This is a genomic window from Aquirufa sp. Wall-65K1, from assembly GCF_054558475.1.
Genome location: NZ_JBPXKD010000001.1, coordinates 288,358 through 403,700, shown reverse-complemented (window position 1 = coordinate 403,700; position 115,343 = coordinate 288,358). Strand labels below are relative to the sequence as shown.

Here is a 115,343-nt window from a genome sequence, read left to right as displayed (position 1 = left end):
CGATTAATAATTTCATTTGAGTTTCCATTCTCATTTTTTAAATTATTGTAAAACAATCGATTGATCACCCCTGCCATATCCCTCGTCATTTCAATATGCTGTCTTTGATCTTTTCCAACCGGAATTAATTCTGCATCATACAACAAGATATCAGCTGCTTGTAAAACGGGATAGGTAAATAGTCCTGCATTGACATCGGCCAATTTATTGGATTTGTCTTTAAAACTATGGGCATTGGCTAACATCGGGAAAGGCGTCACGCAACTTAAATACCATAATAATTCGGTATGAAATGGCGCTAGTTTCGACTGGCGATAAAAATAGGTATGTTGGGTATCTAGACCACAAGCTAGCCAAGCGGCAGCAATGGATAAGGTATTGGCACGGATGGTAGCCCCGTCTTTTAAACTTGTTAATGTGTGTAAATCCGCTATAAAAAGAAATGATTCATTGCCAGATTTCTTAGAAAGTTCAACAGCTGGAAGAATGGCTCCTAGGATATTTCCTAAGTGTGGTCGACCAGAAGATTGAATGCCCGTCAGAATGCGCATGCTTTAAAATTTATTGTTTTACAAAAATCAAGAAAATAGCGCGAAACTCCCAAAGTTTAAGGGTAAGTATTGACTTATTTATTTAAATTCGTTTATAAATTTTGTTTCAAATGCCCATGTCCATTCCTTCCTCTCTATTAAGCTTTTTATCTGATTTAAAAAATAACAATACGAGAGAATGGTTTGCAGAAAATAAGGAAAGATTCCTGGAGCAGAAGTTGGCATTTGATCAATTTACCATTCAATTGATTTCCATGTTTGCTGAGTTTGAAAACATGGATGGTGTAGAATTAAAGCATTGCTCCTACCGTATTTATCGGGATGTTCGGTTTTCTAAAGATAAGGCTCCTTATAAAACCTGGTTTTCAGCCAGTTTCTCAGAAGGTGGTCGTAAGTCGGGTTTAATGGACTATTATGTCCACATTGAGCCAGGAGGAAAATCGTTTTTGGGTGGAGGAATGTATGATCCTACTCCGGAACAATTGGCTTTATTTCGACAAGAGATCGATTATAATGCTAAGCATTTAAAAGGAATCATTCAGTCACCTACTTTTTTACAGGTATTTGGTGAACCGGTTGGTGACTCCTTAAAAAAAATGCCTAAAGGTTATGAGGTAGATCATCCCGAAATTGAATTGTTAAAAAAGAAACAATTATTTTTTTGGCGAAAATACAGTGATTCAGAGCTCACAAATCCCCTATTTGCCGATATGCTTATCAAGGATGCACAGGTCCTAAAACCTTATTTAGATTTCTTGAATGCCATTTTTTTTGATAAAGAACCCTTTTCTATTAACTAATTTATGCAGTTTTCGCATTTGCACAATCACTCTCAGTTTTCTCTTTTGGATGGTGCGTCCAAGATATCTTCCATGTTTAAAAAAGCTAAGGCTGACAATATGCCAGCGGTGGCTATTACTGACCATGGTAATATGTTTGGGGTATTCCAATTTGTAGCTGAAGCAGGAAAGCACGGAGTGAAACCCATTGTAGGATGTGAGTTTTATTTAGTGACGGATCGGCATAAACAAAGTTTTACGAAGGAACAAAAAGATAAAAGGTACCATCAACTCTTTCTAGCCAAAAATCCAGAGGGATACCAAAATTTGGTTAAGTTATGTTCCTTGGGATTCATGGAAGGAATGTATTCCAAATACCCTAGGATAGACAAAGAGTTAGTGTTGAAATACCATAAAGGTTTGATTGCCACGACTTGTTGTCTAGGAGCTAGTGTTCCTCAGGCTATCTTACGCTCCGGTGAAGAAGAGGCTGAAAAGGAATTTAAATGGTGGTTGGATTTATTTGGAGAGGATTATTACATTGAGGTTCAGAACCATCATATTCCAGAACAGCAAACGGTAAATGAGGTATTATTACGTTTTGCCAAAAAATATAATGTTAAAGTTATAGCCTCGAATGATAGCCATTATTTGGATCAAAAGGATGCCAATGCCCACGATATTTTATTGTGCATTAATACAGGAGAAAAGCAGTCTACTCCTACTTACAAGGATATAGAAGGCGATTTTGACATGAAGGGAAAGCGTTTTGCTTTTTATAATGATCAATTTTATTTCAAGACTACGGAAGAAATGACCCAATTATGGTCGCATATTCCTGAGGCCATTGATAATACCAATGAGATTGTTGGTAAGGTGGAAACCTTGGAATTGAAAAAGGATGTATTATTACCCAACTTCCAAATTCCGAGCACTTTTTTAAGTCAGGATGATTTCTTGGAACATTTGACCATGGAAGGCGCTAAAAAGCGCTATGTGGACATCAATCAGGAAATTGAGGAAAGACTTCGTTTTGAATTGCATACCATCAGAACCATGGGTTTTGCTGGTTATTTCTTGATTGTAGCCGATTTCATCAATGCCGGGAAAGATTTAGGCGTTTATGTTGGTCCAGGTCGTGGCTCTGCTGCAGGTTCCGTAGTGGCCTATTGTTTGGGAATTACCAATATTGACCCCATAAAGTATAATCTGCTTTTTGAGCGTTTCTTGAATCCAGATCGTAAATCATTACCCGATATTGATACGGACTTTGATGATGAAGGTCGACAAAAGGTGATTGATTATGTGGTTGAAAAATATGGTCGTAATCAAGTAGCACATATAGCTACCTATGGAACCATGGCTGCCAAAATGTCCATCAAAGACGTGGCTCGGGTTCTGGATTTACCTTTATCAGAATCCAATGCCTTGGCCAAACTAGTACCGGATAAGCCTAAAATATCCCTTGAACGTGTCATCAATGCACCATTGACTGGAGATGGCAGTTTGGCCGACAAAGAAAATTTGTCGAGTGAGGAATTGGAACAGGTGAAGCAATTGAGGCAAATAAAGGCTGATGGAGGATTGGCCTCAAGAGTTATAGAAAATGCTTTGGTCTTGGAGGGGTCGGTTAGAGGTACAGGTATTCATGCTGCGGGTATCATCATTGCTCCCAATGATTTGACGGACATTCTTCCTGTTGCTACCTCCAAAGACGTGAGTTTATTGATTACTCAATTTGATGGATCGGTGATTGAGAACGCAGGTGTAATTAAAATGGATTTTTTGGGCTTAAAAACCTTGTCTATTTTAAAAGAAGCCATACGATTAATCAAGCAAAATCATGGCATTACGATTGATTTAGATTCACTTCCATTGGATGATATTAAGACCTTTGAATTATATCAAAGGGCCGAAACCAATGGAACCTTCCAGTTTGAATCTCCTGGGATGCAAAAGCACCTGAAAGATTTAAAGCCCGATCAGTTTTCAGATTTGATTGCTATGAATGCCTTGTTTAGACCTGGTCCCATGGTCTATATTCCTAATTACATTGCTAGAAAACACGGTAGAGAAAAAATTGAATACGATTTGCCAGAAATGGAGGAGTATTTAAGTGATACCTACGGAATTACCGTATATCAAGAGCAAGTAATGCTTCTATCTCAGAAACTAGCCAATTTTACCAAAGGAGATGCCGATGTATTGAGAAAGGCCATGGGTAAAAAAGATAAGGCTACCATCGACAAAATGAAAGGTAAATTCATGGAGGGTGGTCAAACGAATAGCCATCCAGCTGATCGATTGGAAAAAATTTGGACCGACTGGGAAGCATTTGCTCAATACGCCTTTAATAAATCGCACTCAACTTGCTATGGATTAGTGGCTTATCAAACGGGGTATTTGAAAGCCAACTACCCTTCTGAGTTCATGGCAGCGGTACTTTCTAACTCTTTGGGAAATATTGAGAAGATTACCTTCTTTATGGATGAATGTAAACGCATGGGTATTCCTTTATTGGTACCTGATGTAAATGAATCAGAGAGGGTATTTGCTGTCAACAAAAAAGGCCATATTCGTTTTGGATTAGGAGCGATCAAGGGTGTTGGTGAGGCAGCCGTAGATGCCATTGTGGAGGAAAGAGCCAAAAATGGAGAATACACGGATATTTTTGATTTTGTTTCGCGAATCAATGTTCGCCAAGTCAATAAAAAGAGTTTAGAATCTTTAGCTTTGGCTGGTGCCTTTGATTGTTTTACGGAAATTCCTCGTTCTCATTATTTCCACGTAGATCAGGAAAATACCACATTCATAGAAAAGATTGTTCGGTATGCATCTCGAATGGCTGAATTGAAAGCTAGTGCTACCCAGTCCCTATTTGGTGAATTGGGAGCAGGAACCGGAAATGATATCGCCAAACCTAGGCTTCCCACCGCTGAACCATGGTCGGTTATGGAGCAATTGAAAAATGAAAAGGAAGTTGTAGGCGTTTATATTTCTGGTCACCCGCTGGATGAATACCGCATAGAAATCAATAATTTTTGTAATTCAAGTGTATCGCAATTGGAACTTAAAGGAGGCAATGTTCAATCAATGGCTGGAATAGTTACCAAAATGAATGTGAGAACTTCAGGGAATGGAAATCAGTTTATGATTTTTAGCTTGGAGGATTTTTCGGGAACTACGGAGTTCGCATTATTTGCCAAGGATTATATTGAATTTGAACGCTTTATCGGCCTGGATCGATTGTTATTTATTCAAGGAGTTTATAAAAATAAAAACTCTTATTCGGATCAAAAAGCCTTTAAAATTCAATCCATTGAGCTATTGTCAGAAATTTTATCTTCGCGGACCAAGGAAATGAAACTTTCTTTGAACTTACATAGTTTAAACAAAACTTCATTGGAACAGTTATTGGAGACTTTGGAAAGACATAAAGGAAACAAAAAGTTAGTGATTGAGGTTTACGATGAAGAAGAACGATTGCAACTAGATTTTATGTCGAGAAAAATGCAATTAAATATTGAAAAGTCCTTAATGGATGAATTGGCAGAAATAGACAATATTACGGTGAAATTGATATCTTAATTAGCCTGTTTTTCCAATAAAAATAATAAAAATGTTAATTTTGAATCTTAATAAAAATAAATCATGGGAAAATACGTAGAGGCAACTGATGCCAATTTTCAAGAGTTAATAGGATCTGATACACCTGTATTAGTAGATTTTTGGGCTGAATGGTGTGGTCCATGTAAAATGATTGGACCCGTTGTAGAGGAATTGGCAGGTGAAGTAGAGGGTCAAGCGATTGTTGCGAAAATGAATGTCGATTTAAATTCAGCTGTACCAGCATCTTTAGGTATTCGTTCTATCCCTACTTTGATGGTTTTCAAAAATGGTGAAATGAAAGAGCGTTTAGTGGGCGGTAACTTACCAAAATCAGTTTTAGCTGAGGCTTTGTTGAAGCACGCTTAATTTATTGATTAACTTCTTGAATAGCCTGTAGCAAAATGTTGCAGGCTATTTTTATTTCCTCTTCTGTAATCACCAAAGGTGGTGCAATACGGATGGAATAATCACAAAATAAAAACCAATCGGTTATTAAACCTTGCTCAATACAAGCATCGATCACAGCCTTGACAGTTTTAAAAGAATCTAATTCAACGGCCAGCATGAGGCCTATTCCTCGCACTTCTTTGATGCTGGGATGAACCAAAAGGTCTTTAAATAATTGACTTTTCCTTTCTACCTTCTCTAATAATGCTTCCTCAAAGATAGTTTCTAAGGTAGCCAAAGATGAGGCACAGGAAACAGGATGTCCTCCAAAAGTAGTGATATGCCCCAGAACAGGTCTTTCTGTTAAAGTTTGCATGATTTCCTCTGGAGCAATAAATGCGCCTATAGGCATTCCCCCTCCCATTCCTTTGGCTGATAATAAAATATCAGGTTCTATTTCCATGGCTTGAAATGCCCAAAAGGTACCTGTTCTTCCAAAGCCTGTTTGTATTTCATCTACAATCAATAGGCAGCCGGTTTCCTGGCAACGCTGTTTTAATGCCCTAAAATAAGCTTTGGAAGCTAATCTTACACCTGATTCCCCTCCTACTATTTCTATGACAATAGCAGCTGTTTTATGAGTGATTTGTGTTAAATCTTCTACTGCTCCATGACGAATATGGCGAATATCAGGAAGCAAAGGACGAAAACTATTTTTGAAATTTTCATCACCCGCTAGGGATAAAGCCCCTTGCGTAGCTCCATGATAGGCTTGAAAACATGAAATAATTTCAGTTCTACCGGTATATCTTTTAGCCAATTTCATTGCGCCTTCTACTGCTTCAGTTCCAGAATTGGTAAAATAAACTTGATTCAATCGGGTTGAATGTGTTGATTTTACTAAAGCTTGGGCAAGTAGGACTTGAGGGCTTTGAATGTATTCCCCATACACCATTAAATGCATATACTGATCTAATTGCTTTTTAATGGCGGAGATCACCTTTGGATGACGGTGACCTACATTGGATACGGCAATACCCGAAATTAGATCCATATAGGATTTTCCTTGAACATCATATAAGTAAATATGCTCAGCTTTTTCAATTTCCAAGGCTAAGGGTGCATCAGAAGTTTTAGCAAGATGATCAAGAAAAAGTTGTCGATGAGTAATGGCCATAATCAAAAGAAAAACAAATTTATCTTCTTTACGTTAGGAATGGTAATTCTATTCACTACTTTATTTTACCCTTTGTCATAAATTCAGTTTACTTATCAATTCTGGAACTATTTTTGTTTCAAAATCCCTAAGATGAAATTTATACAACTACTTTTTAGCCTTTCTGTTATCATTCTTTTTGGTTCTACAATACGCGCGCAGCAAATTCACGGAACGATTCGAAATAAACAAGGTGAAGTGATGCCATTTGCTACGGTTTGGGTATCGAATTTGAATAAGGGTACCACTGCGAATGAAGAAGGTAATTATTCCATTAAAACAGGAATAGGAAAGCACACATTGGTGTTTCGGTATTTAGGGCATAGTCCAAAGACCTTCAGCATTGAATTAGAAACATCCAATTCAGATAAATTATTGGATGTGATACTAGAAGAACAAGCCGTGGCTTTGGCAGAGGTAAATGTGGGAGGTTTAAAGGAAGATCCAGCCATTGGCATTATGCGGAGGATGATTGCTATGGCGCCATTTCATTTAAAAGAATTAGATGCCTACGAAGCCAAAGCCTATGTTAAAGGCTCAGGGAAAGTAACTGAAGTAAGTTCCTTAGTGAAAATGTTAGGTGGGAAAAAAATTGAAAAAGAAATGGGTGTTAAAGTCGGTAGCACCTATGTTTTGGAAGGAATAAATCAAGTTAGTTATCAAAAGCCCAACCGATTGCAAGAAAAGGTAATTTCCAACCGGAATAACCTTCCTCCTGCTTTAAATCAAGGATTGAATTTACGCGTTACGCAAACGAACTTTTATCGACCTAAAGTTTGGGGAGGTTTATGGTCGCCCTTTGGTCCACAGGCATTTCAACTTTATCGGTTTGCCTATTTAGGTAGTTTTACACAAGACGGATTGACTATCAGCAAAATACAAGTGCAACCTAAGGCCAGTTATGATGATTTATTTGAGGGAACAGTTCAAGTAGTAGAAGATACTTGGAGCATTTATTCCTTCCAATTAAGATTTAAAGATTCCAATGGGTCTTATGGATTTACACAACAAAATGCCCAGTTTCAGGGAGTTTGGATGCCAATTCAATATGATTCTCAAGTCAATTTTGATGCATTCGGGATTAAGGCAAATTTTAGATACATCACTCAAATCAAACAATATCAAATAAAGGTTAACCCTGCTTTTTTAGTAAAACCTGCCATTATAGAAGAGAGATTAAATAAAGAACTAGCCAAAGAGATAAATCGAGAAAAGATTAAAGATCCCAAAAAGGCCTTGGGGAAAGAGCTGACTAGGAAAAAGTTAAAGGAGGTTTTAAAGAAAGTAGATAATGAAGAAAAGAAGGAAAATCTGGTCAAAATGGATGGTTTGACATCTGATTATACCTTTGAAGTGGATTCTACATCAAAAAATAAACCCGAGAGTTTTTGGGAAGAAGAACGACAAGTACCACTAACCGAGGCTGAGAAAGTGGGATATAAGGAAGCAGATAGTTTATGGATTGCTGGTGCAGATAAACGAAGGAAGGATTCTATCAATGCTTTACCCACGTTCAAATTTGGTCATTTGCTTTACGGTAAATTGTATAATTATGAAAAGAATTTCATCGGTAAAAGTTTGGATTTAAGTTCCATAGGTGGGGGATTTAATGCAGTAGATGGATTTTATCTGGATAGAAGCATTGTATATAGAAATCGATTTGGTAGAAATAATTACCTGACTTTAGGGGCAAATATGCGATATGCCATAGCTCGCCATCATTGGAATGGAGATGTGTTTATGGAGCGTAATTTTGATGAGAATAGGCAGTATATCAAAGCTGAACTTGGTAGTAATGTCTTCCAAATTAATCGAAGTAACCCTATTTCGCCATTTTTGAATATGTTTTACTCTGTCATTTTATCAGAAAACTATGTTCGATTATTTCAAAAGAACTATGTGAGTTTAAATTATCAATACCAATTTACACCTAGCTTACGTTTCCTTTCCTTGTTTGAATATAGAAATAGAGAAGTTTTAAGCAACTCAGTGGAACATGGATGGTTAAATCAAGATAAACATTTTGAACCCAATATGCCTGAAAATGTAGCTTGGGGAAATCAAATTCCTGCAAGAGCTAATCAGTGGGCTAGTTCTCTTGGATTTCGATGGCAACCTAAAGCCACTTGGAATCGATTCAACGGCGTTAGGAGAATAAATAATAATGAAGGCCCATCTTTTAATTTTATTTACGCATTTGGAACGGGTGATGATCAATTTCAACGTTTGAATTTTGATTATAGTCAATTCATCAATTTAGCGCGATTAGGTACTTTGAATCTTCAAATGTCCTATACGACTTATTTACAAAAAGCTACTAATTTTTTAGATTACAGCCATTTCAATGGTAATCAAACCAATTTTATAAGTGCAAATGAACAATCATTCCGGTCCTTGCCTTATTATGCTTTTAGTACTACAGACTCTCATATTAAACTGTACATGAAATGGGAACCTAGAAAATTACTATTGAGTCAGTGGAATATCTTAACCCAATATGGTATTAGAGAATATGCCGTGTACAATCGACTTCAAATTCTACAAGGAGTCAATCAAGGTGCTTATCAGGAGCTTGTTTATGGAATTTCGGGCATCGGTAAATTTTTGGGTTTAGAGCTTGCGTATCCTATGAGCAATTGGGTTCCAGAGCGCTTCAAGCTCTTGCTTAGATTTCCTTTTTAGTTGTTTTTTACGCCAAAATTCTTATTTTTGTGACAAATTTTTTTGGAATAATCTAACACACACTTTATGGATTCAATTGTTTACTTAGTTCCTGCTTTTGGTATAGTAGGATTGTTGTACACGGCTTGGAAATTTAGCTGGGTATCGAAGCAAGATGCTGGAAATGACACAATGAAAGAGCTTTCGGGATATATCGCAGATGGTGCGATTGCCTTTTTAAAAGCCGAATGGAAAATATTAGCCTATTTCGCAATTCCCACTGCGATATTATTGGCGTGGTTAGGAAATCAGGAAGGTCCTGGATTTCACTCTTCTCCCTTAATTGCCGTTGCCTTTTTAATCGGTGCCATATTTTCAGCAACTGCTGGTTATATCGGTATGATTGTAGCTACGAAAGCTAATGTTCGTACGGCAGAAGCTGCTAGAACTTCTTTGGCTAAAGCATTATCTGTTTCATTTACAGGAGGTTCTGTTATGGGAATGGGAGTTGCAGGTTTGGCTATTTTAGGCTTAGGTGGCTTGTTTATTACATTTTATCAAGTTTTTGCTCAAGGTCAAGCCTTGACTTCGAATGAGATGAAAACAGCGATTGAAGTATTAGCAGGTTTTTCATTAGGCGCTGAGTCAATCGCTTTATTTGCTCGTGTAGGTGGTGGTATTTACACCAAAGCTGCAGACGTTGGAGCAGACTTAGTAGGTAAAGTAGAGGCAGGTATTCCTGAGGATGATGTGCGTAATCCTGCAACTATTGCGGATAACGTGGGTGACAATGTGGGTGATGTGGCTGGTATGGGTGCCGATTTATTTGGTTCTTATGTGGCAACAATTTTAGCAACCATGGTATTAGGCCAGGAAATTGAAGTAATTGACAACTATGGTGGCTTCTCCCCTGTTTTATTACCTATGTTAATTGCTGGGGTTGGTTTATTAGCTTCTTTGGTTTCAACTTTCTTTGTACGAATTAAAAATGAAACTGATTCTGTGCAAAATGCCTTGAATACAGGAAACTACTTATCTATTGTCATCACTTTTGTAACCTCTTATTTCTTGGTGAAGAATATTTTGCCAGAAACATTGGTATTACGTGGATTCAGCTTTACTGCTATGGATGTGTTTTATTCCATCATTGTAGGCCTTATTGTAGGAACCTTGATGTCTATCATCACTGAGTATTATACGGCTATGGGAAAACGTCCTGTGGACTCCATCGTTCAAAAATCAGGTACTGGTCATGCGACTAACATCATTGGTGGTTTAGCTGTAGGTATGGAATCTACTGTTTTACCTATTTTAGTTTTAGCAGCAGGTATTTACTTCTCTTATTTCTTTGCTGGAATTTATGGTGTTTCCATTGCCGCAGCTGGTATGATGGCAACTACGGCTATGCAATTAGCGATTGATGCTTTTGGTCCGATTGCAGACAATGCAGGAGGTATTGCAGAAATGTCCCAATTGCCTGCTGAAGTTCGTGAGCGTACAGACAATTTGGATGCAGTGGGTAATACCACAGCTGCAACTGGTAAAGGATTTGCTATTGCTTCGGCGGCTTTGACTTCATTGGCCTTATTTGCTGCTTTCGTTGGTATTTCGGGTATTACGCAGATTGATATTTATAAAGCGGATGTATTAGCCGGTTTATTTGTTGGCGGAATGATTCCTTTCATTTTCTCTGCATTATGTATTTCTGCTGTAGGTAAAGCAGCTATGGAAATGGTGAACGAGGTTCGTCGTCAGTTCCGTGAGATTCCAGGTATCATGGAGTATAAAGCTAAACCAGAGTATGAAAAATGTGTGGCTATCTCGACAGAGGCTTCTATTCGCCAAATGATGTTACCAGGTGCAATTGCTTTATCAGTTCCAGTGATTGTTGGTTTTATCATGGGACCAGAAGTTTTAGGAGGTTTACTAGCGGGTGTAACTGTTTCAGGTGTTTTGATGGGTATTTTCCAGTCGAATGCTGGTGGTGCTTGGGATAATGCTAAGAAATCATTTGAAAAGGGTGTATTAATTGATGGAGTAACTTATAAGAAAGGATCTGAACCGCATAAAGCTGCGGTAACAGGTGATACGGTAGGTGATCCATTTAAAGATACTTCTGGACCATCAATGAATATTTTAATTAAGTTGATGTCCATCGTTTCTTTAGTTATTGCCCCTTACATTGCAAAAACTGACGGCAAGGTTTCCCACGTGGAGAAAGCTCCTGTCGTGATGAAAGTGATTGCCAAGAAATAGTTTTACATAAATTGTTTGAAAAAAGGGTCAATCCAATAGGGTTGGCCCTTTTTTATTGTTTAGTGATTAGTGTTTAGTGATTAGTGTTTAGGTTTTAGTGTTTAGGTTTTAGTGTTTAGGTTTTAAGGATTAGTGAATTTGGAATAAGTTCTTATGTATATGGTGAATGGAATTACAGGTTTTAAATTTCTTTCTCCATATTACTTCAATTAAGCTCCTCCCTTCTTTACCATTCGAATCAATAATCCCTAACCTCTAACCCCTATTCCCTAACAACTAATCCCTAAGCACTAAACACTAATCCCTAACCTCTAATCCCTAATAAAAAACGCCCTCCAATTGGAAGGCGTTTTTTATCTCTATCAGAAAGATAACCTAGAACTAAGCGGTTAATTTACCTCTTAATGCTCTTGGGATATCGATCGTTGCAACTGGGTTAGACATTGGATTCAATATCTCACATCCTTCCACAACTAATTTGTTAACTTTTACTGTTTGTCCTAGATCTAATCCAGAAATATCAGCAGTAACAAAATCAGGAATGTTTTCAGCTAATCCTTTCAAAGTAACTTTACGTAACTTTTGGATCATTTTACCTCCTTTGATAACGCCAGGAGAGTTACCAATAATTTTAATAGGTACATCGATCTTAATAGGCTTGTTATCAACAATTTCTAAAAAGTCAACGTGTAAAATCATTTCGTTTACTGGGTGAAACTGCGCATCTTGTAAAATAGCGCGGTATTGATCACCTTCGATGTTTAATGATACTTCATAAACATCTGATGAGTAAAGTAAATCACGGAAAAGAATCATCGGAACAGCAAAGTGAACTTGCTCTTTTCCACCATACAATACACAGGGAGCTAAAGCTTCAGTACGCAAATCTTTCGCGCCCTTACTTCCGAGATTCGCTCTTTTATACCCTACAATCTCTAATTTTTTCATGTTGTTTTTGTTAAGTTTCCAGTCTTTCGCATGTGGCTATCCCCTGAAAACGGTTGAAATTAATATTTAATAAATAATGAACTGATAGATTCGTGATCTCTAATTCTTCCGATTGCCTTTGCAAATAACTCAGAAACGGTAAGAACTTTAATTTTGGCACATTCTTCTTTTAATGGTATGGTATCCGTTACCACCAATTCGGTTAACACAGAATTGGAAATGTTTTCGTAAGCCTTACCAGATAAAACAGGGTGAGTAACAATTGCTCTCACCGACTTTGCACCTTTATCCATGATTAATTGAGCGGCTTTGCACATAGTTCCACCTGTATCAATCAAATCATCCACTAAAACAACATTGGCACCCTCTACATCACCAATTAATTGCATGGATGCAATTTCATTCGCGCGTTTTCTGTGCTTGTCGCAAATAACCATATTGGCATTAAAAAATTTTGCCATATTTCTTGTTCTCACTACACCACCTACATCTGGTGAGGCAAAAGTGAGGTTGTCAAGCTCTAAGGATTTCAAATAAGGGATAAAAATCGCTGTTCCTTCCAAGTGATCTACCGGAAAATCCATGAAACCTTGAATTTGTCCAGCATGTAAATCAATGGTCATAAGACGATCAGCACCAGCCGCTGTTAATAGATTCGCAATCAATTTGGCTCCAATTCCTACTCTAGGTCGATCTTTTCGATCTTGACGAGAATATCCAAAATAGGGAATAACGGCGGTAACATAGTGTGCGGAAGCTCTACGGGCTGCATCAATCATCAATAACAATTCCATCAGATTATCAGCCGTTGGAAAAGTGGATTGAATGATAAATACATCGCAACCGCGAACTGACTCATCAAAACTTGGAGACATTTCTCCGTCTGAAAAGCGTAATGTCGTAGCTGCCCCCAAATCTTTACCGTAGTATTTAGCAATTTCTTTGGCCAAATAATTGGACGCTGAACCTGAAAATATTTTTACTGCATTAATCGCTGCCATTTGGGAAAATTAAGGAACAATGGTGGTGTTTATCTGAAATAAGGCGCAAAACTAGTGAATTTTGCGCCCTTTTACAATTTTATACTTTATTTAATCGAAGCACGAATGATATTCAATGCTCCTCCCGCTTTAAACCATTCGATTTGTTGAGCATTGTACGTATGATTTACTGGGAAACTATCCTTGCTTCCATCAGCATGTACTAATTCAATCGTTAATGATTTTTCCGGAGCAAATTCATTCAAACCAATGATATTAATGCTATCATCTTCTTGAATTTTGTCGTAATCAGCTTCATTAGCGAAAGTTAAAGCCAACATACCTTGCTTCTTCAAATTGGTTTCGTGAATACGCGCAAAGGATTTTACCAATACAGCACGAACTCCCAAATGACGCGGTTCCATAGCTGCATGTTCACGAGAAGAACCTTCTCCATAATTGGTATCTCCTACTACGATAGTTCCAATTCCTGCCGCTTTATAAGCACGTTGAGTATCAGGTACAGCACCATAAGCTCCTGTTAAATGGTTTTTCACATTGTCTGTTTTTTCATTGAAGAAATTCACAGCACCGATCAACATGTTGTTAGAAATATTGTCTAAGTGTCCACGGTATTTCAACCAAGGTCCAGCCATAGAGATATGGTCAGTAGTACACTTTCCTTTAGCTTTAATCAATAATTTCAATCCTTTCAAATCCGTTCCTTCCCAAGCTGAGAATGGAGCCAATAATTGTAAACGGTCAGATGTAGGCGAAACTTTTACTTGAACACCTGAACCATCCGCTGCAGGAGCTTGATATCCTGCATCTTCCACAGCAAAACCTAATTTCGGTAACTCATCACCTGTCGGTGCCTCTAATTTCACCTGCTCTCCTTTTTCGTTAGTTAAGGTGTCAGTTAAAGGATTAAACGTTAAATCACCAGCAATGGCCAAAGCCGTTACAATTTCAGGTGATGCCACAAAAGCATAGGTATTCGGGTTTCCGTCAGCACGCTTGGCAAAGTTTCTGTTAAATGAGTGAACGATGGTGTTCTTCTCTCCTTTTTCAGCACCTGGGCGAGCCCATTGACCAATACAAGGTCCGCAAGCATTGGAGAATACAGTTGCTCCAATAGAATCAAAGGTTGAGATAAAACCATCTCTTTCAATGGTGTAACGTACTTGCTCAGAACCTGGGGTAATCGTGAATTGGGCTTTTGTTTTTAAACCTTTAGCTGCTACTTGTTTCGCTAGTGAGGCTGCACGGGCAATATCTTCATAAGAAGAGTTGGTACAAGAACCTATCAAACCAACTTCTACTTTTGTAGGCCAGTTATTTTTAATGGCTAATTCTTTTAATTTAGAAATAGGTGTAGCCAAATCTGGAGTAAATGGACCATTTACATGTGGCTCTAAAGTATCTAAATCAATTTCAATAACTTGATCAAAATAGGCTTCAGGATTTGCATATACTTCCGGGTCAGCTGTTAAGTGTTCACGAATACCATTGGCTAAGGCTGCAACATCCGCTCTTCCTGTTGACTCTAAATAACGAGCCATGGAGTCATCATAACCAAAAGTGGAAGTAGTAGCACCAATCTCCGCTCCCATGTTACAAATGGTTCCTTTTCCTGTGCAAGACATGGAAGTAGCACCTTCTCCAAAATATTCTACTACACAGCCTGTTCCACCTTTTACCGTTAGAATACCTGCTACTTTTAAGATAACATCTTTAGCGGATGTCCATCCATTTAATTTTCCTGTTAATTTAACTCCAATCAACTTAGGGAATTTTAACTCCCAAGCTAAACCTGCCATGACATCACATGCATCAGCACCACCAACACCAATGGCGATCATACCTAATCCACCAGCATTTACTGTGTGTGAGTCAGTACCAATCATCATTCCACCTGGGAAGGCATAGTTCTCTAAAACAACTTGGTGAATGATACCAGCTCCTGGTTTCCAGAATCCAATACCATATTTATCTGAAACAGATGATAAGAAATCATAAACTTCTTTATTCTTGTCAACTGCCACTTTTAAGTCGGTAGAAGAAGCTACTTTAGCTTCAATTAAGTGGTCACAATGTACGGTTGAAGGAACGGCAACTTGCGGACGTCCTGCTTGCATAAATTGCAAAAGGGCCATTTGAGCCGTTGCATCTTGCATTGCAACACGATCTGGAGCAAAGTCTACGTAAGAACCTCCTCGAGTAAATGTGCTAGAAGGTGTTCCTTCCCACAAGTGACTATAAAGTATTTTTTCCGTTAAAGTAAGCGGTTTTCCTGTCAATGCACGTGCTGCGGCAATTCTAGCCGGCATGCGATCATAGACAGCTTTAATCATTTCAATATCAAAGGCCATGAGTCAATGTTGGTTTTAATAAATTGTTCGTAAAATTAATAGATTACTGCCACCTTTTTGCCACTTTTTGTAAATATCATTTCCTTTAAAGCAGTTTTTTGTGAATTTTACATTTTAATTGACTTTTTACCGAGTAATTTTTTAACCTTGATTGGCCCGAATTGAGATTTAAACTGATTTCTTCTTTTTCTTTTTTCCTGTATTTTTCCGCCTGCTACCTCGCTTTCGGTCAAAAAAGCAGTTCGATGGATACCTTGATTAACAAGGCCATGGAATTAGCTCCTCAGCATAGTGCATTGATGGGTCAATTTTCAGCCGAGGTCATCACCAAAGAAAAAGGTCGCTTTAATCAGGTGATTGGTTTAGCTAAAAATCGACTTAAAAGAAATGAAGGTATACAAGAAGGTCAATGGTACGGAAATCAGACGCATGTTAAAGTATATGTCAAAAGCTTGAATCAAATGATTCATGAAATCATTGATGTCAAAGGTTTCCATAAAAAATATCCAAGGCCTACCCTATTTTTCTGGCCTGATTTCTACCAGGATTTTATTGGAACCAATTGTGTATCACCTTTAAATTACCAAGGACGAGATTATTATTCTTATGAATATTCGGGTGATACTTTAGTGGACGGACAAAAAGGTTATCAATTTCAAGTCAAACCTACCTCCACGGGAGATCGATTATTTAGTGGTAAATTAACTCTAAATCATTCAGGCTGGATCATTCGATGGGAAGCTCAAGTAGAATCTGATGCCATATTCTACTACATGGATTTGCAGCATCAATGGGTAAACCAGGCTTGGTTACCCAAGGCCGCATACTTTAAGCTATCGGGTGGGCTAATGGGTAATTACGGTGAGTTTATTCTACAAGAGGAAGTGCAGCAAGCTCCCCAAAGCTGGAAAGCTGATGCTAACTTTCAGGTTCCGAATCAGATAAATGAGCGATTAAATTTCGCAGAAATAGGTTTTGATGAAGTTTTTGCCACCCAATTATTAGGAAATTTTCATCAATCCCTATTGAGAAAATGGAAGTCGCGCCCTCAAAGTGGGCTCATTACCATGGATTCCGTTCGTTATGTGAAGCGTGAAGAAGTCCAACATAATACGCAGGATGACCAATTTTTTCAAGGATCTATGAGCTCCAATCTCCTGGAGGCCTCCATCGATACCCTACGAAGAAGTCCTTTTTCTTTAAATCAATTAATTTTTTCAAAGTCCTTTTATTTCGGATCTAGACAAAAAGATTTTTATCCTTTTGAAATCTATTATAAATCGCCTGTATTTGATTCAAATTTCAATACGGCAGAAGGTTTTGTGGCAAATGCTAGTCTTTTGTTTCGGAAAAGATGGGCCCGTTATCAATTTTTGGAAGCTGAATTTTTAGGAAGACGTTCCTTTGGTTTGAATCGAAATACAGGCTATGTGAAATTAAGGTACAAGACAGATTCTTTTGATATATCCATTTCTCAGGGGGATTTTGTCCAACAAATGAATCCGGATAATTCAATTTCTCCTGAAATGAATACGCTGTCAACGCTTTTGTTGAAAAACAATCAAATGAAAATCTACCGTAAGGAGTTTTGGAATTTAGCCTTGATAAAGCGTTTTTCCTCTAAATTCTTTTTTAAAGGAAGTGTTGAATGGGCACGTAGAAGCCAAATGGATAATACGACTGACTACTATTGGTTCAATTATTTGAATCGAAAATTCACAACGAATAATCCTCAAAATTCGGAATATCCACAAGAAGGTTTCTCAACTTATAAGGCATTTATAAGTCAAGTTACCTTGGGTTTTAGACCTTTTTTAACTCAATATTATCGAAATCATATTCGTGAAAGTGAATGGGGATCTTCACCTTTAATTCTATTTAAATACCGGGCAGGCTGGAAAGGAATAGCCGAATCATCAGCTCAATTTAATATGTTAGAAGTTTCCTACTTACAAAATTTAGCGCTCTCTCCTTGGATAAAATCTGGCTTTATTATCAATGCGGGTACATTTCTTGGACAAGCTCCAGAAAATTTTATTGATTTTAAGCATTATAATGGTACCATGAATTTAGTTCTGGCAGGAGAAATGTTGGCCTCCCATCGTTTAGTGGGTTATTATCAAAATTTTACTGCAGGAGCGAATCAGCGTTTGAACGTGAATCATTATGCCTACAGCACTGCGGGTTCATATGTGGAAGGATTATCCTTATTCCAATTTTCAAATCTTTGGTTAAAGCCCTTGTTGGGTATGAAAAAGTCCTATGTAAAAGAAGTTTTAATCGCCAATACCGTGTTTATCAATAATCAAAAACTTTTATATTCAGAAGTAGGTTACGGTTTAGATGGTCTAGTTAAAATTTTCCGATTGGAGGCGATTGCTAGTTTCATCAATGGGAAATTCAATTACGTAGGTTTACGATTAAATCTTAATTCAAGAATTCGGATTGGAAACATCCCAGATTGATTGAACTAATAGATTTTTTTTCATTGCTTCAAAATCATTCGCTAGAAATTCATTTTAAGCAAGTATATTTGAGGTCATTTTTTAGTATACATAATTCAATTTAATAGAATGGCAAAAAATTTGGTCATCGTGGAGTCGCCTGCAAAAGCTAAAACCATCGAAGGGTATTTGGGTAAAGATTTTGTGGTGAAATCTTCGTTTGGTCACGTGAGAGATCTCCCAATCAAGGGTGATAAGGCAATTGATATTGAGCATGATTTTACGCCAACCTATGTGATTTCACCCGATAAAACTAAGGTGATTTCGGAATTGAAGAGTTTAGCAAAATCATCTGAGGAAGTTTGGTTAGCGACTGACGACGACCGTGAGGGAGAATCCATTTCATGGCATTTAAAAGAGGCATTAGGTCTAAAAGACGACACCAAAAGAATTGTTTTTAGAGAGATAACGAAATCGGCTATCCAAAACGCCATTTTAGCTCCTCGTAAGATAGATATGGATTTGGTGAATGCCCAGCAGGCTCGCCGAATCATGGATCGATTAATTGGATTTGAGCTATCTCCTGTTCTTTGGTCTAAGGTTCAAAAAGGACTTTCTGCCGGACGTGTTCAGTCTGTGGCGGTTCGACTGATTGTAGAAAGAGAAAAAGAAATCGAGAAGCATGAAAGTGTAGGGACCTATAAGATTTCAGCCATTTTTAATTTGCCAGGTAAAAAAGTGTTAAAAGCTGAATTACCTAAGAATTTTAACACAGAAGAAGAGGCCGTGGCCTTTTTGAAGAAATGTGTGGGGGCTGATTTTAGCATCAAGAGTTTAGAAACTAAACCCGCTAAAAAATCACCAGCGCCGCCTTTTACGACATCAACCTTACAGCAAGAAGCATCTAGAAAGTTGGGCTATTCCGTGGCTACTACCATGCAAATTGCTCAAAAATTATATGAATCGGGACGTATTTCTTACATGCGTACTGACTCAACTATGTTATCCCAAGAAGCAAGAGATAAAGCTAAGGCTGCCATTGAGGCGGCTTATGGAGCTAAATTTCACCATGCTCGTCAGTTTAAAACCAAGAGTGAAAGCGCACAAGAGGCCCACGAAGCCATTCGTCCAACAGACTTTGAAGTAAATTCCATTTCTGGTGATGCACGTGAAAAACGTTTGTATGAATTGATTTGGAAGCGTGCCATAGCTTCTCAGATGTCGGAGGCTGTTATTGAACGTACGACGGCCCAAATTCAAATTTCTAGTACTTCTGAATTATTAATTGCTCAAGGTGAAGTAGTTACTTTTGAAGGGTTCTTAAAAGCTTATTTGGAAGGAAAAGATGAGGAAGAGGAGGATGAAAACAAAGATATGTTACCTCCCTTATCCATCGGACAGGTACTTGATTTGGCTGAACTAAAAGCGCAAGAACGTTTTTCTAGGCCTGCAGCTCGCTATACAGAGGCTAGTTTAGTAAAAGCCTTGGAAGAAAAAGGAATAGGTCGCCCCTCTACGTATGCACCTACCATTTCTACTATCATCAAAAGAGCCTACGTGGTAAAGGAAGATCGTCCTGGTAAAGAAAGGGAGTTTCAAACATGGATTTTAAAAGATCAGGAGATTGTTGGTCAAAAGAATACTGAAATAGTAGGTACAGAAAAAGCTAAATTATTTCCAACTCATATAGGTACCTTGGTTACCGATTTTTTAGTCGAGAATTTCGAAGAAGTAGTAGATTATACCTTCACGGCTGAAATGGAAGATGAGTTTGATAATGTCGCCAAAGGTAAATTAGCTTGGACGCAATTGATGAAAAACTTTTATGGTTCTTTTCACCAGACCATTGAAGATAGCAAATCGATTTCTCGTAGTTCCGTAGGTGGAGGAAGAGAATTGGGAGTTGATCCTACTTCTGGAAAGAAAATTTCCGTTCGATTGGGCAAATTCGGGCCATTCGTTCAACTGGGAGAATCTGGTGAGGAGGAAAAACCTGTTTTTGCGAATCTTTCCAAAGATCAGTCCATCAGCAACCTAACTTTAGAAGAGGCCATTGCATTATTAGAGCGTCCGAAGTTACCTCGTGAAGTAGGGATTTATGAAGATAAACCTTTGATTATTGGTGCCGGAAAATTAGGTCCATACATCAAGTATGATGGTAAATTTACGAGTTTACCTGATACAGAAGATCCATTTACTTTGGATATGCCAGGGGCCATTCGTGTATTAGAATCTGCTCAAAAAGTAGCCGAAGCAGAAAGTTTGGGTACTTTTGAAAATGAATTAATCTCCACTGGAAAAGGAAGATTTGGTCCTTACGTAAAACATGCTGGTAAATACTTTTCCTTGGGTAAAACGGATAATTTGGCCAGTTTAACATCCGAAAGAGCGATTGAAATTATTTTGGCTAAGCGAAATTTAGAGGCAAATAAATTCATTAAAGAATTTGCTGAAAATGACCAGGTTAAGATCGTTAATGGCATGTATGGTCCATATATTCAAATTGGTAAACGTAATGTCAAGATCCCTAAAGATCAGAATCCTGCAGAATTAACATTGGAACAATGTTTAGAGCTAGGAGAACAAGCACCAGCTCCCAAAAAAGCTAGAAAAAAGTAGTAATAACATTTAATTAAAGGGTATGAGTCAAATTATTGATGGCAAATTTGTTTCTGAGACAATGAAGGCCTCGATTGCCAAAGAAGTGCAAGAATTAGTAGCAGCAGGTCAAAGAGCGCCTCATTTAGTTGCCATTTTAGTGGGTAACAATGGTGCATCCGAAACCTACGTAGCCAATAAAGTGAAGTCTTGCGAAGAATTAGGTTTCACTTCTACCCTTTTAAGATTTGACCCGACGATCACTGAAGCTGAATTATTGGCCGCCGTTCAAGGCGTAAATGATAATCCTGACATGGATGGACTGATTGTTCAACTTCCATTACCAGATCATATTAATCCGGACAAAGTCATGGAGACCATACATCCTTCAAAAGATGTTGATGGTTTTCATCCAATCAATATCGGGCGAATGGCCAAAGGTTTACCAGCCTATATTTCTGCCACGCCTCAGGGGGTATTGGACTTATTAGCTTATTACAATATTCAAACTTCAGGAAAGCATTGTGTGGTGGTTGGAAGAAGTCAAATAGTAGGTTTACCTATGTCGATTTTAATGCAAAGAAATCATCCTCAGGGGAATTGTACCGTGACCTTGACACACTCAAGAACTCCAAATTTAGAAGAAATTTGTGCTCAAGGGGATATTGTGATTGCTGCTTTAGGAAAGCCTGAATTTATCAAAGCCGCTCACATCAAAGAAGGTGCTGTGGTCATCGATGTAGGCTTAACGCGTGTAGAGGATCCAAGCAAAAAATCTGGCTTTGCATTGAAAGGAGATGTCGATTTTGCCGATGTTGCCCCTAAATGTTCTTATATCACCCCAGTACCCAAAGGAGTGGGTCCTATGACCATCGTCTCATTGATGAAAAACACTTTGCTGGCAGCTAAAGGAACGATATATCCTAAAAATTAATCTTCTTTATACTCGATTATAATAGCGATGAAAAACTCCTAATGGAAGCTTTTTATCGCTATTGTCATTTAAATATAATTCTCCAGATTCAGCAGAAGAAGGTACATCAAAAATACCATTCATGAGATTTTCTACGACCAAAGTAGAAAATCCAAGCGAGTACACATTACTTAATAAGAGATGCTCAGCTGGATCTAAAATTTCCTTGACAGATAATAATAAATCTTCTATTTGTTCTTCCAAAACCCATTTTTCACCGTCTGGGCCACGTCCATAGGCGGGTGGGTCTAAGAGTATACCTTGATAGAAATTTCCTCTCCTAGCCTCTCTTTTGACAAATTTTAAGGCATCTTCCGCCATCCAACGAATGCCATCTAATTTGGAAACTTCCATATTTTCCCTGGCCCAAGATAAAACCGGTTTTACCGAATCTACATGGGTTACTTCCGCTCCCATTTGTCGGCACACTAAACTCGCTCCGCCGGTATAAGCAAATAGGTTTAAGAACTTAGGATTTGTTTTTTTAAATAATGGAATTTTTTGTACTAAAAACTCCCAGTTGGAGGCTTGTTCAGGAAATAATCCTACATGTTTAAAAGAGGATAAGGATATTTTAAACGATAAATTCAATCGTTCTGACTTATATGGCATAAACCATTTGTCTGGTACTTTTCCTTTTATCTCCCATTGGCCACGTTCTTGACTTCCTTTTTCTTTTTTGAAATGAGCATGACTTAATTTTTGCCAATCATTCTCAGTGAGGGATTTTGCCCAAATAGCCTGAGGTTCAGGTCTTCTAACGGTAAATTCTCCAAATTTTTCCAGCTTTTCAAATCCACCTGAGTCGATTAACTGATAATTTTCTCCCCAAAATTGTGGAGTTTCAATGGTAATGGATGTGGACTGCTTCAAAATTATTTCTGGATTTCTATCTTATTTAAAAAATATACGGACCTACGTCCTTCTTCATTGGAGATCGTTTGATAACCATTGGCTAGGTAATATGGCCCAAACCAATAATTTAATTCAGAACTACTGCTTCTCCTGATTTTATCACCTTCATTATCCGTGCTAATGTTTTGAATACTCTCACTTTCTGACCTTCCTTGATTTCGAATTGTCTTGGTGATAATTTGATTGTCCAAATTAAATGAAAGTACGATTTGATCCCCTTGAATGGAGGTTTTGATCTTTTGAATCAATTTTGGTTCTTTTAAATCTTTCATATCAATGCAGTGATCCCACAAAATATCACCTTTCTCATCCAATTCAACGATCACAGCATGCGTATAAACCCAACCATCAAATTGTTGTTGATTACCATAATAATTAAATCCACGGTAGCCCCATGGACTGTAATAGCTGGAATAAGGTGAGTATAATCCATAATATCCATAACCCCAACGGTACGGATTATACATCATGCTCCAGGGAGAATAAAAGCCTCCTAGTCCCATCATGGTGCCATATGGACCGAAATTATTGTATTTATAATCTGGGTAAAAAGATTCTGCCACAACTATGTAATGGTCGCCCTTTTTAATGATTTCATGAATTAATAAGCGATAATCCAATCGGAGATCTTCCCCTTTACTTTCTTTATCCTTGATTTTCTTTTCTTGTTTTTCCTTTTGTTTAGGCGTCAAAAAGTTGAAAAAGTTGGAAAACTTGGTGAAGCTATGAAATTTAGATTGCAGTAATTCGCCATCCAAATATGAATTAAAATAGATTCCTTGCGAACTAGGTCCTTTGGATGAGCCAATGGTTGTTTTATGGCCATAAGTACCTACAATTACTTGTAATGAGTCATTTAACTGTGTTGATTTGGCATTCATCATAGCAAATTCCTCGTTGGGATTCATGATGATTTGCCCGATTTGTCCACCATCTTCATCAAAAGATTTGATGATTAATTGATAATTTTTAGCTCTATTTCCAACAGAGTACGTAACATTTACTTGTTGTTGTATGGAGTCTAAATCCATGGACTGAATTTCAGCTTGCCCTTTAACCACAGCTGGGAGTATACGCGTTTTTCTTTCTTTTAAATTGGTAAATAAAATGACAGGTTGATTATTTACAATACCGCCAATGAACAGTGATTCATTCAAGGCTTTGAAGTTAGAAATCTCCATGCGGTCCACGGAATAGATTTGAAACTTCTCATAACTACCTTTGGATACATTCACACGAACAATTTGGTAGGAATTACTCTTAAAACGACTAAAAAGCAGGTTAAGTGATTTTCCATCGAAACTATGGTTAACATAATCCAAGCCATTATCAATGGTTCCATTGGTATACCAGACTTGTTCCAAGTTAGTGGAGAATTTTTGTATACTAAACTCTTGTTTACCTAACTGATTTAATATAATAACTCCTTGATTACCAATGGGTATGGTAAAAGATTCCAAGTCCTTTCCTCCTACTGGAAACTCAATTCTTTTACCAACTTGGGCATTAGCTTGAAAAATAAGAATACTTAGAAGGCTAGAAAAAAGAAATAGCTTGAATGGAAGAAAACGTTTCATAATATTATTCTGTTAGGCTCATGATAATATCAAATTCGGGTTTGTCAACTGGTGTTACAGAAAGTCTAGACTGCTTAATTAGGGCCAAGTTGCTCAAACGTTCATCTGATTTCATCTGTTTTAGTGTGACGGATTTTTTAAACTTTCGAATGGGAACTAATTCAACGACCACCCAGCGTGGATCGTCGGTAGTGGGGTCAGGATAGTGTTCCTTACTTACTTCAGCTAATCCAACCACCTCTAGGCCCTCATTGGAATGATAAAAATACACCCAATCCCCTTTCTTCATGGCCATCATATTGTTCCTAGCTTGGTAATTTCTTACCCCATCCCAAACTGATTTACCTTCTTTAACGAAATCATCCCAAGAATATTTGAACGGTTCTGATTTTACTAACCAATGATTCATATCAAGGAAATTTTGGGAATTTAGAGAAATCAGGTTTTCTTTTTTCTAAAAAGGCATTTTTACCTTCTTTCGCTTCATCCGATAAATAATAGAGTAAAGTAGCATTTCCTGCTAATTCTTGAATACCCGCTTGACCATCTAATTCAGCATTAAATGATGATTTAAGCATACGTAATGCAATCGGACTTTTTTCTAAAATGCGCTCACACCATGAAATGGTAGTTGCTTCTAATTGATCCAAAGGAACTACTTTATTTACTAAGCCCATTTGAAGTGCCTCCTGTGCATCGTATTGGTCGCATAAATACCAAATTTCTCTAGCCTTCTTTTGACCTACTACCCGGGCTAAATAAGATGCGCCAAAGCCTCCGTCAAAAGAACCAACATTGGGTCCAGTTTGTCCAAAACGCGCATTATCTGCGGCAATGGATAAATCACAAATCACATGCAATACATGGCCACCACCGATAGCCCAGCCTGCCACCATGGCAATAACCGGTTTAGGAATGGTTCTGATTTGTCTTTGTAAATCCAAAACATTTAATCGAGGTACTAAATCTTGTCCAACATATCCCCCATCTCCACGCACACTTTGGTCACCACCTGAACAAAAGGCTTTTCCTCCTTCACCCGTTAAAATTACTACACCTACCGAGGTGTCTTGTCGGGCTAATTCCATGGCTTCCGACATCTCCTGTACCGTTTTTGGGGTAAAAGCATTGTGTTTATGCGGACGATTGATGGAAATTTTGGCAATTCCATTGTATTGTTGAAATAGAATTTCTTCGTATTCCTTGATCGTTTTCCAGGGAAAATTTGATGTCATGGTTTATTCGTTTTCTTGGTTGTAAATCACATCCCAGGTATGGTCTGCTAATAAAGTTACTTTGGCTAAAAATCGGCTATATTTAAATGAGCGACCCCATTCATGAGGGGCTACCAAGGATAATAAATCCGTACCGTTTTCTTTTTCGTATAAATAGTAGGTTTCACTGATGATGGGTTCAAACCCCATAGCTGCATCGTAAATCCTTTCTGATATTTCTTTTCTTTCTGCTAATAATTTGGCTTGCTTCGCCAAAACTTCCATCTGCTCGTACAGCTGGTTCATTTGTCGATCCGTCTGCTGTCTCATCGCTTTCACCGAACGCCCCTTGGTTTTCCCCATATCCTCCGGTTTAATAACGGCTGAGCCCGCTGTATGGGCATAAGGTAAAAGTCCAGGGTTTTGGGCGACTTTATCAGGATTGATGGGATTCAAGAAAGGATCTTCAGACATGCTCAATTAATTAAGGTAAATCCTAGCTGTAACCCTCAAAATTAGAGAATGTTTGGTTAATTTTGGAATGATTCATTGAATATATGCTGGTAATTTCTCCAAAGTCCAATTCCTTCCCCATTCCATCCACTCCATTTGAAACTGAGGTGATCGAATTTTGTCAGTCATGGAATGCTGGAAATGAGTGGTTTGAATTCCATACCTCGGGTTCAACGGGGCATCCCAAAGCTATTCGAATTCATCGGGATCAAATGCTGCATTCAGCACAATTAACGGGTCAATGGTTAGGATTACAAGCTGGTAATACGGCCTTATTATGTTTACCTGTTAAATTTATCGGAGGAGCCATGGTGCTTGTTCGGGCCTTGGTTTGGGATTTAGAGCTTGTCATCATAGAACCAAGTAATCAACCTGAAATACCGACTGATTTTTCTTTTCATTTGACTTCATTGGTTCCCCCACAGTTGCAATATATTCTGCAAAATGAGTCCTTATGTCTGTCTTTTCAACAAGCCAAAGGAGTTTTAGTAGGCGGTGCCGCCATTTCTATCGATATTGAAAATCTGGCCAAACAGCAAGTTTTCCCTATATATTTAACTTACGGTATGACGGAAACGGTCTCGCATATCGCCTATCGACCCATTTCTTTAGAAATAGATGAATACCTGCGCCCACTTCCAGGGGTGGAACTTAAATTGAATCAGGATGCTTGTTTATGCATAAAATCCAGTGTTACTTCAAATGCATGGATTGAAACCAATGATGTAGCGGAATTAAGGGAGGATCAAAGTTTCAGGATATTAGGACGTAAGGATTTTATCATCAATTCCGGTGGAATGAAATTGATGCCCAGCCTTATTGAAAAGCATATTCAAGCATATTTTGTTAAAAATGGGCTTTCTAATCGCTCATTTGTAGCTGGTATACCCGATAAAGTATATGGTCAAATAGCTGTTCTTTTTATAGAATCAAAATTGAATCTGGCTTTAGATGCCCCATTAAGGCAATATTTATTGCGTCATTTGTCCTCAAAACAAATTCCTAAGTTGATTATTTACTTACCAAACTTCTTATTTAATTCAAATGGTAAATTGGATAACCTGAAAACGGTAGCTTTGTATCTCCAATCCTTATCCAAAGAATCTTCTGCCCATGACAAATTTTAATTTATTTTACGAGAGTGCCAATAATGTGCCGGCTCCCTATCATTTCGAAGCCTTGATTCGATTTGTTGAGTTTGGCTCCGACAATGCCTCTTTGGACGTAGAAATACAATATACTGACCGAGAAGATTTTTCAAAAGAAGAATTATTGGCGGAAGGCTTACCAACTGAAGAAACTTGGACTTGGAAAGGAAGTATTTCGCCAGCATGGCAACAAAGATTAGCCGCTAGATTTGATACCTATAAATCGGGATCTTGTAAGCCAAGGGATGAAGAACCTTTCATCATGTTGGAATATCCTAACAGTACCACCAAAGTGCCTAGAATGCTTGAAATTGAAGAAAACTTAATTCAAGAGTTTATTCAATCCATTTTCGAAACCGCAGGTAGAGAATTGCCCTTGTTTCTGGGCTTTCAGTTTAAAAATGAATTAGACGAATGGGTAAGGATTGAAGGTGAGTTGTCTTTTCAACACCTGAACTTTACCTATCAAGAATCAGGATCGGTTTTAAAAACAATTTCGGATTGGGATCGTTTACAAGCTTTAATGAATACCGTTTATATAGCTGATTTTCAATCGGATAAAGCTAAAGAAGAATTGAAGAATACCCAGTCGTTTGCGGTTTATCCTGGTGATGGTTTATGGTATGTAGCTGGGGATTCTTTACGAAAGCCCTCTGGTAACAATCGGTATTTTGATGGTTTAGAAAACAGTTTAAGAGAAATATTTAAGACTTAAAATCCATGGTTTCATCAACAGAAGATCAAATTGCAGAAGTATTTTGGATTCAAAAATCTACCTTATCACGTCTTAAAAATACGACGTATAAAGAACGTATTGAAAAATTGAGATCCATTGAAAAATACATGATTTCTCATAAAAAGGAATTGTTTGATGCTTTGTATGATGATTTTAAAAAACCTTCCTCTGAGGTAATATTAGCAGAGTTGCTGGGAGTAAAAAGAGAAATTGATCATATCTGCTCACATCTGAAATCTTGGATGAAACCGCAAAAAGTAGATACTCCTCTTCTACTTTTAGGTACCCAAGGTTACGTCCAAATGGAAGCCAAAGGTATGTGTTTAATCATTGCTCCATGGAACTACCCTTTCAATTTAGCCATCTGCCCCCTACTATTGGCCATCGCTGCTGGTAATGCCGTAATATTGAAGCCATCTGAATTAAGTCCTGCGACGTCTTCCTTCATAAAAAAGATGATTACGGTCCTTTTTGATCGAAGTGAAGTGGTTGTTTTTGAGGGAGATGCATCGGTTTCCACTTATTTATTGGAGCAAAAATTTGATCACATATTTTTTACCGGGAGTCCCATGATTGGGAAATTAGTGATGAAAGCAGCCGCTGAGCATCTTACTTCGGTAACCCTAGAGTTGGGAGGTAAATCACCCGCTATCGTAGGGCCAGAAGCGGATATTGAAGCATCAGCACAAAAAATTGCATGGGGTAAATTTTTGAATAATGGGCAAACATGTATTGCTCCAGATTATGTATATGTTCATGAAAGGCATTATTTCGCATTTCTAGAGGCCTTAGAAAAATCAGTTAACACGTTTTATAATCCCGAGAAAAAAGGTATTCAGCAAAGTAAAGATTATGCTAGGATTGTCAACTCAAGGCATTTTAATCGAATCGTGAATTTGTTAGAAGATGCTAAACTTCATGGTGCGAATGTATTATTTGGAGGCGAAACGGATGAAAAGGACTGTTACATGGCCCCAACCGTATTGACCAACTGTCACCATGATATGAACATCATGCGCGAGGAGATTTTTGGTCCTATTCTACCCATTTTGGTATATAAAGATGAACAGGAAATTATCGACCAATTAGCGAAAGAAGAAAAGCCACTAGCTCTTTATATTTTTTCTGAACAAGAAGAGTTTACTCAGCATATCCTAAAAAATACGAGCTCCGGAGGTGTGGTAGTAAATGATTGTCTGATACATTACGGACATGGAGAGCTTCCATTTGGAGGTGTAAATAATTCAGGAATAGGTAAAACAGGTGGTAAATATGGATTTATTGAGTTTTCTAATCAAAAATCTGTGTTAGTTCAACATAGTCGAATGATGAAATTTTTATATCCTCCCTATCATTTAAAGGTCCGTTGGATGCTTGATTTTATTCTAAAATGGCTTTAAAGAAATTATTTATTGTTTGGTTGGTTTTAGGCCTATGTTTTATTTCTAAGGCTCAATTAAATTATGCCCTATTAGATCAAAATCCAGCATCGATTCAATGGAAACGCATTCATGTACCCAATCAGCCGATACAAATTATTTATCCCAATGATGCAGATAGTTTAGCTCAATTGACTGCTTATTACCTAGAAAAACATGTCAATCAGGTTGGAAAAACACTACCAAGTAAACTTCATCCTTGGAAAGTTGTACTTCAAAATAGGGGAATATATTCCAATGGATTTGTTAGTTTAAATGCCCCCAGAGCTGAATTTTTTACTATTCCTACCCAAAATCCTGCCTTAGTTGGGACGAATGAGTGGTTGGAGATGTTGGTTAGTCATGAGACTAGGCACATGTTTCAAAACGAGTTAGGTCGACAAGGTTTAGCTAAGTTTTTTAGAAGTTTATGGGGGAGTAATGGTCAAGCATTGTACTCCAATTTAATTATTCCTAATTGGCTTTGGGAAGGTGACGCGGTAGAGACAGAAACAAAATTAAACCCAACGGGTAGAAGTAAAATCCCTGAGTTTTATTTGCCCTTGCATGCCTATTTAACCGAATATGGAATACCTTCTTATGGAAAATTGATGGGTAAGTCATATCGACAATTTGTCCCTAATCATTATATTTTTGGTCAATTTTTAAGTCAATATATTCGAAAAAAACAGGGTGATTCTGCCATTGGTTTAATCTGGCAAAATGCCTTGCAACGCCCCTATCCTTTCGCTTTTTCTTCTGTTTTGAAGAAAAAGACAGGTTTAAGTATCGACCGCTTTAGTCAATTGGCTTTGAAGGAATTACGGGATTCTATTCAAAAAAATAAAATATCTCAGACTGAGCCAGGTGAACAAATCAGTCCAAAAGTCTCCAAAGGTTTTACTCCTTATAAATTTCCATGTTGGATTTCTGAAAACACTTTTGTCGCTATTAAATCTGGTTTTTCTACAATTCCTGTTCTAGTAGAAATAAGCCATGGAAAAGAAAAAGTATTGTGCAAAATAGGTCCGATGGCAGAAATGAATATGTTATCTGCCACTTCGCAATGGATCGTTTGGTCTGAAATTAAATTTGATCCTCGATGGGGACAAAAACAAGGTACTAGATTGGTATTATTCAACCGAGAAACCAAAGAAAAGACTTTTTGGGATGGTGATGAAAAATGGTTAAACCCCTCTTTAAGCCAAGATGGGAAATTAGTGTTAACCCTTGTTCAAAATAATGCTGGTTCCTCGCACCTTTTGCTTTTGGATGTAGAAACAAGGCAATTGCTTAAAAAAATACATATTGCTGCTGGAGAACAAGTACTTCATGCCCGATTAGCAGATTTGAATAGAATCGTCTTCATTGTCAAAAAACAATATCAAAAATCGATTCGAATTTTGGATTTAGAGCGCTTAAACTTGCTTCATGAAATTCCATTAGGAAGTAACAACATTGCTTCTCCTTTTTTGCAGGGGGATTATGTCTATTTTAATGAGCCCGTCAATGGAATTGATCAAATTGTGCGTATTCATCTAAAGAAACATCAAAAACAGGTTATCAGCAATGCTCCATTTGGTGCATATTCTGCTCAAAGTTGGAATAACGAAAAGGTTATTTTTCAAACTTATCGTGCCTCAGGAGACGCTATTGTAGAGAAAAAACTAAGTGATCATGCCTGGAATACTTTAGAAAGCAACCCAGTAAAAAAACCATTCGATGAAATTAGACCGGCTTATGCTACTCAAAAATACTCCAAATGGAACATTTTTAATGTGTATTCTTGGGGACCGCTAATTGCTGCTCAAGGAAATCAATTGGAAGTCAGTCTATTATCTAAAAATATCACCAATACCTTCCAAGCGGGCTTAGGATATCAATTTGACCCTAATGAACGATCGGGTACCCAATTTGCCCGTTTTTCTTATCAAGGGCTATATCCCATTTTAGATGCCTCCTTTCAAAGTAGTCAGCGAAGTACCAGCTTGTATATTGATAGAAAAGCTCCATTAGATAGTTTAAGAACAGACAGATGGACCCAAACTAAAGGCGATGTAGGCATTCGCTTACCAATTAATTTAACTCATTCGGCCTTTTCAGAATTTTTAACCTTGTCTACTACGTATTCTTTTTTTCAAGTCGATGGTTATGATTTGCCATTGAGATATAAAAATGAAGCATTTAATGGCATGTATTCATCCATGACATATGCTATTTTCTATTCTAAATTATTAAATAGGGCCTATTGGGACGTACAATCACCTTGGGGATATCAATTTGGATTTAATTGGCAAGGAACTCCTTTTAGCCAAAATTTGAAGTCTGAAATTTGGTCTGTTCAATTAAAAACTTTTGTTCCTGGATTATTTAGGCACCATGGTATTTCCTTGCGTGGGGCATACCAGCAACAATCTAATGGAAATTATACATTTGCCAGTACTTTAGCATTACCTCGTGGTTATACCACTGTTTTGTATAATCGATTGTATACATTTTCAGCAGATTATAAGTTTCCTATTGCCAATACCGATTTTAATGTGGGTAGGTTATTGTATGTAAAGCGATTAAAAGGAAATATATTTTTTGATGCTTCACAAGGTGAAAATATCGCAAAAGATGGATCAACCACCACCACTTTCCAATCATTCGGTGTAGATTTGTCCTCCCAATTTCACTTGATGCGTTTTTCCCAAACATTTGAAATCGGAGTACGTTGTTTATATAAATCTCAAACAAAGCAAATCGAGTGGTATCCTTTGGTAATCGATATAGGATTTTAATTGTTTCTTGTATAGGCTTGTTGGGTTTCAGCATTCTTTTGTTCTCCTGTGAAACAAATCAGGATTCAAAAGGCGAAAAAATACCTCCGGCTACGGCATTTTTAAAAGGTGAGGATCCTCAACGGGTGATTCAATATATTAGTGCACTTCTTGAGGATAAGCCTTCTTCTTCGCTATATTACTTACGTTCTAAGGCCTATTTTAAACAAAGGAAATATATCTTGGCATCCGAAGATATTCAACGAGCCTTGCAGATTGAATCTGGGGATTTAGATTATTTATTTCTTTCAGCTCAGCTTCATTTTCATTTAGAAGAATATACAGAGGCATTAAAAGATGCTAAATCATTGGAGGAAGCAGGCTTTGCTACCCCTGGTTTATGGATTTTATTGGCAGAAATATATGCCCAGCAAGGTCAAGTTAAAATGGCTAATTACTATTTGGCTAAAAGTTTAAAAGTAGGGCTTTCTCCTAAGGATAGAGTGTATGTTTATACTTTACGTAATCTTTCTGTAGGCGATACCCTAACCTGGTTAAAAACGGTTCGAGATAGTAGTCAGGTTTATCTCTCCGAAACGCCGTTGGCTCGACTCTATTTTCAGCATCAAGGCGATAGGTTAGCGATGCTCGATTATCAAGCTCAACTTTTAGCGGCAAGGAAGAAATTTCCCAATGACCCACATTTATTACGTTATTGGGCTAGATTTTTGGCAAAGATTCATCAAATTCCAAGAGCAGAAAAGGTGTATGCTAGTGTTTTGGCCGCTTTTCCCAATAACCCAAGTTTATATGCTGAATTAGGAAGTTTTTATTTCAAAAACAGGGATTATTACAAAGCAATAGCCTTTTTTGACAAAGTGCCTTCAGGAAGTCCTTACAACACGGAAGCATTGTTTACCAAGTCGATTTGTTGGCTCTATTTAGGAGAAAGATTGAAAAGTATAGCCTTATTGGATTCAGCCCAGCGATTATACCCTGCTGATAATCGATTTAAGAGTCTACGATATCGATTAATGAATCGAAATTCAGATTCCACCCACATTCAAAAGGATAGTTTGTCAACAGAGACTCCTGAAAATTAAAATACGCTCCTAATATTCCTGCTTAATTTGTAAATTGCATAAAATTTGTACGAATGATAAAAATTACCTTTCCCGACGGAAATATCCGTGAGTATAATTCAGGTGTAACGCCTATGGAAATTGCCTTGTCAATTTCAGAAGGTTTAGCAAGAAATGTGCTGGCTGCCAAAGTGAATGATCAAGTAGTGGATGCCTCTACTCCTATTCAATCCGATGCGCAAGTTCAATTATTAACCTGGAATGATACCGAAGGTAAAAAGACATTTTGGCATTCATCTGCTCACTTAATGGCAGAAGCGATTGAAGCTTTATATCCAGGAACCAAGTTTGGTATTGGTCCGGCTATTGAAAATGGGTTTTATTATGATATTGATTTAGGAGGTAAAGAATTTGGAAGTGATCAGTTTAAGCAAATTGAAGACAAAATGCTTGAATTGGCCCGCCAAAAGAGTGAATATTTACGTAAACCAGTTGCCAAAGCTGATGCTATCGCCTATTTCCAAGAGAAAGATGATGAGTATAAACTAGAACTTTTAGAAGGTCTGGAGGATGGCTCAATTACCTTTTATACCCAAGGCAACTTTACGGATTTATGTCGTGGACCACATATTCCTCAAACGGGCTTTATCAAATCGGTCAAGTTATTGAGTGTAGCAGGCGCCTATTGGCGTGGAGATGAGAAGCGTAAACAAATGACCCGTATCTATGCCATTACTTTTCCTAAGGCAAAAGAATTAGAAGAGTATTTATTCTTGTTGGAAGAAGCTAAACGCCGTGATCATAGAAAATTAGGAAAAGAGCTGGAGTTATTTGCTTTCTCTGAAAAAGTAGGCCTAGGTTTACCTTTGTGGTTACCTAAAGGAACGATACTTCGTGAAAGATTGGAGAACTTCTTGCGCAGAGCCCAAGTACGTGCAGGCTATTCTCCTGTAGTGACTCCTCATATTGGTAGTAAAGAATTGTATGTGACTTCAGGTCACTATGCTAAATACGGTAAAGATTCATTTCAACCAATTCATACGCCGGATGAAGGAGAAGAGTTTTTGTTGAAACCGATGAACTGCCCTCACCACTGTGAGATTTATAAAACCAAACCACGTTCTTATAAGGATTTACCTTTGCGTTTAGCAGAGTTTGGTACAGTTTATCGCTATGAGCAATCCGGAGAATTACATGGACTTACGCGAGTTCGTGGTTTTACTCAGGATGATGCACATATTTTCTGTCGTCCAGACCAAGTTGAAGATGAATTCATGAAAGTGATTGATTTGGTTCTATATGTATTCAAGGCATTAGGTTTCAATGAATTTTCAGCCCAGGTTTCATTACGAGATAAAACAGATCGAGAAAAATACATTGGTCGCGACGAGGATTGGGAAAAAGCAGAAGCTGCAATCATTAAGTCGGCCCAAGAAAAAGGCCTACCTTATGTGGTAGAATATGGCGAGGCTGCATTCTACGGCCCTAAGTTAGACTTTATGGTACGTGATGCCTTGGGAAGAAAATGGCAGTTGGGTACCATCCAAGTAGATTATCAATTACCTCAACGATTTGAATTGGAATATACAGGGTCGGATAACCAAAAACATCGCCCTGTGATGATTCACCGAGCACCTTTTGGTTCATTGGAGCGTTTTGTGGCCATTTTGATTGAAAATACAGCGGGAAATTTCCCATTGTGGTTATCCCCCGATCAATTGGCCGTATTACCTATTTCTGAGAAATACGAGGATTATGCCAATGAAATCTATTTGCGCTTACAAGAGCGTGATTTAAGGGGTTATGTAGATCACCGTGATGAGAAGATTGGTCGTAAAATTCGTGATGCTGAAGTTTCCAAAGTACCCTTCATGATTATTGTAGGAGACAAAGAGCAAGCTGAAGGATTGGTGAGTATCCGTAAAAAAGGTCAGGGTGATTTAGGTTCTATGACTTTAGATGCGTTCATGGCTATTGCACAGGATGAAATACAACAATTGACGCACGATAAATAGATTTATTGGCGATTATCAATTGCTTGAAACTCTTTTGTTTGCAAATGCGTTAAAATTGATATAGCTTTCGAATTGAATTCAAGAATTAACAATAATTATTAAACGAAATTTTACTTTATGGCTTTACGCCCCAATAACAATTACCGAGGAAACAAACGAGAAGAGGAGCCTTACAGAATCAATAATTTAATCCGTGGGGTTGCAGAAGTGCGATTGGTTGGAGAAAATATTGAGCAAGGAGTTTATGAGTTTTCCAAAGCTTTAGCCATTGCTGAATCTCAAAGTTTAGACTTGGTGGAAATCTCTCCGAATGCCGTTCCTCCTGTTTGTAAGGTTATTGATTATGCTAAATTCAAGTATGATCAAAAGAAAAAGCAAAAAGAGATTAAGGCTAATGCTACGAAAACCGTCATAAAGGAAATTCGTTTCGGTCCTAATACCGACGAGCATGATTTTAATTTTAAATTAAAACATGCCGTGAATTTCTTAAAAGAAGGTGCTAAAGTGAAGGCTTATGTTCACTTCGTAGGACGTACTATTGTGTTTAAAGAACGCGGGGAAATGTTGTTATTGAATTTTGCCAAAGGACTAGAAGAATTTGGTAAACCTGATGACATGCCTAAATTAGAGGGTAAGCGTATGAGCATTATCTTCTCCCCTAAGGCGGCTAAGAAATAATTTCAATTTTTTTTCATCAAAACAGGGAATTAAAGGGTATTTTTTATACTTTTGCATTCCCAATTTTAAATTTAATTTTTACTATAATGCCAAAAATTAAAACCAACTCTGGAGCAAAGAAACGTTTCAAAGTAACTGGAACTGGTAAAATCAAGCGTAAACACGCTTTTCATAGCCATATCCTTACTAAAAAAACGACTAAGCAGAAGCGTAACTTAGTTCACGCGACCTTAGTTTCTCCATCTGATATGGACCGTGTAAACTTAATGTTAGGTCTTTAATATCAATTTAAGTTATTGTTCAACCAGAAATAAGGCCTAAAGTACTGTAAAAAGTCGCCTCAATTTCAAAAAACAAATTTCTATGCCACGTAGTGTCAACCATGTAGCTTCTAGAGCTCGCAGAAAAAAAATCTTAAAATTAGCCAAAGGCTTTTATGGTCGCGGAAAAAACGTTTGGACCGTAGCCAAAAACAAAGTTGAGAAAGGTTTGCAATATGCATACCGTGATCGCAAAGTAAAGAAAAGAGATTTCAGAGGATTATGGATTCAGCGTATTAATGCTGCTGCTCGTCAAGAAGGAATGTCTTATTCCGCTTTCATGGGCAAATTCAACAAATCAGGAATGACTTTAAACCGTAAAGTTTTAGCTGATTTAGCGATGAACCACCCAGAAGCGTTCAAAGCAGTAGTTAATAAATTAGGTTAATCCTTAGTTTAAATACTAATAAGAAAGTCCCAAAGAAATTTGGGACTTTTTTCATGCCCGTCATGTATCTTTGTTCTACATCCAACAGCTCATCAATTGAATCGCTCTGTTTATTTAGATTATGCTGCCACCACTCCTGTTGCTCCTGTAGTATTGGATGCTATGATTCCCTATTTTAGTCAACAATATGGTAATGCGGGCTCCAATCAACATATATTTGGATGGGAAGCAGCTGATGCTGTTGATCAAGCAAGGAAAACCATAGCGGCTTATTTTTCTATTAAGGCCAATGCTGTATTATTCACTTCAGGGGCCACGGAGTCAAATAATTTAGGGATTTTGGGATTGTTGGAGAATGAATCTCCTGGCCACATCATAAGCTCTGCTATTGAACATAAAGCTGTATTAGAGCCTATGGCCTATTTAGCATCCAATGGTTGGGATGTTACCTATCTTTTACCCAATGAATTTGGTGAAATTAGTTTGGAACAAATTCAGGCTGCTCGAAAGCTAAATACTCGTTTGGTTTCCATCATGTGGGTGAACAATGAAATTGGTACGGTAAGCGATATTTCTGGTATTGCCCAATGGTGTCAAAAAGAGGGTATATACTGCCACAGTGATGCTACTCAAGCTTTAGGCAAGTTGGATATAGCTCAATCATATTTACCTGATTTATTGAGTTTTTCAGCTCATAAAATCTTTGGTCCTAAAGGAATTGGAGCACTTCTTGTTAAGGAAGGTATAGCCTTACAAGCTCGACAATTTGGCGGCTCTCAAGAACGAGGGTTACGAGCGGGTACATTGCCCGTTCCATTGATTGTGGGATTAGCTAAGGCTTTTGAAGGGATTCCACAGCTTTTGGCTTATTTGCCAGCCATAGAAGCCATTAAAAGCGATTTAGAAAGTTTATTTAAAGAGAACTTGGGAGATCGTATTGTGTTCAATTCTGTTTCTAAGAATCAGATTCCTCATATTTTAAACTTTTCTATTACGGGATTGGATTGGGAACGACTTTTTAGATCTATGCCATTGTTGGCACTATCCAATGGTTCAGCTTGTAACTCGAAATCAACTTTCCCATCACATGTGATTAAAGCCTTGGGTAGAGATGACGAAACGGCCTTGTCAAGTGTACGGATATCATTGTCTCATTTGTATTTAAAGGAAGATCATGAGTGGGTTAAAAATTACTTCATTCAAAGTTTACAAAAACTGCTAATATGAAAGATTGGATTCAAATAGTTAATCGATTAGAGCAATTATTAGTTGAAAATACGGACTTAGCCTTAGCTACGGTGGTTCATGTAGATGGATCGGCATATCGTAGACCTGGTGCTAGGATGTTAGTTACTGGAGATGGTAATTGGTGGGGAGCTATAAGCGGGGGCTGTTTGGAAGGAGATATGTTGAAAAAAGCTCAAATGGCCATGATGCGGCAACAAATCAAAACGGTCACTTATGATACTCGTGAGGATGATCCTTTTCAATTAGGAGTTGGTTTAGGTTGTCAAGGTTTGATTGATATTGTGATAGATCCTATTCGTTCTCATTTAGAGGCTATTTGTATTGCCATGAAACAAGCCATTGCTTCTAATGAGCCTGGTGTTTTGTGTAGTGTATGGGATGAAAATAAACTAGATCAATTTGAATTTAGCTATATAGCTGAATCCGTGTTACATCACTTTGATACAGAAAAAAAGCAGGTGCTAGAACAAAAAATAGCTCAATATCACCTGAATCAAAATAAATCTACCTTATTGGAATACGTTCCTCCTATGCCACGTATTTGGATTTTTGGTAATCAATTTGATGCCATGGCGCTGATTCAACAAATCCAACTTTTAGCTTGGGAAATACATTGGGTAGGAAATACACAGAAGATGAATCCATTAGCTAAGAAGTCGGTACATGCTATTTATGATTGGGAAGCTGAATATTCCATTCTTCCCAATGATTCTTTGGTCATGATGACCCATGATTTTGATCGAGATGTGTTTTTGATGAAGAAATTAAGTTCCTTAAGCCAATTTACTTTTTGGGGTATTTTAGGGCCACAGAAACGCATGGATAAATTAGAAGATCATTTATTGAAATCAGGAATAGCTATTTCTGACTTAAGAAATAAAATTTCGAGTCCCATTGGCCTTGATTTGGGCGCAGAAGGTCCTGAAGAAATTGCCATTTCAATTATAGCTGAAATAGTTGCACAGAAAAATAAGCGCGACGGCCAACCTCTAAAATTCCGAAAAAAGCCCATTCATGGCTAAGCAAAGATTTTCTGTTGGAAATATAGGCATAACTCAAATAGGTTTACCAACAAAAAACTCCCAGCGTAACTGCTGGGAGTTTAAATAAACCTCTAAACCTATTTAACTATTTTACTTCCTCGAAAGCTACATCTTCCGCTTCACTTGAGCCATTGGCAGAAGCATCTGCTGTATTTTCTGTAGTACCTGCAGTTTCACCGGCAGCATACATTTCTTGGGAAGCAGCAGTCCAAGCTGCGTTGAGTTTTTCTAATCCAGCATCAATAGCTGCTACATCTTGGGAAGCATGCGCTGTTTTTAATTCAGCTAAAGCTCCTTCAATGGCTGATTTATTTCCTTCGGAAAGCTTCTCTCCATATTCTTTCAATTGCTTTTCAGTTTGGAAAATTAAAGCATCAGCTTGGTTGATTTTCTCAACACGCTCTTTCTCTATTTTATCGTTCGCTTCGTTGGCCTTTGCCTCGTTGCGCATTTTTTCAATTTCAGCATCAGTTAAGCCACTGGAAGCTTCGATACGAATCTTTTGCTCTTTACCAGTACCTTTATCTTTTGCAGATACATGTAAGATACCATTGGCATCAATGTCAAAAGTAACTTCAATTTGAGGAACTCCACGCTGTGCTGGTGGCAATCCATCTAAGTGGAAGCGGCCTAATGAACGATTATCCTTGGCCATAGGTCTTTCTCCTTGCAATACATTTAACTCAACAGATGGTTGGTTATCAGCGGCAGTAGAGAAAACTTCCGACTTTTTTGTTGGGATTGTTGTATTAGCTTCAATTAACTTGGTAAATACACCACCCATTGTTTCAATTCCTAAAGATAATGGAGTCACATCAAGTAACAAAACATCTTTTACTTCTCCGGTTAAAACCCCACCTTGAATAGCAGCACCTAATGCAACTACCTCATCTGGATTTACACCTTTAGAAGGTTTTTTCTCAAAGAATTTTTCAACCTCTTCTTGAATTCTAGGAATACGAGTAGAACCACCAACTAAAATCACTTCGTCGATATCTGAATTAGAATACCCCGCATTTTTCATCGCTCTTTTGCAAGGCTCCAAAGTGCGTTGAATTAAACTATCAGCTAATTGTTCAAACTTAGCACGAGTTAAATTACGAACTAAGTGCTTAGGGATGCCATTTACGGGCATGATATAAGGCAAATTGATTTCAGTGGATGCTCCAGAGCTCAATTCAATTTTTGCCTTCTCAGCAGCCTCTTTTAAACGCTGAAGAGCCATCGGATCTTTACGCAAGTCAATGTTCTCATCGGCGATAAATTCTTGTGCCAACCAATCAATGATTACTTGGTCAAAATCATCACCACCTAAGTGTGTATCACCGTCGGTTGATTTTACTTCAAATACCCCATCTCCTAATTCTAGGATGGATACGTCAAATGTTCCACCACCTAAGTCGAACACCGCAATCTTCATGTCCTTACCTTGCTTATCAACACCATAGGCTAAAGCAGCGGCTGTAGGCTCATTGATGATACGTTTTACTTCTAAGCCCGCAATTTGACCTGCTTCCTTAGTAGCTTGACGTTCTGCATCGTTGAAATATGCAGGAACTGTAATAACTGCCTCTGATACAGTTTGTCCCAAATAGTCTTCTGCAGTTTGCTTCATCTTAGTCAAGATCTGCGCAGAAATTTCTTGTGGAGTATATAAACGATCACCGATGCGAACGCGTGGGGTATCGTTATTACCCTTTTCTACTTGGTATGATATTGTTTTTAATTCAGAACTAACATCACTATATTTTTTACCCATAAATCTTTTTACAGATGATATGGTATTTTGAGGGTTGGTAATCGCTTGTCTTTTGGCAGGGTCTCCTACTTTACGCTCACCATTCTCTAAAAACGCTACAATTGAGGGAGTTGTCCTTCTTCCTTCTGAGTTAGCAATAACAACTGCCTCATTTCCTTCCATAACGGCCACACATGAGTTGGTGGTACCTAGGTCAATTCCAATAATTTTTCCCATGATTATTATTTTATTTTTTCACCACCATGTAACAAGGAATATGCCATGAAAGTCGTTTTAGGGAAATGCTGACATATTGTCACATACAACCATGCGAAGAATAAAATTCAATAATTTTCGTCAGTAAATAGGCATATATGTTATCTTTGTATCAAGAAAAAATGTTCAATTATGTCTGAATTTAATGACTTTACTTGGGTAGAAGGTTCAGAGCCTCATCGTCAACGTACTAGAGAAATTATTAAAAAACATCCGGAGGTAAAAAAACTTATAGGTAAGAATCCTAACACTATTTGGTGGATTTTAGCCTGTGTGGGTTTACAAATTACACTTGCCTATTTTTTAAAAGATTCCCCTTGGTGGTTAATTGTAGCTGTGGCTTGGTTTGTGGGAGCTTTCCCAACACACACGCTTTTCGTATGTATCCACGAAACGGCTCATAATTTAGTATTTAAAAAGAATTCTTGGAATGTGTTTGCTGGTATTATAGCCAACTTCCCTTCCCTATTCCCTACGGCCATTTCCTTTAAGAATTATCATCTAAAGCACCATGCTTTTCAAGGGGTTCATGAATTGGATGCTGATTTACCGGATTATTGGGAAGCGAAATTGATCAATAACTATTTCATAGGAAAAGCCATTTGGTTATTATTATTTCCTTTTTTTCAGGCTATTCGCACCATACGTTGCATCGAGTTGGCAGTATTTGATCGTTGGGTGATTATGAACATCATATCTCAATTTGCCTTTGATGCATTAATCGTGTACCTATGGGGTTGGCCTGCCTTAGCTTACATGGGCTTAAGTTTCATGTTTTCTGTAGGTTTGCATCCGCTTGGAGCGCGTTGGATTCAAGAACATTATTTGGTTTTGGATAAAAATCAAGAAACGTATAGTTACTATGGTGGGTTAAATGGAATTAATATGAATGTGGGTTACCACAATGAACACCATGATATGCCTTCAATTCCTTGGAATAACCTTCCTAAATTAAAAGCAGCAGCACCTGAGTATTATGACAACCTAAAATACCATACTTCTTTTGTTAAGTTGTTCTTTACATTCTTGTTTTCTCAAGAAGTAGGTTTGTATTCACGAATTGCTCGAAGAGAACGTGGTGGTGTGGTATTAAGTGATGTTTCCACTCCTGATATTGATTTGGCTAAAGAATAAATAACCTTTATTGGATAGTGAAAAGGCCTCATTGAGGCCTTTTTTTATATCATAATACTTGAATTAGCCGGAATTTGAACCTTTTGCTGATGGATAACAATTTCCGTTTCGTGCTTGGCTAAATTTTGAACCTTTACACCTAATGGATTCACTTCTATTTCTAAGTGATCCTTCCTGAAATTAATTTTGAAGCGATAACTTTTCCATTGTTTAGGTAAGAAAGGGGCTAAATGAAGTTGATTATTTTGTACGCTTTGTCCTGCGAAACCTTTAATGATGGACATCCAGGTACCAGCCATGCTGGTGATGTGGCAGCCATCTTCTGTATCATTATTATAATCATCCAAATCTAAACGGGCTGCCCGGGTATAAAATTCATAGGATTTATCTTCTTTACCCAATTTGGCAGCTAAAATACTATGCACACATGGACTTAATGATGATTCATGTACTGTGAGTGGCTCATAAAATGAATAATTTCTTTCAATTTCTTCTAAACTAAAATCTGACTCAAAAAAGTACATGCCTTGCAAAACGTCTGCCTGTTTGATGTAGCATGAGCGTAATATTCTATCCCATGACCAATGTTGATTGATGGGTCTTTGATGTGTTGGAATTTGGTCTACTGGGGCTATTACTTTATCTAAGAAGCCATCTTGCTGTAAATAGATTTCCCTTTTTTCATCTCGAGGAAAGTACATATGTTGCACAATGTGCTCAAAATCAACTAATTCGGTTGGGTTAAAATGAGAATTTTTAAATTTGATTGCAGCTTCTTCTGGGTATAAAGAGCTTATTTCGTGGTACACTTCTTGTACATATTTTAGGCACCATGTAGCCAAGTAATTCGTATACCAGTTGTTGTTTACATTGTTTTCGTATTCATTGGGACCTGTAACTCCCAGCATTACATATTTTTGAAGGTTTTCAGACCAATTAACGCGTTGTTTCCAAAATCTAGCAATCGCTAATAAAACATCCCAGCCGTAATCAAGTAAATGTCGTTTGTCATCGGTGTATTGCACATAATCATGGATGGCATAAGCTATAGCGCCATTTCGATGGATTTCCTCAAAAGTGATTTCCCATTCATTATGACACTCTTCTCCATTCATGGTTACCATGGGATATAAGGCTGCCCCACCATCAAAACCCAGTTTTTGTGCATTTTCAATGGCCTTTTCTAATTGTTTCCAGCGGTAAATCAAAAGGTTCTTAGCTACCTGAGAAGGTGCAGTGGAAAGGTAAAAGGGAATACAATAGGCTTCCGTATCCCAATAGGTAGATCCACCATATTTTTCACCTGTAAAACCCTTGGGGCCGATGTTTAATCGATCATCTTTTCCTGTGTATGTCTGATTGAGTTGAAAAATATTAAATCTTATCCCCTGCTGTGCCGCCACATCTCCTTCTATGAGAATATCGTTGCTATTCCATTTTTCTGCCCAAGCTAATGCTTGTTCTTTTAACATTTGATCAAATCCTTTGTAAGAAATGTTTGATAAATAGCTAGATAAATGGGCCTCAAAGTCTGATGTAGGGTGATTTTCTGAACTTAAATTAACGGCATATTTATAAATACTAGTCGTTTTATTTTCATATACCTCTACTTCGTATTGTAAGGAACTATATTTTTCTTTTGTCTCAGCTTTGGATTGAATAGCTAATTTTTGCCCATCTTGGTATATATGAACTTCTTGTCCGGTAATGACTTCAAAGTGAGTTTTTTTAGTTCTTGACCAAACGAAGGAACGATTATCGGAGCTTCCAACTTTTACTTCATCCCAAAACTTTTCTTGGTAATTGGAGTCTTTGTTTTGAATATCACCATCAATGTAAGCATGGATTTGTATCGTTCCGGAAAAATTAATGGGAGTTATTTGGTATGAAATAGCACCAGATTCATCGTCTGCCATGCTATTAAAACGCTTTGATTCTATTTTAAGTCGTTTGCCATTGGATAATGAAATATCACACTTTCGAAGTAAATAGCCCTCCTTCATGTTTAATTCTCGATAAAAATCATGAATAATAGCTTTGTTGAGGTCTACTTTCACGCCTTCAATGACCACATCGATACCAATCCAGTTGGCGGCATTTAATACTTTTGCAAAGTATTCTGGATAACCATTTTTCCACCATCCTACCCTTGTTTTATCGGGATAATAAACCCCTGCCACATAATTCCCTTGAAGCGTTTTACCAGAAAAAGATTCTTCAAAATTGGCTCTTTGCCCCATTCTTCCATTGCCCAAAGAAAAAACAGATTCCGTTATCTCGTTGAATTCTGGATGAAATTGATCCTCTATCACTTTCCACTCATCGTGTTTTAAATAATGCTTCATAGGAAATCTAATTGGAGTAGATTTAAAAAACTGGATTACATTAAAGACTTAATAATTCGTTGGCTTGAATGTCTGTAAAGGATGTAATGATTCTATCTGCGCCATGTAAAACTTCAGAAGACCCAATTCCCACTACTTTCATCCCGCCTGCTTTGGCTGCATCAATTCCTGCTTGCGCATCTTCAAAAACAATACATTCAGCTGCCAAAATGCCTAAAGCCTCGGCCCCTTTTTGGAATACTTCCGGATCGGGTTTGCTTTTAGAAACACTATTACCATCAATAATTGCTTGAAACCAAGTAATTAAGCCTGTTTTTTCTAAGATGATTTTGGCATTTTTACTTGCAGATCCCAAGGCTATGAGGTATCCTTGATCCTTTAATTGAGCCAAAAATGGGAGAACTCCTGGCAAAATTTCACTGGGATTCATATGTGAGATTAACTTGAGGTATGTCTCATTTTTTTCTAGAAGCCAAGCTTCCTTTTGTTTTTCGGTAGCCTGAAAATTTGCCCAATGCAATATTTTTTCTAGTGACTCCACGCGAGAGATACCTTTGAGTTCTTCATTTTGTTGATGACTTAACTCAAAATCAAATTGCTTTCCTAAAATTTTCCAAGCTTGAAAATGATATACTGCTGTATCTACGAGTACGCCATCTAAGTCAAAAAGACAGGCCTTATACTTCATTTTATAATTTTAAAGTTTATGCTATTTATCAAAAATACAAGTTTTCCTGCTGGTTAAAAAGCGAAATTTGGCTTATTGGAGGCTTTAATCTTGTATTTGGTGAATAAATTAACTTTATTTAAATTAGAATTATACCAACCTATTACCCGTAATTTAGGTTTTGATTATCCCTTATTCAAATGAAAGAAAATAGCTCCCATAAATTTATTGTCTATCAAATGATGTTTCATTTATGGGGTAATACCAATACAGATTTAGTTTATCATGGATCCTGCCAAAGAAACGGGGTAACTAAATTCAAGGATGTTTCTTTGAAAGCCTTGGAGGCTTTAGCTAAAAAAGGATTTACCCATATTTATGCCACAGGCATCATTGAACATGCTACCATGGAGGATTTTACAGCCTATGGTTCTCCTCTAGATCATCCTTCTGTAGTCAAAGGAAGAGCAGGCTCTCCCTTTGCCATCAAAGATTATTATGATGTCAATCCATTTTTAGCTTCAGATCCTGCCAAAAGAATGGAAGAATTTGAGGAAATGTTAAAAAGAATACATCAGGCAGGTTTATTTCTAATTTTAGATTTTGTTCCCAACCACCTAGCTCGTCAATATTATTCAGATAAAAAGCCAAAAGGTGTTGTCGATTTTGGTGTACATGATCAGGTAGATAAGGCCTTTGATCCGAATAATAACTTTTACTATCTACCTGGGACAAAGTTTTCTGTGCCAGAGGGTTTAGAAGTACCGGTTCCTTATACAATACCCTACATTGAAATTCCAGCGAAAGTCAGTGGAAACAACGTATTTTCGGCCCTGCCGTCCAAAGATGATTGGTTTGAAACAGTTAAATTAAACTATGGGATCGATTTTCAGCAAGATCAAAAAAATCATTTCGATCCTATCCCTGACACTTGGCTAAAATTATTGGATGTACTCGTTTATTGGACGAATAAAGGGGTTGATTCCTTCCGTTGTGATATGGCGGAAATGGTGCCTGTTGAATTTTGGTCTTATGTGATACCTAAAATTAAATCAATTAACTCCAAGGTAACTTTCATTGCAGAAATTTATCAACCCTACCGCTATCAAGATTATATTTTTAGAGGAGGATTTGATTATTTATATGATAAAGTAGGTTTATATGATGCTTTGAGAAGATTAATGGAAGAAAGGCCTGAGGCTACCGTGGAGGATATTACTCGGGTATGGCAACAAGAATCGGGAGAATTTTCAGAGCATATGTTACGGTTTTTGGAAAATCATGACGAAACTAGAATCAATAGTCCAGGTTTTGCTCAACATAATTTATGGTCCACCATTCCTGCTATGGTTGTTACTGCCTGTTTACATCATGGTCCACTTATGTTGTACATGGGTCAGGAGTTTGGAGAACAAGCCAATGAAGTGGAAGGCTTCAATCAAGCCCAGGACCGGACGAGCATGTTTGATTTTTGGCGGGTAGAAAGCCATCAGAGGTGGATGAATGGTGGAAAATTTGATGGAAAATTATTGTCTAGTCTAGAAAAGCAATTGGATGGTTTTTATGTGGATTTATTTCAATTTGTGCATAAAAATACTGCCATTCAAAAGGGGCATTTTTTTGATTTACAGTATGCTCAACCCGGTTCCTATCCAAACCGAAAAGTATTTTCATTTCTTCGTTATACAGCCAATGAAAGGTTATTGATTGTATGTAATTTCGATTCTCAGCATGACTTTCCCGTTCAAGTTCATATTCCCCAACTTGCCATGGATATGATGGAAATCACCAGTTGTAACTTAACATTAAGGCAAGCTTTTGTTCCTCCCATGTATTCAAACCCAAGCACAAAGGCAGATAAGTCCATTTTGCCTCCCAATAGTGTGTATACTTTTACGATTTCTTAAATTTCTAATAGGATTATGAGGCTAATTTTTTTGTTAGTTTTCAGCTTGTTTTGTCAATTGACTTGGGCCCAACAAAAATGGATTCCACTGGATTTGCAAAGTCGAATTTCTTTGGCTCAAAAAAATCAGAATCATGTGATTTTGGCGGAGTATTTTATAGGTAAACCCTATATAGCCAACGCTTTATCCTCTGAAAATCCTGAAAAAATTTACTTTTCCCTAGAGGATTTTGATTGTGTCACTTTTATTGAAAATGTGATGGCATTATATGCATCGAAAGGACAAGATTCTTTATTTAGAAAGTACTTAATTTATTGGAGGTATTCTGATCCAAAAGACATACGATTTGAAACTAGAAATCATTATTTTACTTCTGCCATGGAGCAATTAATACGTGGACGATTGGTCATTCGTATTCCTTCGTCGGAAACATTGGAAATTAAAAAGACCTTCACATTTTTGTCTAAATATTACCAGAATAAGCAAAAAAACATTTCAATTGCGGCTTTAGAACAAGTAGAAGCGCAACTGAGGATTAGTTCATTTGGCTATATCCCCTCGGCCAAGGTAAAAAATATACTCAGTGGCATAAAAGAAGGTGACATTATTTCCTTTGTTTCTAAAAGAAACGATTTGGATGTTCAACATACAGGTTTTCTTACTTTTCGAAAGGGAAATTGGCATCTTTTGCATGCATCTCAAGAGCAAAAAAAAGTTTGTATATCCGATAAGAATTTAGTGGATTACTTGAAATCACATCCCTCCTTTCTTGGCATTCAGCTTTTTAGACCTAATTTTATTAAATGAAAAAATACGACTTTGATCAAGTAATTGATCGTAAAAATACGGCAAGTTATAAGTGGGATAATCCTTTGTATAATGGCAAAGCGATGTTGCCTATGCCTGTAGCTGATATGGAGTTTGCTGTGGCCGATGAGATTTTGGAAGCTTTAGATAAAATTACCCAGCATGGAGTATTGGGTTATTCTCTTGTACCTGATTCATTGAAATTATTAGCTCAAAAAAAATTAAAAGAAGATTACCAATGGGAAACTGAGCTAGATTGGCAGGTTTGGCTACCGGGAATTGTTCCTGGGATAACCTTGGCTTGTGATATTTTTGCCTCTGAAACCCGAGGGGTGATGACGGCCGTGCCTGTATATCATCCTTTTCATTTAATACCCACTTGGTTAGGTAGACCATTAATTACCTTTCCTATGGTACAAAAGAATGGACGTTGGAGCTATGATTTTATAGCTTTTGAGGAAGCTTTAAAGCAAAAACCTGGCGTGTTTCTTTTCTGTAACCCTCATAATCCCGGAGGGACGGTTTTCAATCAGGAAGAAATTCAACAAATTGTTCACTTATGTAGACAATATGATTGTATGATTATTTCTGATGAAATCCATGCTGACTTACGTATTTATCCTCAATCCAACCATATTAGTATCGGGAAATTTATCGAGGATATCCCTTCCATTAGCTTTTTCGCCACCTCCAAGGCTTTCAATACAGCAGGCTTGGGTGGATGCGTAGCCATCATTCCACACAAAGAAACCAGAGATGCTTTTTTCAAAAAGACCTTAGGATACATGCCTATGCTCAGTCGACATAGTATTGATGTTATGTCGGCAACCTACCAGCACGGCTCTAATTGGTTGTCCCAGTTATTACCTTATTTAAAAAAGAATCATGATTTTTTGTATGATTTCGTTCAAGGTCAAAAAGGATTGGATATGCTGCCATTGGAAGCGACCTATTTAGCTTGGATTTCCTATGATGCTTCCTGGGGTGATTTACCAGAACGTCTATTGGAAAATGGTCTTCATGTATTGCGGGGTGAACAATTTAAAGGTAAAAATTTCATACGTTTGAATTTTGCTTGCCCTTTTTCACAGGTAGAAGAAGCTTGTACGATTATTGCCGATTTGTCGCGATTAGATGATTAAAATAATTCGATTTACCTTTTTTTTGCTGGTATTATCTCTGCTTATTGGGCTCATTATTTATGTCAAACAAGAAGAGGAAAACGAACAGATTTCAGCTTCTAGCCTAGCGGAGATGGATTTATTACAGCGCTATCAAGATTCTTTACATGGAGTTCCCAAAATTGAGCAAACCAATAAGGAAACTTATATGGTTACAAAAATAGAGGACTTTGAAGCAAGGGTTGAGCAGCAATCAAGCCAGGTATCATTACAAATCAGCAAAAGTAATCAACGAATTTTTACCAAGAATTTAGCTGATTTTACCTTTCATCAAATACTATCCACCGATTTGAATGGAGATATGAAGCCAGAGTTTTGGCTACTGCTAAAAAAGGGTAAAAACAGAAAAATATTTGCTTTTGAATACGACAAAGGAGGAATTAAATCCTTTGATTTTCCTGCATTAAAAGGTCGTCAAAACTTTGGCTACGCAGGAAATGATAGTTTACATGTAGATAAATCTTATATTGTAAGGACATTTGATTTTCATCATGATCCCTACGCAGACCTAACTGAAGGAAGAAGATCATGTTATTATAGTTTTGGCATAGACCGAAGCTTTGTATTAAACAAAACGTTAGACTTAGAAAAAATTCGACAATGAGTGAGCAAAAATTAAGATCGCAACAATGGTTTGGTAAGACAGGTAAAGATGGATTTATTTACCGGGCTTGGATGAAAAATCAGGGTATTCCTGATGATTATTTTCAAGGTAAACCTGTCATTGGTATTTGTAATACTTGGTCTGAATTAACACCTTGTAACGCTCATTTTAGAGAATTAGCTGAATTTGTAAAAAAAGGTGTTATTGAAGCAGGCGGATTTCCGGTTGAATTTCCTGTGATGTCTTTAGGTGAAACTTTGATTAAGCCTACTGCCATGTTATACCGTAATTTGGCCAGTATGGATGTAGAGGAATCTATCCGAGCTAATCCCATTGATGGTGTGGTTTTAATGTGCGGATGCGATAAAACGACCCCTTCCCTGGTAATGGGTGCCTGCAGTGTAGATTTACCTAGTTTGGTTATTTCCGGTGGACCTATGATGAAGGGGAAGTTTAAAGGAAAAGAGATTGGCACATCGGATGTTTGGCGTTTTGCAGAGGCCTATAAATTAGGTGAATTATCTCAAGCCGAATTCATTGAAGCAGAAGCTTGTATGGCTCGAACTCCTGGCCACTGTGCTGTGATGGGAACGGCCTCAACCATGGCTACAATGGTGGAAGCCTTGGGTCTAAGTTTACCTCAAAATGCTGCCATTCCAGCAGCAGATGTACGTCGCAAAGTTTTAGCACAGCATTCGGGTCGGAGAATTGTAGAAATGGTTAAGGAAGATTTAAAACTATCGAAGGTTTTAAGTCGGGAAGCATTTGAAAATGCCATTCGGGTTAATGCGGCTACGGGTGGTTCTACCAATTTTGTAATTCACTTGTTGGCCATAGCTGGTCGCATCGGGGTAGAATTGGATTTAAATGACTTTGATAAGTTTTCTAAGCAAATTCCATTATTAGCTAACATTCAGCCATCTGGAGTGCATTTTATGGAGGATTTATACTATGCAGGAGGTTTACCTGCATTGATGAATCAAATGAAAGAATACCTACACACGGGAATTATAACAGTCAATGGTAAAACTGTAGGTGAAAATATTGCCAATACACCGATATATGACTCCAACATTATATCGACTATGGATAATCCATTTAAACCGGATTCAGGTATTGCTGTAGTAAAAGGAAATTTGGCGCCAAATGGTGCCGTAGTTAAACCAAGTGCGGCATCTCCAGAGTTATTTAAACATCGTGGAAAAGCTGTGGTGTTTGAGAATATTGAAGATTATCATGCTCGAGTAGATCTACCTGATTTGGAAATTGATGAAAACTCTGTCATGGTTTTGAAAAATGTGGGACCCAAGGGTTATCCAGGTATGGCAGAAGTGGGAAATATGGGTATTCCCAAAAAGCTATTGGAAAAGGGCGTAAAAGATATGGTACGCATTTCTGATGGACGAATGAGTGGTACAGGATTTGGAACAGTGGTATTACATGTTTCACCTGAATCTGCCGCTGGAGGACCATTAAACTGGGTTCAAAATGGAGATTTTATTAGTCTGGATTTAGATAATCGCTCAATTCACTGGGAAGTGTCTGATGAAGAATTAGAGGCGCGTAAAAAAGCACAGCCATTTCAAGCTCAAGCCCATATTCGTGGCTATGTAGGTTTATTCATAGATCGTGTTTCTCAAGCTCATGAAGGTGCCGATTTTGATTTTCTTAAAGGAGGCTCGGGGTCTGTGGTTACGAGGGATTCACATTAATTTATCATTTGTAAAGGGCTTTACTGGAGATTAAAGCCCTTTTTTATTTTTATAAATATGTTAAAGTATATTGTTACTGGTGCGGCACAAGGTATTGGATTTGAGATAGTTAAGTCTATTTTAGTTCAAGGAGAATATGTAATTTGGAATGATATCAATTCAGAACAAATTGAGAAGGCTAAAACCCAATTACATCACCTAGGTTTGTATCAGTTTTCTTGTATTTGCGCCGATTCAAGTTCAAAGGAGTTTTTAGACGAATTAGGTTCCTTGGTGGATGAAACCCCAGGTACATTGGCTGGATGTGTGTGTAATGCTGGTATTACCACCTTTGGTGATTTTTGGTCCTATACACCAGAATCTTTGGATCAAATTCTCAAGATTAATATTAAAGGGACTTTCTTTTTGGCTCAATTGGTGGCAAAGAAATTGCGTAATGCAGGAAATGGAGGAAGTATCTTATTGATGTCATCCGTTACGGGTCATCAGGCTCATCCTGATTTGGCAGCTTATGGAATGACTAAAGCGGCATTAAATCAATTAGCCAAGAATTTGGTGATAGACCTCTCCCCTTTTAAAATTCGAATTAATACCATTAGTCCGGGAGCAACTTTAACGGAAAGGACGCTTTCTGATCAGGATTATATAAAAGAATGGTCTGCCATTACTCCGATGGGTTATCCGGCTACTGTGGAAGATATTGCTCATGCAGCCCTCTTTTTCCTTTCTCCTCAATCGAAACACATTACAGGTCAGTATTTAGTAATCGATGGTGGTTGGACTTCCGTGGGAATTCCTCCGAAGTAAAGTAGAATGTGAGAGAGCTTTTTTGTCTATTATTGCCTTAATTTAGGTAAGACAAGCATGCATACTGGGCGATGTGATTACCATCAATTGATGACAAACACTATTTACATCACTTCCAATTTTTTTCTAAAAAGGAAATCCAGTTTTTGTGGCATATTTTTTCGATGTCCAAGTGGGAATATCCTCTTTTACTGAGCAAATCAGGGATTTTTTGCAGATCTGCAATGGATTGTATGTCGTATGGACATTGTTCGGTTCCAAATCCTCCATCTAAATCAGTTCCTAAACCAACATGGTTGGTATTTCCTGCTATTTGGCAAATATGATCCAAGTGATCAATCATGGTATTTAAGCTGACCTGCATGTTCAATGGCGTTGATACTCCCCTAACCCATTTGGGAACCATCATCCACGCATCTAGGGGCATACCAATCACAGCTCCTCTGCGAATCAATTCTTTAAATTGCTCATCGGTGAATTGTCGGTTATGGTCAACTAAAGCCCGACAATTATGATGGCTAGCCCATACAGGGCCATCGTAATGTTCCATTGCTTCCCAAAAACTATCATCACAAAGGTGGGTAGCATCAAGAATTATGCCTAATTGCTTCATTCTATCCAATAATGCTTTACCATCTTTTCCCAATCCTCCGGTGGCATTGGTGCCTTGAGCATATCTTCCAGGGCCATAATGCGCTGGCCCTAAAGCTCTTAATCCATACTTAAAGGCAATATCCAAATGATCTACCGTGATGATGGAATCGGCTCCTTCTAGACTTAAGATATAACCAATCTTCTTTTTAGGTTCCTGACTATTATTCCAATAGTTTAGGTGAGCCTGTAATTCAGCCCAATTACGAATGGGACTTAATTCTCCCAAAGCTTCTAATGCTTGATAATAGGCTAATTGCCCTTGGGTTTGAGCCCAGGCTTGTTCTGGAGAATGCCAACCAGGCAAGGTGGAATTTTTATCTACATACCGAGCAATTTGTGTGGCAACCACAATACCAATATTTCCTTTCCTCATTTCATCTAATGAAATCACTGCATTCCCTCGATCGGGTTTGTCTGTCATTCCCTTTTCCCTCTCATTGATTTCTTGTAAGGAAGACCTTAAATCACGATTCCATTCTAGGGCATTCATGCTTAGGTCTAAATGAGCATCGAATAGTAGCATCTTAAATATTGATTTTTCTGTTTCTGGCCTTTACTTCCCATAAACCTGTAAATTCTCCTCTTTCAATTACTTGTAAATGAGAATGCAAAGCTACGGTTGGACAAACATGGTAAGGAATTAGATAAAATAATTCACCTATTTCAAAGGTATCTGAATCATTAACTTCCACAATTCCATGTTCCTCACTTTGACTCAAGAGTTTACATTCAGGATGGTCTATGAAGCGAACACGGTTTTCAATGGAATTTTCTGCAGCAACGGATTTATGTCCTAAATCTAAGCAAATAGTAGTTTTACTAGGTTTTGAAATGATTCTACTGACAAGGTAAAGCGCTGGTAAAAGGCTATTTTCAGGATAAAGAGCTGCATAACCTGCATCAAAAAAAACAAAAGTCCCTGGACTACAGACGTACTTAGGATTTTGGTGATGCACTAAAAAACTAGGTGTTCCCCCTACGCATAATTCTAAGTTGGGGAATTCAGTGGAAATGGATTGCGTTAATGCCTCAAATTCAACAAAAACTCGTTGAACATGTTCCTTCCTATCGGCTAAATTTAAATCCCGAATATGGCCGTCATAGGCATGAAGTCCTTGGATATGTAAGGCAGGAAGAGTTTTTATTTGTTGAATTAAAGACGCTGCCTTTGTGGGAATGATTCCTGTCCGATTCATTCCTACGTTAATATCGACAAATACATGAATACTTTGTTGGCGGTTTTCAAAGACCTTAGAAATAGACTTGGCCGCTTCAAAATCATCTACCAAACAGGCAAATTGACTATCTGGATACCTTTGTACTAATTCAGCCAAACGAAGAATATAAGGCCCAGTGGCCTGCATGCTTAATAAAATGGAAGGGGCACTGGATAAGGCTAATAATTCAGCTTCAGCTATCGTAGCGCATTTGAATTTTTTAATACCTGCTGCTAGGAGCAAATCATTCACTTCTTTTGTCTTATGTGTTTTAATGTGAGGTCTCAATCGATCTGGATTGCCCCCTACTAAATTAAGTACATAAGAAATGTTGTGTTTTACCTTTTCAGGAAAGACAATTAATCCTGGACTTTGAATATGCTTACTATTCAGGTTCATATTAAATTAATGCACGGTCTAAATGCGTATATCCACCATCTACGTGAATTAATTGACCAGTTGTATGGCTTGATTTTTTAGACATTAGAAAAGTAACCATATCACCCAACTCCTCAGGCGTAGTCATGCGTTTACCCAATGGTATTTTTTCAGTAATGGATGCTAAGGTTTCTTCAGGATTAGGAAGCGTTTTTAACCACCTGTCATATAAAGGAGTATAACATTCTGCCACGATGACCGAATTTACCCGAACTCCATCTTTCAATAATTCAACAGCCCATTCACGGGTTAAGGCATTTCTTCCTCCATTGGCAGCTGCATAAGCAGAAGTACCCCCTTGACCCGTTTCTGCCACTTTAGAACCAATATTCACGATAGCACCTTTGGATTGAATCAAATGTGGGAGGCAAGCCTTAGCCATGAGGTAATAATGTATCAAATTGGAGTGCAAGGATTGCATAAATTTCTCGTAACTCCCTGAAGCTAGACCTACACCATCATTGATGCCTGCATTATTCACTAATCCATCAATGCGACCAAAGAATTTAAAAACCTCATCTACCACGCGCTCACATTCCTCAGGACGGCTTAGTTCGGCTACAAAGGAAAATGCTTGTCCTCCTGTAGCTTGAATTTTGGAAATGGCCCTTTCATTATCCTCTTTATTTCTTCCTACGATGGCCACCATAGCTGATTCTAAAGCTAATGATTGACTAATTCCTTCGCCAATTCCTTTGGCACCGCCAGTAACAATGATTACTTTTTCTTTAAGTCCTAGGTTCATTATAGTTCTACTTGATAAAAAGCTAAACAATTATTCAATTTAATATCTGATTGTTCTGTTTCAGATAAGTTAGAAATACTCTCTTGAAATACTCCCAACCATTTTTCTAAATCTGAAGCTACTAATACTACAGGGTAATCGGAACCCCAAACCAATCTTTTCGGTCCAAAAACTTCTAAGGCGTGCTCTATCGCCTCTTTGATTTCATTTTTAGTCCAAGAAGTCCAATCTGCTTCTGTTACTAATCCTGAAATTTTCGCAAACACATGTTCCAATTTTTGGTAGCCTTGTATATCTTTTTTCCACTCACTTAGATTCTTAGATTTAAATGGCGGTTTAGCTAAATGATCTAAAATTAGTTTTTGATTATCTAATTTTTGAGCAAAAAGTACACTTTCTTTAAGTTGATGTGGGTAAATTAAAATATCATAAGTAAAGTCAAATGCCGCTAATTGTTTAACTCCATGTATGAATTGTGGTCTTTGAAAAAATAAAGGATCTTTCTCCCCTTGAATGACATGTCGGAAACCAACACATTTTTCAAATTGAGAAAAATATTCCAAACGACTTTCTAGATGGTCATTTTGTAAATCTGTCCATCCAACCACACCTTTGATAAAATCATTTTGCTCAGCCAAAGCCAGCAAAAAAAGTGTTTCTTCTTCAGATGAATCAGCTTGCACAGCGATACAACCTTCGATACCATTTTTTTCAAAAATAAGCTGACTTTCATTGGGATAAAAGTCAGTCTGAATTTTGGCCATGTCGTCCGTAATCCAGGTATCTCTTTCTGGTTGATAATTCCAAAAATGTTGATGCGAATCGATCATTTTTACGCTGTATAGGCAATAGCCTTTTGCTTTTGTTCTCCTAAACCATCCATTCCTAATGTCATGACATCCCCTGGTTTTAAAAATACAGGTGGATTTAATCCTAAACCAACGCCATGTGGAGTTCCTGTCGAAATGACATCTCCTGGTAATAATGTCATGAATTGGGAGATGTAGGAAACTATTTGTGGAACGTTGAAAATCAATTGTTTCGTATTACTTGTTTGAAAACGTTGACCGTTGATATCTAACCACATGTTTAAATTATGTACATCCAGAATCTCATCTTTGGTAGCCAAAAAGGGTCCTAAGGGTGCAAAAGTATCGCAACCTTTGCCCTTTGACCAGTTCCCTCCTCTTTCTAATTGAAATTCTCTTTCTGAAACATCGTTGTGTAAACAATATCCAGCCACATAGTCATAAGCATCTTCTTCATTTACGTAGGAGGCTTTTTTCCCAATGACAATGGCAAATTCTACTTCCCAATCTGTCTTTACTGAATTTTTCGGAATGATTACATCATCAAATGGTCCACTTAAGGCAGAGGTACTTTTAAAAAATAATATAGGTTCGGTTGGTATAGCTGCACCAGTTTCTTTGGCGTGATCAGCATAATTTAAACCCACACAAATGATTTTGGAAGGACGAGCTACACAAGATCCTATTCTCTTAGGATTAGGTATTTCTTCCAAAATTTCATTTTGAAGAACATTTTCTAATTTAGTTATGCCTCCTTGTTCAAAAAAGGATTCATTGAAATCTTGAAAATAAGGACTTACATCAAAATATTTACCATCGATTAAAACTGCTGGTTTTTCATTATTAAGATCTCCTAGACGTACTAATTTCATAATATAATTTTAGAGAGTATTATTTAATATCTTTTAAAACAGACCACATGGTTTCAGCTAAAAACTTGTTTCCAGACTCATTTAAATGAACACGGTCACTTGTTAAAATGCCGGATTCTTTATTCTCTGGATTATTGTTTTGCTCATACGTCAAAAAGGCCTTACGTAGGTCTATTAATGAACAATTGTTGTTTTTTGCAATTCGTCGAATGATATCTGAATATCGATTTAAATCTCCATCATTTTCATTGGTCGCATCATAACGTTCCCCAATGACGGTGGGTGTACATATTACAACCTTACTACCAGCTGTTTGCACCTTCTTGATCAAAGCGTTATAAAAACGTTCGAATTTATCGGCATCAGTGCCCGTTCTAGAGGATGTTTTATGCCAAACATCGTTTATTCCAATATAAATAACCGTTATGTTAGGTTTTTTTGCGAGTAAATCTTCTTCATGGCGCAGGTATAAATCATAAATTTTATTACCACCTATTCCAGCGCCAATTAGTTCATATTGATCTCCAATGCCTTGTGAAGCAAGCATACCTTGCAATTGGGTTATATAACCCGTTTTGGACACTCCAGCTTGAGTAATGGAATCCCCAAAGAAAACAATTTTAATAGGATTTGCTGGGCTAAATGAACTTAATGAAGCCATTAATAAGGCTATGGATAAAATCAACTTACTTTTCATGTGATTTAATTTAATTGTTTAAATAGGTAAAACCGCCATCTATTGGATAGTCGCAACCCGTGATAAAAGATGCTTCATCTGAACATAAATATAAAGCTAAATGAGCAATTTCTTCTGGCTGAGCCATTCGACCAATGGGTTGGGTTGCAGATAATTTTGCAAACATTTCTTCTTGTTTGTCAGGGTAATTTTTTGCGATAAATCCATCCACAAAGGGTGTGTGAACTCTACCTGGTGAAATGCAATTGCAACGAATACCAAGTTTAACATAATCTTTTGCCACCGATTGGGTCATGGATCTAATGGCTCCCTTGGTCATGGAATAACCAAATCGATCAGGTATTCCTACGGATGCGGCCACTGAGGCCATATTAACGATTACTCCTTGGGATTGTTCTAACATACCCGGAATAAAAGCTTGCATACAATGAAAAGCCCCTTTTACGTTCACATCAAAAATGGATTGAAATCCTTCAGAGGTGGTATTTTCCAAATTCCCAATTTGAGCAATACCTGCATTGTTGATTAGAATATCTACTGTTCCCAAATCAGCCGCTAGGTTTTTTACTGATTCTAAGTGGGTAATATTAATGATATGGAGTTTCGATAGACTTGAGATACTTTTTAATTCTTTTTCCGTTTGACGGGACCCCGGATTTTCTAAGTCTATTATGTGAACTTCCGCTCCTTGTTTTGCGAATAGTAATGAAATTGCCTTTCCTATGCCAGATCCACCACCTGTTACAACAGCCTTTTTATTTTTTAATGAAAATATCATAGCGTGAAATTTTTATAATGAAACTCCTCTTCTCCAGAACATAAAATCATCCTGCCCAAGCTCCATGGCTTTGGTATTGATTTCACCTGAAGCTAAACGAATGACATAATCCAATATTTCTTCACCCATTTCTTCTACCGTTTTCTCACCAGAAATAATAGGCCCACAATCTATATCAATGATTTCTGGAAGCTTTTCTGCTAAACGAGTATTGGTTGATAATTTTACCATCGGACTAATTGGATTACCTGTTGGAGTTCCTAAGCCTGTTGTAAATAATTGTACAGTAGCACCAGCTCCAGCCATTCCTGTAGTAGCCAATACGTCATTTCCAGGAGTGCAAACTAAATTTAAGCCATGTTTTTTGGCATATTGGCCATAACCTAGGGCATCGACAATGGGTGATGTACCTGCTTTTTTGGCAGCTCCTGCCGATTTAATGGCATCGGTTATTAAACCATCTTTGATATTACCCGGTGAAGGATTCATATCAAATCCTGCTCCTACTGCTTCAGCTCTTTTAGCGTATTCCCGCATTAATTTGCCGAAATTATCAGCCACTGTGGCATTCACAGAACGATTTTGTAATTCTTGTTCCACACCGCATAATTCAGGAAATTCAGCTATCATGACTGTTCCACCCAGGGCCACTAGCAAGTCTGCTGTATGTCCTATGGCAGGATTGGCTGATATACCTGAAAAACCATCTGATCCTCCACATTTAACGCCTAAACGAAGTTTTGATAAGGGAGCATCACTACGCTTAATTTTATTGATTTCTACCAAACCTTGGAAGGTTTTTAAGATAACTTCGCTTAATAAATTTTCTACGCCACTACCCTCATCTTGTTGCTGTTCAAAGAAATGAATGGGTTTAGAAAAATTCGGGTCAATTTCCTTTAAGGTATTTTTAAAAGTCTCAATTTGAGAATGTTGGCATCCCAAACTTAAAACGGTGATACCACCTACATTGGGATTGACACAGTAGCCTGCCAATAAGGCACAAAGCATGTCTGAGTCATCCTTGCTTTCTCCACAACCACTTTCATGACGTAAAAACTTAATGCCATCTACCTGAGGAAATGAAGCTGATTTTTGCAGTAATTCACCTTTAAAGGAAACTTTAAGTTCATTGGTTTTTAACTCCTGACCGCTTTCTAATTGTTTTTTTAATTCAATAACTTGATCGGTAAATGGATCGTTTTTTTGAAAACCTAATCCTTTGATAAAGGCATTTTTCAATAATTCTACATTTCGGTTTTCACAAAATACCAAAGGAATTACTAACCAATAGTTCTGCGTTCCAACTTGACCATCTGGTCTGTGATATCCTTTAAAAGTTTTGTTTTTCCAACGATCTACATTAGGAGCCGCCCAAGTATATTCTTTTTGCTTCCCCACAAAATCATGAGATGCATGGTGCAAATTAAAGGTATGGATTAGTCCTCCTTTCGGAATATCTTGTGTAGCCACGCCCACCAATACTCCGTACATGGTGGCTGTTTGTCCTTTTGGAATATCTAGCGTGCTAAATTTATGTTTGGCGGCAATATCATCCTTCAATATTATCTCTTGTCCTTGATGATGGATGATCGTTCCAGCTTTTAAGTCAGTTAGGGCAACAAGTAAATTATCTAAGGGGTGTATTTGTAAATAAGAACGGGACATTAAAATAGTTTTAAATTATAATTTAAATATGTTTTTGGTTAACACCCATTTTTCTCCTTGCGGAGTTCCGGGTATGATTTCTTGAAATTGACTCATGAGTTGTTCCCAGGCTTGCACTTTTTCATTGGAAGCATCTAATTTACTTTTTTCCTCAAAACTAAAGTGGTCATGGGCCACAATTTCCATGACTAGTCTATTTTCAAAGCGGTAAATTTCCATGGATTCAATTCCGGATGCACGAATACTCTCCGCAATTTCTGCGGGGATGTTTTGATGATAGTTTTCATAGGTTTGAATAAGTTTAGATTCGTTTTTTAGGTCCAGAAGTAGCATAAATCGTTGCATAATCCTAGACTTTTTGGATTTTAAATCCTTGGTACGCGTAATATACTATAAACACAAAGCATAGTAACGGAATGCCTAATGCCAAAGACGGTCCTATTTTAAATAAATAAGCCGCAAATGGCGGAATAATGGCTCCGCCTACTATCGACATGATAATTAGGGATGAGGCCAACTTAGATCCTTCTCCCAAATCTTTACATGCCAACGCAAAGATAGTAGGAAACATAATGGATTGGAAAAAATATACCATCATTAATGCAACAACCGCTAAGATACCTCCACCTAACATGGCTATGATGATGGATACAACGGATCCAATGGCATAAATTCCTAATACTCGGTTTGATTCATATTTACCCATAAAATAGGTACCAATGAACCTCCCCACCATAAATAAAATAAAGGCAAAGGATGCATGAAAGCTAGCAATTTGAGTTGCTGTCATACTTTCTGTAGTTTGATAAATTTTTTCCACAATCCATAAATTGGAATCTCGGGCAAAATCTAATTTAAAATCAACAAAATTCCCCCAAAGCGATACCTGGGCTCCTACATTACAAAATTGAGCAAAAATGCCTAATCGTAAATGCTTGTTTTTCAGCAAATTAGCAATGGAAATTTGTTGATTACTTACTCTATTCTCTCCTGCTGATTTTACTTCAGGCATTTTGGTAATGGCAAATAATATAGCTACAATGGCCACGATGAGACCAATAATTAAATACGGCCCTTGAACAGATTCAGCCTGACTTATTCGTATGGCTTCTGCTTCAGCTGCCGGTAGAGCTTGTATCATGTCCCGAGTATATTCCCGGTCTGAAAAAATGAATATACCTCCAATCACTGGCCCTAAGATGGTACTAATTCCATTAAAAGATTGCGCTAGATTAAGTCGGAAATCTCCTTTTTTAGGGTCTCCAAGCACAGTTACGTATAAATTGGCAGCTGTTTCAAGAAAAGCTATTCCACTGGCAATTAGAAATAAGGCCCCTAGAAAAAAACTGTATTGACGCACAGCCGCAGCTGGATAAAATAAAAATGCGCCAGCAGAATAGAGAATCAAGCCCATTAAAATTCCCATTTTATAGCCAAGCTTTCGCATCACTATTCCAGCAGGAATGGCCATGACGAAGTATCCCATATAAAAGGCGGTTTCAACTATATTTGCTTGCCATCGCTGAAGATCTAGGGCTATTTGAAACTGTTTGACTAATGTCCCATTTAAGCTATTGGCCAAGCCCCAAAGGAAAAATAAGCTAGTAACTAAGATGAAAGGAAGTAGATAATTAGTTTGGTCTTTGTCTTGACTTAGTTCTAATTGTTCTTCAGGGTTTATGGGTAGCGCCATATTTTGACTTTTGGTTAAAAAGAGTTTAGCAGCTTTAATTTACCTGCTTTTTTTTATTAATTTTATTTTTAACCTCATTAATCTTATGTTATTTGTTAAAATAATTCAATCAAAATAGATTTTCTCATTATATCAGGTTTATTTTTAAGCTATTTCAATATCTATTTTGGGTGATAAAAGAAATATTTTTTCATTTATGTTTTTACCACTGTAAATATATTTCAATGCGATTCTTAGTACTACTTTTTTTGTTTTCAGGTCTTTCATTTTTCAGTGTTGCCCAAAAAATAGCTCCACTTGCTCCTCTGCCTTCTGCTAAACAAATTCAATGGCAAAATTTGGAGTATTATGGATTTATTCATTTTAACATGAACACATTTACTGATGTCGAATGGGGCGAGGGAAAGGAGTCTCCTAGCCTTTTTAATCCTACTGCCTTAGATTGTAGGCAATGGGCCAGAATAGCCAAAGCTGCTGGAATGAAAGGCTTAATTCTGACAGCCAAACATCATGATGGCTTTGCTCTTTATCCTTCTAAATTCACCGAACATACCGTTGCCAAATCCCCTTGGAAAAATGGCAAAGGAGATGTAGTAAAGGAATTATCTGAAGCTTGTAAGGAATTTGGATTGAAACTAGGTATATACTTATCTCCTTGGGATAGGTTTCATCCTGCTTATGGTACAGATGCATACAATAAAATTTATGCTGAAATGCAAAAAGAGTTATTGACACAATATGGACCCATTTTTGAATTTTGGTATGATGGAGCTAATGGAGAAGGTCCCAATGGAAAAAAACAAGTGTACGACTGGCCATTATTTCATTCCATGGTGAATAAGTACCAACCCCATGCAGTTCAGTTTTCAGATAATGGACCAGATATTCGCTGGGTCGGAAATGAACGTGGTTATAATTATGAGACATCTTGGAGTCCAATCAATAAAGACGAAATTTATCCAGGCTATCCAAAATTTGATTTGTATAAATATGGACAAGAAAATGGAAGTCATTGGGTGGCGCCAGAGGTAGATGTATCCATTCGTCCAGGTTGGTATTATCATGCAAAAGAAGATAATCGAGTTAAAAGTCCTGATTCCCTCATGAAGATTTATGTGGCTTCTGTAGGTAGAAATGCCAATTTACTATTGAATATACCTGTAGATAAACGAGGATTGATTCATCCCAATGATTCAGCTTCCATGATGGGATTTGCTGACTTGAGAAAGAAAAGTATCATCAATTTATTGAATTCAAAGTCAACAAAATATGAGGTTAGTTCGTCATTTAATGCACAATATGCTATTTCCCAATTGAGTGATTTAAACGCTTCAAGCGCTTGGGCACCATCGAAAAGTGACTTAAAACCTGAGATTCAAATACATTTAGCAGAAGCCAAGTTGGCTAATTCCCTACTGTTGCAAGAGCCTATAGCCATGGGACAAAGAATTAAATCTTTTAAAGTGGAACTAGAATCCGAAACAGGAGAAAAGTGGTTTTTACATGGAAAAACCATAGGACATAAACGAATGATTACCTTCCCCGATAGGAAGGTAAAACATATTCGTATTATTTTGGAGGATTACCGGGCACAGCCATTAGTTTCTAACTTGGCCCTGTATCGAATTATTTCAGCACGTAACGAATCGCTTTTCCACTAAACGTGTATCCGTTGGCATATTGGGTGCTATAAACTTGGTACTTGACATCCATCAAGGCACTAGCACCCATTTCAGTGGCTTTTTCCACCATTTGACTCAAGATTTCTTGTTTCTTTAATTGGTGATTTCCTCGATTGAGCATTTTGCCATTGACTGTTTGATTATTTTCCAAAGGAACTTCACCAGATATACTAATGCTTTCAATAATCTCATATGACTGCTTTGGGCTTTCATTGAAATAGAAAACATCGATGGCATATTTTACCGGTACTTCGAATCCTAAACCATCATGCCTGTCTACTCCCCCATCTTTAAAGTTAGGTGAATAATAGGTGGAAGGTTTGACGTTTTTGGAACATGCGGCCAAAAAAAACAACAATCCGAAACTTACTAGTTTAAATGCTTTCTGAATCATAGATTAATACTCTGTCCCAATACTGAGCGCAGTTTTTGATGAATTCTAAATGAATGGGTGCCGTTTGATAATAATCATGGCCAGCTTCATCCGAAAAAGTGGTTAATAAACAATAATCATATGAACGATCAATCACAGGACGATCCGTATTGGCAGGTTTTCCCACATTGAAATCTTTCACCGTTTCTACCTTCCCTAAGGATAATACTCCTGCTTCAAATTGTTGGATTTCTTCTTCGCTTAGGCCTTTTTTTAACCAAAAATTAACTACGTGTACAAACATGATTTAATTTAATAAGTTTTCTTGTTGAATAATGCGATTCAATTTTACCCCTAATTCCTCCGATGCTTCGGCTAAAGGCATTCTTACTTGGGCTTGAATCATACCCTTTAATGCTAAAATCTTTTTGACCCCTACTGGATTACCTTCTTCATATATATAAGGATCAATGGCCAAGAAACTGCCCAATGATTTTCTAGCTTCAGCAAAATCGCCTGCTAAAGCCGCATGAATCATTTGAGAGAATTGATGAGGAAACGCATTGGCAATAACTGACATAACACCTACCCCACCAACTGAAATAATCGGAACAGCCTGCACATCATCACCAGAAATTAACAGAAAGTCAGCTGGTTTATGTGCTGCTATTTCCATGCATTGCTCAATGACACAGGAAGCTTCTTTTACACCAATGATATTTGGATGTTCTGCCAAAGTCAAAATGGTTTCGGGAGATAAATTAATACCTGTTCTTCCAGGAATGTTATAAAGAATGACAGGAACCGGACTGGCATCTGCCACTGCACGGTAATGTTGAATAACACCACGTGCACTTGGTTTGTTATAATATGGACAAACAGATAAGATGGCATCTATACCATCAAATGATGTTTGTTTGATTTGTGCAATTAAATTTTCAGTATGGTTTCCACCTAAACCATACACGATAGGTAAATTTCTGGAATTGGCTTCCTGAACAGTTGCAATGATTTTTTTCTTCTCATCAGCACTTGTGGTAACAGATTCGCCAGTTGTTCCTTGAACTACTAAATAATCGACACCGCCTGAAGATACGTAATCAACAAGTTTTCCTAAGGCAGTCCAATCAATCGTTCGATCGGCTAACATAGGTGTTATTAGGGCTGGTGCTACCCCGTGAAATTTAGGTAATGTATGCATGAGCTAGTGTAGGAGAGCTAAAAACTCATCCTCTGTGATAATTTTTATAGATAATGAAATTGCCTTTTCTAGTTTAGCAGGCCCCATATTTTCACCTGCCACTAGGTAATCTAATTTAGATGAAATACTGGATACAACCTTGCCTCCATTGGCAACAATCTTGTCTTTTAATTCCTCTCTTTTGAAGTTTTTAAATACGCCCGAAATTACAAAACTTTTTCCGACCAAGGCTTCTCCCTCCAAAACTATTTCTTGAATTTCTTCTGATAACTGTACCCCGGCTTGCCTTAAACGTTCTATTTGTTCATTATTATCCGAATCATCAAAATAATCTTTTAAACTACGCGCTATTCGTTCTCCTATTTCAGGTACCGCTACCAATTCCTCCAAACTTGCTTGTCTTAATTGATATATGGAATGAAATTGCAAAACTAGTTTCTCTGCAATGGTAGCACCAACATGTCTAATTCCTAAGCCAAATAATACTTGTCGGAAAGGAATGGATTTAGATTTCTCAATGGATTGCAAAATGTTATTAATCGATTTACTTTGAAAACCTTCTAATCCTTGGAAATGACTTTCATTTAATTGATAAAGATCAGCTATGTGATGTATGATGCCTTTCTCAACTAATAAATCAATCGTTTCTACTCCAAGGTTTTCTATATTTAAAGCTTTCCTTTGAATGAAATGTTCTATTTTACCTTTTATTTGTGGTGGACAATGTTTATCGTTTAAACAATAGTGATTGGCTTCTCCTTCTTGACGAACTAATGGACTTCCACATGACGGACATTCTTCGGGGAATTGAAATAATGGAGCATAACCTTGTCGTTTGGCTACATTGACAGAAGTGATTTTTGGAATAATTTCTCCACCTTTTTCAATGAAAACACTATCCTTTTGGCGTAAATCTAATCGCTCCATTTCATTAGCATTGTGCACAGACGCTCGCTTAATAACCGTTCCAGCTAAATAAACAGGCTTCAAATTGGCCACGGGTGTTACGTTTCCAGTTCTACCCACCTGGTAGCTAATGCTTTCAATTTCAGTTTCAGCTATTTCTGAAGGGTATTTATAGGCAATAGCCCATCTTGGTGATTTGGCCGTAAATCCTAATCTTTCTTGTTGGGCATAATCATTGATTTTAATAACAATACCATCTGTATTTAAGGGTAAATTATGGCGTTTATCCTGCCAATCATGAATGTATTGTAGAACTTCGCTTATTGTTTGGCATTTTTTCCAAGTAGGTGAAACAGGGAAATTAGCCTGGGTAAGAGCTACTAAGCTTTCTTCATGGGTCTGAAAAGGATTTTCATTTCCTACCATGGCATAAATGTAGCAAGCCATGTTTCTACGAGCTACTTCAGCAGAATCCTGCATTTTAAAAGTTCCTGAAGCTGCATTTCTTGGATTCGCTAAAGGGGCTTCACCCCTAGCAATCTTTTGTTCATTTATTGCCTCAAAGGAAGTTAAAGGCATATAACCCTCCCCACGTAATTCAAATTCTCTAGGAAACAGACTAGAATTTAGTCGGAGCGGTAATTCTTTTATGGTTTTTACATTGTTGGTTATATCATCTCCCCGAGTTCCGTCTCCTCGAGTAACTCCTTTTATTAATTTTCCATTTTCATACCAAAATGATAAGGCTACCCCATCAAATTTTAGTTCGCAAATGTATTCATATGATTCTCCATCTAATCCTTTGGCAACTCTTTCGTCAAAATCTCTTAAATCCTGTTCATTATAGGTATTACCCAAAGAAAGCATGGGGAATCGATGAGTAACGCTTTTGAATTGCTTGGTGATGGTTCCTCCTACTCGTTGGGTAGGACTATCTGGAAGGGCAAATAATGGATTTTCTGTTTCTAATTTTTGAAGTTCTGCTAACAAGGCATCGAATTCCTGATCTGAAATTAGGCTTTCATGCTGCTGGTAATAAGCTTCATTATATCGATTAATTTGATGGATTAATTCCTCCATCCTCATTTTCACATCCATGTCTCAATTTTTAACAACCTAAAGTTAAATGGAAAGCACTAAGAAATAAACCTTAGCCAATAATTTTCATACCTTTGCAAGATGGAAAGTTTAATCATCGCCCCTTCAATTTTAGCTGCAAATTTTGCAGAACTTGGTTCCGAAATTGACATGTTGAATGCTTCTGCCGCAGAGTGGATTCACATAGATGTTATGGATGGAATGTTTGTTCCCAATATTTCTTTTGGTTTTCCCGTTTTAGAAGCAGTCAATAAGCGGGCTACTAAAGTATTGGACGTTCATTTAATGATTGAAAAACCGGAAAGGTATTTAGAAGCGTTTGCAAAAGCTGGGGCGAAAGTTTTGACAGTGCATTATGAGACTTGTCCTCATCTGCATCGTACAATCCAACAAATTAAGGACTTAGGTTGTTTGGCTGGTGTGGCATTGAATCCTTCTACCCCCGTTCATGTGTTGGAAGATATTTTACAAGACCTGAATTTGGTTTTAATCATGTCGGTAAATCCAGGATTCGGTGGACAAAAGTTTATACCCAATGCCATAAAAAAAACTAAAGAATTAGCTGAATTAGCTAAGTTAAAAGGTATTTCAAATTTGAAAATAGAAATTGACGGTGGGGTTTCTGCCTCCAATGCCCATGATTTAATTCAAGCTGGTGCCAATGTATTGGTGGCTGGTAATTTTGTTTTTTCCTCACCAAATCCCCTTGAAACCATTGCCAATTTGGTGAAACTAGGTAACTAAACATTCATGAATTTGAAAATCCGCTTAATTTTTGGAATTTTCTGTTGTCTGCTTGTTTTTAGCTTGCCCGCACAGCGTGTTCGCTGGGCTAGTAAAGTTATTTCAGTTTCTAGTGAATATTCTGACCCACTCCTGGGCTTGGAATATAGGTCATTACATATATTAGGTAAACCAAGTAAATACCCCACTTTTAGTAATAGTCCGAGTGCTTGGCAGTCTTTAACCCCAGATAACCCAGCAGGAGAATATATTATAGTTTCATTTGATAGTTTAACCAGCGTAAAGCAGGTGGCTATTTTTGAAAATTTCGGTGCTGGGTCTATTGTTCGGGTAGATGGATTGGATGAAAATAATCGCTTGATTTTATTAAAAGAGTTTAGCCCCGGCTATGCGCTAAAATCGGCCCAAGTAACCAGCTTCAAACTAGCTTCACCATCGGCACCCATTAGGGCGATTAAAGTTTCCATGAATTCGGAGAGGGTTCGCGGATATTCGCAAATTGATGCTATTGGTATTTCAGATTCTGATGTACCCATTGAAGAAAGTTTGAAATTGAATAAGGATTTGAATGCCTATTCTTACAAAGAAAATTTGGGTAAAGACATCAATTCGCCCTACAATGAAATTTGCCCAGTCATTAGTCCAGATGGTAAAAAGTTATATTTTACTCGATGGAAACACCCTTCTAACATGGGTAAAAATAAGAACCAGGATATTTGGGTCTCAAATTGGCAAGCAGATACAAAAACATGGTCTAAAGCAGAACTCTTTCCTGAACCCATCAATAATGATGAAAATAATGCAGTCTGCGGCATTTCTCCCAATGGTAAAACCATGTTATTAAATAACGTCTATCGCAATGATGGTCAAATGGAAAAAGGTGTTTCTATGTCATTTTTGCTTCGGACTGGTGACTGGAGTTTTCCTAAGGCTTTAAAAATATTGAATTTTAAAAATAAGTCTGAATTTTCTGAGTATTCCCTAGCTCCTAATGGAAAAATATTGGTCATGACCACGGAAATGAAAGATTCCTTTGGTGGTAAAGATATTTATGTCTCATTTTGGAAAAATGACGATAGCTGGACTGAACCTAAAAATATAGGTCAGGTTGTCAATACCGGAGAATCTGAATCCACACCTTTCATTGCCCCTGATGGAGTTACTATGTATTTTTCATCCAGTGGACATGTGGGTTATGGCAATAATGATATCTTTTTAACGCGTCGCTTAGATGATACTTGGTTAAATTGGTCAGAACCAGAAAACTTAGGACCCATTGTTAATACCCCTCAGTGGGATGGATACTTTTCCGTGGCGGCACAAGGTGATTATGCCTATTTTAGTTCCGTTGAGAATTCCTTAGGAGCAGAAGATATTTATCGAATTAAAATACCTGAAAAAGCTAAGCCGCTAACTTTGATTCAAATGGCCGGTCAAATTCTAAATCAAGATTCTCAAGAGGCGATCGCAGGTAAAATTTTAATTAAATCAGTTTCTGGAACAGATTCACTTTTAGTGGATTACGATCCTTATTTAGGTGATTATAGTTTCATGTGGCCGGCCAAAAAGGCATTTACCATGCAAGTATTGAAAGATGGCTATATCTGTCGAGTTGAAAAGTTTGATTATACCTCAGAGCGCAACTTTAAAACGATCCAAAGGAACCTTTTGATAATTCCAATTCAATTGAATAAGCAATATCAGATTCCTAACATTAACTTTGATCAGAGTAAAGCTGAATTAAGCCCAAGTTCCTACGAAGAGCTAGAAAAAATTGTTAAGATTTTAAAGGATAATACTAGCTTCAAAATACTTTTGGAAGGCCATACGGATAATCAAGGGGATTGGAATGAAAACATGAAGCTTTCCCTAGAAAGAGTCGAAAACGTTAAGATTTATATCGTTTCAAAGGGTATTAGTCCAAACCGAGTGCGCGTGAAAGGTTGGGGCGGAACCAAACCGATGGCGAGTAACATGAGTGAAGAAAGAAGAAAATTAAATAGAAGAGTGGAGTTTACGCTTCAAGGAGATTAATGAGCGATCAACACGCAGTATATTTCAAGCAATTAAATGGTATTCGCTTTTTGGCGGTATTTCTAGTCTTAATGGACCATTGGTTGGTGCCCACCATCCCTTTTCCACTAGGACATTTGGGCGTAGTTATATTTTTTGTTTTGAGTGGTTTTTTAATCACGCGTATTCTATTCCAAAGTGCGGATGATGTGGCCGATCGAGGACATTCACCATGGAAAAAAATCAAAATATTTATCCTGAGAAGATCTCTTCGAATATTCCCAATTTATTTCCTTTTGCTAGGTATTGGTGGTCTTTTTCAAATTGATCCCTTTTATAAAGTCTGGAAATGGTTGTTTTTCTATTTACCTGATTTTTACATAATGATACACCGTCAGTGGATTGGTGTATGGGACCATTTATGGTCATTGGCTGTAGAGGAGCAGTATTATTTAATTTTCCCCTATTTCATCCTGTTTTTACCACGTAAATATTTTGGAAAATTATTTCCATGGATGATTACCTTAGGTTTTTGTTCTCGTTTGTTTTTTTACCTTTTTGCTAGCCATGATTTTAAAGAATCAGCCTGGATGTGGTCCTATGTTAACCCGCTTAGTGCGGTTGATAGTTTTGGTCTGGGTGGATTATTAGCTTATTTCTATCATTACCATCGTTCCGTATTTAAACAAATTAGTGATTTTCCTTGGGTACTTCTCCTTTCCTTGATTTCCTTTTTTCTTGTACTTTGGTTTTCCCATTTAGCCGAATTCACGTATGATAATATTTGGTTTATCGTCATTGAACGTAGTGTTGCGGCGGTATTTTCCTTCTTTTTAATCGCAGAGGCTGTCGCTGAAAGGAAACATGTATTTGGCCGTTTTTTGTCATTATCCTGGGTAGATTACTTAGGTAAAATATCCTATGGTTTATATTTGTATCATAATTTTATTTATAATTATTATCATCAAGAAGGAAATACATTATGGTGGGCTATTTCTAAATATATACCCCTATTTCAAACAAATTTCCTTAATTTTATACTATCAAAATTTTTCGTCAACCTAATTTTATTACTATTTGTTGCCAGTGTCTCTTGGTTTGTTATTGAGAAACCCATAAATAGTTTCAAGGATAAATTAAAATAATATGAGTTTGGAATTAGTGGTAGTCATACCTGCTTATAATGAAGAGGAATGTATTCAGCAAGTAGTAGCTCATTGGATAGAAGGTATTTCCGCCTTTGTCAGTCCTGATCAGTTTAAATTACTCATCATAAATGATGGTTCTAAGGATAAAACCGGGACGATTTTAGATGAAATATCAGGTAATTATCCCAATTTAATTGCCAAACATCAATTGAATGGTGGCCATGGAAATGCGGTAGTAAACGGTTATCGCATGGCGGTGGAGATGAATCCTACCTATGTTTTTCAGACAGATTCAGATGATCAGTTTGATGTGAAAGATTTTGGGAATTTTTGGGAAAAAAGAAATCAATCTGATTTTATTTTAGGATACCGAAAAGTACGTCATGATGATCCCTTTCGATTGGTCATTACCCGTATATTAAAATACTCATTATTATTCATTTATGGAACCTACATTGACGACGCCAATATTCCGTTCCGCTTCTTTAAGACTAGCTTCTTAAAGAAGTTATTGCAAGCATTACCAGCTCAAACGCCTTTTGCTCCTAATATATTTTTAGCGGTTTTGGCCAAAAAATCGGGTCAAAATTTATTCAATATTCCCGTGATTCACCGGGAAAGAGAAACGGGAGAAGTCTCTATACGTCATTTCAAATTACTTAAGGTTTGCTGGCAAAGTTTCAAAGAATTATTAGCCTTTAGAGTTCATTTAAACAGTTTAGTTAAAGAAATTACCCAAGGAAAATGAAATATACATATGTCATCCTAGGTGGAGGACCCACTGGTTTAGGTGCAGCTTATCGTTTAAAAGAATTAGGAATTACTGATTTTATTGTACTTGAAAAGGAAAACTTTGTTGGTGGTTTAGCCACTAGTTTTGTGGATGATCAAGGTTTTACTTGGGATGTAGGCGGCCATGTTCAGTTTTCTCATTATCAGTATTTTGATGATTTGATGAAATTGGCCTTGGGTGAAGATGGTTGGTATACCCATCAAAGAGAATCATGGGTTTGGATCAGAGATCGTTTTGTACCTTATCCATTTCAAAATAACTTAGGTTATTTACCCAAAGAAGAACAATGGCAGTGTTTGCAAGGATTAATTGAATTATACAAAAATGGTCCTTCTAATAAACCAACTAACTTCAAGGAGTGGATTTTAAATACTTGTGGACAAGGAATTGCTGATGTATTTATGTTCCCATATAATTTCAAAGTGTGGGCCTACCCTCCTGAAATGATGAATGCCAATTGGGTTGGTGAGCGTGTAGCTGTCAGTGATTTAGGTCGTATTGTTGAAAACATCATTTTTGAGAAGGATGATCTTTCTTGGGGACCCAATAATCTATTTCAATTCCCTAAAACTGGGGGTACAGGTTCCATTTGGAAAGCGGTGGGGGAATTGATTGGTGAGGAATTTTTCAGATTAAATTCTACGGTTAAATCGGTTGATTTAAAGGCACACCAAATTGTCCTAGAAGACGGTACTCAAATTGAATACGATCAAGTGATGAGTACAATTCCATTAGATATTTTTACCCAAAAGTGCCAAGATCTTCCTACCGAGGTGGTTCAGACGGCTCAGGGTTTAAAGCATAGCAGTACCCATGTGGTAGGAATAGGTTTAAAAGGTAAACCTGTAGAATCATTAGCTAAAAAATGCTGGATGTATTTTCCTGAGGCAAACAGTCCTTATTACCGCGTTACAGTATTTTCCAATTATAGCCCTAACAACGTTCCTGATCCAGCTAATCAATGGTCATTAATGGCCGAAGTGAGTGAATCAGCCATGAAACCCGTAAATAAAGCTACATTGATTGAAGATACCGTTAAAGCTATGTTAGAGGATGGTTTAATAGAATCCGAGGATCAGGTGATCTCCAAATTTTATTTCTCTACAGCTTATGGTTATCCTACTCCTTCGATTGAGCGGGATGGAATACTTAAGCAAGTTTTACCGGAATTGGAAAAACATGATGTGTATAGTAGAGGTAGATTTGGTGCTTGGAAATATGAGGTATCTAACCAAGATCACTCCATGATGCAAGGAGTGGAATGGGCCAACCGCATGGTACATCAAGTACCAGAATTGACCCTTCCCTTCCCGAACACGGCTAATGCGATGTGGGGTAAATAATTTTACCCTACAACAATACGATTAAGCTTTTAAATATCGCTGTTAAGCGAATCGCATCCATGATGCGTGCTTCCGTAGCACCGTGGTTAAGTACTGATTGCTCATGAGATTTAACGCACATTTCACAGCCATTGATGGCAGAAACGGTTAAACTCGCTAATTCAAAGAATTCTTTGCCTAATACAGGGTTCATCATGATAGACATTCTGATTCCAGCAGGTGCAGTATTATAAAATTCTTTGCCTACAAAATGCTTGAAACGGTAAAAAACGTTATTGGCATTTAGTAATGAAGTTAAGGCATGAATTTCATTGATTTCCGCATCCGTTGCTCCCTTGGTTTTGGCTAATTCAGTCAATGAATTAATCGTAATCTCATGCTTTTGATTAACAGAAACGGCTAAAGCCAATAATACAGCTTCTTTTTCTGTTAAGGTAGCATACTTTAATGCATTGGAAACGTTAATCTTTAAATCTTTGATGTAACGATTTTCCGTAGCATCTAATTGATCCAATAATGGAAATTGACTAGTGGCAGGTAAATTAATTTCGGCTAATAGATTATCTCTAGTTTCACTCATGATCTTATTGTTAAAAAGCCCCATATGAATGGGGCTTTAATTAAAATTATAATGTAGCCTCTCCAGCTTTCCAGTTACATGGGCAAAGCTCATCAGTTTGCAAAGCATCCAATACACGTAAAACTTCATCAACATTACGACCTACTGATAAATCATTGGCAGAAACCCAACGAATGATTCCATCTTGGTCAGCGATGTAAGTAACACGGTAAGCAACTTTCTCATCTTCAGTTAAGATTCCTAACTCTTCAGCTAAACTTTTAGAAGTATCAGCTAACATTGGGAATTTTAAACCGCGTAAATCATCATGATCTCTTCTCCATGCTGCGTGTACAAACTCAGAATCAGTAGAAGCTCCAATTAATAAAGCATCACGATCTGAAAAATCACCTGCTCTACGGTTGAATTCAGCAATTTCAGTTGGACAAACAAAAGTGAAATCTTTTGGCCACCAGAACATCACCATCCATTTACCATCCTTTTTATGATCTTCTGCAGTAATCGTTGTAAACTCCTTATCTTTTTCTAATGACACTACTGCTTTTTTTTCAAATGCTGGAAACTTACTTCCCAATCCTAACATGTGTGTAGACATAATATTATTTGTTACGTTTAAATATGTTACAAATTTCGATAAGTTAAGACTATCAAGCAAATCTATATTTACTATATTTGTATAGTTTTAAACTATACAGTATGACTATCACCCAATTAGAATATATAGTGGCTTTGGATGACTTAAAAAGTTTTTCCAAAGCGGCCGATTTTTGTTGCGTTACCCAGCCTAGTCTTAGTATGCAAATACAAAAACTAGAATCGGAGTTAAACATTATTATATTTAATCGAAAGGATAAACCATTAAAAGCCACATTGCAAGGAGAAGAGATTATTCGTCAAGCTCGTGTCATTTTAAAAGAAACCGCTACCCTAAAGGACCTTTCAAAAGGTTGGAGTAATCAAGTAGCAGGAAATGTGAGTATTGGGGTGATTCCCACCATAGCTCCTTATTTGATGCCCCGATTTCTTTCGGGCTTCCAACTAAAATTTCCGGACCTTCACATTAATATTTCAGAAACAACTACCTCTAATATTGTGAAGGAAATTAAAGAAGGTAAACTCGATATAGGAATTTTGGTAACTCCATTAGGAGACCAACTGATTGAAAAGCATTTATATTATGAGGAACTGTATTTGTATTCCAATCTACATTCAGAGTCAGGAGAGATTTGTCAATACGTAGAGCCTGAAAAATTATGGCTATTGGAAGAAGGACATTGCCTATCTAGCCAAATTAACTCCATTTGTAATTTGAAGTCGGGGCAGACTTTAAGTCCGAGAATCACGTATCAAACAGGAAGTTTGGAAACGATTGTTCGTATCGCTGAGGATGCGGGTGGTCAAACTATCATTCCGGAAATGCTATATGACTTTTTAGATGACAATAAACAGGAGCATGTTTTCCCTCTACCCTTTCCAAAGCCAGTTCGAGAGGTTTCATTAGTGTATTCTCCCAGTTATGCACGCAAAGGAATCATTCAGGCTTTACATCAAGAAATTTTGTCGGTGGTTCCTGAATCATGGCGCGAATTAAATGAACGAAATATTATTCCGATCTAAGTACCTCAGGATTAATCTTATTAAGCCTTGCCATGTAAATTAAGCTTAAAAGAAATACTAAAGCTAGAACCAAAATTCCCAATCGCATATTGCCAGTTAATTGAATTAATAGGCCAAAAATAAAGGTACCAATCACGGTTGAAGCCCTGTCACAAACATCAAAAAAACTAAAATAGGAGGCAGTATCCTTTTCATTTTCAGGACATAGTTTAGCGTATGTAGCTCGTGAATTCGACTGAATTCCACCCATGACAAATCCTATTGCCGTAGCCAATAAGTAAAAATGAAAGGTTTCATGGACAAAATATGCAGAGCAACATACGATGATCCAAAAAACAATTATCAAGCGTATTGCATTTACATTCCCGATTTTTTTTGATAAATAAGCACAAATGTATGCTCCCGGTATGGCCACCAACTGAATCAATAATATAGTAATTATCAATGATTCAGAAGGTAAATGTAATTCTTGGCTTCCAAATAAGGCTCCTAGAAGCATAACAGTTTGCGCACCCATGTTATATAAAAAGAAGCCTAGTAAGAAATTTTTTATTGATGGAATGTGAGTGATTTCATGAAATACTTTTTTGAGCTCTTTAAAACCACCTAACCACCATCTAGGATGGTCTTTTTCTTTCTTGGAAGATTTTGGTAAATAATAGAAAGGAATTTGAGCAAAAATAAACCACCAAATTCCCACCGTTAAAAAGGATATCCTAGAGGCCATTTCTACGGAAATACCGCCATATAAATTTGGTGCCAGAATCATACTTAAATTCTGTAATAAAAGTAAGACGCTCCCTACATAACCTAAAGAGAAGCCTTTGGCACTCAATTGATCAAAACGGTCAGGACTAGCTATTTCAGGCAGGAAGGAATTATAAAAAACCAAACTCCCACCCCAACCAATGATGGAGAACAAAAAACCTAAAGAACCTAACAAATACTGCCCTTTGGTAAAAAGATAAAGAAGCATGCAGCTAAAGGCACCTAAATAACAAAAGAAGCGCATGAAATTCTTTTTGCTTCCTGTGTAATCGGCAATACCAGATAAGAAAGGCATCACCACTGCTAAGACTAAATAAGCCAATGAAATAATGTAGGAATATACGACAGTATTCTGAAGCGAAAACCCAAAAATATCAATTAACTCAGGATGTTTGCTTCCTAAAACAATGGCGGCAACGGGGAAATAAATGGGAAAAATGGCTGAAACAATCGTTAATGAATGTACTGAATTGGCCCAATCATAAAAGGCCCAGGCATTCATCGTTTTTTTATTATTCAACACCTGTTCCATCCCTTAAAATAAGCCTAATTGTTCTCCTGTACCTGTTTCTTTTTGATCCGAAGGTAAGTTTTTGACCTCAAATGGAATGTCATCAACATCAGAAGCCTCCGTTTCAGTACTTATTTCTACTTCATTACTTTCAGATATGGGTCCATCCGCTTCAAAATTACTATCCAGATTTTTTATGATAAATTCTGGTTCATCATCACCATCTTGATTTTCTGATTCTGCTTGTGATGGAGCCTTCTCTTCCGTATCAATGAATTGTAAATCAGTAAGTTTAGGATAATTTAGTTTATTGCCTATCGCCTTCCAACCTCGCACGTCACCTAATTCCGCAATCGGTAATAATTCTACCTGATTGGTTTTTCCATCTGCTTTATGCTTTATCTGAACATTTGGAGCATAATTATCCGTAGCAGCGATTAATCGGGATGCTTTATGGTCTGAAATGAATAGGAATTTCTTATCGATGGTAGTAGTTTCTAATTTAAATCGTTTGATAAAATGATTTTTACTAGCTCCATCAAAATAGGCAGCTGAAATGATGCTGTTCGCTTCGTATTTTTTCAAATACAATATCTCATCTGCCGTATATCGGTTGGTTAATTCAAAATTGGTTAATTCGTAATTTCCCGATTTGTATAACACTAAAATACTGTCTTTAGGCTCAAAATTGCCTATAAACTGACCATGTTCATCTCTATTTAATCGACCAACTGTGGCATCATACCATATATCCACTCCACCTAAAGTGGAAACTCCCGCCGATTTTTGAACAATTTTACGAACAGGGTATTTAGTTAAAACATTACCTAAAGATTCACGACCCTTAATAGCTAATTTGGCAAAATCATAATCAAATTGCTTGATTTTAGCTGTGCAATTGGCTGTTAAATTGATTTGAATTACTTCTGCTTCTCCATTTTCATTGGCAGAGAAATAGGTGATTTTTGATTTTGGATTATCACTCACCAGTTTATATTCCCTATCTCGAGTTACTGAAGTCACTTTGAATCTTTTGACATAAGAAATGCCATTTTTTCCATCAAAATAAACCAAATTGTAAACTTTTCGATCGTCGTTTTTCTTGAATACGGAACAATATAATATGTCTTTTCCAACAAATACTTTTTCTTGTACTTTGGTCACCACGCATGTTCCATTTTGTCGAAATACAATGATATCATCGATATCCGAACAATCCATGATGTATTCATCCTTTTTCAGACCATAACCAATGAAACCATCCGCTCGGTTAACATATAATTTCTGATTGGCTGCGGCTACCACTGTAGCAGAAATGGTATTAAAGTTTTGTATTTCTGTTTTACGCTCTCTTCCTTTACCGTATTTATTGAGTAGATTTTTAAAGTAATTAATGGCGTATGTAATCAAATTTGCCAAATTATGCTCTACCTCAGCCAATTCTTCTTCCAAGCGTTTCATGGCTTCATCTGCCTTGAAAGCATCAAATTTGGAGATACGTTTAATTCGGATTTCTAGCAAACGCAATATATCTTCTTCAATGATTTCACGATAAAAATCCTTTTTATAAGGCTCTAAACCTTTATCGACCATTTCTATCACTGATTCAAAGGTCTCACATTCCTCAATATCCCGATAAATTCTATTTTCAATGAAAATTTTCTCTAAAGAACTAAATAGGATTCGCTCCATGAGCTCCGCTTTTCTGATTTCTAATTCTTGTTTTAGCAAATCAACGGTTTGGTTGGTGCTTACTTTTAGAATTTCAGAAATTCCTACAAAGTGGGGCTTTTCGTCAATAATCACACAGGCATTGGGAGAAATTGAAATCTCACAATCTGTGAAGGCATACAAGGCATCAATAGTCACATCAGGTGATATACCTGGAGCTAATTGAATTTGAATTTCAACATCCTTTGCTGTATTGTCAATTACCTTTTTAATCTTAATTTTTCCTGTATCATTTGCTTTGATGATGGAATCAATCAAAGATGTAGTGGTAGTAGAATAAGGTATGTCTTTGATAACCAGAGTTTTCTTGTCGATTTCTTCAATCTTTGCTCGAATTCTGATTTTTCCACCGCGTAATCCATCATTGTAATTAGAAGCATCTAATAAACCTCCTGTCAGAAAATCAGGCAGCAATTCCACTTTTTTATTATTCAGTAAATCGATGGAAGCTTGCAAGATTTCACAGAAATTGTGTGGCATGATTTTCGTAGCCAAACCTACGGCGATACCTTCTACCCCTTGCGCTAATAATAGGGGGAATTTAATAGGTAAAGTGATGGGTTCTTTTTTACGACCATCATAAGATAATTGCCATTTGGTGGTTTGGTTATTAAACACCACATCATTGGCAAACTTAGAAAGTCTTACTTCGATGTATCGAGCTGCTGCAGCACTGTCTCCTGTGCGCATGTCACCCCAGTTACCCTGGCAATCAAACAATAGTTCTTTTTGCCCTAGATTAACCATGGCATCGGTGATGGAGGCATCTCCATGCGGATGGTATTGCATGGTTTGTCCTACTACGTTCGCTACTTTGTTAAAGCGGCCATCATCCATTTCCCGTAGCGCATGTAGAATCCTTCTTTGTACAGGTTTTAATCCATCTGCTACGGCTGGAACGGCGCGTTCAAGAATAACGTATGAGGCATATTCCAAAAACCAATTCTCATACATTCCTGCCACTGCAATTTGATTTTGCAAGCTGCCATCCAATGATTCATCCATATAAACTATCTATAATTTTAATTCCCCAATTTTTAAGTGGAATAATTGGTATAAAAATAAGGCTGTGGCACCCCAAATAACTTCACCTTCAAATTCAAATTTTGGAGCCCAGTAGCTCTCATTTTGAATTGTTAATTGATGTGCTTTTACTTGCGAGTTATCTTGGAAATGTGATACAGGTATTTCAAAAATACGATTTATTTCTCGTTTATCTAAAACGTAATTTTGCTTTTCTTCTAAGACCGCAAAATAAGGTTGAACCCAATAATTGGAGACCATGACCCAAACAGGTTCCATAGCTCTTAGGGCTTCATAAGGAACATCTATGCCAATTTCTTCCTTTACTTCCCGAATGGCAGTAACCTTTAAATCTAAATCATTTATTTCCTGTTTCCCCCCAGGAAAAGCCATTTGTCCCGAATGAGCACCTTCATATTCGTTTCTTTTAATTAATAAAATGGTGTCTCGTAGTTCATTTTTTTGAATAATAGCCACCACGGCAGCATGTCGAGCATTAGCCTTTACCGTTTCCATTTTCATGAAATTTTGATGCAAGTCAAAAATAGGCTCAAACATTTCTTTCATGGCCACCTTATTTAGCAATAGCTTCTGCACATCGAATGCCATCCAATGCCGCCGACATAATTCCTCCAGCATAACCGGCACCCTCACCGCAAGGGTATAAACCTTTGATTTGGGGATGCTCTAAACTTTCTTGATCTCTAGGAATTTTAACGGGTGATGATGTCCTACTTTCCAAACCGATGATTTGTCCAATATTAGTCGAAAAATTAGGAATCTTTTTGTTAAAATCACTCAAACCTAATGCCAAAGGCTCAGCAATAAAATCTGGTAAAAAATCACGCATTTCTCCTGGGATTAATCCCGGGACATAGGAGGTATCATGACTGGATTTACTCGTTTTCTTTTGAATGAAATCTTGGGTCAATTGTGAAATAGCCTTTTGAGTAGCGCCTGATAATTTATGTGCTTTTTGTTCTAATGACTCTTGCAAAAACATGCCCGCTAAAGGTCCTTCAGATTTAAATGCTGCTAAATCATGTTCAAGTAAACTAACAACAATCCCAGAATTGGCATAGTGTGAGTCGCGTCTGGAGGGCGACATACCATTGACTACTACTTGATTCTGGCTGGTGGCTGATGGTACAATAAAACCACCTGGGCACATACAAAATGAAAATACCCCTCTTTGTAATCCCTTATACTTGGTTTGACTAACCAAACTAAAACTTGCCGGAGGTAAATATATGGGCCTTTCTTTAGTTTTATATTGGCAGCTATCAATCAGTGATTGACGATGTTCTATTCTAACTCCTATGGCAAATCCTTTCGACTCAATCAGTACGTTTTTATTTCTTAATAACTCAAATATGTCACGCGCGGAATGCCCTGTAGCTAATAAGAGTTTATCGGCTTGAAATTCTTGATTATGAGCCGTGACAACTCCCTTTATTTGCTTATTTTGGATGATAAAATCGACTACTTTTTGGTGAAAATGCACTTCCCCACCAGCTTCAATAATAGCTTGCCGCATGGAAGCAATGATGGCGGGTAATTTATTGGTTCCAATATGAGGATGGGCCTCAAATAAAATATTTTGATCTGCACCATGTGCTACAAAAGTTTCAAGGACCGATTTAATATCTCCTCTTTTCGTACTTCTGGTATACAGTTTTCCATCGGAGTAGGTGCCCGCTCCTCCTTCACCAAAGCAGTAATTACTATCGGAATCAACGATATTAAAACGATTGATGGCAGCTAAATCACGTCGCCTTTCACGTACATCTTTTCCTCTTTCCAAGACGATGGGTTTGAGGCCTAATTGAATAAGTCGAATCGCAGCAAATAAACCTGCTGGGCCACTTCCAACGATGATAACGCGCTTAGCTTCTGTGGATAGCGGGGGTAAATGAGCTAGATGTTCTAAGGAAAAATCATGCTCTTTTTCATAAAATCCAATGCGTAAATTGACTTTAATTTGTCTACTTCTCGCATCGATGGATTTCTTTTCAATTCGATATTGGCAGCTATTTAATAGATTTGTACCTAATTCAGAAATAAGAAAGGCTCGTAGCAATTCAGGAGAATGAGCAATTTCTGGACCGACTACAAAATCTTTTAGTTCTAACATTGCGTAAATTTGTACGAATTTACAAAAATCCTCTCTTTTAATGAATAAGCTGAAGCATCAAGTTAGTCCCTATTTATTACAACATCAACATAATCCTGTTCATTGGCAACCATGGGGACCGGATGCATTAAAACAAGCTAAGGAGGAGGATAAGCTTATCTTAGTTAGTATTGGATATGCCGCTTGCCATTGGTGCCATGTCATGGAAAAAGAATGTTTTGAAAATCAGGAAGTAGCTGATTTAATGAATAAATATTTTATCAACATCAAAGTTGATCGTGAGGAAAGACCTGATGTGGATATGATTTATATGGATGCCATTCAGCAAATGGGATTATCAGGTGGATGGCCATTGAATGTATTTTTGATGCCGTCTCAGAAACCATTTTATGGTGGCACCTATTTTCCAAAGGCTAAATGGATGAATATTTTATCATCTGTACAAAATGCCTTTGTGGAACATCGGGCAGAGTTGGAGGAATCTGCAGAAGGATTTGCTAAGGCAATTTCTGATCATGCTGATCTATTTCAAATGACTGATTTAGAATTAAGTCCAAGCTTCATACCTCAATGTCTAAAAATCACCGTTGGTAATATGGATCCCGTATTTGGTGGTATGAATAAGGCACCTAAATTTCCATTGCCTTCTCTCTTACGATTTTTAGAGTCTGTTACTCCCCTTTTAGCTCAGCAAACCAATGCCTATAAAGCTTCTGAAATTCAATTGAATAGAATGGCTCAAGGGGGTATTTTTGATCAAATAGCGGGTGGGTTTTCAAGGTATTCAGTTGATTCAGAATGGTTTGCTCCACATTTTGAAAAAATGTTGTACGATAATGGTCAATTATTGGAAGGTTATGCAGCGGCTTACCGTCGTACTAAAAACCCTCTCTACGCTGAAGTATTAACACAAACGATTCAGTTTTTAACATCAGAGCTATTAGCAGAAAATGGCTTGTATTATGCATCTTTAGATGCTGATAGTGAGGGTGTTGAAGGTTTATTTTATACTTGGCATTTTGAGGAGATCAATCAATTAATCCCTTCCCTTTCCAATCCTGAGTTTTATAGGGCATATAGTATCTTACCCAATGGCAATTGGGAGGATAGTCGGAATATATTATTTAAAAAAGAAGCCATTTTAAATAATCAATTCAGCGATGAATTAGTCAAGCTTTCTGATGTTAGAAAAACGCGTATAAGACCTGAGACAGATACCAAGCAAATTTTAGCATGGAATGCTTATGTGCTATCAGGATTAATAGCCTCTTCTCAAGCGCTAGCCTCTAAAGAGATATTACAAGATGCTATTCATTTGGCAGGGGCTATTGAACAACATTTATTGAAGCCAGATGGTAGCGCTTTGCATCAAGCCGCTTACACAGATAGACCTATTGATGGTTTTTTAGATGATTATGCCGCCACTGCACTGGCTTTCATTCAACTGTATTTATCTACTTTTGAGGTCAAATATTTAGATATTGCCGATAGCTTAGTTGAAAAAGCCACAGAATTATTTGAATCCAAAGATGAGGGTTTTGCTTTATACCATTATGCGCAAAATCAACATCAAGAGCTGATTGCTTATAAGGTGGAGTTTACAGATTCTGTTTGTCCATCCTCCAATTCCATGTTATGTGAAGCATTGTTGTGCTTAGGTTTAATTAACTCACAGGTTTCTTGTACATTAAGGGCAAAGCAAATGTTGGAAACGGTTATTTCTAAGGCTCAAGCAAATCCAGCCTATTTTTCTAATTGGCTACGGATTTATTCTCAATGGTTTGAAAATCCACAAGCCACCATCAAATTTGATCATTCATATGCCTTGGAAAAAGGCTTAATGGAAAAATTGAATTCTTTGGAATTATCCCTAATACCTGTTGAAAACCTTCCAAAGGATAAGCATTTTTTAGTTTGTATTGGCCATCATTGTTTAGCCCCTGTGGGTACTTGGGAGGAAATGAAAGATCATTTGAAGGAGCTTATTTAATTCTTTCTGGATTTTCAGAAACAAAGGCTCCCCAACCTTTTTTAGTCCCTTTGACGGATGAGGAAATGTTGTTTTGATGAAAATGGTGGCAAATAGCTATACCTAAGGCATCCGTTGCGTCAAATAATTTGGCATCTAATTTAATACCCGCAATAACCTCAACCATTTTAGCTACTTGTTCTTTGGAGGCATTTCCATTACCTGTGACAGATTGCTTGATTTTTTTGGGTTCATACTCAACTATGGGGATACCTTTTGAAAAGGCGAGTGACATTACCATACCTTGAACACGACCCAATTTGAGCATAGATTGAATATTTTTACCGAAAAATGGTGATTCAATAGCTATCTCATCGGGTAAAAATTCTTCAATTATTCCTAAAACTCTCTCATGAATTTTCAAAAATTTAGCTCCTTGGGTGGTATATTTTGTCAGGTTTAAAACACCATACTGTAAGACAGTTACTTGAGCTTTGCTAATTTTCAATAAGCCATATCCCAAAAAGCGGGTGCCTGGGTCAATACCTAAAATTATTTTTTCTGCACCTGAACTCGTAATTTGCATGAATATTGGATCTGAAAAACATGTTCATTCATCGCTTACCTTCTTTTGTGCCTGCTATTTTCCCTAGTTTGATTTGGGAAAAGCATCAAGCATCGAAAGACAATCAAGTGTATTTCACTTTTGATGATGGACCTAGTCCTGAAATTACCAATTTTGTTTTAGATGAGTTAGATAAATTTCAAGCAAAGGCGACTTTTTTTTGTATAGGTAAAAATATGCGCCAATTTCCTGAATTAGCTCATGCCATACATTCAGCTGGTCATAGTTTAGGTAATCATACCATGAATCATGTGAATGCATGGAAAGTACCATTTCATGAGTATATCGAAAATAAGCAAGCCTGCGATCAGGTATTTAATGATTTAGGAATTCCAAGTATAGGTTTTAGACCTCCTTATGGGCGTGTGAACCGAAAGATGTTAAAAAATGCTGATGAATTGGGTCCCATTTTTATGTGGTCCTTACTAACAGGCGATTACCATTCAGGCTTAAGTGCCTCATCCATTACAGGCCATTGTTTAAAAAATATACAAGCAGGGTCTATCATCGTTTTTCATGATAGCCAAAAAGCTTTTCCTCGTTTAAAATTAATTTTACCAGAATTTTTAGCCTATTGCTATGCCAATGGCTTTCAATTATCCGCCCTATGATAGATACCCATGCACATTTATACGATGAACATTTTACTCAGAATTGGGAAGTTCATCTTCATGAAATGAAAACGGCTGGAATTCAAGAAGTTTGGTTGCCTAATTGCGATCAGGAGTCTTGGGGGGCATTATGGGAATTATATGTAGCCAATGCTACATTTTGTAAGCCGATGATTGGTTTGCATCCAACTTATGTAAAAGAAGATTTCGAAGAACAATTAAGCTTTTTGGAACAAGAGTTACAAAGCAAAAAAGTGCTTGCCATCGGAGAAATAGGTTTGGATTATTATTGGGATATAAGTTTCAAAACTCAACAAATAACAGCTTTTGAAAAACAATGTCATTGGGCTTTAGAACACCATCTTTGGATTGATGTACATTGTAGAAAAGCCTACGCCGACTTAATCGCCATTCTCAAAAAGAAGGAATTTAACGATGTAAGGGGTATTATTCATTGTTTTTCAGGTGATGCTCGTGAGGCGAAAACGCTGGTTGACTTAGGCTTTACCTTGGGCATTGGAGGTGTGCTTACCTATAAAAATGCCAATCTGTTTCAAGACATTCAAGAAATACCCTTAACGAATATAGTCCTAGAGACAGATGCTCCTTATTTAAGTCCTGTTCCCTACAGAGGAAAACCTAATTCGCCCGCTTATTTGGGATTAATTGCACAAAAATTAGCAGACTATAGAGAAATGCCTTTGGATGATGTGATACAAGTAACCAGTACTAATGCTAAAGCTTTTAAGGCTTACTCAAGCTTTGAATAGCGAATCAATTTTATCTTTCCATATTCTCATGGCATCTTGTAATTTAATGACATGTTTATTTTTTGATTTTTTAAATTGAATCCAATTACCCTGAAATATTAATTTGCCTTGGTGTAAAATCCCTACCTGCTGACTTAAACTTAGGATGTCCACTAAATCGTGGCTAATTAATAAACAAGGGATTTTTTCTTCCGATACCACCTGTTTAAAGATTTCAGAAAATTCTAATTTTTGTTCGGTATCTAGTTGACTAAATGGCTCATCTAAAACCAATAATTCAATGGGTTTACTGATAGCCTCTAAAAGCGCTAATTTTTGTCTTTCTCCCCCAGAGAGATGTTGGATTTTGGTGTTTTTTGCTGCCTTTAATCTGAATCTAACTAAGTTTTCCCGAATAAATTTTTCTAAATCGCTGCTCGTCATTTTTTGACCTAATCGTCGTAAATACTCTTCTACGGTATGATGGGGCATTAAATGTAAGTTTTGTGGGACATAGCCAACTTCTTTAAAGACCTTGATTAAACGATCCATTTGGGTGTTTAATTCCTTGCCATTGATGCAAATAGATGCCTGGGGTTGAACAGTTTGTCCCACAACAATATTGGCTATGGTACTCTTTCCTGATCCACTTTTTCCGATGAGAGCAAATATTTCACCTGCTTTTACTTGAAAATGTATATGGTTTAAAGCAAAATGACTTGTAACTTGGTGGTGATTAATTTGAATCTCTAACATTTAAATGACATTTTATGCTACTGTGTGGAATTGATGTAGGCACATCTTCGATTAAAGTTAGTATTGTTGATGCTGCTAAGCAAACAGTTCTTTTTTCTTGCTCTTATCCAGAGACAGAAAATGAAATTTATTCACCTCAGCCTGGTTTCGCTGAGCAGGATCCTGCGCATTGGTGGTATTGTACCCAGCAGGCCATTTTAAAGGGAAATGCATCTGGAACTTATAATCCTTCGGACATACATGCTATTGGTATTTCTTACCAAATGCATGGTTTGGTGGTATTGGATGCGGATTTGCAGGTTTTGAGACCTTCTATTATTTGGTGTGATTCAAGGGCAGGCAAGTTGGGCGAAAAAGCTGCCTTGGCTCTTGGTGAGGCTTATTGCCAATCACATTTATTAAATTCTCCAGGAAATTTTACCGCTGCTAAATTAGCTTGGGTTAAGGAAAATCAACCTGAAATTTTTGATAAAATTAAGCATGTTGTTTTACCAGGGGACTATATTGGAGCTCAATTGACCGGTCAACTTACTTGTTCCCCTTCTTCCCTATCTGAAGGAATTTTTTGGGATTTTAAGGAAAATAGAATTTCAACTGAATTATTGGCTCATTTTGGATTTTCTTCTGATTTATTTCCTAAAATTCAACCTGTATTTTCTGATCATGGTCAAATTTTGCCAGAGATAGCCGCAAGTTTAGGATTGAATCAGTATGTGAAAGTAACTTATAAGGCGGGTGATCAACCTAATAATGCTCTTTCTCTAGGCGTTTTAGAGCCCGGTGAGATAGCTACTACTGCGGGAACCTCTGGTGTTGTTTATGGGGTTAGTGATGAACTGAAATATGATCAAGGTAATCGGGTTAATTCATTTGCGCATGTTAATTACCATGAGTCCCTTAGACGAATAGGAGTTTTGATGTGTATTAATGGTACGGGTATCATGAACCGTTGGTTGAAACAGAATTTTTTCAACTCCTATTCCTACCAACAAATGAATGAGATGGCTTCTCAGTCTGAAATTGGATCTCAAGGCTTAATCGTCATGCCTTTTGGAAATGGAGCAGAACGAATTTTTCAGAATAGAGTTATTGGAGCTAGTTTTCAACAATTGGATTTGAATCGTCATCAATCCGCGGAGATTTGTCGGGCTGTTCAAGAAGGAATCGCTTTTTCTCTTGTTTATGGGATTGAATTATTGGATAAGGTGGGTATTACACCTCAACGATTAAAAGCTGGTCTCGCCAATATGTATTTAAGTCCAGTATTTAGTCAAAGTATAGTTAATGCGGCTCAAATAGCGGTAGACTTAATGGATACGGATGGTGCAATGGGCGCAGCTTTAGGTGCAGGAATTGGCATTGGAAATTTTAATTCCCCTAAGGAAGCCGTATCTCAATTGAAGATTATTAAAACGATTGAGCCGGATTTGAAAAATATGGATGCTACGGCAGAAGCCTATGCTAATTGGAAAAATTTCTTACCTGCTTAAAAAAGTAAAAGCCTCCTGAATTTCAGGAGGCTTGTACCCAGAGCCGGAGTCGAACCGGCACGGGCTTGCACCCACGGGTGTTTGAGACCAGCGCGTCTACCAATTCCGCCATCTGGGCAATTCTTAATTGCGACACAAAAGTACTTCAAATCCTTCGATTTATCAAGTACCTATTTAATAATTTCTTAATTATTCGTAGCGTAAGGCCTCTACTGGATCTAGTTTAGATGCCTTAAAAGCAGGGTAAATTCCTGAAAATAAGCCAACTAATATACACACGATAATACCAGTGATCATCCATATCCAGGGTATAATAAAACTAGCATTTCCGGAACTGATTCCTTGAGCAATTAAGTTTCCAATGGGAATAGCAAGGACAATTCCACCAATGCCTCCTAAAAGACAAATCACAATAGCTTCAATCAAAAACTGTTGTAAAATTCTAAATGGAGTAGCACCTAGTGATTTGCGAATACCTATTTCACGGGTTCTTTCTGTCACGGAAACCATCATGATATTCATAAGTGCTATGGCAGCTCCTAATAAGGTGATAAAGCCAATCACAAATCCACCGATACGTAAGGAAGATGTAATGTTTTCAAAACTTTTAGCGATTGAATCCGAGCGATCTATAGAAAAAGAATCTTCAGAACCGATCGGATCCATCCTTACTTTACGCATTGCGCCTCTAGCTTCTTCCATAAAATCATCTAGATTTTTCACTTTGGTAGAAGAGGTGGTTATATCAAAGGTTAAATTCCTTCCAACCGCCATTTTACGTCCAGTTTCTAGTGGAACCATGATCACCCGGTCATCTCCCCCACCCATCATACTTCCTTTTTTTTCTAAAATCCCAACTACCTTCAACTTTTGACCACTGACAATAATTTCTGAATTAACCGGATTTTCTTTTTCATATAATTGATCAATTACATCCACTCCTAATAAACATACATTATTGGCATGTTGATATTCATGGGTAGAAAAATTACGACCTAATCCTACTTTATAACCCTTTAATTCCATGAAATTATCATCAATACCTACCAATCGAGTATTAGGATTGGTTTTTTTTGACCCATGCTTAGCAATGGCATTGAAGTTAACATTGGTTTTAAGTGATACTTTCCCCTTGGCACTAAATAAGGTTTTATATCGACTAGCCTGTCGGTAATCAATATTTTTAAATCTTTTTTCTCTTTGTCCCTCTCTTCTAATTTGCATGGCAGGACGATTTCGGATATCGAATGAATTAGCCCCTAATCCTGAAAAAGAATTATCTACAGAGCTTTGTATGCCATCTATGGCCGTTAAAATTCCTACCAATGAAGTAATTCCCAGTGAAATAATTAAGGCGGTTAATATCGTTCTTAGTAAATTTCCTTTGATCGATCTTAAACCTTCAAATACGTTTTCCTTAAGATTCATGTTGTTCTCCTACCGTTTAAATTTTACCTTGCAATTTATTAGTTTATTTACGTCTTAAGAAACCAATGAAAGGCCTAATTCTTCCATTAATCATTTTTTGTTCATCTATCTGTCCAATACTGGCCAATAAGCTGTTGATTCCCATGGATGATAGTCAGACGAATCATTTAAAAGCCTATGGTTTTACCTATAAAGTTCTTCAAGGTGAAGACGCAAAAGTATCTTGGCTTTTAAATTACCGAGGTGGTTCTTTCATGATGGACTATATTCCTTATTTTTCAAAGGATTTATTAAGTAAGGGGGTAGCTTATCAAATTATTTCGGACCAAGCTGCGGCACAAATTTTAGCAGAAGTTAATTCCGAGAGTTCGAATATGGAACAGGCCACTTTACAAAAAGTTCCCAAAATTGCTCTATATTCCCCTAAATCTGCTTCTCCTTGGGATGATGCCGTGTCATTAGCGCTTACCTATGCCGAAATTCCTTTTGAAATAATTTATGATCAAGAGGTATTGGATGGAAATTTGGCAAAATATGATTGGGTACATTTACACCATGAGGACTTTACGGGCCAAATGGGTAAAATGTTTACCCAAAAAGATCAAGTTTGGTATCAATTGCAATTGCAAGAAGACCAGCAAATGGCCAAGAAAAATGGTTTTTCCAAGGTTTCTCAAATGAAAGGTAAAGTAGCCTCCATGATTAAAGATTTTATGCTTGGAGGAGGTTATTTATTTGCCATGTGTACGGCTACAGATACATTTGATATAGCTCTCTCTACCTTAGGAATGGATGCTGTTCCAGCTTTTTATGATGGAGATGCTACTTCCTCCAATATCAGTTCAGATAATTTGAATTTTAAGAATACTGTTGCCTTTAAAGATTTCTCTTTAATCTTAAATTATCGGGTCAATGAATTTTCAACAATTGATTCGGCCCCCAATTATACCCAAAGACCTATTGCAGAAGAAAATGATTTTTTTGAATTGAATGAGTTTTCAGCAAAATCAGATATGATTCCTTGTATGTTGACCCAAAATCACCAACAAGTAATTCATGGTTTTATGGGACAAACCACAGGATTTGCGAGTGCTATGGTTAAATCAGAGGTTACTATATTAGCAGAAAATGAAAGTTTAAAAGAGGTGAAATACCTATATGGACAAGTTGGGAAAGGATTTTTTGCTTTTTTGGGTGGACATGATCCTGAAGATTATCAACATTTTGTCAATGAAGAACATACCGATTTAAGTCTTCATAAAAATTCACCTGGGTATCGTTTGATACTCAATAATATTTTATTCCCTTCTGCTAAAAAGAAGAAACAAAAGACCTAATTCAATTTTCTTAAATAATAATCCTCACCTCGCACTAATACACCTTCTACCAGAGTAGTGTCAGTACCTAATCGGATATCCCCTACTTGTGGTTTAAACACATTTTTACTAAAAAATAAATACTGAGCATCGGATGGGATGTTTTGAATACCTTGCTCAAAAGGATTTAATGGTATAAGCCTCCTAGAAAATTTGGCTCCCCATAATGGATATTCAAAGTCATCATTGATTGTCCCCAATGCAACCACTGCATTTTTAGGTACTATTTTTTCGAAATTTTGATATGCTTTGGTTATATCCGGACGATTGATGGTTAAGGCAGCTACGCGATCAAGTTCTAAAATCGATTTTTTTCCATAGGCATTAAAAGGCAAAGCTCGTATGTTTAGCCCCAAAGTGAAAATAGCTGAAAGACATATCGTAACGACAAAAATTCCCAAGAATATACTGGATATTATCTGTTGTTTTTTCTCAAAAATAAAACTAGAAACATAGGTCAACAATGGGAATAAATAGATTGCTGAACTTATCATATACCGGCCCTTCCAGGGGTCATATGCTGCTGTAAAAGCTAGGGTGGCAAAATGTATTGCAAAGGCCAACAAAAATAATGCCATGGTCCAATTTGGCCTTCTGACAAACATCAGTAAACTAGGTATAATAATGAAGATAAAAATACTTCCATAAATGGGACTACCATTATAGAATTCGAAGCGTTTATCAAATGTAAAAGGTACTATGGTGAATTCTGTAACTTTCTCTAAGCCCAAATGTAACCCTTGGTCCATTGCTCGGAATGGGGCTTTCATGGCATGATTTACTTTTTCAACAAGCATGATATTTCGAAGACCATCCAGGTTAAATAAATCAAAACCGTATCTAACTACATTTCGGCTCCCTTGAACTAATAAATTGCCTAGACTTCCTGCTCTTTCGACAGATTGGTGCTGTGTCGCAGTAGGTGGCCCGATCGGATGACCATAATGTATGAAATTAGCGATATAACCTGTGGCTGACACGTACAGCACTAAACCTAATATATGCGCTAAAAACAAATGTTTTACCACGAAAAAAGTGCGTTTCTTTAATGCTGGTAAAAAGCAAAAGGCGTATAAAATAAGTAATGGAATGAAAGAGAATACAAAAGTAATTTTATGGCTAAGGGCTAGTCCGAAAGTAAGTCCTGCCAAATATAAATAAATGGTTTTCTCTTGTTTTTTATAGGCTACCAAATAATAAACTATGGACGATAAGTATGCCGCCAGTACAATATCTGTTTCTGTGGTGATGGACTGCATGAGCACATTCGGCAGAAATAGGAAAATGATACTTAAAAAAAGTCTAGTTTTGAATTTGACTCCTAGATTTTTTAGAATTCCATAAATGCTAAAAGATAAGATCCAATAGGCTCCAATATTGGGTAATTTAAATAAATATTCATTGTACCCGCTCATGAGAAATGGGTAAACTTGCAAAGAACAAAAACTTCTGGGATAAGTGTCTATATTCCAATTTGTTCCTATAAAATGAGACATGGTGCCCCTTTTTAAGAAATATATGATTCGATTTAAATGCCCCGTCATACTATCCCACTCGTTGGGAGGGCTATTAAAAAGTAAGGTGATTTGTAAGGCTGTGATTACTAGAAAGGTCCAAAATAAGCAAGCAAAAATAAAACGCTCAATTCCAGATAACTTTAAATATGTTTGATGTGTCGTTTGTATGGCAGTTCCAATGACCTTAAAAGCAGAAATATGTTCCATTTCAAATGCAAACACAGGTCTTTGGAAGAAATAATACGTAAAAGAGGTAATAAAAAATGGAATGATGGCCCATAAAATACGGCTATTCCAAAGTTCTAAAGCGGATAATCCATAACCGGTAAGGATAACACTACTGGTATATATGGTAAAACCAATGATTAAGATTTCTTCCAAATTTTTATTAGAAATCTTAGATGCAACCTTGTAATTCATTAAAATAAATGAAATGAATGCTATCCAATACATAGTTTTATTTAATTAAAGGATTGATTCACTAAATCCGAAATCAATCTGATTTCTTCTTCGCTTATTTCGGCACTTAAAGGTAAACATAACACTCTTAAGGCAATATCTTCAGAAACCGGACAAGATTGTTTTTCTACAAAACTTAGGGTATTTAAAGATGGATAGAAATACCTTCTAGGATTAATTTGTACTGCATTCAGTTTTGAAACGGCTTTTAATAAACTTGATTCAGTAGGAAACATGACAGGATAATAGCTATAATTTCTGTCAATATGAGGGTTGAACTTAATCGAATCTCCTGGTACATTTAAAAGCTTATCATAAAGTTCACAAGCCCATTTTCGGTATTCTTTAATTTGGTCAAAATGACCTAGATTAACCAAACCCATGGCTGCATGAAACTCTGAATTTTTTCCGTTGATACCTGCAGAAAAATAATCATCATTCTTGTGTCCAAAACTACGTAATTCAATGATTTTAGCCGCCAATTTCGAATCGTTCGTAATCACCGCCCCTCCTTCTACACTATGGAATACTTTGGTAGCATGAAAACTGCAGGTACTTACCGTTCCATAGTTAAAAATGGATTTACCTTTATAATTCACACCAAATGCATGCGCGCCATCATAAATAAGCGGAATATGGTATTCTTTAGCTAATTCCTCTTGTGCTTCTAAATCTCCTGCATTGCCATACACATGAGTAGTTAAAATAGCTTTTGTATCAGGGCTTATTTTGGTTTTAATTTGAGCTGATTCCACCGTTAGGCTAATGGGGTCGATGTCAGCAAAAATAGGTTTGGAACCTTCCCAAATAATTGAATTAGAAGTAGCACAATAGGAAAATGGCGTAGTGATAACTTCTCCTTGAACCTGAAGTGCTTTTAAGGCTAATTGTAATGCTATGGTACCATTGGTAACAAAAATAACATGATCAACCTGTAAGTAATATCGAAGTTTTTGTTCTAATTCCCGTAACAAAGGGCCATCATTGGTTAAGTGATTGCTTTCCCAAATACGCTCTAAATAACTGACATATTCTTTTAAATCAGGTAAGAACGATTTGGTGACATGTAGCATAATTAGATAGAATCAGAAAGTTGACGAATAGGGAAAGGAAATACAGGTCTTACATAACCTGGCCATTTCCCATACCAAGTAGTATCTTCCCTATAATCAGCAATTTCAAAGTTAAATACTTCTTCGAAGTTATATAAGACGATGGACTTATCCTTAACAACCATAAAAGAAATGTGGTAAGTACCATCATTTAAGAAATGACCAGGTATTTCTAGGTTAGCTTGCACCAGACCAAGTCCAAAGGTTCCGGCAGGAGTTCCGACATTAAAAATACATTCACCTGTACTAGCAAAAAGATGTAAACTTACATTCAATTGTTGATTGGGTTCCGTATTCCAAAATTCAATACCTATATTTATCTTGTTTCTAATGTCTAGGTAAGATTGCCCTTCTAATAGTTCTGGTATGAGAGTAGCTCTTTTTAAACGGATTTGTTGGGACCCTGGAGCCGAATCAAATGTATCATAATTTTGCTCCAAACGATTCGTTTGAAGAGCCGCCATGTAATTGGAAAGTACTTCTCCCGTTTCGCCAAATTGCTTAACCTTTCCCTTCTCTAAGTGCAAGGTTTTATTACATAAATTGGCTACAGCTGTAAGATTGTGACTAACAAATAGTATCGTTTTATCATTGGCAGCTACTTCTCGCATTTTACCCAATGATTTCTTTTGAAAATCAGCATCGCCTACGGCTAAAACCTCATCGACAATCAGGATTTCAGGGTTTAAATGTGCTGAAATTGCAAATCCCAAACGTACATACATTCCTGATGAATAGCGTTTTACCGGAGTATCTAGAAAACGTGATATTTGCTCACCTGCAAAATCCACAATTTCATCAAATTGTGATTTTATTTCTTGTTTGGACATGCCTAAAATGGCACCATTTAAGAAGATATTTTCTCTACCTGTTAACTCGGGGTGGAATCCCGTACCTACCTCTAATAAACTAGCTACCTTCCCTCGTACATGAATTTCTCCACTGGTGGGCTTGGTAATTTTGCTTAGGATTTTTAACAATGTAGATTTCCCTGCACCATTACTACCTACGATTCCTAATTTATCACCTCGGTTTAAGGCAAATGAAACATCATTGACAGCCCAAAAAATTTCTTTTTCTTCTTTTGTCAATAAATTCTTTAAACCATTTTTTAAGCTAACTGCCCCTTTATTGGCTGATAGCTCATATTTTTTTGAAACGGAATCGACTTCAATAATGTGCATAAATGTTATAAATAATCCACGAAGGAGTCTTCTCTTTTATCAAAAATGATAATGCCTAGGATAAATACCGCAACACTGGCTATGATACTAATGACTAAATTTTGACCAGTAAGTAAATCATATTGGTTAATTAAACATGCTCTAAACAATTCCACTAAACCTGCCAATGGATTTATTATGTTGTAGTACAAAAACCATGATTTTTCAGACAATTGTTTCGTAGTATAGACAATAGGAGTAGCAAAAAATCCATATTGAACAATCAAAGGAACAATTTGCTGCACATCTCGGAATTTGACTGAAAATGAGGCAAATATTAATCCCAAGCCCAAGGCAAATAAACTAGTAATAAATAAGGCTATTGGCAAGAATACAATATATGGTGAAATGCTTTGATGAAGACTTAGTGCTAAAATCAAATATACGACCAAACCCACCAGGAAATCTACCAAAGAAACCGCTATCGAGGAAAAACAAATAATTAAGCGCGGGAAATATACTTTAGAAATTAAATTACTATTGACCAAAATAGAATTACTAATGGCTTGAAGTGAATTGGCAAAATAATTCCAAAATAGAATACCAGAAAATATGACGAGTTGAATTGGATAGCCTGAAATGTCTTGAATTTTAGCAACTTGCTTGTAGGCAAATAAAAAGACGAGCATCGTGGCTACAGGTTTAACTACTGCCCAGCTTAAACCCAATATTGTTTGTTTATATCTTACAGAAATATCTCTCTTGGCCAGTATGATTAGTAGTTCCCAATCACTACCTATTTCCTTGAGTTTTTGTTGTATAAGGTTCATGTAATCTAGGCCATTAATTCTTTATAGACACTTCGCATATATATCAATAAGGAAGTTATTAACATTCCAATGACCATGGCTACTAACGTGATAGGTCCCCAAAAATATACTTCAATTTTTGTTGGTAATTCTGAATCAGAAATGATGGTAAATAAAGGAGATTCTTTAATCAGAGAGAATTTTAAATTATCAAAATTCCGAACGGCTTCAAAATACATACTTTGCAATTGAGATGAGTTCATTTGTAATCTTTCAGCCGTAATTCTAGCCCTCTGATATATTATTTGTTGATTTTGGTCATTGTAATTCGCAAGCTTTCCTTGAGTATAGTACAAGGCAGATCGCAATGAATCCACTCGCTTATCCATGATCACCAACAATTCTTTGGATTTTTTCGTCTTAGTCTGAATATAAAACTCAGTAACTGTTTTTAAATAAAGTTTTGACCAGGTATAACTCAATGTATCATTACGTGTTTCTACAGTCATGGTTAAAAAAGAAGATTTAGGATTCTCATTACTGATCACCGTATTTCCTTTCAGGTATTCATAAATGGCATTCATGATATTTCTATCTTGCTCATTCGCTTTGCTTGGATCCGTAATTTTAAATCGATAATCGAAAAAATCATCAGGTAAATCACTCCATTCATGCTTTCTTAAATCAGCTTTTTGCAAGAAAAAATTAGCGAATAAATCTTCCTTATCCCCAAACTTTACACGAGTTAACATCGCTTTTCTGAATAAAGCTTTTGTCTTTAATAATTCCTTGAAGTTTTCTCCACTGAATAAGGAATTACTAGCAGTAAAGCCACCTAATCCCAAGCTGCTAGCTATATCAGCTAATCCTCCACCACCAGAACCCTCTGAATCCATGACAAATACAATCTGTGCTTTGTATATTTTATTTTGGCTACGAATTACCTCAACGGTAATACCCAAGACAAAGCCCACCAACGCACCAATAAACAGTTTTTTACGATGCTGTTTGAAAAATGGAATCAATAAAAAGCACTTAAATAATAAGCGTTTGAAAGAAAATTGATCAGATCTTAACTCTGCCATGTGTTTAGTTTGTTGTAGCTTTAATTAAGGTAATAATACCAATTAAACTAGTAAGCGTTCCTGTAAAAATTGATACCACCGAAACGATTTGTTGTCCTGTAGCTACTTTAGATTTCTTCGGCACGATGATCTCTGCTCCTTGCTCAATTTTTGGGTGGAAACGGAAAAATAAGAAGGATTTAGTTCTCTTAACTGATCCGTTTGAATATATCACATAGGCTCTTTTTCTAGCAGAACTAGCAGTAAATCCACCAGCCTCAGAAATGAAACCATAGAATGATTTACCATCGATATATTTTACGCTGTTAGGATATAATACCTCGCCAGAAACTTTTACGGTTTGTGGTTCTTTCGGAATATCAATGATGTCACCTTCAAGCACATATAAATCATCTTCGCCTCCCGGATTTTTTAATGCCTTAACTAAATCAATACCAATGGTTTCCTTCGTCTTTACAGTAGCGGCTGGGTCTCTTTGAGCTGTAATTCCTGTAAAATTGTCCTGAATCTCGTTTAATTGTTCCGCTTTTCTATTCTTTTCAAATTCAGTCAATTGGACTTTACGGATTAATTTTGCCCCTTTAGGATAGGCTTGTTTATTTAAACCTCCTGCTCTGGTAATAATTTCACTTAAGCGTTCATCTTTCTTTTCTAAGCCATATACACCTGGATAAATCACTTGCCCTTGAATAGTAATGAACTGTTGTAATTCATAATTAGGCGATGAACGAATAAACACCTCATCATAAGGTTGTAATTCAAAAGTTGATGCAGTCTCATCTAACTGCAACTTTTTACTAATGGAGAATCGTATAATTTCCGCAATTTGAGAATTGATAGGGGTATTATCTGCCAAATTCTTTTTTCTTCTTACAATTTCAACCACTCCTGTAGCAGCGGACTCTCTTAAACCTCCTGCTTGAAGGATTAAATCTTCCACCGTCATTTTTTCTACATAGGGAAGGGTTAATTTCAATTGACGGTTAATCAATTGATTAGCGGCATCATTGGATTTTAATTCTTCAGATATTTCACTTTCTATTTGAACAGCGTTGTTGTCGATGTTACCATCCGAATTTGCAAGATTACTTGATTCTTGCGAAGTAGCTACTTTACCTGCATTGCTCTCTGATTTATTTGTCCTGTCAGATTTGTTTTCAGAAGCATTGTCGTTTCGCTTTAAATTGATTTCTCCGTGAATGGTCACAGTATACCCCTCTTTTAAATCTAAAATGGAGAAAATAGAGATGTTATCTTCTCTTCTTAAAGCAATATCCTTGGCTTTATTATTCAGAATATCTTTTAGATTAACGGATAAATTTGTTTTAGATAAATCTGGATTAATGCGTTGGATTAATACACGATCTAAAAAAGCATTTTCTTTTAATCCTCCAGCCCTTTCAATTAATTTCAATAAACTTGGACTTCCTTCTAAAGCAAATTGACCAGGTCTGAAAACCTCTCCCACGATACTTAATTTGTTTTCAAATCGATCTTGATTAACCGATTCTACTTGAATAATATCACCAGTTTGTGGGTTAAATGAATCCATTAAAGCCGTGTTGAGGTCAATCAACTTTCTTTCTCGGTTAGTATACCGCGTGATTTTCACTAAATCCTTGAAAGCATCTTCCGTAAAACCTCCGGCAAAATCTTGGATTACTTTGGTCAAGTTTTCATTGGGCATTATTTCAAATAAAGCTGGCCTTTTCACTTTACCTCTAACTTCGATTCTATTTTTATACACCCCTACTTTAATGATATCCTGATCATGAATATTGACATCATTCTTCTGAATTCCAGCAGTTAGGAAATCATACAAATCTATATTGGCAATAACTTTTTTATTTCGAATCAATTGGATTTCACGATAAGTTCCGTTTTGATTAGGCCCTCCAGCAAGGTATAATACATTCATTACTCGTGCTAAGGAAGGAACAGAGTAAGTTCCAGGAAATAAAACCTCACCCTGCACTGTTACATTAACGGTACGAATACTACCTAAAGAAATAGAAGCATATAAATTGGTACTACTTGGTCCACTACCCTCTTTTCTAAGGCCTACAAAAATCTGGGATAATTTTGAAATTATTCTACTTTTCGCCTCTTCAATCGTTAAACCTGCCACATAAACATTCCCAATTCGGTTAATTTTCACATAACCGTCGGGACTAACGGTTAAATTGTAATGATCTTCCGAATAACCATTGATATCTACAATTAACTCATCATCTGGGCCTAAAACGTAAGATTTAGGCGTGGCAATTTTTAAATTGGGTTCAAAAGTCCCTGTTTTGTTATTGAAAATAGAATATCCAAATATCCTTTTTCTTAAATTAAATACGGCGGAATCTTCATCAGCTATTTCACCTGCATTTCGTTTACGTACAGTCATTAAACTATCGTAATTTTGCTTTTGCTTGGGTGTAGTCGTAATAGTTCTACGACCGATATTAGCTTGATTTTGAGGCTGATTTCTGATTTGACTATTAGAAGGATTATTATTCATTCGGTCCAAGAGTTGACCCTGCACTCCGAAAGGAATCGTTTGACTCATCATTTTTGTACTTAACAACAAGAATGCCATTAAGACAAAAGAAAAGTTTTTGTTCATAAAGTCTTTTATTTCTAATTTGACTGCAAATTAAAGAAAAAACATGATTTAATGCTAACTTTAAAGCTAATTGCACGCTTAGGCCTTGTCTTATTAAATTAATTATTTCAAAAATTATCTAGTGGAAGAAATTAACAGTACCCCCCCGATTTATAATGATGATAGTATCCGTTCCTTAGATTGGAAAGAGCATATCCGCTTAAGACCTGGTATGTATATCGGAAAATTAGGCGATGGTTCTTCGGTAGATGATGGAATTTATGTGCTAGTGAAAGAAATCATGGACAATTCCATTGATGAGCACATGATGGGCAACGGTAAGGTGATTGAAGTAAAGATCTCGGATCATAAAGTAGAAGTGCGTGACTTTGGTCGAGGAATACCTTTGGGAAAAGTGATTGATTGTGTTTCAAAAATCAATACAGGTGGTAAATATGATTCTGGAGCTTTTCAAAAGTCGGTTGGTTTAAATGGTGTAGGTACCAAGGCTACCAATGCACTTTCTCAATATTTTAAAGTTCAGTCTTTCCGTGACGGGCAAACCAAATGGGCTGAATTTTGTAAGGGGGAATTAACAGCAGAATCAGATGGTTTTGAAACTTCAAATGCCAAAAGTGGTACTTATGTTTGTTTTGAACCCGATAACAGTATATTTAAGAATTATCATTTTATTCCTCAATACCTAGATTCATTATTTTGGAATTATGCCTATTTGAATGCGGGTTTATCCATCAATTTTAATGGGGAAAAGTATTTTTCTCAAAATGGTTTACTGGATTTACTATCTAAAAAAACCAATGCCGAAGAGAATAGATATCCTATCATTCACCTAAAAGGAAATGATATTGAACTTGCCATCACACATAATAATCAATACGGTGAAGAATATTATTCTTTTGTCAATGGTCAAAATACTACCCAAGGTGGTACTCACCTAGCGGCTTTTCGCGAGGCAATTGTCCGTACTGTTAGAGAATTTTATAAAAAGGATTTCGATCCTTCTGATGTAAGGGCCAGTATAGTTGGTGCTATTGCAATACGAGTACAAGAACCTGTTTTTGAATCTCAAACTAAGACTAAACTAGGTTCAACAACCATTTCTCCAGATTCTAATTCGACCTCCATTCGTTCGTTTATAGGTGATTTTGTCAAAACAGAATTAGATAATTTTTTACACAAGAATCCAAGCACTGCTGATGCCATATTAAAACGCATATTGCAATCAGAAAGAGAGAGAAAGGATATTGCAGGTATTAAAAAATTGGCCAACGAAAGAGCGAAAAAAGCCAATTTGCACAATAAAAAATTGAGGGATTGTCGCGTGCATTTGCCTGATGAAAAATCGGATTCACGCCATGATACCATTTTGTTCATAACTGAGGGAGATTCTGCCAGTGGCTCCATTACAAAGTCCAGAGATGTTCAAACACAAGCTGTATTTAGTTTACGTGGTAAACCTTTAAACTGCTTTGGTTTAACAAAAAAAATCGTCTACGAAAACGAGGAGTTTAATCTTTTACAACATGCCCTAGATATAGAAGATAGCTTGGATAATTTGCGGTATAACAAAATTGTTATTGCTACCGATGCCGACGTAGATGGCATGCACATTCGCTTGCTGATTTTAACTTTCTTTCTTCAATTTTTCCCGGACTTAGTAAGAAATGGGCACCTATACATTTTAGAAACCCCACTTTTCAGAGTAAGAAATAAAAAGGAAACGATTTATTGTTATTCCGATGAGGAAAGAAGGAACGCCATTGAAAAGTTAAGTCCAAAACCTGAAATCACTCGTTTTAAGGGATTGGGAGAGATTTCCCCTGAAGAGTTTGGAACGTTTATTGGGGAAAATATCAAATTGGAACCAGTTATTCTTGAAAAGGAATTTACCATACCTCAATTATTAACTTATTACATGGGAAAAAATACCCCTGAAAGGCAAAAGTTTATCATTGAGAACTTAATTATCGAAAAAGATTTAGAGGAAGTTTTGTTAAACTAAAAGTTTAAAACCAATAATTGTTTTAGTTCATGTAAAGCTTTGGCTGTACCTGCTTTTTCTGCCATTTCAATCCCTTTCTCCAATACTTGCTTAGCTTTGTCTTCTTCACCTATTTCCAAAAGGTAGTCGGCAAAGCTATAATAGCTAGGTATGTAAGTCGGAAACTTGTTTAACAAATCATCAAATACTTCCCTAGAGGCAGCTTCTTCTCCCTCTTTTTTTAATTCCAAAGCCAACAAATAATAATTAAACGGATTCTCAGGCTCCAGTTTAATTTCGTTTTTTATAAATTCTTTACGCTCCATTTTTGTAATTTTAAAAACAAATTAGTATGCTTGCATAACATTTTTTTAATCGCCTATGAAAATCTTAGTTTGCATATCGGTTGTACCCGATACCACATCCAAAATTACACTAGATTCATCAAATACTCGTATTAATTCCGAGGGGCTCACCTTTATTGTTGGACCTTATGATGATTACGCATTATCCAGAGCTATTGAAATTAAGGAACAAACACAAGCTGAATTAGTCGTGTTGCACATTGGTACTGCTGATTCGGAAGCGTTAATCAGAAAATGCCTGGCCTTAGGTGCAGATCGAGCTGTTAGAATTGATACACCTGCGTTTGATTCCTTTCAAGTAGCTCAAGAAATTATACAGTATGCCCAAGATCAATCTTTTGATTTAATCATGATGGGTAAAGAATCCATTGATTACAATAGTGGCACTGTTCATGCCTTGGTGGCACATGGTTTATCTTACAACCATTTTTCACCAGTTATGCATTTAGATTACGAAGGAGATAAATTGGTTTTAGAAATAGAAACAGATCAAGGTAAGTCCAAGGTTAGCTCTGCCCTTCCTGCAGTATTAGGTTGTCAGGAACCTATTGCAGAATGGAAAATCCCATCTATGAGAGGTATCATGACGGCCAGGACCAAGGAAATAGCTGTTGTGGCTCCCAGTCATGCTAGCTTGGAGCAACATATTTCTGCGCAAGTAGTAGAGACTGAACGTTTACAAAAAATGATTCCTGCTGAAAATGCTGAATCCTTAATCGATCTTTTAAAAAGTGAAAACCTAATATAAGATGAAAAATCTAGCAGTATTTATCGATATAAAAAACGGCCAATTAGCCGATAGCTCTAAAAGACTTTTAGATTTCGCCGGTGATTGGGCTGGGACAAATGGGGCTGAAGCGATTTATGTATACGGTTTTGATCATATTTCTTTAGATCAATTGAATTCCCATAGCTTTATTAAGCAATACATCCACATTAAAATTCCAGGGTTAGTAAATCACGGTCAAATAATGTCTCCTTTATTGAATGATGTGAAGCAAAAAGGGATTAGTCAAATTCTATATGTGAAATCATTACTGACCGACACAATAGCTTCTTTCTTGGCTAAATCTTTATCAGTTCCAGTAGTTTCGAATGTGCTTAAGCTTCAAAAAGTTTCTGATGGATATCAATTTACGAAGTCAATTTTCTCAGGAAAGGCATTGTTGACGACACAAGTTAATGGCGATTCATTTATTGCTGCATTTAGCAAAGCTTTTTCGGTGGATGTTCCTCAGGGAACAGGAAGTTCATCAATTAGTCAAGCTGAAGTTTCCTTAGGTACAGATTCTCAAAATAAATTAATTGAAAATTTCCCATTAACTGGTTCAATTCCGCTTCCAGATGCAGCTATTGTAGTTGGTGCTGGTAGAGGATTTAAAGATCCATCCAATTGGGGAATTGTTGAGGATTTAGCCAAGGAGCTTGGGGCAGCGACGGCATGTTCAAAGCCTGTTTCGGATTTAAATTGGAGACCTCACCATGAGCACGTAGGACAAACAGGAGTTAAAATTGCTCCTAAATTATATTTGGCCTGCGGTATTTCGGGTGCTATTCAGCATTTGGCTGGGGTAAATGGTTCCAGAAAAATAGTTGTAATTAATAATGATCCAGAAGCACCTTTTTTCAAGCATGCGGATTATGGTATTGTTGGAGATGTCTTTGATGTACTTCCGAGATTGTTAAATAAGCTTAAAAGCCATTAATTTTAGGCCATTTTTTGATACATTTGTTTTTTAAAATGTAGCCTTGAACGATTATTTAAAATTAAGTATAGTTTCAGTATCTCCTAGTTCCGTGGGAGCAAGTTCTTTTATTTTGCTCTTACAATCAGAAGATTATCCAAACCTAAGGTTTCCCATTGTCATAGGTAATCAGGAAGCGCAGGCTATTTCTGTTTATCTTGAGCAAATTCAAACTAGTAGGCCATTAACACACGATTTATTTATTCAAGTCATCGAAAAATCAAATTTGGATTTAAATCGTGTGTTAATTACTGATTTTAAAGAAGGTATTTTCTATGCCAAAATCGAATTTTTTCAGGATGGTTCGCTTATTGAAATAGATGCTCGGCCAAGTGATTCCATTGCCCTAGCACTCCGTGCTCAAAAAAATATTTTTATCAAAGAAAGTTTACTTAAATCCATTTGCATACCAGATGAGGAAGAAGAGGAATCGGATGAAGACCTCTCCTATTCCGTGGATATTCCTGTTTACCAACCTAATTCCCTTAGCTTATCCGAATTAGAAGGTTTATTGGAAAAAGCATTGGTTGATGAAAATTATGAAGAAGCAGCTAGATTAAGAGATCAAATTGAAATATTAAATAAACAAAAATGAAATATTCTAAAGCTAAACCGAGTTCAACCAACCTCTTGTTGATTTTCTCTATTTCTAGTTTGGCCTTTATAATTTGCGTTTTCTTTCAATTGTTCGTAGGAATTAAATCCTGGGGAGATGATATTAAATCGCAAATGAAAATATACGTTTACATGGAGGATTCTCTTAATAGTCAACAATTAATTGAATCGTATAAATTATTAGCTAAAAAGCCTTTTGTTCAAAATTTAGGTAGCAAAAAAGAAATTGCCTTTGTTTCCAAAGATAAAATTGCTGCTGATTTTTTAAAATCAAATCACGAAAATTACCAAGACCTGTTAGGAGAAGATAATCCATTTAAAAACCTATTTGTATTAAGTATTAGTGAGGAATTTAAATCAGGTAAATCTTTTGAAAAAATAGCCGCTGAATTAAAGAATTTTCCAGGTGTTTATGAAGTCACTTACCCGAATGCTTTTTTAGATTCTTTTTTGTCAAAAATCAAGCATGTCGGCTGGATTATTTTAGTTTTTATTGTTCTGTTGAGTGCTTTTATCTACCTACAATTATCCAATTATATTCGATTAAATATTCACAGCAATAGGGTTTTAATCAAAACAATGCAATTATTGGGTTCAACCAATGCCTTTATTCGTAAACCTTATTTATTGAATTCCTTATTATTGGGATTGTTGGGCGGTGGTTTAGGCTATCTAGTTTCCAATGGGGTATTCTATTATTTTATTCAAAGTTTACCCGAGACTAGTTTTCTGTTTTTTGATTTAAATAACCAGCTACAGTTGTTTCTCTTAGCTGTTCTTAGTTCTTCCTTATTTAGTGTTATTTCCACCTATTTTTCATTGAATCGTTACTTGAAGATTCAACACACTAACTTATTTTAATATGGCTAATCCAACTAATTCCAATCTACCCTTAAACCGAAAAGATATTTTAATTTTGGTTGCTGGACTTTGCATCATGATTCTAGGTTTTTTTGTCATGACTTTGGATAAAGAACCCTTTGGCTTTGGATTTTTGGGAATCACCTTAGGCCCTATTTTAGTATTAATAGGCGTAATTCTCCCCATTTTTTCTTTGTTTAAAATCAAGAAATAATGAATCAATTTTTTGAGGCAATTGTGCTAGGCATTGTAGAGGGTTTAAGTGAGTTTTTACCAGTTTCTTCTACTGCTCACATTATTGTAGCTGAAAAGTTATTAGGCATAGAGCCCTCTAAATACCTGAATTTTTTTACGGTTTTTATTCAATTAGGGGCTATTGCAGCTGTTCCTTTTCTTTATTTTAAACGTCTTTTTCAATCTTTTCGCGTTTATAAATATATCATTGCTTCTTTTATACCAGCAGCCATATTTGGTGTATTATTAGATGATCTCTTAGAATCATTATTTCAGGGTTATTGGTTCATCGCTGCCTCATGGGTAGTAGGAGGCCTACTATTGATTAAAATTGACGATTGGGTGAAAGACAAGGATCATCAACATGACAATATTGAAAACATGTCCATTCCTCAATCCATTAAAATAGGCTTATACCAGTGTTTGGCTATGATTCCTGGAGTTTCTCGTTCAGGAGCATCCATTATCGGAGGACGTTTAGTTGGATTAAATCACCGTGCTGCTGTCGAATTTTCATTTTTGTTGGGTATTCCTACTATTTTAGGAGCATGTGCCAAGAAACTTTTGGATTACCGCCATGATTTAGATGTTATTTTAAATCCTACCAATAGTATTTCTTTACTAATTGGGGCTGTTATTAGTTTTATTATTGCGCTAGTAACAATTCGGTGGATGGTGGATCTAGTAAATAAATATGGCTTTAAATTCTTTGGTTATTATCGAGTTTTGGCTGGTATCTTTTTAGCATTATACTTGTGGATGATTTAATTCCAGTTGAAGATAAATTCTATTTAATAGATAAGCCCAAAACTTGGACTTCCTTTGATGCTGTTCGTAAAATCAGAAACATGGGTAAGTTTAAGAAAATAGGTCATGCAGGTACCTTAGATCCATTAGCCTCTGGTCTTTTGATTATATGTGTTGGAAAGTACACCAAAAAAATTGAGTATTTCCAGTCACTTCCGAAAACCTATACCGGTTCATTTGTTTTAGGAAAAACGACACCATCCATTGATTTGGAAACAGATTTTGATGAGGAGTATCCAATTGATCATATTACTCCTGAATTATTGGAAAAAGCAAGACAATCCTTACTGGGTGAAATTCAACAAATCCCTCCTATTTATTCAGCTGTTAAACAAAATGGTCAACGTTTGTATGTTCAAGCTAGGAAAGGTTTGACTGAAAAGGACGTTGAAATAAAAATTCGCCAAGCTAGCGTATATGAATTTGAAATAGATACTACTCATTTTCCCGAAATCAAGTTTAACATAACTTGTTCCAAAGGAACCTACATTCGAAGTATGGTGAGGGATTTTGGTTTTTTCTTAAATTCTGGCGCTTATTTAAAAGAACTAGTTAGAAGTCAAATAGGAGATTATTGTCTCGATAAGGCTCAATCCATCGAGAAATTTAGTGCAGAGCAGTATGAAATACTTTTATAATTTTCCTGATAAGGCTTTTATCAAACAATCCGTTATTACCATTGGAATGTTTGATGGTGTGCATTTAGGTCATGCTAAAGTATTATCAGAATGCGTGAACATTGCCAAGGATAAAGGAATTAATTCCATCGTTATTTCTTTTAGTAACCACCCCTCCTCCTATTTTAATCCCAATAATATTTCGGAAAATAGTTTATTAAGTCCCGATATAGAAAAAGTAGATTGGATAGCCTCATTAGCTATAGACTATTTATTTATGATCCCATTTGATCATTATATCGCGCATTTACCAGCTGAAAATTTCATAGAAGATATTCTTATAGCCAAATTTGGAATAAGTGATTTAGTTCTAGGTTACGATAATCGTTTTGGATACCAGAGAAAAGGATCTGTTGATTTCGTCAATCAGTATTATACCAATCAAATTCAAGCATATTCGGTGGACGTAGCCAAATTAGGTGATGAAATAATAAGTTCATCCTTGATTAAAGAATATATTGGTCAGGGAAATTTAGTCAAGGCCAATACCATGCTAGGTAGAAATTATTCCTTACGTGGAAAAATCATACATGGTAATCATCAAGGTCGTGAATTGGGATATCCCACAGCTAATTTGTCCCTTGATGATAAAGACAAGTTAATACCTAGTTTGGGTGTATATGTCAGTATAATGAAATGGAATGGTCGGGTTTTTGGAGGGGTAAGCAATATCGGTAAAAGACCCACCATCACCCAGGATACTTACATATCCATCGAAACGCATTTGTTTGATTTTCATGAAGATATCTATGACCAACAAGTGGAGGTAGAATTGCTTGAAAAAATTAGAGATGAAAAAAAATTCTCATCTCTACAAGAATTGATGAATCAAATATCCCAAGATGCAGCTTTTGCTAAAAAGCAATTAGCAAAGGTTCATATAACTTCCTAAGAAAATAATTTCGTCTTTTCTTTTTTCTAGAATCTGCTGTACATTTTCATCTAATTTATTGCCCTCAATGTCAATAAAGAACCAAAACTTAAACTCGTGGGTATCTTTTTGAGGTCTAGATTCAATCTTTAACAAGTTTATTTGTACATCTTCGAAGTCTTTTAAGAGGGATAATAAAGCACCTGGTTTATCGTCATGCTTTAATTTAACAGCTAAGCTTGTTTTATCCTTATCCGTTTTCTTTAGATTTTCTACTTTTGAAATAATGAAGAATCTAGTTTGATTCGCTTCACTGTCTTGGATATTATCAAATAAAATAGGTAATGAATAAATTTTTGCTGCAATATGTGAACATAATGCTGCGGCTTTAGTATCCTCAACGGCTAATTTGGCCGCTTTTGACGTCGAATCTACTTGTACAAAGAAATCTTCTGGTTTGTGATTAAAGTAATCCTGCAAAAATCCTTTACACTGTTGGAATGCAATATCCTTGGAATATATCTTTTGTATTTGATGAATGGAATTTTCTTTAGATGCCAAACAGAAATTTACGGGGATTATGATTTCTGAAATGATGAATAAATTTCTCTCATTTAATAGGTCCATGGTTTCTTTGACCATCCCCTCTTGATTATTTTCAATGGGTACCACACCATACTTAGCTCTGCCCGTCTCAACCGAATCAAATACTGAGCGAATGGAAGGTAATGAGATATAGTCTGCCACTGCTCCAAATCTACTTTCTGCAGCTTGATGCGTAAAGCTACCCTCTGGGCCTAAAAAAGAAATTATTTCTGGTAATTCTAAGTTTCTAGATACACCAAATATTTCTAAAAATATAGCTTCAATGGCCGCTTTACTTAATTTTCCCGTGTATTTGGATGCCAATCGATCTACAATTTCTTTTTCTCTATCAGGATGATAAATAACGGTATTGTTTTCTCTTTTTAATCTTCCTATCTCCTCTACAAACTCCATGCGTTCTACGAGCAATTTTAGGATTGAATCGTCAATGGAATCTATGTTTTCTCTTAATTGTTGTATGCTTTTCATTCGGGATAATTTTCAATGCAGCTCAAAATTACTAATTTTGATCAGTAGTCGAAGTTTTTCTGCTCAATACCTCATTTTAATTTTGTGGAATGTCAAAAAAGAAAATATTATTCTTCTCTAGTAATCTAAATCGTACTGGTGCAGAAATAGTTTTATTTGATATTCTACATCAAATTGATTCCGATAGATTTGAGGTAGGGCTAGTTCTTTTGGAAAGAAATGGAGCCTTAACGAGTCATTTATCCCCGCATATCCAAGTCTTTTATTTAGATACGCATTTTTCTTTGTGGGATAAGATTAAATTTCATGCAGGTCAGGATATCGTGTCTCAACGATTATCCAAAATTCAAAGTGTTTTTCAGGCGGATGTTTGGTATATCAATACCATACAAAATGCTTTCCTTTTACAATTTAAAAAACAGTTTAAGGTGAGTGTATTTTTACATGTGCATGAATATTTATACAATTTTGAACAACTGGAAATCAAAGATTGTCAGCGCATTTTTGAACATGTAGATTGTTTGGTAACTTGTTCTGAATTGGTTCAAAGTTTCTTTGCCCCCATTTTTAGCGGTCCTAGTTTTATATTTCAATCTGGAATTAATAAGGAATTCATTGATCAATGCCTCGTTAATTATTTCAAGAAGCCTTTAAACAAAAAACGTATTGTTTCATCAGGTACAGTTTGTTATCGAAAAGGAGTAGATATTTTCCTTCAAATAAGTAAATCATTTAAAGCCGACGAATTTGAATTTATTTGGTTGGGAAAATGGGCTAACAATGGTTATGCAGAGTTAATTCGCAGACAAATGAACACTGGCATATATCCAGCTGTTCAATTTTTAGATAATGTACAACCTCAAGCGTATTATGAAATTTTAGCTAGTGCTGATGCTTTTATTACTTGTTCTAGAGAAGAGAGTATGGGCTTGGTGGCTATGGAGTCTATTTATTGCGGTGTTCCTGTCTTAGCAACCAATTCTGGAGGCTCTAGCCTGTCTGTTAATTCTACTAACGGAATATTATGCCAGGATTTTAGACCAGCAACATTAGCAACTGCCTTAAATTCTCTATTAGATCAAGTATTTGATCAAGGAAAGATGCGTGAAAGCTTGTCTAGCTTTATTATTCAATCTGAATGTCAAAAGTTAGAAGAAGTTCTATCTAATTCCCCTAATCTCTAACAGGAGGCTGGTTTCCAGATAAATTGGTATTCTTTTTTTCTTCCACCAATTGTAGCCTCTTTACCTTATCTATTTTAGTATACTTCAAACGATCCACCGTATTGGCATCTATATTTTTAGATAAAATATAGGCGATATAGCAGTACAGTAAAAAGGTTAAAAGCAAGCCAAATAACACTTCATGGTTGGAATATTGATGGCGTATGAAAGAGTAAATCACCAACACACATATGTTAAAGGAAATTAAAATCATGGTAGCACCAAAATGACTAAATCCATTATCTATTAATATATGATGTAAGTGTTTGCGATCTCCTTTAAAAGGTGAGACACCTGTCGATATACGAATGATGAACATCCGCAATGTGTCAAAAAGTGGTAGTAGTAAAATGATGATGGTTAATATTGGAGCGTCTTTTACTAGTCTTGGATCATAGATGTATGAACTATTGAAAACAATATATTTTACTGCAAAAAACGCTAATAGAAATCCTAATATCATGGAACCCGTATCGCCCATGAAAATTTTGTTTTTGGTGGACCAATTGAATCGTAAAAAACCTACCAATGAACCGGCTAATGACAAAGCCAAAGTGGCCAAAGCAAATAAACCTAAACTATAAAATAAATAAGCAAATACAGCAGAAGCAACGAATCCTACTGTTCCCGCAAGGCCATCAATCCCATCTAATAAATTGATGGCATTAATGATTGCAATGATAATAAACAATGTAAATGCAATACTGAAGATGTATGGAATATGGTGGATGTTGAATAAGCCAAAGAAAGTCGAGATGCGTAAATCACCAAATGTAATTAATAATAAGGCTGCTGCAATTTGAATAAATAGCTTCTTTTTAGGGGATAAAATTAAGATGTCATCTTTAATTCCTAAAAAGAATAATATGATCAAGGCAGCCACGGCCAAATGTATCTCATGGCCCTCATTGGGATTATCCCAGATGAAATAACTGATTAAAGTAGCGGCAAAAATGGCTACTCCACCCAAGGTTGGGGTAAGTTCTTCATGAGAACTTCTGAGCTCTATTTCTGCCATCAAATCCTTTAATTTCGAAATGTTAATAATGACAGGAATTGCTGTCACCGTCACTACAATCGAAACAATAAAGGAAACAATGATTTGAAACTCTTTATTACTTAATAGGTGTAAATATTCATTCATTGTACTTAGCTTATTTCTCTATGTTTAACTACTTGGGCCGGATTACCTTGATTTATGGTATAAGGCGCTAAATCTTTACTTGTAAATGATCCAACAGTCAGAACACTATGGGATCCAACTCTCACCCCTCCACTTACCATGGATTTTGCTCCTATCCAAGCACCTTCTTCTATTACAATATTTCTCGTTATTAAATCAAAGGATGATTTTTTATAATCATGATTCCCTGTGATTAATAAAGCCCCTTGCGAAATACATGCATGGTCATAAATAATCACTTCGGATAAATTGTCAATCCAGGCTTCCTCGCCTATCCAAACGTAATTTCCTACTTGTAATTTCCAAGGAAATTTAATTTTTACCCAAGGTTTAATGACAACATGATCTCCGATTCTAGCTCCAAATAAACGCAACAAATTTACTTTTAATCTATTGGGATATGGAATATTGGTTAAAAAAAACACATTCGAAAATATAAGCCAAAGAAAATACATCAGCTTGGCCTGTATTCCCGGTGATCCCTCCCCTGTAAATGTGCTTAAATCTGTTTTCAAACGATTTCTTTTAAGGCTTCTTTGATTTTATCTTTTTCAAAATTATGTGAATTTTCAAATTCATACACCTTAGCATCTACTAAAAAGCGATACCAAAATACTTGAAGTACATTCCACATTAAACCCCTTATTCCGTCTAATATACCTAATCTAAAAAAATAGGAATAATGAAACAGTAGAATAGAACGTACAAAAATAGGACTTTTGTTGTAAAATGATTTTAACAAATGAACAACTAAGTCTTTCAGTGGTAATTTATCTTTGATTTGATCCGCCTGCAAATACCGATGTTTTAATACTTCGATTGACTCTCTATTGGCATATAAATTATGTTTTTGAGTCCACCATGTTAGATTGTTCAAATTATGGTCAATGATCAAATTCTTTAAATTGTAGGTTGATGGCTCATTCAAAATGATTTTTTCGTCCATCCATTTATCGTCACATTTCCCCTCGCCCCTTTTCCAAATGCGAAGTAACCAAATAGGGTTAGTCATACCATAATGGATTATTCCTCCCATAAAGAATACCTTTCTTTGCATATAAAAACCATTGATGGAATCAAAAGCCTCATCATTCAAACAATCTTTAATCTCTGAAATCAATGAATCACTCAATAATTCATCGCAATCTACTCGAATGATATAGTCTGTTTCGAATGGGTATATTTCCAATGCCCTGTTAATTTGATTGGCATGGTGAATGAATTTATTTTGCACTACTGGTATGCTATATTTTTCAGCTATGGCCAGCGTATTATCTGTAGAAAAGGAATCTATGATGAATATTTGATCACTTAGTTTTTGAACATTTTGTATACATCTCTCTAAATGAATTTCTTCATTATAGGTAAGTAACAACACACTAATTGACTTTTTCAAAGGAAAAGAAATTCTAATTTATTCAAATAAATGCTCCATGCTAATCAATATGCAATTTAAGATTTATTATTGAGAATTAGCTTATTTCTAATTCAGCGCCGTATCACTTCATCATGTGACATAATATTACCTGAGTAATCTTTGCCTTGATTAAAAAAGGGATTAGTTTTGTTTTTGAAATTCATCTTATGAGAATTCTAATATTTCATAATCTTTTATGGTCCCAGTACAAATCAGTTGTATTTGAAAAAGTAGCTGACATTTGTAACAAAAATAATGATGAATTATTAGTACTTGAAACCACCATTACTGAATCAGGAAGAGAGGATTTAGTCAATTTTGATTTGGATAATTATCCCTACAAATTCCCTGTAAAACTGATTAGTACTCAACCTCTACAAAGTATATCCTCTTGGAAAGTAGCTTATTCTTGGGTGAAAGCTATATTTCAATTTAAACCAGATGTGATCAATTTTACTGGTTATGCTGAGGCAGCCGCACTACCGACTTTATTACTCTGTAAATTATTAGGAATTAAAACCGTAATGACCATTGAGTCGGTTAGAAATCAATCAGAACATCAAAACGTCCTGATTTATACCATCAAATCCGCTATTAAATCGGCTATTTTTAAGTTGACTAATGCTTATTTTAGCTATGGTTTAAATTCAAACCAATTTCTATTTCGGGCGGGTGTAGCTAAGAATAAAATTCTTTCTTTTTTAAATTCCTTTGATAAAGTAAAATTCAAGGAGCAAATTCTTTTAAACACGAATCATTCAAAAGAAAATATAAAACCTTACCTGCTCTACGTAGGCCGTTTGTCCGAAGAGAAAAATTTATTTGGATTGTTGGATTTAATGAAGGAGTTGCCCTATCAGTTAAAAATGGCTGGCAATGGTCCTTTGTTCAAGGAATTAGCATCCAAGATTCATGTAGAAAAGATTACCAATGTTGATTTATTGGGTACAGTTGCTTGGAATGAATTAGCAAATTTATACCAACATGCGACCTGTTTAGTTTTAGTTTCCAAGGCTGAAACTTGGGGAATGGTAGCCAATGAAGCACAAGAATTAGGAAAGCCTGTGATTTGCACAGAAGCCTGTGGTTGCGCCAATGATTTAGTTATCGATGGTTTCAATGGTCTGGTTATTAGTAAATTAGATGATTTACAAGAAAGGAATAGGATTAAAGATTTTTTAAAAGATTATCCCAATCGAGCTGGAAATCTCCAGCAAAATTCAATTAAAAATTCCAAGATTTTTGATGTCGATAAATTAGCTCAGGAAATGTATCAAGGTTTTCGAACCTTAACCATGAATTAATTGAGTTAATTGCTTTTCAACGGCTTGGTAGGAATAATTTTGAATGACAAATTCTCTACCCATTTGAGCCATTTTTTCCCTTTCGTTTGTATTTTCAAGCAGGCTATAGATTGCCTCAAATAAAGATTGGTCATTAAGTTTAATTACTTTGGCGCCACCGGCTTCTTGCAAGTCTAAAGCTATACCAACATGTTCCGAAATGATGACAGATGCACCACACAATAGTGCTTCGACTACGGACATGCCGAAATTCTCTGAAAGCGAGGGTAAAACAAAAATTTGAGTGTCAACTAAAAGTTCCTTCCCTTCTTCCGGGGATAATAAACCTGTAAATACTACATGCTTTTCAAGATTGTTTTTTTGAATAATATCCTGAAGTTCCTGTACATAATTTCCTTCATCTGATCCTGCTATTACGTAAAGAACTTTAGGATATTGCTTAATTAATTCCGGTAATACATCAAGCACGTAGTTGATTCCTTTTTTAATGGTAACTCGACCATAGTGGGTTAGGATGATTTGATCTTCGTCAAGGCCAAATTTTTGCCGGAAGGTGCCCTTGGCTGGTAGTAGGTTGAAATTTTCTACATCAACTATATTAGGAACTATACTTGATTTGATAGGAATAGATAAGAATTTATTCACCTTTAGAGATTCATCTCTTGTAGAAAATAGTACTCGTTTGGCCTCAATTAACATTTTTTTGACATATAAAGCTAAGAAAAACTTTTTTACTTTGGAAGATTTTAAATGAAAGGTTTCATCATATAAACTACCGTGGGGAATTATAAAAAAAGGGATCTTATGCCACTTACATGCTAAATAGGCCGCCATGATAGGGAAATTCCAAACAGCCTGCATTACCACTAAATCAAAGCGTTTTACATGCTTAAATAACCAAAAAAACAGTCCAGGCGAAAAGGTATAATTGGAATACCCTATATAAGGGAAACGCCAAATGGGGTAACTAAATTCAGTTGTGGAAAGTTGACCTACGGTTATTTGAGCCTTTTGTTCTTCGGTAAGTCCTTGTGTAGTGGTTAGCACTTCAATTTGACAATCAACATCTTCTAAAGCTTTCGAAAAAGTTAAATTAGTAAATATGGGCCCTCCTATTGATATAGCAGGATAATATGCTGGGGAAACCTGTAAAACTCTTTTTGGAGCAGACATTTGATGCAAGTGCAGTTAAGAAAATCAGGTTTAATATTCAGATTTTAATTCGTTTTTATCCTTAACCATTTCCACATTCATAAATCGAATAAATATTAAAAATGAAACCCAGTAAGCAAAGTCCATAGGTCTTCCAGAAGTAAACATTCCGACAAAGGTGTTTAAATAAAAAAGGCCAATGAAGTTTTGAAATATAATTTGAGATTTAAAGCAACGATAGGCAAAATATAAAAAAGCAATATGAAAACCTGCAAATAAAATGAATCCAAAAACCCCAAAATTCACCAAAGATTCAAGCATCGGGATATCGATATATCTAAAACGATAACCATGACCAAAAACGAAATCGATCTTACTGGTATTCCAAAGCTGTTTGATGTAGTTAATATTATTGACACGCCCCATGGCTGATTCATCAACCTCTGAACTTTTACCTAAGGTTACACCCGTGCTCATAGCACGAATAAACAGGTTGAAGAAGGTATTATAATAAGAATCAAATAGTTCTATTATCCTTAATTTGGAGGCAAAATAATATAAGTTTCCTATTAGCAATGCGTAGAAAATGTAGGATTGTCTTTTAACATGGGTAAAAATACTTTTCACTGGAACCATAAAAAACAACATACATGGAATTGCCATTAAAAGTGTTAATATGGTCGCCCTTGTTTGAGTTAAAATGATTACAATTAAACTAAACCACACATTGATATGAGCTAATAAACGTGTTAAATAAACATGAGGTACCTTGATGGAATCCCAACTCCTATTGATGATTAAAAAGGAAATTAAAAAACCAGCTAAA

At 36.6% G+C, this 115,343-nt stretch carries 98 protein-coding genes, 1 tRNA gene and 1 pseudogene (2 of these 100 only partly in view); 49 read left to right on the top strand and 51 right to left on the bottom strand.

Features of this window, described 5'->3' with window-relative positions; genetic code table 11:
* Together ACST15_RS01810 and trpS are read right to left on the bottom strand one after the other, a co-directional pair.
* Window positions 1-77, bottom strand: partial view of a tryptophan--tRNA ligase gene (locus ACST15_RS01810; protein ID WP_459453234.1) — the start only. 805 nt of this gene lie to the left of the window's left edge; only the first 77 of its 882 coding nucleotides appear in the window; the start codon lies at window positions 75-77; the stop codon falls past the left edge of the window.
* A pseudogene (gene trpS / locus ACST15_RS01805) lies at window positions 54-551 on the bottom strand (tryptophan--tRNA ligase); the annotation flags it as partial. The gene ACST15_RS01810 and the pseudogene trpS, both read right to left, overlap by 24 nt.
* A gap of 116 nt (window positions 552-667) precedes the next feature.
* On the opposite strand from trpS, the gene ACST15_RS01800 reads away from it, so the two are divergent.
* The 3 genes from ACST15_RS01800 (at window position 668) to trxA (ending at window position 5,305) form a co-directional block, all read left to right on the top strand.
* Window positions 668-1,351, top strand: a complete 684-nt coding sequence (locus ACST15_RS01800) for a DUF2461 domain-containing protein (RefSeq protein WP_459452938.1) — start codon at window positions 668-670, stop codon at window positions 1,349-1,351.
* Window positions 1,352-1,354: 3 nt separating this feature from the next.
* Window positions 1,355-4,918, top strand: coding sequence for a DNA polymerase III subunit alpha (gene dnaE / locus ACST15_RS01795; RefSeq protein ID WP_459452937.1), 3,564 nt, complete (start codon window positions 1,355-1,357; stop codon window positions 4,916-4,918).
* A 63-nt stretch (window positions 4,919-4,981) separates the two neighbouring features.
* Window positions 4,982-5,305 (top strand): thioredoxin, encoded by a 324-nt coding sequence (trxA, locus tag ACST15_RS01790; RefSeq protein WP_109323049.1) that lies wholly within the window; start codon window positions 4,982-4,984, stop codon window positions 5,303-5,305.
* A gap of 1 nt (window position 5,306) precedes the next feature.
* Here the strand turns inward: trxA and ACST15_RS01785 are convergent, their stop codons facing one another.
* Window positions 5,307-6,503 (bottom strand): aspartate aminotransferase family protein, encoded by a 1,197-nt coding sequence (locus ACST15_RS01785; RefSeq protein ID WP_459452936.1) that lies wholly within the window; start codon window positions 6,501-6,503, stop codon window positions 5,307-5,309.
* Window positions 6,504-6,635: 132 nt separating this feature from the next.
* On the opposite strand from ACST15_RS01785, the gene ACST15_RS01780 reads away from it, so the two are divergent.
* The gene (locus ACST15_RS01780; RefSeq protein WP_459452935.1) at window positions 6,636-9,224 is read left to right on the top strand and encodes a DUF5686 and carboxypeptidase regulatory-like domain-containing protein; all 2,589 of its coding nucleotides are present in this window, start codon (window positions 6,636-6,638) and stop codon (window positions 9,222-9,224) included.
* Window positions 9,225-9,290: 66 nt separating this feature from the next.
* Entirely contained in the window at window positions 9,291-11,459 is a 2,169-nt protein-coding gene (locus ACST15_RS01775; protein ID WP_459452934.1) for a sodium-translocating pyrophosphatase, read from the top strand.
* A gap of 381 nt (window positions 11,460-11,840) precedes the next feature.
* On the opposite strand, the gene ACST15_RS01770 is transcribed toward ACST15_RS01775, so the two are convergent.
* The 3 genes from ACST15_RS01770 to ACST15_RS01760 all read right to left on the bottom strand — a co-directional run bounded on the left by ACST15_RS01770 (window position 11,841) and on the right by ACST15_RS01760 (window position 15,759).
* The gene (locus tag ACST15_RS01770) at window positions 11,841-12,407 is read right to left on the bottom strand and encodes a 50S ribosomal protein L25/general stress protein Ctc (RefSeq protein ID WP_459452933.1); all 567 of its coding nucleotides are present in this window, start codon (window positions 12,405-12,407) and stop codon (window positions 11,841-11,843) included.
* A gap of 59 nt (window positions 12,408-12,466) precedes the next feature.
* Window positions 12,467-13,408, bottom strand: a complete 942-nt coding sequence (locus ACST15_RS01765) for a ribose-phosphate pyrophosphokinase (RefSeq protein ID WP_459452932.1) — start codon at window positions 13,406-13,408, stop codon at window positions 12,467-12,469.
* A gap of 86 nt (window positions 13,409-13,494) precedes the next feature.
* On the bottom strand, window positions 13,495-15,759 hold the full coding sequence (locus ACST15_RS01760) for an aconitate hydratase (RefSeq protein WP_459452931.1): 2,265 nt from the start codon (window positions 15,757-15,759) through the stop codon (window positions 13,495-13,497).
* 245 nt (window positions 15,760-16,004) lie between these two features.
* Between ACST15_RS01760 and ACST15_RS01755 the strand changes: the two genes are divergently transcribed.
* From ACST15_RS01755 to ACST15_RS01745, 3 genes are all read left to right on the top strand, one after another.
* Window positions 16,005-18,224, top strand: coding sequence for a DUF5686 family protein (locus ACST15_RS01755; protein ID WP_459452930.1), 2,220 nt, complete (start codon window positions 16,005-16,007; stop codon window positions 18,222-18,224).
* A gap of 108 nt (window positions 18,225-18,332) precedes the next feature.
* Entirely contained in the window at window positions 18,333-20,822 is a 2,490-nt protein-coding gene (topA, locus tag ACST15_RS01750) for a type I DNA topoisomerase (RefSeq protein ID WP_459452929.1), read from the top strand.
* A 22-nt stretch (window positions 20,823-20,844) separates the two neighbouring features.
* Window positions 20,845-21,735: a bifunctional 5,10-methylenetetrahydrofolate dehydrogenase/5,10-methenyltetrahydrofolate cyclohydrolase gene (locus ACST15_RS01745; RefSeq protein WP_459452928.1), complete on the top strand. Its 891-nt coding sequence runs from the start codon at window positions 20,845-20,847 to the stop codon at window positions 21,733-21,735.
* A 6-nt stretch (window positions 21,736-21,741) separates the two neighbouring features.
* Here ACST15_RS01745 and ACST15_RS01740 read toward each other — a convergent pair whose 3' ends face one another.
* From ACST15_RS01740 to ACST15_RS01720, 5 genes are read right to left on the bottom strand one after another with little or no spacing between them, the layout of a single operon-like run.
* Window positions 21,742-22,647 (bottom strand): class I SAM-dependent methyltransferase, encoded by a 906-nt coding sequence (locus tag ACST15_RS01740; protein ID WP_459452927.1) that lies wholly within the window; start codon window positions 22,645-22,647, stop codon window positions 21,742-21,744.
* Between the two features lie 2 nt (window positions 22,648-22,649).
* Complete coding sequence (locus tag ACST15_RS01735) at window positions 22,650-24,266, bottom strand: hypothetical protein (RefSeq protein ID WP_459452926.1); 1,617 nt, start codon at window positions 24,264-24,266, stop codon at window positions 22,650-22,652.
* A gap of 4 nt (window positions 24,267-24,270) precedes the next feature.
* Window positions 24,271-24,675, bottom strand: coding sequence for an EVE domain-containing protein (locus ACST15_RS01730; RefSeq protein ID WP_459452925.1), 405 nt, complete (start codon window positions 24,673-24,675; stop codon window positions 24,271-24,273).
* Window position 24,676: 1 nt separating this feature from the next.
* Window positions 24,677-25,501, bottom strand: coding sequence for a 1,4-dihydroxy-2-naphthoyl-CoA synthase (gene menB, locus ACST15_RS01725; RefSeq protein ID WP_459452924.1), 825 nt, complete (start codon window positions 25,499-25,501; stop codon window positions 24,677-24,679).
* 3 nt (window positions 25,502-25,504) lie between these two features.
* Window positions 25,505-25,954 (bottom strand): DUF2452 domain-containing protein, encoded by a 450-nt coding sequence (locus tag ACST15_RS01720; protein ID WP_459452923.1) that lies wholly within the window; start codon window positions 25,952-25,954, stop codon window positions 25,505-25,507.
* Between the two features lie 83 nt (window positions 25,955-26,037).
* Between ACST15_RS01720 and ACST15_RS01715 the strand changes: the two genes are divergently transcribed.
* The 11 genes from ACST15_RS01715 (at window position 26,038) to ACST15_RS01665 (ending at window position 38,810) form a co-directional block, all read left to right on the top strand.
* Window positions 26,038-27,120: an AMP-binding protein gene (locus ACST15_RS01715; RefSeq protein ID WP_459452922.1), complete on the top strand. Its 1,083-nt coding sequence runs from the start codon at window positions 26,038-26,040 to the stop codon at window positions 27,118-27,120.
* Window positions 27,107-27,856 (top strand): hypothetical protein, encoded by a 750-nt coding sequence (locus ACST15_RS01710; protein ID WP_459452921.1) that lies wholly within the window; start codon window positions 27,107-27,109, stop codon window positions 27,854-27,856. The genes ACST15_RS01715 and ACST15_RS01710 overlap by 14 nt, the downstream gene beginning before the upstream one ends.
* Window positions 27,857-27,861: 5 nt before the next feature.
* Complete coding sequence (locus ACST15_RS01705; RefSeq protein WP_459452920.1) at window positions 27,862-29,277, top strand: aldehyde dehydrogenase family protein; 1,416 nt, start codon at window positions 27,862-27,864, stop codon at window positions 29,275-29,277.
* The gene (locus ACST15_RS01700; protein ID WP_459452919.1) at window positions 29,268-32,078 is read left to right on the top strand and encodes a BamA/TamA family outer membrane protein; all 2,811 of its coding nucleotides are present in this window, start codon (window positions 29,268-29,270) and stop codon (window positions 32,076-32,078) included. The genes ACST15_RS01705 and ACST15_RS01700 overlap by 10 nt, the downstream gene beginning before the upstream one ends.
* The gene (locus ACST15_RS01695) at window positions 32,045-33,160 is read left to right on the top strand and encodes a tetratricopeptide repeat protein (protein WP_459452918.1); all 1,116 of its coding nucleotides are present in this window, start codon (window positions 32,045-32,047) and stop codon (window positions 33,158-33,160) included. Before ACST15_RS01700 ends, ACST15_RS01695 begins: the two co-directional genes overlap by 34 nt.
* Window positions 33,161-33,213: 53 nt before the next feature.
* Entirely contained in the window at window positions 33,214-35,154 is a 1,941-nt protein-coding gene (gene thrS, locus ACST15_RS01690; RefSeq protein WP_459452917.1) for a threonine--tRNA ligase, read from the top strand.
* Between the two features lie 117 nt (window positions 35,155-35,271).
* On the top strand, window positions 35,272-35,832 hold the full coding sequence (gene infC / locus ACST15_RS01685; RefSeq protein WP_109323029.1) for a translation initiation factor IF-3: 561 nt from the start codon (window positions 35,272-35,274) through the stop codon (window positions 35,830-35,832).
* An 86-nt stretch (window positions 35,833-35,918) separates the two neighbouring features.
* A complete protein-coding gene (gene rpmI, locus ACST15_RS01680) occupies window positions 35,919-36,113 on the top strand; it encodes a 50S ribosomal protein L35 (RefSeq protein ID WP_109323028.1) in 195 nt (64 codons plus the stop codon).
* A gap of 82 nt (window positions 36,114-36,195) precedes the next feature.
* The gene (rplT, locus tag ACST15_RS01675) at window positions 36,196-36,540 is read left to right on the top strand and encodes a 50S ribosomal protein L20 (RefSeq protein ID WP_109323027.1); all 345 of its coding nucleotides are present in this window, start codon (window positions 36,196-36,198) and stop codon (window positions 36,538-36,540) included.
* Window positions 36,541-36,636: 96 nt separating this feature from the next.
* Complete coding sequence (locus ACST15_RS01670) at window positions 36,637-37,767, top strand: cysteine desulfurase family protein (protein WP_459452916.1); 1,131 nt, start codon at window positions 36,637-36,639, stop codon at window positions 37,765-37,767.
* A complete protein-coding gene (locus tag ACST15_RS01665) occupies window positions 37,764-38,810 on the top strand; it encodes an XdhC family protein (protein ID WP_459452915.1) in 1,047 nt (348 codons plus the stop codon). Before ACST15_RS01670 ends, ACST15_RS01665 begins: the two co-directional genes overlap by 4 nt.
* Before the next feature lie 106 nt (window positions 38,811-38,916).
* Here the strand turns inward: ACST15_RS01665 and dnaK are convergent, their stop codons facing one another.
* Window positions 38,917-40,806: a molecular chaperone DnaK gene (gene dnaK, locus ACST15_RS01660; RefSeq protein ID WP_459452914.1), complete on the bottom strand. Its 1,890-nt coding sequence runs from the start codon at window positions 40,804-40,806 to the stop codon at window positions 38,917-38,919.
* Window positions 40,807-40,977: 171 nt separating this feature from the next.
* Here dnaK and ACST15_RS01655 point away from each other — a divergent pair, with 171 nt between their 5' ends.
* On the top strand, window positions 40,978-41,979 hold the full coding sequence (locus tag ACST15_RS01655; protein ID WP_459452913.1) for a fatty acid desaturase: 1,002 nt from the start codon (window positions 40,978-40,980) through the stop codon (window positions 41,977-41,979).
* Between the two features lie 44 nt (window positions 41,980-42,023).
* On the opposite strand, the gene ACST15_RS01650 is transcribed toward ACST15_RS01655, so the two are convergent.
* Together ACST15_RS01650 and pgmB are read right to left on the bottom strand one after the other, a co-directional pair.
* Window positions 42,024-44,324, bottom strand: a complete 2,301-nt coding sequence (locus ACST15_RS01650) for a family 65 glycosyl hydrolase domain-containing protein (protein ID WP_459452912.1) — start codon at window positions 44,322-44,324, stop codon at window positions 42,024-42,026.
* Between the two features lie 40 nt (window positions 44,325-44,364).
* Window positions 44,365-45,012 (bottom strand): beta-phosphoglucomutase, encoded by a 648-nt coding sequence (gene pgmB, locus ACST15_RS01645; RefSeq protein ID WP_459452911.1) that lies wholly within the window; start codon window positions 45,010-45,012, stop codon window positions 44,365-44,367.
* A gap of 179 nt (window positions 45,013-45,191) precedes the next feature.
* Between pgmB and ACST15_RS01640 the strand changes: the two genes are divergently transcribed.
* Genes ACST15_RS01640 through ACST15_RS01615 form a run of 6 tightly spaced genes read left to right on the top strand, consistent with a single transcriptional unit; the run spans window position 45,192 to window position 52,009 of the window.
* Window positions 45,192-46,898: an alpha-amylase family glycosyl hydrolase gene (locus ACST15_RS01640; RefSeq protein ID WP_459452910.1), complete on the top strand. Its 1,707-nt coding sequence runs from the start codon at window positions 45,192-45,194 to the stop codon at window positions 46,896-46,898.
* 15 nt (window positions 46,899-46,913) lie between these two features.
* A complete protein-coding gene (locus tag ACST15_RS01635) occupies window positions 46,914-47,705 on the top strand; it encodes an N-acetylmuramoyl-L-alanine amidase-like domain-containing protein (RefSeq protein ID WP_459452909.1) in 792 nt (263 codons plus the stop codon).
* Window positions 47,702-48,847 (top strand): MalY/PatB family protein, encoded by a 1,146-nt coding sequence (locus tag ACST15_RS01630; RefSeq protein WP_459452908.1) that lies wholly within the window; start codon window positions 47,702-47,704, stop codon window positions 48,845-48,847. Before ACST15_RS01635 ends, ACST15_RS01630 begins: the two co-directional genes overlap by 4 nt.
* Window positions 48,840-49,490 (top strand): hypothetical protein, encoded by a 651-nt coding sequence (locus tag ACST15_RS01625; protein ID WP_459452907.1) that lies wholly within the window; start codon window positions 48,840-48,842, stop codon window positions 49,488-49,490. Before ACST15_RS01630 ends, ACST15_RS01625 begins: the two co-directional genes overlap by 8 nt.
* Window positions 49,487-51,202: an IlvD/Edd family dehydratase gene (locus ACST15_RS01620; protein WP_459452906.1), complete on the top strand. Its 1,716-nt coding sequence runs from the start codon at window positions 49,487-49,489 to the stop codon at window positions 51,200-51,202. Before ACST15_RS01625 ends, ACST15_RS01620 begins: the two co-directional genes overlap by 4 nt.
* Window positions 51,203-51,259: 57 nt before the next feature.
* Window positions 51,260-52,009, top strand: coding sequence for an SDR family NAD(P)-dependent oxidoreductase (locus ACST15_RS01615; protein ID WP_459452905.1), 750 nt, complete (start codon window positions 51,260-51,262; stop codon window positions 52,007-52,009).
* A 109-nt stretch (window positions 52,010-52,118) separates the two neighbouring features.
* Here the strand turns inward: ACST15_RS01615 and ACST15_RS01610 are convergent, their stop codons facing one another.
* Genes ACST15_RS01610 through fucP form a run of 10 tightly spaced genes read right to left on the bottom strand, consistent with a single transcriptional unit; the run spans window position 52,119 to window position 61,580 of the window.
* The gene (locus tag ACST15_RS01610; protein WP_459452904.1) at window positions 52,119-53,186 is read right to left on the bottom strand and encodes a dipeptidase; all 1,068 of its coding nucleotides are present in this window, start codon (window positions 53,184-53,186) and stop codon (window positions 52,119-52,121) included.
* Between the two features lies 1 nt (window position 53,187).
* Window positions 53,188-54,279, bottom strand: coding sequence for a D-TA family PLP-dependent enzyme (locus ACST15_RS01605; RefSeq protein WP_459452903.1), 1,092 nt, complete (start codon window positions 54,277-54,279; stop codon window positions 53,188-53,190).
* A 1-nt stretch (window position 54,280) separates the two neighbouring features.
* Window positions 54,281-55,063 carry an L-fucose dehydrogenase gene (locus tag ACST15_RS01600; RefSeq protein ID WP_459452902.1) on the bottom strand — a complete coding sequence of 261 codons (783 nt, stop codon included), beginning with the start codon at window positions 55,061-55,063 and terminating at the stop codon, window positions 54,281-54,283.
* Entirely contained in the window at window positions 55,063-55,893 is an 831-nt protein-coding gene (locus ACST15_RS01595) for an amidohydrolase family protein (protein ID WP_459452901.1), read from the bottom strand. Before ACST15_RS01595 ends, ACST15_RS01600 begins: the two co-directional genes overlap by 1 nt.
* Window positions 55,894-55,895: 2 nt before the next feature.
* Entirely contained in the window at window positions 55,896-56,744 is an 849-nt protein-coding gene (locus ACST15_RS01590; protein WP_459452900.1) for a fumarylacetoacetate hydrolase family protein, read from the bottom strand.
* 19 nt (window positions 56,745-56,763) lie between these two features.
* Entirely contained in the window at window positions 56,764-57,441 is a 678-nt protein-coding gene (locus ACST15_RS01585; protein ID WP_459452899.1) for an SGNH/GDSL hydrolase family protein, read from the bottom strand.
* Window positions 57,442-57,451: 10 nt separating this feature from the next.
* The gene (locus ACST15_RS01580; protein WP_459453233.1) at window positions 57,452-58,216 is read right to left on the bottom strand and encodes an SDR family NAD(P)-dependent oxidoreductase; all 765 of its coding nucleotides are present in this window, start codon (window positions 58,214-58,216) and stop codon (window positions 57,452-57,454) included.
* Between the two features lie 15 nt (window positions 58,217-58,231).
* Complete coding sequence (locus ACST15_RS01575; protein ID WP_459452898.1) at window positions 58,232-59,887, bottom strand: UxaA family hydrolase; 1,656 nt, start codon at window positions 59,885-59,887, stop codon at window positions 58,232-58,234.
* A 15-nt stretch (window positions 59,888-59,902) separates the two neighbouring features.
* Window positions 59,903-60,232 carry an L-rhamnose mutarotase gene (locus ACST15_RS01570; protein ID WP_459452897.1) on the bottom strand — a complete coding sequence of 110 codons (330 nt, stop codon included), beginning with the start codon at window positions 60,230-60,232 and terminating at the stop codon, window positions 59,903-59,905.
* Between the two features lie 4 nt (window positions 60,233-60,236).
* Window positions 60,237-61,580 carry an L-fucose:H+ symporter permease gene (fucP, locus tag ACST15_RS01565; RefSeq protein WP_459452896.1) on the bottom strand — a complete coding sequence of 448 codons (1,344 nt, stop codon included), beginning with the start codon at window positions 61,578-61,580 and terminating at the stop codon, window positions 60,237-60,239.
* A gap of 224 nt (window positions 61,581-61,804) precedes the next feature.
* Here fucP and ACST15_RS01560 point away from each other — a divergent pair, with 224 nt between their 5' ends.
* A complete protein-coding gene (locus ACST15_RS01560) occupies window positions 61,805-63,241 on the top strand; it encodes an alpha-L-fucosidase (RefSeq protein WP_459452895.1) in 1,437 nt (478 codons plus the stop codon).
* On the opposite strand, the gene ACST15_RS01555 is transcribed toward ACST15_RS01560, so the two are convergent.
* Genes ACST15_RS01555 through ligA form a run of 4 tightly spaced genes read right to left on the bottom strand, consistent with a single transcriptional unit; the run spans window position 63,207 to window position 66,840 of the window.
* Window positions 63,207-63,656 (bottom strand): hypothetical protein, encoded by a 450-nt coding sequence (locus ACST15_RS01555; protein ID WP_459452894.1) that lies wholly within the window; start codon window positions 63,654-63,656, stop codon window positions 63,207-63,209. The two genes, ACST15_RS01560 and ACST15_RS01555, sit on opposite strands and share 35 nt — an antisense overlap.
* Window positions 63,637-63,939 (bottom strand): Dabb family protein, encoded by a 303-nt coding sequence (locus ACST15_RS01550; protein ID WP_459452893.1) that lies wholly within the window; start codon window positions 63,937-63,939, stop codon window positions 63,637-63,639. The genes ACST15_RS01555 and ACST15_RS01550 overlap by 20 nt, the downstream gene beginning before the upstream one ends.
* 3 nt (window positions 63,940-63,942) lie before the next feature.
* Entirely contained in the window at window positions 63,943-64,836 is an 894-nt protein-coding gene (dapA, locus tag ACST15_RS01545) for a 4-hydroxy-tetrahydrodipicolinate synthase (RefSeq protein WP_459452892.1), read from the bottom strand.
* Between the two features lie 3 nt (window positions 64,837-64,839).
* Window positions 64,840-66,840 (bottom strand): NAD-dependent DNA ligase LigA, encoded by a 2,001-nt coding sequence (gene ligA / locus ACST15_RS01540; RefSeq protein WP_459452891.1) that lies wholly within the window; start codon window positions 66,838-66,840, stop codon window positions 64,840-64,842.
* Between the two features lie 81 nt (window positions 66,841-66,921).
* Here ligA and rpe point away from each other — a divergent pair, with 81 nt between their 5' ends.
* The 5 genes from rpe to ACST15_RS01515 are packed head-to-tail and all read left to right on the top strand — an operon-like array spanning window position 66,922 to window position 72,881.
* Window positions 66,922-67,584: a ribulose-phosphate 3-epimerase gene (gene rpe, locus ACST15_RS01535; protein ID WP_459452890.1), complete on the top strand. Its 663-nt coding sequence runs from the start codon at window positions 66,922-66,924 to the stop codon at window positions 67,582-67,584.
* Window positions 67,585-67,590: 6 nt separating this feature from the next.
* Window positions 67,591-69,618 carry an OmpA family protein gene (locus tag ACST15_RS01530; protein WP_459452889.1) on the top strand — a complete coding sequence of 676 codons (2,028 nt, stop codon included), beginning with the start codon at window positions 67,591-67,593 and terminating at the stop codon, window positions 69,616-69,618.
* A complete protein-coding gene (locus ACST15_RS01525) occupies window positions 69,618-70,742 on the top strand; it encodes an acyltransferase family protein (protein WP_459452888.1) in 1,125 nt (374 codons plus the stop codon). The genes ACST15_RS01530 and ACST15_RS01525 overlap by 1 nt, the downstream gene beginning before the upstream one ends.
* A gap of 1 nt (window position 70,743) precedes the next feature.
* The gene (locus ACST15_RS01520; protein WP_459452887.1) at window positions 70,744-71,493 is read left to right on the top strand and encodes a glycosyltransferase family 2 protein; all 750 of its coding nucleotides are present in this window, start codon (window positions 70,744-70,746) and stop codon (window positions 71,491-71,493) included.
* Complete coding sequence (locus tag ACST15_RS01515) at window positions 71,490-72,881, top strand: protoporphyrinogen/coproporphyrinogen oxidase (RefSeq protein ID WP_459452886.1); 1,392 nt, start codon at window positions 71,490-71,492, stop codon at window positions 72,879-72,881. The genes ACST15_RS01520 and ACST15_RS01515 overlap by 4 nt, the downstream gene beginning before the upstream one ends.
* A gap of 7 nt (window positions 72,882-72,888) precedes the next feature.
* Here the strand turns inward: ACST15_RS01515 and ACST15_RS01510 are convergent, their stop codons facing one another.
* Complete coding sequence (locus ACST15_RS01510) at window positions 72,889-73,461, bottom strand: carboxymuconolactone decarboxylase family protein (protein ID WP_459452885.1); 573 nt, start codon at window positions 73,459-73,461, stop codon at window positions 72,889-72,891.
* Between the two features lie 46 nt (window positions 73,462-73,507).
* Entirely contained in the window at window positions 73,508-74,056 is a 549-nt protein-coding gene (locus ACST15_RS01505; protein WP_459452884.1) for a peroxiredoxin, read from the bottom strand.
* A 101-nt stretch (window positions 74,057-74,157) separates the two neighbouring features.
* Between ACST15_RS01505 and ACST15_RS01500 the strand changes: the two genes are divergently transcribed.
* Window positions 74,158-75,078 (top strand): LysR substrate-binding domain-containing protein, encoded by a 921-nt coding sequence (locus ACST15_RS01500; RefSeq protein ID WP_459452883.1) that lies wholly within the window; start codon window positions 74,158-74,160, stop codon window positions 75,076-75,078.
* On the opposite strand, the gene ACST15_RS01495 is transcribed toward ACST15_RS01500, so the two are convergent.
* From ACST15_RS01495 to ACST15_RS01480, 4 genes are read right to left on the bottom strand one after another with little or no spacing between them, the layout of a single operon-like run.
* Window positions 75,065-76,378, bottom strand: coding sequence for an MFS transporter (locus tag ACST15_RS01495; RefSeq protein ID WP_459452882.1), 1,314 nt, complete (start codon window positions 76,376-76,378; stop codon window positions 75,065-75,067). The genes ACST15_RS01500 and ACST15_RS01495 overlap by 14 nt on opposite strands.
* 3 nt (window positions 76,379-76,381) lie before the next feature.
* Complete coding sequence (locus ACST15_RS01490; protein ID WP_459452881.1) at window positions 76,382-79,093, bottom strand: DNA gyrase/topoisomerase IV subunit A; 2,712 nt, start codon at window positions 79,091-79,093, stop codon at window positions 76,382-76,384.
* A gap of 9 nt (window positions 79,094-79,102) precedes the next feature.
* A complete protein-coding gene (locus ACST15_RS01485; protein WP_459452880.1) occupies window positions 79,103-79,678 on the bottom strand; it encodes an NUDIX hydrolase in 576 nt (191 codons plus the stop codon).
* Between the two features lie 7 nt (window positions 79,679-79,685).
* On the bottom strand, window positions 79,686-81,245 hold the full coding sequence (locus tag ACST15_RS01480; RefSeq protein WP_459452879.1) for an NAD(P)/FAD-dependent oxidoreductase: 1,560 nt from the start codon (window positions 81,243-81,245) through the stop codon (window positions 79,686-79,688).
* Between the two features lie 40 nt (window positions 81,246-81,285).
* On the opposite strand from ACST15_RS01480, the gene ACST15_RS01475 reads away from it, so the two are divergent.
* Window positions 81,286-83,235 carry a thioredoxin domain-containing protein gene (locus ACST15_RS01475; RefSeq protein ID WP_459452878.1) on the top strand — a complete coding sequence of 650 codons (1,950 nt, stop codon included), beginning with the start codon at window positions 81,286-81,288 and terminating at the stop codon, window positions 83,233-83,235.
* On the opposite strand, the gene ruvC is transcribed toward ACST15_RS01475, so the two are convergent.
* Window positions 83,228-83,800 carry a crossover junction endodeoxyribonuclease RuvC gene (gene ruvC / locus ACST15_RS01470; protein ID WP_459452877.1) on the bottom strand — a complete coding sequence of 191 codons (573 nt, stop codon included), beginning with the start codon at window positions 83,798-83,800 and terminating at the stop codon, window positions 83,228-83,230. The two genes, ACST15_RS01475 and ruvC, sit on opposite strands and share 8 nt — an antisense overlap.
* A 20-nt stretch (window positions 83,801-83,820) precedes the next feature.
* On the opposite strand from ruvC, the gene ACST15_RS01465 reads away from it, so the two are divergent.
* Together ACST15_RS01465 and ACST15_RS01460 are read left to right on the top strand one after the other, a co-directional pair.
* Complete coding sequence (locus tag ACST15_RS01465; protein WP_459452876.1) at window positions 83,821-84,450, top strand: polysaccharide deacetylase family protein; 630 nt, start codon at window positions 83,821-83,823, stop codon at window positions 84,448-84,450.
* Complete coding sequence (locus tag ACST15_RS01460; protein ID WP_459452875.1) at window positions 84,447-85,220, top strand: TatD family hydrolase; 774 nt, start codon at window positions 84,447-84,449, stop codon at window positions 85,218-85,220. Before ACST15_RS01465 ends, ACST15_RS01460 begins: the two co-directional genes overlap by 4 nt.
* Here ACST15_RS01460 and ACST15_RS01455 read toward each other — a convergent pair.
* On the bottom strand, window positions 85,206-85,955 hold the full coding sequence (locus ACST15_RS01455; protein WP_459452874.1) for an ATP-binding cassette domain-containing protein: 750 nt from the start codon (window positions 85,953-85,955) through the stop codon (window positions 85,206-85,208). The two genes, ACST15_RS01460 and ACST15_RS01455, sit on opposite strands and share 15 nt — an antisense overlap.
* Window positions 85,956-85,969: 14 nt before the next feature.
* On the opposite strand from ACST15_RS01455, the gene ACST15_RS01450 reads away from it, so the two are divergent.
* Entirely contained in the window at window positions 85,970-87,445 is a 1,476-nt protein-coding gene (locus ACST15_RS01450) for a xylulokinase (protein ID WP_459452873.1), read from the top strand.
* Window positions 87,446-87,479: 34 nt separating this feature from the next.
* Here the strand turns inward: ACST15_RS01450 and ACST15_RS01445 are convergent.
* Window positions 87,480-87,563 (bottom strand) — tRNA-Leu (locus ACST15_RS01445).
* Window positions 87,564-87,634: 71 nt separating this feature from the next.
* Complete coding sequence (locus tag ACST15_RS01440) at window positions 87,635-88,873, bottom strand: ABC transporter permease (protein WP_459452872.1); 1,239 nt, start codon at window positions 88,871-88,873, stop codon at window positions 87,635-87,637.
* 65 nt (window positions 88,874-88,938) lie between these two features.
* Between ACST15_RS01440 and ACST15_RS01435 the strand changes: the two genes are divergently transcribed.
* Complete coding sequence (locus ACST15_RS01435) at window positions 88,939-90,210, top strand: asparagine synthetase B (protein ID WP_459452871.1); 1,272 nt, start codon at window positions 88,939-88,941, stop codon at window positions 90,208-90,210.
* On the opposite strand, the gene ACST15_RS01430 is transcribed toward ACST15_RS01435, so the two are convergent.
* The 6 genes from ACST15_RS01430 to ACST15_RS01405 are packed head-to-tail and all read right to left on the bottom strand — an operon-like array spanning window position 90,207 to window position 99,008.
* Complete coding sequence (locus ACST15_RS01430) at window positions 90,207-92,219, bottom strand: ArnT family glycosyltransferase (RefSeq protein ID WP_459452870.1); 2,013 nt, start codon at window positions 92,217-92,219, stop codon at window positions 90,207-90,209. The two genes, ACST15_RS01435 and ACST15_RS01430, sit on opposite strands and share 4 nt — an antisense overlap.
* Window positions 92,220-92,227: 8 nt before the next feature.
* Window positions 92,228-93,298, bottom strand: a complete 1,071-nt coding sequence (locus tag ACST15_RS01425) for a DegT/DnrJ/EryC1/StrS family aminotransferase (RefSeq protein WP_459452869.1) — start codon at window positions 93,296-93,298, stop codon at window positions 92,228-92,230.
* Window positions 93,299-93,300: 2 nt separating this feature from the next.
* Window positions 93,301-94,521 (bottom strand): ABC transporter ATP-binding protein, encoded by a 1,221-nt coding sequence (locus ACST15_RS01420; protein WP_459452868.1) that lies wholly within the window; start codon window positions 94,519-94,521, stop codon window positions 93,301-93,303.
* 5 nt (window positions 94,522-94,526) lie between these two features.
* Window positions 94,527-95,330: an ABC transporter permease gene (locus tag ACST15_RS01415; RefSeq protein WP_459452867.1), complete on the bottom strand. Its 804-nt coding sequence runs from the start codon at window positions 95,328-95,330 to the stop codon at window positions 94,527-94,529.
* Window positions 95,331-95,335: 5 nt separating this feature from the next.
* Window positions 95,336-96,394: a hypothetical protein gene (locus tag ACST15_RS01410; RefSeq protein ID WP_459452866.1), complete on the bottom strand. Its 1,059-nt coding sequence runs from the start codon at window positions 96,392-96,394 to the stop codon at window positions 95,336-95,338.
* A 4-nt stretch (window positions 96,395-96,398) separates the two neighbouring features.
* Window positions 96,399-99,008 carry an SLBB domain-containing protein gene (locus tag ACST15_RS01405; protein ID WP_459452865.1) on the bottom strand — a complete coding sequence of 870 codons (2,610 nt, stop codon included), beginning with the start codon at window positions 99,006-99,008 and terminating at the stop codon, window positions 96,399-96,401.
* Between the two features lie 121 nt (window positions 99,009-99,129).
* Between ACST15_RS01405 and ACST15_RS01400 the strand changes: the two genes are divergently transcribed.
* Entirely contained in the window at window positions 99,130-101,010 is a 1,881-nt protein-coding gene (locus ACST15_RS01400; RefSeq protein ID WP_459452864.1) for a DNA topoisomerase IV subunit B, read from the top strand.
* On the opposite strand, the gene ACST15_RS01395 is transcribed toward ACST15_RS01400, so the two are convergent.
* Entirely contained in the window at window positions 101,007-101,315 is a 309-nt protein-coding gene (locus ACST15_RS01395; protein WP_459452863.1) for a tetratricopeptide repeat protein, read from the bottom strand. The genes ACST15_RS01400 and ACST15_RS01395 overlap by 4 nt on opposite strands.
* Before the next feature lie 55 nt (window positions 101,316-101,370).
* On the opposite strand from ACST15_RS01395, the gene ACST15_RS01390 reads away from it, so the two are divergent.
* The 8 genes from ACST15_RS01390 to ACST15_RS01355 are packed head-to-tail and all read left to right on the top strand — an operon-like array spanning window position 101,371 to window position 107,185.
* Window positions 101,371-102,102, top strand: a complete 732-nt coding sequence (locus ACST15_RS01390; protein ID WP_459452862.1) for an electron transfer flavoprotein subunit beta/FixA family protein — start codon at window positions 101,371-101,373, stop codon at window positions 102,100-102,102.
* Window position 102,103: 1 nt separating this feature from the next.
* Window positions 102,104-103,060: an electron transfer flavoprotein subunit alpha/FixB family protein gene (locus ACST15_RS01385; protein ID WP_459452861.1), complete on the top strand. Its 957-nt coding sequence runs from the start codon at window positions 102,104-102,106 to the stop codon at window positions 103,058-103,060.
* Window positions 103,061-103,103: 43 nt separating this feature from the next.
* Window positions 103,104-103,694 carry a bifunctional nuclease family protein gene (locus ACST15_RS01380; RefSeq protein WP_459452860.1) on the top strand — a complete coding sequence of 197 codons (591 nt, stop codon included), beginning with the start codon at window positions 103,104-103,106 and terminating at the stop codon, window positions 103,692-103,694.
* On the top strand, window positions 103,691-104,575 hold the full coding sequence (locus tag ACST15_RS01375; RefSeq protein WP_459452859.1) for a cell division protein FtsX: 885 nt from the start codon (window positions 103,691-103,693) through the stop codon (window positions 104,573-104,575). The genes ACST15_RS01380 and ACST15_RS01375 overlap by 4 nt, the downstream gene beginning before the upstream one ends.
* A 1-nt stretch (window position 104,576) precedes the next feature.
* A complete protein-coding gene (locus ACST15_RS01370; RefSeq protein WP_459452858.1) occupies window positions 104,577-104,789 on the top strand; it encodes a DUF3098 domain-containing protein in 213 nt (70 codons plus the stop codon).
* Entirely contained in the window at window positions 104,789-105,577 is a 789-nt protein-coding gene (locus ACST15_RS01365) for an undecaprenyl-diphosphate phosphatase (RefSeq protein WP_459452857.1), read from the top strand. The genes ACST15_RS01370 and ACST15_RS01365 overlap by 1 nt, the downstream gene beginning before the upstream one ends.
* Window positions 105,565-106,254 carry a tRNA pseudouridine(55) synthase TruB gene (truB, locus tag ACST15_RS01360; RefSeq protein ID WP_459452856.1) on the top strand — a complete coding sequence of 230 codons (690 nt, stop codon included), beginning with the start codon at window positions 105,565-105,567 and terminating at the stop codon, window positions 106,252-106,254. The genes ACST15_RS01365 and truB overlap by 13 nt, the downstream gene beginning before the upstream one ends.
* Window positions 106,238-107,185 (top strand): bifunctional riboflavin kinase/FAD synthetase, encoded by a 948-nt coding sequence (locus tag ACST15_RS01355; protein ID WP_459452855.1) that lies wholly within the window; start codon window positions 106,238-106,240, stop codon window positions 107,183-107,185. Before truB ends, ACST15_RS01355 begins: the two co-directional genes overlap by 17 nt.
* Here ACST15_RS01355 and pheA read toward each other — a convergent pair.
* Entirely contained in the window at window positions 107,159-108,238 is a 1,080-nt protein-coding gene (gene pheA / locus ACST15_RS01350; RefSeq protein WP_459452854.1) for a prephenate dehydratase, read from the bottom strand. The genes ACST15_RS01355 and pheA overlap by 27 nt on opposite strands.
* An 89-nt stretch (window positions 108,239-108,327) precedes the next feature.
* Between pheA and ACST15_RS01345 the strand changes: the two genes are divergently transcribed.
* Window positions 108,328-109,422, top strand: a complete 1,095-nt coding sequence (locus ACST15_RS01345; RefSeq protein WP_459452853.1) for a glycosyltransferase family 4 protein — start codon at window positions 108,328-108,330, stop codon at window positions 109,420-109,422.
* On the opposite strand, the gene ACST15_RS01340 is transcribed toward ACST15_RS01345, so the two are convergent.
* From ACST15_RS01340 to ACST15_RS01330, 3 genes are read right to left on the bottom strand one after another with little or no spacing between them, the layout of a single operon-like run.
* Window positions 109,412-110,605 (bottom strand): glycosyltransferase family 4 protein, encoded by a 1,194-nt coding sequence (locus tag ACST15_RS01340; protein WP_459452852.1) that lies wholly within the window; start codon window positions 110,603-110,605, stop codon window positions 109,412-109,414. The genes ACST15_RS01345 and ACST15_RS01340 overlap by 11 nt on opposite strands.
* Window positions 110,606-110,610: 5 nt before the next feature.
* Window positions 110,611-111,159 carry a WcaF family extracellular polysaccharide biosynthesis acetyltransferase gene (locus ACST15_RS01335; RefSeq protein WP_459452851.1) on the bottom strand — a complete coding sequence of 183 codons (549 nt, stop codon included), beginning with the start codon at window positions 111,157-111,159 and terminating at the stop codon, window positions 110,611-110,613.
* Window positions 111,156-112,040, bottom strand: a complete 885-nt coding sequence (locus ACST15_RS01330) for a glycosyltransferase family 2 protein (RefSeq protein WP_459452850.1) — start codon at window positions 112,038-112,040, stop codon at window positions 111,156-111,158. Before ACST15_RS01330 ends, ACST15_RS01335 begins: the two co-directional genes overlap by 4 nt.
* A gap of 188 nt (window positions 112,041-112,228) precedes the next feature.
* On the opposite strand from ACST15_RS01330, the gene ACST15_RS01325 reads away from it, so the two are divergent.
* Window positions 112,229-113,365, top strand: a complete 1,137-nt coding sequence (locus ACST15_RS01325) for a glycosyltransferase (protein ID WP_459452849.1) — start codon at window positions 112,229-112,231, stop codon at window positions 113,363-113,365.
* Here the strand turns inward: ACST15_RS01325 and ACST15_RS01320 are convergent.
* Both ACST15_RS01320 and ACST15_RS01315 read right to left on the bottom strand, forming a co-directional pair.
* The gene (locus ACST15_RS01320) at window positions 113,351-114,538 is read right to left on the bottom strand and encodes a glycosyltransferase (RefSeq protein ID WP_459452848.1); all 1,188 of its coding nucleotides are present in this window, start codon (window positions 114,536-114,538) and stop codon (window positions 113,351-113,353) included. The genes ACST15_RS01325 and ACST15_RS01320 overlap by 15 nt on opposite strands.
* A gap of 30 nt (window positions 114,539-114,568) precedes the next feature.
* Window positions 114,569-115,343: the 3' portion of a hypothetical protein gene (locus ACST15_RS01315; protein WP_459452847.1), read on the bottom strand. The gene runs 524 nt beyond the window's last position; 775 of the gene's 1,299 nt are visible here — the last part of the coding sequence; its start codon lies beyond the right edge, outside the window; it ends in the stop codon at window positions 114,569-114,571.

Coding starts and splice junctions, on each gene's coding strand:
- ACST15_RS01800 (WP_459452938.1), top strand. CDS start 668: ATGTCCATTCCTTCCTCTCTATTAAGCTTTTTATCTGATTTAAAAAAT.
- dnaE (WP_459452937.1), top strand. CDS start 1,355: ATGCAGTTTTCGCATTTGCACAATCACTCTCAGTTTTCTCTTTTGGAT.
- trxA (WP_109323049.1), top strand. CDS start 4,982: ATGGGAAAATACGTAGAGGCAACTGATGCCAATTTTCAAGAGTTAATA.
- ACST15_RS01785 (WP_459452936.1), bottom strand. CDS start 6,503: ATGGCCATTACTCATCGACAACTTTTTCTTGATCATCTTGCTAAAACT.
- ACST15_RS01780 (WP_459452935.1), top strand. CDS start 6,636: ATGAAATTTATACAACTACTTTTTAGCCTTTCTGTTATCATTCTTTTT.
- ACST15_RS01775 (WP_459452934.1), top strand. CDS start 9,291: ATGGATTCAATTGTTTACTTAGTTCCTGCTTTTGGTATAGTAGGATTG.
- ACST15_RS01770 (WP_459452933.1), bottom strand. CDS start 12,407: ATGAAAAAATTAGAGATTGTAGGGTATAAAAGAGCGAATCTCGGAAGT.
- ACST15_RS01765 (WP_459452932.1), bottom strand. CDS start 13,408: ATGGCAGCGATTAATGCAGTAAAAATATTTTCAGGTTCAGCGTCCAAT.
- ACST15_RS01760 (WP_459452931.1), bottom strand. CDS start 15,759: ATGGCCTTTGATATTGAAATGATTAAAGCTGTCTATGATCGCATGCCG.
- ACST15_RS01755 (WP_459452930.1), top strand. CDS start 16,005: ATGGATACCTTGATTAACAAGGCCATGGAATTAGCTCCTCAGCATAGT.
- topA (WP_459452929.1), top strand. CDS start 18,333: ATGGCAAAAAATTTGGTCATCGTGGAGTCGCCTGCAAAAGCTAAAACC.
- ACST15_RS01745 (WP_459452928.1), top strand. CDS start 20,845: ATGAGTCAAATTATTGATGGCAAATTTGTTTCTGAGACAATGAAGGCC.
- ACST15_RS01735 (WP_459452926.1), bottom strand. CDS start 24,266: ATGAAACGTTTTCTTCCATTCAAGCTATTTCTTTTTTCTAGCCTTCTA.
- ACST15_RS01730 (WP_459452925.1), bottom strand. CDS start 24,675: ATGAATCATTGGTTAGTAAAATCAGAACCGTTCAAATATTCTTGGGAT.
- menB (WP_459452924.1), bottom strand. CDS start 25,501: ATGACATCAAATTTTCCCTGGAAAACGATCAAGGAATACGAAGAAATT.
- ACST15_RS01720 (WP_459452923.1), bottom strand. CDS start 25,954: ATGTCTGAAGATCCTTTCTTGAATCCCATCAATCCTGATAAAGTCGCC.
- ACST15_RS01715 (WP_459452922.1), top strand. CDS start 26,038: ATGCTGGTAATTTCTCCAAAGTCCAATTCCTTCCCCATTCCATCCACT.
- ACST15_RS01710 (WP_459452921.1), top strand. CDS start 27,107: ATGACAAATTTTAATTTATTTTACGAGAGTGCCAATAATGTGCCGGCT.
- ACST15_RS01705 (WP_459452920.1), top strand. CDS start 27,862: ATGGTTTCATCAACAGAAGATCAAATTGCAGAAGTATTTTGGATTCAA.
- ACST15_RS01700 (WP_459452919.1), top strand. CDS start 29,268: ATGGCTTTAAAGAAATTATTTATTGTTTGGTTGGTTTTAGGCCTATGT.
- thrS (WP_459452917.1), top strand. CDS start 33,214: ATGATAAAAATTACCTTTCCCGACGGAAATATCCGTGAGTATAATTCA.
- infC (WP_109323029.1), top strand. CDS start 35,272: ATGGCTTTACGCCCCAATAACAATTACCGAGGAAACAAACGAGAAGAG.
- rpmI (WP_109323028.1), top strand. CDS start 35,919: ATGCCAAAAATTAAAACCAACTCTGGAGCAAAGAAACGTTTCAAAGTA.
- rplT (WP_109323027.1), top strand. CDS start 36,196: ATGCCACGTAGTGTCAACCATGTAGCTTCTAGAGCTCGCAGAAAAAAA.
- ACST15_RS01665 (WP_459452915.1), top strand. CDS start 37,764: ATGAAAGATTGGATTCAAATAGTTAATCGATTAGAGCAATTATTAGTT.
- dnaK (WP_459452914.1), bottom strand. CDS start 40,806: ATGGGAAAAATTATTGGAATTGACCTAGGTACCACCAACTCATGTGTG.
- ACST15_RS01655 (WP_459452913.1), top strand. CDS start 40,978: ATGTCTGAATTTAATGACTTTACTTGGGTAGAAGGTTCAGAGCCTCAT.
- ACST15_RS01650 (WP_459452912.1), bottom strand. CDS start 44,324: ATGAAGCATTATTTAAAACACGATGAGTGGAAAGTGATAGAGGATCAA.
- pgmB (WP_459452911.1), bottom strand. CDS start 45,012: ATGAAGTATAAGGCCTGTCTTTTTGACTTAGATGGCGTACTCGTAGAT.
- ACST15_RS01640 (WP_459452910.1), top strand. CDS start 45,192: ATGAAAGAAAATAGCTCCCATAAATTTATTGTCTATCAAATGATGTTT.
- ACST15_RS01635 (WP_459452909.1), top strand. CDS start 46,914: ATGAGGCTAATTTTTTTGTTAGTTTTCAGCTTGTTTTGTCAATTGACT.
- ACST15_RS01630 (WP_459452908.1), top strand. CDS start 47,702: ATGAAAAAATACGACTTTGATCAAGTAATTGATCGTAAAAATACGGCA.
- ACST15_RS01625 (WP_459452907.1), top strand. CDS start 48,840: ATGATTAAAATAATTCGATTTACCTTTTTTTTGCTGGTATTATCTCTG.
- ACST15_RS01620 (WP_459452906.1), top strand. CDS start 49,487: ATGAGTGAGCAAAAATTAAGATCGCAACAATGGTTTGGTAAGACAGGT.
- ACST15_RS01615 (WP_459452905.1), top strand. CDS start 51,260: ATGTTAAAGTATATTGTTACTGGTGCGGCACAAGGTATTGGATTTGAG.
- ACST15_RS01610 (WP_459452904.1), bottom strand. CDS start 53,186: ATGCTACTATTCGATGCTCATTTAGACCTAAGCATGAATGCCCTAGAA.
- ACST15_RS01605 (WP_459452903.1), bottom strand. CDS start 54,279: ATGAACCTGAATAGTAAGCATATTCAAAGTCCAGGATTAATTGTCTTT.
- ACST15_RS01600 (WP_459452902.1), bottom strand. CDS start 55,063: ATGAACCTAGGACTTAAAGAAAAAGTAATCATTGTTACTGGCGGTGCC.
- ACST15_RS01595 (WP_459452901.1), bottom strand. CDS start 55,893: ATGATCGATTCGCATCAACATTTTTGGAATTATCAACCAGAAAGAGAT.
- ACST15_RS01590 (WP_459452900.1), bottom strand. CDS start 56,744: ATGAAATTAGTACGTCTAGGAGATCTTAATAATGAAAAACCAGCAGTT.
- ACST15_RS01585 (WP_459452899.1), bottom strand. CDS start 57,441: ATGAAAAGTAAGTTGATTTTATCCATAGCCTTATTAATGGCTTCATTA.
- ACST15_RS01575 (WP_459452898.1), bottom strand. CDS start 59,887: ATGTCCCGTTCTTATTTACAAATACACCCCTTAGATAATTTACTTGTT.
- ACST15_RS01570 (WP_459452897.1), bottom strand. CDS start 60,232: ATGCAACGATTTATGCTACTTCTGGACCTAAAAAACGAATCTAAACTT.
- fucP (WP_459452896.1), bottom strand. CDS start 61,580: ATGGCGCTACCCATAAACCCTGAAGAACAATTAGAACTAAGTCAAGAC.
- ACST15_RS01560 (WP_459452895.1), top strand. CDS start 61,805: ATGCGATTCTTAGTACTACTTTTTTTGTTTTCAGGTCTTTCATTTTTC.
- ACST15_RS01555 (WP_459452894.1), bottom strand. CDS start 63,656: ATGATTCAGAAAGCATTTAAACTAGTAAGTTTCGGATTGTTGTTTTTT.
- ACST15_RS01550 (WP_459452893.1), bottom strand. CDS start 63,939: ATGTTTGTACACGTAGTTAATTTTTGGTTAAAAAAAGGCCTAAGCGAA.
- dapA (WP_459452892.1), bottom strand. CDS start 64,836: ATGCATACATTACCTAAATTTCACGGGGTAGCACCAGCCCTAATAACA.
- ligA (WP_459452891.1), bottom strand. CDS start 66,840: ATGGATGTGAAAATGAGGATGGAGGAATTAATCCATCAAATTAATCGA.
- rpe (WP_459452890.1), top strand. CDS start 66,922: ATGGAAAGTTTAATCATCGCCCCTTCAATTTTAGCTGCAAATTTTGCA.
- ACST15_RS01530 (WP_459452889.1), top strand. CDS start 67,591: ATGAATTTGAAAATCCGCTTAATTTTTGGAATTTTCTGTTGTCTGCTT.
- ACST15_RS01525 (WP_459452888.1), top strand. CDS start 69,618: ATGAGCGATCAACACGCAGTATATTTCAAGCAATTAAATGGTATTCGC.
- ACST15_RS01520 (WP_459452887.1), top strand. CDS start 70,744: ATGAGTTTGGAATTAGTGGTAGTCATACCTGCTTATAATGAAGAGGAA.
- ACST15_RS01515 (WP_459452886.1), top strand. CDS start 71,490: ATGAAATATACATATGTCATCCTAGGTGGAGGACCCACTGGTTTAGGT.
- ACST15_RS01510 (WP_459452885.1), bottom strand. CDS start 73,461: ATGAGTGAAACTAGAGATAATCTATTAGCCGAAATTAATTTACCTGCC.
- ACST15_RS01505 (WP_459452884.1), bottom strand. CDS start 74,056: ATGTCTACACACATGTTAGGATTGGGAAGTAAGTTTCCAGCATTTGAA.
- ACST15_RS01500 (WP_459452883.1), top strand. CDS start 74,158: ATGACTATCACCCAATTAGAATATATAGTGGCTTTGGATGACTTAAAA.
- ACST15_RS01495 (WP_459452882.1), bottom strand. CDS start 76,378: ATGGAACAGGTGTTGAATAATAAAAAAACGATGAATGCCTGGGCCTTT.
- ACST15_RS01490 (WP_459452881.1), bottom strand. CDS start 79,093: ATGGATGAATCATTGGATGGCAGCTTGCAAAATCAAATTGCAGTGGCA.
- ACST15_RS01485 (WP_459452880.1), bottom strand. CDS start 79,678: ATGAAAGAAATGTTTGAGCCTATTTTTGACTTGCATCAAAATTTCATG.
- ACST15_RS01480 (WP_459452879.1), bottom strand. CDS start 81,245: ATGTTAGAACTAAAAGATTTTGTAGTCGGTCCAGAAATTGCTCATTCT.
- ACST15_RS01475 (WP_459452878.1), top strand. CDS start 81,286: ATGAATAAGCTGAAGCATCAAGTTAGTCCCTATTTATTACAACATCAA.
- ruvC (WP_459452877.1), bottom strand. CDS start 83,800: ATGCAAATTACGAGTTCAGGTGCAGAAAAAATAATTTTAGGTATTGAC.
- ACST15_RS01465 (WP_459452876.1), top strand. CDS start 83,821: ATGTTCATTCATCGCTTACCTTCTTTTGTGCCTGCTATTTTCCCTAGT.
- ACST15_RS01460 (WP_459452875.1), top strand. CDS start 84,447: ATGATAGATACCCATGCACATTTATACGATGAACATTTTACTCAGAAT.
- ACST15_RS01455 (WP_459452874.1), bottom strand. CDS start 85,955: ATGTTAGAGATTCAAATTAATCACCACCAAGTTACAAGTCATTTTGCT.
- ACST15_RS01450 (WP_459452873.1), top strand. CDS start 85,970: ATGCTACTGTGTGGAATTGATGTAGGCACATCTTCGATTAAAGTTAGT.
- ACST15_RS01440 (WP_459452872.1), bottom strand. CDS start 88,873: ATGAATCTTAAGGAAAACGTATTTGAAGGTTTAAGATCGATCAAAGGA.
- ACST15_RS01435 (WP_459452871.1), top strand. CDS start 88,939: ATGAAAGGCCTAATTCTTCCATTAATCATTTTTTGTTCATCTATCTGT.
- ACST15_RS01430 (WP_459452870.1), bottom strand. CDS start 92,219: ATGTATTGGATAGCATTCATTTCATTTATTTTAATGAATTACAAGGTT.
- ACST15_RS01425 (WP_459452869.1), bottom strand. CDS start 93,298: ATGCTACATGTCACCAAATCGTTCTTACCTGATTTAAAAGAATATGTC.
- ACST15_RS01420 (WP_459452868.1), bottom strand. CDS start 94,521: ATGCACATTATTGAAGTCGATTCCGTTTCAAAAAAATATGAGCTATCA.
- ACST15_RS01415 (WP_459452867.1), bottom strand. CDS start 95,330: ATGAACCTTATACAACAAAAACTCAAGGAAATAGGTAGTGATTGGGAA.
- ACST15_RS01410 (WP_459452866.1), bottom strand. CDS start 96,394: ATGGCAGAGTTAAGATCTGATCAATTTTCTTTCAAACGCTTATTATTT.
- ACST15_RS01405 (WP_459452865.1), bottom strand. CDS start 99,008: ATGAACAAAAACTTTTCTTTTGTCTTAATGGCATTCTTGTTGTTAAGT.
- ACST15_RS01395 (WP_459452863.1), bottom strand. CDS start 101,315: ATGGAGCGTAAAGAATTTATAAAAAACGAAATTAAACTGGAGCCTGAG.
- ACST15_RS01390 (WP_459452862.1), top strand. CDS start 101,371: ATGAAAATCTTAGTTTGCATATCGGTTGTACCCGATACCACATCCAAA.
- ACST15_RS01385 (WP_459452861.1), top strand. CDS start 102,104: ATGAAAAATCTAGCAGTATTTATCGATATAAAAAACGGCCAATTAGCC.
- ACST15_RS01375 (WP_459452859.1), top strand. CDS start 103,691: ATGAAATATTCTAAAGCTAAACCGAGTTCAACCAACCTCTTGTTGATT.
- ACST15_RS01370 (WP_459452858.1), top strand. CDS start 104,577: ATGGCTAATCCAACTAATTCCAATCTACCCTTAAACCGAAAAGATATT.
- ACST15_RS01365 (WP_459452857.1), top strand. CDS start 104,789: ATGAATCAATTTTTTGAGGCAATTGTGCTAGGCATTGTAGAGGGTTTA.
- ACST15_RS01355 (WP_459452855.1), top strand. CDS start 106,238: ATGAAATACTTTTATAATTTTCCTGATAAGGCTTTTATCAAACAATCC.
- pheA (WP_459452854.1), bottom strand. CDS start 108,238: ATGAAAAGCATACAACAATTAAGAGAAAACATAGATTCCATTGACGAT.
- ACST15_RS01345 (WP_459452853.1), top strand. CDS start 108,328: ATGTCAAAAAAGAAAATATTATTCTTCTCTAGTAATCTAAATCGTACT.
- ACST15_RS01340 (WP_459452852.1), bottom strand. CDS start 110,605: ATGAATGAATATTTACACCTATTAAGTAATAAAGAGTTTCAAATCATT.
- ACST15_RS01325 (WP_459452849.1), top strand. CDS start 112,229: ATGAGAATTCTAATATTTCATAATCTTTTATGGTCCCAGTACAAATCA.
- ACST15_RS01320 (WP_459452848.1), bottom strand. CDS start 114,538: ATGTCTGCTCCAAAAAGAGTTTTACAGGTTTCCCCAGCATATTATCCT.